At 69.6% G+C, this 112,131-nt stretch carries 113 protein-coding genes and 4 pseudogenes; 36 read left to right on the forward strand and 81 right to left on the reverse strand.

The features are described 5' to 3' along the window. Positions 1-105 precede the first annotated feature (105 nt). From ABZ452_RS21025 to ABZ452_RS21060, 8 genes are all read right to left on the reverse strand, one after another. Positions 106-795, reverse strand: a complete 690-nt coding sequence (locus ABZ452_RS21025; protein WP_357945381.1) for a DUF305 domain-containing protein — start codon at positions 793-795, stop codon at positions 106-108. A 73-nt stretch (positions 796-868) separates the two neighbouring features. Beyond that, the gene (locus ABZ452_RS21030) at positions 869-1,264 is read right to left on the reverse strand and encodes a DUF6153 family protein (RefSeq protein WP_357945385.1); all 396 of its coding nucleotides are present in this window, start codon (positions 1,262-1,264) and stop codon (positions 869-871) included. A gap of 74 nt (positions 1,265-1,338) precedes the next feature. Continuing rightward, positions 1,339-1,791: a DUF2752 domain-containing protein gene (locus tag ABZ452_RS21035; RefSeq protein ID WP_357945387.1), complete on the reverse strand. Its 453-nt coding sequence runs from the start codon at positions 1,789-1,791 to the stop codon at positions 1,339-1,341. A 282-nt stretch (positions 1,792-2,073) separates the two neighbouring features. Next, a complete protein-coding gene (locus ABZ452_RS21040) occupies positions 2,074-3,015 on the reverse strand; it encodes an NlpC/P60 family protein (protein ID WP_357945840.1) in 942 nt (313 codons plus the stop codon). Positions 3,016-3,383: 368 nt separating this feature from the next. Next, on the reverse strand, positions 3,384-4,115 hold the full coding sequence (locus ABZ452_RS21045) for a polysaccharide deacetylase family protein (RefSeq protein ID WP_357945390.1): 732 nt from the start codon (positions 4,113-4,115) through the stop codon (positions 3,384-3,386). Further along, positions 4,112-5,230 carry a glycosyltransferase gene (locus ABZ452_RS21050; protein ID WP_357945393.1) on the reverse strand — a complete coding sequence of 373 codons (1,119 nt, stop codon included), beginning with the start codon at positions 5,228-5,230 and terminating at the stop codon, positions 4,112-4,114. The genes ABZ452_RS21045 and ABZ452_RS21050 overlap by 4 nt, the downstream gene beginning before the upstream one ends. After that, complete coding sequence (locus tag ABZ452_RS21055) at positions 5,224-6,045, reverse strand: hypothetical protein (protein ID WP_357945395.1); 822 nt, start codon at positions 6,043-6,045, stop codon at positions 5,224-5,226. The genes ABZ452_RS21050 and ABZ452_RS21055 overlap by 7 nt, the downstream gene beginning before the upstream one ends. 242 nt (positions 6,046-6,287) lie before the next feature. Then, on the reverse strand, positions 6,288-6,977 hold the full coding sequence (locus ABZ452_RS21060) for a response regulator transcription factor (RefSeq protein ID WP_357945398.1): 690 nt from the start codon (positions 6,975-6,977) through the stop codon (positions 6,288-6,290). 106 nt (positions 6,978-7,083) lie between these two features. Between ABZ452_RS21060 and ABZ452_RS21065 the strand changes: the two genes are divergently transcribed. Continuing rightward, positions 7,084-8,499, forward strand: a complete 1,416-nt coding sequence (locus ABZ452_RS21065) for a HAMP domain-containing sensor histidine kinase (RefSeq protein ID WP_357945401.1) — start codon at positions 7,084-7,086, stop codon at positions 8,497-8,499. A gap of 36 nt (positions 8,500-8,535) precedes the next feature. Continuing rightward, positions 8,536-9,195 (forward strand): DedA family protein, encoded by a 660-nt coding sequence (locus ABZ452_RS21070; protein ID WP_357945403.1) that lies wholly within the window; start codon positions 8,536-8,538, stop codon positions 9,193-9,195. A 96-nt stretch (positions 9,196-9,291) separates the two neighbouring features. Here ABZ452_RS21070 and ABZ452_RS21075 read toward each other — a convergent pair whose 3' ends face one another. The 4 genes from ABZ452_RS21075 to efeU form a co-directional block, all read right to left on the reverse strand. After that, positions 9,292-10,182: a M56 family metallopeptidase gene (locus ABZ452_RS21075; RefSeq protein ID WP_357945406.1), complete on the reverse strand. Its 891-nt coding sequence runs from the start codon at positions 10,180-10,182 to the stop codon at positions 9,292-9,294. Next, positions 10,179-10,565 (reverse strand): BlaI/MecI/CopY family transcriptional regulator, encoded by a 387-nt coding sequence (locus tag ABZ452_RS21080; protein WP_357945408.1) that lies wholly within the window; start codon positions 10,563-10,565, stop codon positions 10,179-10,181. Before ABZ452_RS21080 ends, ABZ452_RS21075 begins: the two co-directional genes overlap by 4 nt. 747 nt (positions 10,566-11,312) lie before the next feature. Beyond that, a complete protein-coding gene (locus ABZ452_RS21085) occupies positions 11,313-11,483 on the reverse strand; it encodes a hypothetical protein (RefSeq protein ID WP_357945411.1) in 171 nt (56 codons plus the stop codon). A 26-nt stretch (positions 11,484-11,509) separates the two neighbouring features. After that, on the reverse strand, positions 11,510-12,394 hold the full coding sequence (gene efeU, locus ABZ452_RS21090) for an iron uptake transporter permease EfeU (RefSeq protein WP_357945414.1): 885 nt from the start codon (positions 12,392-12,394) through the stop codon (positions 11,510-11,512). Between the two features lie 203 nt (positions 12,395-12,597). Here efeU and ABZ452_RS21095 point away from each other — a divergent pair, with 203 nt between their 5' ends. Both ABZ452_RS21095 and ABZ452_RS21100 read left to right on the forward strand, forming a co-directional pair. Further along, complete coding sequence (locus ABZ452_RS21095) at positions 12,598-12,810, forward strand: hypothetical protein (RefSeq protein WP_357945417.1); 213 nt, start codon at positions 12,598-12,600, stop codon at positions 12,808-12,810. Between the two features lie 4 nt (positions 12,811-12,814). Continuing rightward, on the forward strand, positions 12,815-13,351 hold the full coding sequence (locus ABZ452_RS21100; RefSeq protein ID WP_357945419.1) for a phosphatase PAP2 family protein: 537 nt from the start codon (positions 12,815-12,817) through the stop codon (positions 13,349-13,351). A gap of 30 nt (positions 13,352-13,381) precedes the next feature. Here the strand turns inward: ABZ452_RS21100 and ABZ452_RS21105 are convergent, their stop codons facing one another. Both ABZ452_RS21105 and ABZ452_RS21110 read right to left on the reverse strand, forming a co-directional pair. Continuing rightward, positions 13,382-13,597, reverse strand: coding sequence for a hypothetical protein (locus ABZ452_RS21105; protein ID WP_357945421.1), 216 nt, complete (start codon positions 13,595-13,597; stop codon positions 13,382-13,384). Then, the gene (locus ABZ452_RS21110; RefSeq protein WP_357945423.1) at positions 13,585-13,731 is read right to left on the reverse strand and encodes a hypothetical protein; all 147 of its coding nucleotides are present in this window, start codon (positions 13,729-13,731) and stop codon (positions 13,585-13,587) included. The genes ABZ452_RS21105 and ABZ452_RS21110 overlap by 13 nt, the downstream gene beginning before the upstream one ends. 340 nt (positions 13,732-14,071) lie before the next feature. Here ABZ452_RS21110 and ABZ452_RS21115 point away from each other — a divergent pair, with 340 nt between their 5' ends. After that, complete coding sequence (locus tag ABZ452_RS21115; protein ID WP_357945426.1) at positions 14,072-15,532, forward strand: SDR family NAD(P)-dependent oxidoreductase; 1,461 nt, start codon at positions 14,072-14,074, stop codon at positions 15,530-15,532. A gap of 193 nt (positions 15,533-15,725) precedes the next feature. Here the strand turns inward: ABZ452_RS21115 and ABZ452_RS21120 are convergent, their stop codons facing one another. Both ABZ452_RS21120 and ABZ452_RS21125 read right to left on the reverse strand, forming a co-directional pair. Beyond that, positions 15,726-16,769, reverse strand: a complete 1,044-nt coding sequence (locus tag ABZ452_RS21120; RefSeq protein ID WP_357945429.1) for a hypothetical protein — start codon at positions 16,767-16,769, stop codon at positions 15,726-15,728. A gap of 40 nt (positions 16,770-16,809) precedes the next feature. Beyond that, entirely contained in the window at positions 16,810-17,532 is a 723-nt protein-coding gene (locus ABZ452_RS21125; RefSeq protein ID WP_357945432.1) for an ABC transporter ATP-binding protein, read from the reverse strand. Positions 17,533-17,618: 86 nt separating this feature from the next. Here ABZ452_RS21125 and ABZ452_RS21130 point away from each other — a divergent pair, with 86 nt between their 5' ends. After that, positions 17,619-18,278, forward strand: coding sequence for a response regulator transcription factor (locus ABZ452_RS21130; protein WP_357945436.1), 660 nt, complete (start codon positions 17,619-17,621; stop codon positions 18,276-18,278). After that, positions 18,265-19,332: a HAMP domain-containing sensor histidine kinase gene (locus ABZ452_RS21135; protein WP_357945438.1), complete on the forward strand. Its 1,068-nt coding sequence runs from the start codon at positions 18,265-18,267 to the stop codon at positions 19,330-19,332. Before ABZ452_RS21130 ends, ABZ452_RS21135 begins: the two co-directional genes overlap by 14 nt. Before the next feature lie 276 nt (positions 19,333-19,608). Here the strand turns inward: ABZ452_RS21135 and ABZ452_RS21140 are convergent, their stop codons facing one another. Further along, positions 19,609-20,280: an MmpS family transport accessory protein gene (locus tag ABZ452_RS21140; protein WP_357945440.1), complete on the reverse strand. Its 672-nt coding sequence runs from the start codon at positions 20,278-20,280 to the stop codon at positions 19,609-19,611. 763 nt (positions 20,281-21,043) lie between these two features. Beyond that, positions 21,044-21,760, reverse strand: a complete 717-nt coding sequence (locus ABZ452_RS21145; protein WP_357945443.1) for a YoaK family protein — start codon at positions 21,758-21,760, stop codon at positions 21,044-21,046. A 70-nt stretch (positions 21,761-21,830) separates the two neighbouring features. Between ABZ452_RS21145 and ABZ452_RS21150 the strand changes: the two genes are divergently transcribed. Further along, positions 21,831-22,511 (forward strand): GntR family transcriptional regulator, encoded by a 681-nt coding sequence (locus tag ABZ452_RS21150; RefSeq protein WP_357945445.1) that lies wholly within the window; start codon positions 21,831-21,833, stop codon positions 22,509-22,511. Positions 22,512-22,515: 4 nt separating this feature from the next. Here ABZ452_RS21150 and ABZ452_RS21155 read toward each other — a convergent pair whose 3' ends face one another. From ABZ452_RS21155 to ABZ452_RS21205, 11 genes are all read right to left on the reverse strand, one after another. Continuing rightward, complete coding sequence (locus tag ABZ452_RS21155; RefSeq protein ID WP_357945448.1) at positions 22,516-24,303, reverse strand: gamma-glutamyltransferase family protein; 1,788 nt, start codon at positions 24,301-24,303, stop codon at positions 22,516-22,518. Continuing rightward, on the reverse strand, positions 24,300-25,301 hold the full coding sequence (locus tag ABZ452_RS21160; protein WP_357945451.1) for an oligopeptide/dipeptide ABC transporter ATP-binding protein: 1,002 nt from the start codon (positions 25,299-25,301) through the stop codon (positions 24,300-24,302). Before ABZ452_RS21160 ends, ABZ452_RS21155 begins: the two co-directional genes overlap by 4 nt. Next, entirely contained in the window at positions 25,298-26,362 is a 1,065-nt protein-coding gene (locus ABZ452_RS21165; protein ID WP_357945455.1) for an ABC transporter ATP-binding protein, read from the reverse strand. Before ABZ452_RS21165 ends, ABZ452_RS21160 begins: the two co-directional genes overlap by 4 nt. After that, complete coding sequence (locus ABZ452_RS21170; RefSeq protein WP_357945458.1) at positions 26,359-27,246, reverse strand: ABC transporter permease; 888 nt, start codon at positions 27,244-27,246, stop codon at positions 26,359-26,361. Before ABZ452_RS21170 ends, ABZ452_RS21165 begins: the two co-directional genes overlap by 4 nt. After that, positions 27,243-28,199, reverse strand: a complete 957-nt coding sequence (locus ABZ452_RS21175) for an ABC transporter permease (protein ID WP_357945460.1) — start codon at positions 28,197-28,199, stop codon at positions 27,243-27,245. Before ABZ452_RS21175 ends, ABZ452_RS21170 begins: the two co-directional genes overlap by 4 nt. Before the next feature lie 8 nt (positions 28,200-28,207). After that, on the reverse strand, positions 28,208-29,779 hold the full coding sequence (locus ABZ452_RS21180; protein ID WP_357945462.1) for an ABC transporter substrate-binding protein: 1,572 nt from the start codon (positions 29,777-29,779) through the stop codon (positions 28,208-28,210). Positions 29,780-30,338: 559 nt separating this feature from the next. Further along, positions 30,339-30,782 (reverse strand): hypothetical protein, encoded by a 444-nt coding sequence (locus ABZ452_RS21185; RefSeq protein ID WP_357945464.1) that lies wholly within the window; start codon positions 30,780-30,782, stop codon positions 30,339-30,341. Between the two features lie 617 nt (positions 30,783-31,399). Beyond that, complete coding sequence (locus tag ABZ452_RS21190) at positions 31,400-31,816, reverse strand: YeeE/YedE thiosulfate transporter family protein (RefSeq protein WP_357945466.1); 417 nt, start codon at positions 31,814-31,816, stop codon at positions 31,400-31,402. After that, the gene (locus ABZ452_RS21195) at positions 31,816-32,472 is read right to left on the reverse strand and encodes a YeeE/YedE thiosulfate transporter family protein (RefSeq protein ID WP_357945468.1); all 657 of its coding nucleotides are present in this window, start codon (positions 32,470-32,472) and stop codon (positions 31,816-31,818) included. The genes ABZ452_RS21190 and ABZ452_RS21195 overlap by 1 nt, the downstream gene beginning before the upstream one ends. 846 nt (positions 32,473-33,318) lie before the next feature. Further along, positions 33,319-33,852 carry a hypothetical protein gene (locus tag ABZ452_RS21200; protein ID WP_357945471.1) on the reverse strand — a complete coding sequence of 178 codons (534 nt, stop codon included), beginning with the start codon at positions 33,850-33,852 and terminating at the stop codon, positions 33,319-33,321. 772 nt (positions 33,853-34,624) lie between these two features. Beyond that, positions 34,625-35,440 carry a mechanosensitive ion channel domain-containing protein gene (locus ABZ452_RS21205; protein WP_357945473.1) on the reverse strand — a complete coding sequence of 272 codons (816 nt, stop codon included), beginning with the start codon at positions 35,438-35,440 and terminating at the stop codon, positions 34,625-34,627. A 908-nt stretch (positions 35,441-36,348) separates the two neighbouring features. On the opposite strand from ABZ452_RS21205, the gene ABZ452_RS21210 reads away from it, so the two are divergent. Both ABZ452_RS21210 and ABZ452_RS21215 read left to right on the forward strand, forming a co-directional pair. Next, positions 36,349-37,551, forward strand: coding sequence for a low temperature requirement protein A (locus ABZ452_RS21210; protein WP_357945476.1), 1,203 nt, complete (start codon positions 36,349-36,351; stop codon positions 37,549-37,551). Between the two features lie 85 nt (positions 37,552-37,636). Further along, positions 37,637-38,173: a helix-turn-helix domain-containing protein gene (locus ABZ452_RS21215; protein WP_357945480.1), complete on the forward strand. Its 537-nt coding sequence runs from the start codon at positions 37,637-37,639 to the stop codon at positions 38,171-38,173. Here the strand turns inward: ABZ452_RS21215 and ABZ452_RS21220 are convergent. Beyond that, positions 38,063-38,494, reverse strand: a complete 432-nt coding sequence (locus ABZ452_RS21220) for a DUF2267 domain-containing protein (protein WP_357945843.1) — start codon at positions 38,492-38,494, stop codon at positions 38,063-38,065. The two genes, ABZ452_RS21215 and ABZ452_RS21220, sit on opposite strands and share 111 nt — an antisense overlap. Positions 38,495-39,211: 717 nt before the next feature. Here ABZ452_RS21220 and ABZ452_RS21225 point away from each other — a divergent pair. Further along, positions 39,212-40,270: a glycoside hydrolase family 18 protein gene (locus ABZ452_RS21225; protein WP_357945845.1), complete on the forward strand. Its 1,059-nt coding sequence runs from the start codon at positions 39,212-39,214 to the stop codon at positions 40,268-40,270. 83 nt (positions 40,271-40,353) lie between these two features. On the opposite strand, the pseudogene ABZ452_RS21230 reads toward ABZ452_RS21225, so the two are convergent. From ABZ452_RS21230 to ABZ452_RS21245, 4 genes and pseudogenes are all read right to left on the reverse strand, one after another. Further along, positions 40,354-40,580, reverse strand: a pseudogene (locus ABZ452_RS21230) (hypothetical protein); the annotation flags it as partial. Positions 40,581-40,706: 126 nt separating this feature from the next. Further along, entirely contained in the window at positions 40,707-42,137 is a 1,431-nt protein-coding gene (locus ABZ452_RS21235; RefSeq protein WP_357945482.1) for a sugar porter family MFS transporter, read from the reverse strand. A 295-nt stretch (positions 42,138-42,432) separates the two neighbouring features. Next, a complete protein-coding gene (locus ABZ452_RS21240; RefSeq protein WP_357945486.1) occupies positions 42,433-42,792 on the reverse strand; it encodes a mechanosensitive ion channel domain-containing protein in 360 nt (119 codons plus the stop codon). Further along, positions 42,729-42,998, reverse strand: a complete 270-nt coding sequence (locus ABZ452_RS21245; RefSeq protein WP_357945855.1) for a hypothetical protein — start codon at positions 42,996-42,998, stop codon at positions 42,729-42,731. Before ABZ452_RS21245 ends, ABZ452_RS21240 begins: the two co-directional genes overlap by 64 nt. Before the next feature lie 47 nt (positions 42,999-43,045). Between ABZ452_RS21245 and ABZ452_RS21250 the strand changes: the two genes are divergently transcribed. Then, entirely contained in the window at positions 43,046-43,906 is an 861-nt protein-coding gene (locus tag ABZ452_RS21250) for a class I SAM-dependent methyltransferase (protein WP_357945489.1), read from the forward strand. On the opposite strand, the gene ABZ452_RS21255 is transcribed toward ABZ452_RS21250, so the two are convergent. From ABZ452_RS21255 to ABZ452_RS21275, 5 genes are all read right to left on the reverse strand, one after another. After that, positions 43,825-44,412: an SDR family oxidoreductase gene (locus ABZ452_RS21255; RefSeq protein ID WP_357945492.1), complete on the reverse strand. Its 588-nt coding sequence runs from the start codon at positions 44,410-44,412 to the stop codon at positions 43,825-43,827. The two genes, ABZ452_RS21250 and ABZ452_RS21255, sit on opposite strands and share 82 nt — an antisense overlap. Before the next feature lie 113 nt (positions 44,413-44,525). Further along, entirely contained in the window at positions 44,526-45,230 is a 705-nt protein-coding gene (locus ABZ452_RS21260) for an aldehyde dehydrogenase family protein (protein ID WP_357945495.1), read from the reverse strand. Then, the gene (locus ABZ452_RS21265) at positions 45,227-45,628 is read right to left on the reverse strand and encodes an aldehyde dehydrogenase family protein (protein ID WP_357945499.1); all 402 of its coding nucleotides are present in this window, start codon (positions 45,626-45,628) and stop codon (positions 45,227-45,229) included. Before ABZ452_RS21265 ends, ABZ452_RS21260 begins: the two co-directional genes overlap by 4 nt. A 16-nt stretch (positions 45,629-45,644) precedes the next feature. Next, positions 45,645-45,899, reverse strand: a complete 255-nt coding sequence (locus ABZ452_RS21270; RefSeq protein ID WP_357945502.1) for a hypothetical protein — start codon at positions 45,897-45,899, stop codon at positions 45,645-45,647. Then, positions 45,899-46,102: a hypothetical protein gene (locus tag ABZ452_RS21275; RefSeq protein ID WP_357945505.1), complete on the reverse strand. Its 204-nt coding sequence runs from the start codon at positions 46,100-46,102 to the stop codon at positions 45,899-45,901. The genes ABZ452_RS21270 and ABZ452_RS21275 overlap by 1 nt, the downstream gene beginning before the upstream one ends. Positions 46,103-46,125: 23 nt before the next feature. Here ABZ452_RS21275 and ABZ452_RS21280 point away from each other — a divergent pair. From ABZ452_RS21280 to ABZ452_RS21300, 5 genes and pseudogenes are all read left to right on the forward strand, one after another. After that, positions 46,126-46,418 (forward strand): annotated as a pseudogene (locus ABZ452_RS21280) (redoxin); the annotation flags it as partial. Positions 46,419-47,146: 728 nt separating this feature from the next. Next, a complete protein-coding gene (locus tag ABZ452_RS21285; protein WP_357945848.1) occupies positions 47,147-47,743 on the forward strand; it encodes a sulfite oxidase-like oxidoreductase in 597 nt (198 codons plus the stop codon). Then, positions 47,713-48,453, forward strand: a complete 741-nt coding sequence (locus ABZ452_RS21290) for a ferredoxin reductase (protein ID WP_357945508.1) — start codon at positions 47,713-47,715, stop codon at positions 48,451-48,453. The genes ABZ452_RS21285 and ABZ452_RS21290 overlap by 31 nt, the downstream gene beginning before the upstream one ends. Before the next feature lie 2 nt (positions 48,454-48,455). After that, entirely contained in the window at positions 48,456-48,749 is a 294-nt protein-coding gene (locus ABZ452_RS21295; RefSeq protein WP_357945511.1) for a DUF6510 family protein, read from the forward strand. Between the two features lie 533 nt (positions 48,750-49,282). Further along, a complete protein-coding gene (locus tag ABZ452_RS21300; protein WP_357945514.1) occupies positions 49,283-50,296 on the forward strand; it encodes a hypothetical protein in 1,014 nt (337 codons plus the stop codon). Positions 50,297-50,356: 60 nt separating this feature from the next. Here ABZ452_RS21300 and ABZ452_RS21305 read toward each other — a convergent pair whose 3' ends face one another. The 7 genes from ABZ452_RS21305 to ABZ452_RS21335 all read right to left on the reverse strand — a co-directional run bounded on the left by ABZ452_RS21305 (position 50,357) and on the right by ABZ452_RS21335 (position 56,791). Further along, on the reverse strand, positions 50,357-51,076 hold the full coding sequence (locus ABZ452_RS21305; RefSeq protein ID WP_151460679.1) for a GntR family transcriptional regulator: 720 nt from the start codon (positions 51,074-51,076) through the stop codon (positions 50,357-50,359). Continuing rightward, on the reverse strand, positions 51,073-52,083 hold the full coding sequence (locus tag ABZ452_RS21310) for a proline racemase family protein (RefSeq protein ID WP_357945517.1): 1,011 nt from the start codon (positions 52,081-52,083) through the stop codon (positions 51,073-51,075). The genes ABZ452_RS21305 and ABZ452_RS21310 overlap by 4 nt, the downstream gene beginning before the upstream one ends. Before the next feature lie 4 nt (positions 52,084-52,087). Further along, on the reverse strand, positions 52,088-52,816 hold the full coding sequence (locus tag ABZ452_RS21315) for an ABC transporter ATP-binding protein (protein ID WP_357945519.1): 729 nt from the start codon (positions 52,814-52,816) through the stop codon (positions 52,088-52,090). Beyond that, the gene (locus ABZ452_RS21320; protein ID WP_357945521.1) at positions 52,809-53,627 is read right to left on the reverse strand and encodes an ABC transporter ATP-binding protein; all 819 of its coding nucleotides are present in this window, start codon (positions 53,625-53,627) and stop codon (positions 52,809-52,811) included. Before ABZ452_RS21320 ends, ABZ452_RS21315 begins: the two co-directional genes overlap by 8 nt. Further along, positions 53,624-54,658 carry a branched-chain amino acid ABC transporter permease gene (locus ABZ452_RS21325; RefSeq protein ID WP_357945524.1) on the reverse strand — a complete coding sequence of 345 codons (1,035 nt, stop codon included), beginning with the start codon at positions 54,656-54,658 and terminating at the stop codon, positions 53,624-53,626. Before ABZ452_RS21325 ends, ABZ452_RS21320 begins: the two co-directional genes overlap by 4 nt. After that, complete coding sequence (locus ABZ452_RS21330; protein WP_357945526.1) at positions 54,658-55,551, reverse strand: branched-chain amino acid ABC transporter permease; 894 nt, start codon at positions 55,549-55,551, stop codon at positions 54,658-54,660. The genes ABZ452_RS21325 and ABZ452_RS21330 overlap by 1 nt, the downstream gene beginning before the upstream one ends. A gap of 64 nt (positions 55,552-55,615) precedes the next feature. Further along, positions 55,616-56,791 (reverse strand): branched-chain amino acid ABC transporter substrate-binding protein, encoded by a 1,176-nt coding sequence (locus ABZ452_RS21335; RefSeq protein ID WP_151460673.1) that lies wholly within the window; start codon positions 56,789-56,791, stop codon positions 55,616-55,618. Between the two features lie 201 nt (positions 56,792-56,992). Here ABZ452_RS21335 and ABZ452_RS21340 point away from each other — a divergent pair, with 201 nt between their 5' ends. Both ABZ452_RS21340 and ABZ452_RS21345 read left to right on the forward strand, forming a co-directional pair. Beyond that, entirely contained in the window at positions 56,993-57,901 is a 909-nt protein-coding gene (locus ABZ452_RS21340; protein WP_357945530.1) for a dihydrodipicolinate synthase family protein, read from the forward strand. Between the two features lie 3 nt (positions 57,902-57,904). Further along, positions 57,905-58,909: a proline racemase family protein gene (locus tag ABZ452_RS21345; protein ID WP_357945532.1), complete on the forward strand. Its 1,005-nt coding sequence runs from the start codon at positions 57,905-57,907 to the stop codon at positions 58,907-58,909. 55 nt (positions 58,910-58,964) lie between these two features. Here the strand turns inward: ABZ452_RS21345 and ABZ452_RS21350 are convergent, their stop codons facing one another. Next, positions 58,965-60,173 (reverse strand): RNA-guided endonuclease TnpB family protein, encoded by a 1,209-nt coding sequence (locus ABZ452_RS21350; protein WP_357945535.1) that lies wholly within the window; start codon positions 60,171-60,173, stop codon positions 58,965-58,967. Between ABZ452_RS21350 and ABZ452_RS21355 the strand changes: the two genes are divergently transcribed. From ABZ452_RS21355 to ABZ452_RS21390, 8 genes and pseudogenes are all read left to right on the forward strand, one after another. Next, the gene (locus tag ABZ452_RS21355; protein ID WP_357945537.1) at positions 60,157-61,755 is read left to right on the forward strand and encodes an aldehyde dehydrogenase family protein; all 1,599 of its coding nucleotides are present in this window, start codon (positions 60,157-60,159) and stop codon (positions 61,753-61,755) included. The genes ABZ452_RS21350 and ABZ452_RS21355 overlap by 17 nt on opposite strands. Next, on the forward strand, positions 61,755-63,041 hold the full coding sequence (locus ABZ452_RS21360; protein ID WP_357945541.1) for an aconitase X catalytic domain-containing protein: 1,287 nt from the start codon (positions 61,755-61,757) through the stop codon (positions 63,039-63,041). Before ABZ452_RS21355 ends, ABZ452_RS21360 begins: the two co-directional genes overlap by 1 nt. Continuing rightward, positions 63,022-63,474, forward strand: coding sequence for a DUF126 domain-containing protein (locus tag ABZ452_RS21365; protein WP_357945544.1), 453 nt, complete (start codon positions 63,022-63,024; stop codon positions 63,472-63,474). Before ABZ452_RS21360 ends, ABZ452_RS21365 begins: the two co-directional genes overlap by 20 nt. Continuing rightward, positions 63,471-64,406: an ornithine cyclodeaminase family protein gene (locus ABZ452_RS21370; RefSeq protein WP_357945546.1), complete on the forward strand. Its 936-nt coding sequence runs from the start codon at positions 63,471-63,473 to the stop codon at positions 64,404-64,406. Before ABZ452_RS21365 ends, ABZ452_RS21370 begins: the two co-directional genes overlap by 4 nt. Further along, complete coding sequence (locus ABZ452_RS21375) at positions 64,399-65,550, forward strand: FAD-dependent oxidoreductase (protein ID WP_357945549.1); 1,152 nt, start codon at positions 64,399-64,401, stop codon at positions 65,548-65,550. Before ABZ452_RS21370 ends, ABZ452_RS21375 begins: the two co-directional genes overlap by 8 nt. After that, positions 65,547-65,822, forward strand: a complete 276-nt coding sequence (locus tag ABZ452_RS21380) for a (2Fe-2S)-binding protein (RefSeq protein WP_357945552.1) — start codon at positions 65,547-65,549, stop codon at positions 65,820-65,822. Before ABZ452_RS21375 ends, ABZ452_RS21380 begins: the two co-directional genes overlap by 4 nt. Positions 65,823-65,835: 13 nt before the next feature. Continuing rightward, positions 65,836-67,230, forward strand: a complete 1,395-nt coding sequence (locus ABZ452_RS21385; protein WP_357945555.1) for an FAD-dependent oxidoreductase — start codon at positions 65,836-65,838, stop codon at positions 67,228-67,230. 426 nt (positions 67,231-67,656) lie between these two features. Further along, positions 67,657-68,283 (forward strand): annotated as a pseudogene (locus tag ABZ452_RS21390) (NB-ARC domain-containing protein); the annotation flags it as partial. 510 nt (positions 68,284-68,793) lie between these two features. Here ABZ452_RS21390 and ABZ452_RS21395 read toward each other — a convergent pair. Next, positions 68,794-69,231 carry a helix-turn-helix domain-containing protein gene (locus ABZ452_RS21395; RefSeq protein WP_357945850.1) on the reverse strand — a complete coding sequence of 146 codons (438 nt, stop codon included), beginning with the start codon at positions 69,229-69,231 and terminating at the stop codon, positions 68,794-68,796. On the opposite strand from ABZ452_RS21395, the gene ABZ452_RS21400 reads away from it, so the two are divergent. Then, positions 69,230-69,841, forward strand: coding sequence for a hypothetical protein (locus ABZ452_RS21400; protein ID WP_357945557.1), 612 nt, complete (start codon positions 69,230-69,232; stop codon positions 69,839-69,841). The genes ABZ452_RS21395 and ABZ452_RS21400 overlap by 2 nt on opposite strands. Before the next feature lie 262 nt (positions 69,842-70,103). Next, positions 70,104-71,957, forward strand: coding sequence for a xylan 1,4-beta-xylosidase (locus tag ABZ452_RS21405; protein ID WP_357945559.1), 1,854 nt, complete (start codon positions 70,104-70,106; stop codon positions 71,955-71,957). A gap of 216 nt (positions 71,958-72,173) precedes the next feature. On the opposite strand, the gene ABZ452_RS21410 is transcribed toward ABZ452_RS21405, so the two are convergent. Genes ABZ452_RS21410 through ABZ452_RS21430 form a run of 5 tightly spaced genes read right to left on the reverse strand, consistent with a single transcriptional unit; the run spans position 72,174 to position 77,902 of the window. Beyond that, positions 72,174-73,715, reverse strand: a complete 1,542-nt coding sequence (locus tag ABZ452_RS21410) for a glucoamylase family protein (protein ID WP_357945562.1) — start codon at positions 73,713-73,715, stop codon at positions 72,174-72,176. A 28-nt stretch (positions 73,716-73,743) separates the two neighbouring features. Beyond that, positions 73,744-74,592, reverse strand: coding sequence for a carbohydrate ABC transporter permease (locus tag ABZ452_RS21415; RefSeq protein WP_357945565.1), 849 nt, complete (start codon positions 74,590-74,592; stop codon positions 73,744-73,746). A 2-nt stretch (positions 74,593-74,594) separates the two neighbouring features. After that, positions 74,595-75,557: a sugar ABC transporter permease gene (locus tag ABZ452_RS21420; RefSeq protein WP_357945568.1), complete on the reverse strand. Its 963-nt coding sequence runs from the start codon at positions 75,555-75,557 to the stop codon at positions 74,595-74,597. Position 75,558: 1 nt separating this feature from the next. Further along, positions 75,559-76,827 carry a sugar ABC transporter substrate-binding protein gene (locus tag ABZ452_RS21425; RefSeq protein WP_357945570.1) on the reverse strand — a complete coding sequence of 423 codons (1,269 nt, stop codon included), beginning with the start codon at positions 76,825-76,827 and terminating at the stop codon, positions 75,559-75,561. A gap of 43 nt (positions 76,828-76,870) precedes the next feature. Next, complete coding sequence (locus ABZ452_RS21430; protein WP_357945573.1) at positions 76,871-77,902, reverse strand: LacI family DNA-binding transcriptional regulator; 1,032 nt, start codon at positions 77,900-77,902, stop codon at positions 76,871-76,873. A gap of 117 nt (positions 77,903-78,019) precedes the next feature. On the opposite strand from ABZ452_RS21430, the gene ABZ452_RS21435 reads away from it, so the two are divergent. Further along, complete coding sequence (locus ABZ452_RS21435) at positions 78,020-80,437, forward strand: beta-galactosidase (RefSeq protein ID WP_357945576.1); 2,418 nt, start codon at positions 78,020-78,022, stop codon at positions 80,435-80,437. Between the two features lie 156 nt (positions 80,438-80,593). On the opposite strand, the gene ABZ452_RS21440 is transcribed toward ABZ452_RS21435, so the two are convergent. From ABZ452_RS21440 to ABZ452_RS21450, 3 genes are read right to left on the reverse strand one after another with little or no spacing between them, the layout of a single operon-like run. Next, the gene (locus tag ABZ452_RS21440) at positions 80,594-81,787 is read right to left on the reverse strand and encodes a DUF418 domain-containing protein (RefSeq protein WP_357945580.1); all 1,194 of its coding nucleotides are present in this window, start codon (positions 81,785-81,787) and stop codon (positions 80,594-80,596) included. Beyond that, positions 81,784-82,200 carry an ATP-binding cassette domain-containing protein gene (locus ABZ452_RS21445; protein ID WP_357945583.1) on the reverse strand — a complete coding sequence of 139 codons (417 nt, stop codon included), beginning with the start codon at positions 82,198-82,200 and terminating at the stop codon, positions 81,784-81,786. Before ABZ452_RS21445 ends, ABZ452_RS21440 begins: the two co-directional genes overlap by 4 nt. Continuing rightward, the gene (locus tag ABZ452_RS21450) at positions 82,197-82,427 is read right to left on the reverse strand and encodes a hypothetical protein (RefSeq protein ID WP_357945585.1); all 231 of its coding nucleotides are present in this window, start codon (positions 82,425-82,427) and stop codon (positions 82,197-82,199) included. Before ABZ452_RS21450 ends, ABZ452_RS21445 begins: the two co-directional genes overlap by 4 nt. Positions 82,428-82,527: 100 nt before the next feature. Between ABZ452_RS21450 and ABZ452_RS21455 the strand changes: the two genes are divergently transcribed. Continuing rightward, a complete protein-coding gene (locus ABZ452_RS21455) occupies positions 82,528-83,415 on the forward strand; it encodes a TetR/AcrR family transcriptional regulator C-terminal domain-containing protein (protein ID WP_357945588.1) in 888 nt (295 codons plus the stop codon). A gap of 288 nt (positions 83,416-83,703) precedes the next feature. Here ABZ452_RS21455 and ABZ452_RS21460 read toward each other — a convergent pair whose 3' ends face one another. The 12 genes and pseudogenes from ABZ452_RS21460 to ABZ452_RS21515 all read right to left on the reverse strand — a co-directional run bounded on the left by ABZ452_RS21460 (position 83,704) and on the right by ABZ452_RS21515 (position 91,098). Beyond that, positions 83,704-83,925: a hypothetical protein gene (locus ABZ452_RS21460; RefSeq protein WP_357945591.1), complete on the reverse strand. Its 222-nt coding sequence runs from the start codon at positions 83,923-83,925 to the stop codon at positions 83,704-83,706. A gap of 647 nt (positions 83,926-84,572) precedes the next feature. Next, on the reverse strand, positions 84,573-84,941 hold the full coding sequence (locus ABZ452_RS21465) for a hypothetical protein (protein WP_357945594.1): 369 nt from the start codon (positions 84,939-84,941) through the stop codon (positions 84,573-84,575). Continuing rightward, positions 84,938-85,204, reverse strand: coding sequence for a transposase (locus ABZ452_RS21470; RefSeq protein ID WP_357945597.1), 267 nt, complete (start codon positions 85,202-85,204; stop codon positions 84,938-84,940). Before ABZ452_RS21470 ends, ABZ452_RS21465 begins: the two co-directional genes overlap by 4 nt. After that, a pseudogene (locus ABZ452_RS21475) lies at positions 85,194-85,489 on the reverse strand (transposase); the annotation flags it as partial. The gene ABZ452_RS21470 and the pseudogene ABZ452_RS21475, both read right to left, overlap by 11 nt. Next, positions 85,486-85,839 (reverse strand): hypothetical protein, encoded by a 354-nt coding sequence (locus tag ABZ452_RS21480; RefSeq protein ID WP_357945600.1) that lies wholly within the window; start codon positions 85,837-85,839, stop codon positions 85,486-85,488. The pseudogene ABZ452_RS21475 and the gene ABZ452_RS21480, both read right to left, overlap by 4 nt. Before the next feature lie 129 nt (positions 85,840-85,968). Beyond that, positions 85,969-86,871, reverse strand: coding sequence for a hypothetical protein (locus tag ABZ452_RS21485; RefSeq protein WP_357945603.1), 903 nt, complete (start codon positions 86,869-86,871; stop codon positions 85,969-85,971). A gap of 158 nt (positions 86,872-87,029) precedes the next feature. Next, the gene (locus ABZ452_RS21490; protein WP_357945606.1) at positions 87,030-87,644 is read right to left on the reverse strand and encodes a hypothetical protein; all 615 of its coding nucleotides are present in this window, start codon (positions 87,642-87,644) and stop codon (positions 87,030-87,032) included. Then, entirely contained in the window at positions 87,641-88,297 is a 657-nt protein-coding gene (locus ABZ452_RS21495; protein ID WP_357945609.1) for a GNAT family N-acetyltransferase, read from the reverse strand. Before ABZ452_RS21495 ends, ABZ452_RS21490 begins: the two co-directional genes overlap by 4 nt. Positions 88,298-88,308: 11 nt before the next feature. Continuing rightward, positions 88,309-89,805 carry an APC family permease gene (locus tag ABZ452_RS21500; protein ID WP_357945612.1) on the reverse strand — a complete coding sequence of 499 codons (1,497 nt, stop codon included), beginning with the start codon at positions 89,803-89,805 and terminating at the stop codon, positions 88,309-88,311. Positions 89,806-89,867: 62 nt separating this feature from the next. Next, positions 89,868-90,494, reverse strand: a complete 627-nt coding sequence (locus ABZ452_RS21505) for a GPP34 family phosphoprotein (RefSeq protein WP_357945614.1) — start codon at positions 90,492-90,494, stop codon at positions 89,868-89,870. 107 nt (positions 90,495-90,601) lie between these two features. Continuing rightward, the gene (locus ABZ452_RS21510) at positions 90,602-90,829 is read right to left on the reverse strand and encodes a hypothetical protein (protein WP_357945616.1); all 228 of its coding nucleotides are present in this window, start codon (positions 90,827-90,829) and stop codon (positions 90,602-90,604) included. A 5-nt stretch (positions 90,830-90,834) separates the two neighbouring features. Beyond that, positions 90,835-91,098, reverse strand: a complete 264-nt coding sequence (locus ABZ452_RS21515) for a hypothetical protein (RefSeq protein WP_357945618.1) — start codon at positions 91,096-91,098, stop codon at positions 90,835-90,837. A gap of 748 nt (positions 91,099-91,846) precedes the next feature. On the opposite strand from ABZ452_RS21515, the gene ABZ452_RS21520 reads away from it, so the two are divergent. Further along, the gene (locus tag ABZ452_RS21520) at positions 91,847-93,691 is read left to right on the forward strand and encodes a prolyl oligopeptidase family serine peptidase (RefSeq protein WP_357945621.1); all 1,845 of its coding nucleotides are present in this window, start codon (positions 91,847-91,849) and stop codon (positions 93,689-93,691) included. Here the strand turns inward: ABZ452_RS21520 and ABZ452_RS21525 are convergent. Continuing rightward, the gene (locus ABZ452_RS21525; protein ID WP_357945623.1) at positions 93,655-95,040 is read right to left on the reverse strand and encodes a helix-turn-helix transcriptional regulator; all 1,386 of its coding nucleotides are present in this window, start codon (positions 95,038-95,040) and stop codon (positions 93,655-93,657) included. The two genes, ABZ452_RS21520 and ABZ452_RS21525, sit on opposite strands and share 37 nt — an antisense overlap. A 308-nt stretch (positions 95,041-95,348) precedes the next feature. Here ABZ452_RS21525 and ABZ452_RS21530 point away from each other — a divergent pair, with 308 nt between their 5' ends. After that, positions 95,349-95,837 (forward strand): hypothetical protein, encoded by a 489-nt coding sequence (locus ABZ452_RS21530; RefSeq protein ID WP_357945626.1) that lies wholly within the window; start codon positions 95,349-95,351, stop codon positions 95,835-95,837. Positions 95,838-95,851: 14 nt separating this feature from the next. Beyond that, positions 95,852-96,628, forward strand: a complete 777-nt coding sequence (locus tag ABZ452_RS21535; protein ID WP_357945628.1) for a phosphotransferase — start codon at positions 95,852-95,854, stop codon at positions 96,626-96,628. 174 nt (positions 96,629-96,802) lie between these two features. On the opposite strand, the gene ABZ452_RS21540 is transcribed toward ABZ452_RS21535, so the two are convergent. The 12 genes from ABZ452_RS21540 to ABZ452_RS21595 form a co-directional block, all read right to left on the reverse strand. Continuing rightward, complete coding sequence (locus ABZ452_RS21540) at positions 96,803-97,498, reverse strand: hypothetical protein (RefSeq protein ID WP_357945630.1); 696 nt, start codon at positions 97,496-97,498, stop codon at positions 96,803-96,805. 305 nt (positions 97,499-97,803) lie between these two features. Continuing rightward, positions 97,804-100,065 carry a tetratricopeptide repeat protein gene (locus ABZ452_RS21545; protein ID WP_357945633.1) on the reverse strand — a complete coding sequence of 754 codons (2,262 nt, stop codon included), beginning with the start codon at positions 100,063-100,065 and terminating at the stop codon, positions 97,804-97,806. Between the two features lie 136 nt (positions 100,066-100,201). After that, positions 100,202-100,609 (reverse strand): hypothetical protein, encoded by a 408-nt coding sequence (locus ABZ452_RS21550; RefSeq protein ID WP_357945635.1) that lies wholly within the window; start codon positions 100,607-100,609, stop codon positions 100,202-100,204. A 946-nt stretch (positions 100,610-101,555) separates the two neighbouring features. Further along, positions 101,556-102,026, reverse strand: a complete 471-nt coding sequence (locus ABZ452_RS21555; protein WP_357945638.1) for a hypothetical protein — start codon at positions 102,024-102,026, stop codon at positions 101,556-101,558. Between the two features lie 321 nt (positions 102,027-102,347). Continuing rightward, positions 102,348-103,637 carry a hypothetical protein gene (locus ABZ452_RS21560; RefSeq protein WP_357945641.1) on the reverse strand — a complete coding sequence of 430 codons (1,290 nt, stop codon included), beginning with the start codon at positions 103,635-103,637 and terminating at the stop codon, positions 102,348-102,350. After that, on the reverse strand, positions 103,634-104,326 hold the full coding sequence (locus tag ABZ452_RS21565; RefSeq protein ID WP_357945644.1) for a diguanylate cyclase: 693 nt from the start codon (positions 104,324-104,326) through the stop codon (positions 103,634-103,636). The genes ABZ452_RS21560 and ABZ452_RS21565 overlap by 4 nt, the downstream gene beginning before the upstream one ends. Before the next feature lie 304 nt (positions 104,327-104,630). After that, positions 104,631-104,909, reverse strand: coding sequence for a hypothetical protein (locus ABZ452_RS21570; protein ID WP_357945647.1), 279 nt, complete (start codon positions 104,907-104,909; stop codon positions 104,631-104,633). Between the two features lie 109 nt (positions 104,910-105,018). Beyond that, positions 105,019-105,471 (reverse strand): hypothetical protein, encoded by a 453-nt coding sequence (locus tag ABZ452_RS21575; protein WP_357945650.1) that lies wholly within the window; start codon positions 105,469-105,471, stop codon positions 105,019-105,021. A 31-nt stretch (positions 105,472-105,502) separates the two neighbouring features. After that, positions 105,503-106,690, reverse strand: a complete 1,188-nt coding sequence (locus ABZ452_RS21580; RefSeq protein ID WP_357945652.1) for a DUF4192 domain-containing protein — start codon at positions 106,688-106,690, stop codon at positions 105,503-105,505. Then, a complete protein-coding gene (locus tag ABZ452_RS21585) occupies positions 106,656-107,828 on the reverse strand; it encodes a hypothetical protein (protein ID WP_357945654.1) in 1,173 nt (390 codons plus the stop codon). Before ABZ452_RS21585 ends, ABZ452_RS21580 begins: the two co-directional genes overlap by 35 nt. Positions 107,829-108,351: 523 nt before the next feature. Then, positions 108,352-109,227, reverse strand: a complete 876-nt coding sequence (locus ABZ452_RS21590) for a DNA methyltransferase (RefSeq protein ID WP_357945656.1) — start codon at positions 109,225-109,227, stop codon at positions 108,352-108,354. Continuing rightward, a complete protein-coding gene (locus ABZ452_RS21595) occupies positions 109,220-109,801 on the reverse strand; it encodes a hypothetical protein (protein ID WP_357945658.1) in 582 nt (193 codons plus the stop codon). Before ABZ452_RS21595 ends, ABZ452_RS21590 begins: the two co-directional genes overlap by 8 nt. A 275-nt stretch (positions 109,802-110,076) precedes the next feature. Here ABZ452_RS21595 and ABZ452_RS21600 point away from each other — a divergent pair, with 275 nt between their 5' ends. After that, complete coding sequence (locus ABZ452_RS21600) at positions 110,077-110,853, forward strand: hypothetical protein (RefSeq protein WP_357945661.1); 777 nt, start codon at positions 110,077-110,079, stop codon at positions 110,851-110,853. A 205-nt stretch (positions 110,854-111,058) separates the two neighbouring features. Beyond that, a complete protein-coding gene (locus ABZ452_RS21605; RefSeq protein ID WP_357945665.1) occupies positions 111,059-111,853 on the forward strand; it encodes a helix-turn-helix domain-containing protein in 795 nt (264 codons plus the stop codon). The last annotated feature ends 278 nt before the right edge of the window (positions 111,854-112,131 follow it).

Consider the following 112,131-nt stretch of genomic DNA (forward strand, 5'->3'; position numbering starts at 1 on the left):
GGCGGGCCCAGCTTCACTGCCCCGGCCCCCCCCTTTGGGGGGGGGGACCGCTGCTTGGGGGGCGGGGGGGGGGCCCCCCAAAGGTCGCCCCCGGCCGCAGACGCGCTACAGGCGGTCGAGGATCTTCTGCAGGGTCTGTACCTCCGCGGCCTGATCCGCGGCGATCTTGGCAGCGAGCGCTTTGGCCTCGGGGTTGCTGCCGTCGGCCTGCTCGGTCTTGGCCATCTCGATGGCGCCGTTGTGGTGGGCGATCATCATCTCGGCGAACTTCTTGTCGAAGTCGGTGCCGTTGGCCGCGGTCAGGTCCGCCATCTCCTGCTCGGACATCATGCCGGGCATGTCTGAGTTCATGCCCGGCATGTCATGACCGGGTGAGGCCGACATCCCGGGCATGTTGTGCCCGGGGGTCGAGCTCGTGGCGGGCATGCGGTGGTTGCCGGGGAGCTCGGTGGGCTCTCCCCACGCCGCCAACCAGCCCTTCATGGTGGTGATCTCCGGGTCCTGGGCCGCCTTGATCTTGGCAGCCAGTTCCTTCAGTTCGGTGTCGCTCGCCCGGGTCGGGGCCAGGTCGGCCATCTCGACCGCCTGCTGGTGGTGCGGGATCATCATCTGGGCGAACATCACGTCCGCGTCGTTGAAGGTGGCGTTGGTCGACGACGAGGTGCTCGTCGACGGGTTGCTGTTGCCGTGCCGCATGCCGGCCGTGTCGTCACCGCCGCCGCAGGCTGCGGTGACGAGCAGAGCGGACAGGGCGGCGCCCGCGAGGGCGCTGCGGCGCAGGATGGTTCGCTTCATCGGGTACGTAGTCCTTGTCGCTGGATTTGCGGGAAAGGTCGTCGGATCCGGGCAGTCCGGAGTCGCGCGCTTCCTATGTCCGCATGACCGACACGGCGGTCAGATGTAGCCCGATGGGGCGGGGCGGGGCTCGACGCCTCCCTGCCGCCCATGATCGTGGGCGGGCCGGCACGCCGAGATCCCATCGGCGCTGCCGCAGCAGAGACAGGGAGCTGAGGACGAGCACGCCGCCCAGCACAGCCAGGCACACGGTGAATGCGTGAAGGCCGTCGCTGTGGCCGTGCGAGCCATGGTGGCCCTTTGCTGCAGCCGGCATATTTTCGATCTTGTCGGCGGCGGCAGTCATATGCCCGGCGCCGGGGGATGCGAGGTCGGATGGGTGGCCGAAGGTGTGCATGCCGAACACGCCGAACGTCAGGGCGACGAGCAGCACCAGCCGCAGAAGCGTCCGCCTCGGTTCTTTCAGCATCCGACCTTTCATCCCATACCTAGATTAGTTGGACGCAAATGCGGTCGAGGGGGGTCAGGTTCACCCGCGTCGGATCAGGGGGTCAGGTTCGGGATGCCGAACCATGTGAACGGCGGCAACGGCAGATTGCGAAGGACCGTGCTGTAGAGCAGGAAGGCGACGCCGTAGGCCCAGTAGACGCGTGGCGACAGCCGTAGGGCGGGGAGCTCCCGCCCGAGCCAGGCGATGCCGGCCCAGCGGACGCCCGCGTAGAGGAGGAAGGGAACGGCTACGAGGGCGGCCAGGTGGTGGCGCGCCGCGTCAACGAGGTCCCCGTGCAGCAGGTAGAAGAACATGCGCGTTCCGCCGCAGGTAGGGCCGTTGATTCCTGTGAGCACATGCCACGGGCATGGGCCAGTGGGATCAGCGACCCGGTCGGTCGGATTGAAGCGGAGAACGAAAGCCGCCGCCGCACCGATGGCGCCCGCCACCGCCAGGGTCGCCGCACGCTGCGCCGCGCAATGCGGGTCCGCTGCCACCTGTCGCATCCCACCCCCTCGTGGCCAATAGCACGCGTGCCGAGACCTGCAGGCGTCACCTATCCCGACATGCTTCTACTAGGCCCGCATAGTAGATGGCGTGCCATGGGCGCCTGCCGAGGGGACCACGCACAAGGAGATCAGGACGCCTGGCAGGTCTGCCAGCAGGAAGACCTGGGTGACCGGGCTGGTCGCCGGTGTTGTCATGACCGCGACCCTCCCTGGCGGGCAGGGCGACGGTGCGGAGGCTCCCGCACCTCGGTGGCGGGAGCCTCCGTAACACACCGGCCGTCAGGTGACCCGGCGAAAGCCGGCGACGGGCATGTAGTTGATGCGGAGAACGTTGACCGGCTTGCCGGCCCGCGGTGCGTGCACCATCAGGTCGTTACCGAGGTAGAGCCCCATATGGTGCAGGTCACTGTAGAAGAAGATCAGGTCGCCGGGGCGGGCATCGGCCCGCGAGACCGGCCGTCCCTCGTTCCACTGTGCTCCAGTGAAGTGGGTGAGCGAGATGCCCGCAGCCTTGTAGGCGTACTGGGTGAGACCCGAACAGTCGAAGGAGTCCGGTCCATTGGCGCCCCAGACATACGGGTCTCCGACCTGCTGGCAGGCCACTCTGATCGCCGTCTGCGCGGCACTGCTGAGCACGCCGGAGATGGTGGGACAACCCGTCACCTTCACCGTCGTCTTGGGCAGCGAGGCGGTCAGGCGTTTGATCTCGACGTCGATCTGCTTCTTTCTGGCCGCCAGCTCGTCCCGCTGCTTGATCTCCGCGGCGATGAGCTCGTCCAGTTTCCGCTTCTGCGCGTTGTACCGGTCGCGGACAGCCAGCACCCCGGCGATCTCCTGGCGTTGCTGGGCCGCGAGCCGGTCGAGGATCACCAGCTGCTCGGCGAGGGTCCCGGGCTTGGTGCTCACCAGCAGGGCGCCAATCTCCTGCGAGGGGCCCTGCATGTAGTGCCGCGCGGCGATAGCGCCCACCCGGTTCATCGCCAGCGCGGACTCCAGCTCCAGCGGCGCCATCTTCTTCTCAAGGTCCGCCGACTTCTTCTGGTTGGTCTTCAGCTGGGCCCGGACCTTGTTGTAGCCCTCGATAGTGGGCTCGAGCTGCTCCCACTTCTTGTCGATCTGCGCCTCGATCTCGTCCGCCGACGGCGCCGCGTGCGCGGGGGCCGCCAGCGATCCGACCCCGACCGCGACGGCCGCGACGACGCTGAGTAGACGATGTATCATCCGACGCCCACCGACCGACTGTGCGGGTGAGCGACACGGGACCTGATGGTGGAGGGGCATGGATGCCACCAGCGCGAACTCCTTCTACCGTGACGTGGAGCAGGGCGGACGTTGTGGCGTTCGCTGCGGCGAGCGCCTCCCGCATCCTTCCCTACTATCACTGGATAGTAGAAGAGGGCTGTCGTGGCAGATCAACCGACGCACCTTCAGACGTCGGAGAGGGAACCGCTGAGCTACGTAGCGTGACTGTTTCCACTACCGGCTGACCACGTGCCAGAACGGTGGCGGTGAGGACCCGGATGATCCACTGCCGGTGGCGGGGGTGCCGCTTGGTGTGATCGCGAAGACGCAAAGGGCAGCTGAGGCGCTCAGCGGACGATTCCATGCTCGCCGAGCGGGCCGACGTCGAGACCGCGCGCACGGCAGGTGGTCAGGATCGCGGGCAGCGCCCCGACGGTGGCCTGCCACGAGCGGGGGGCGGCACAGTGGTCGCTGTCATGCAGCAGGACTGTGGCGCCGCCTGTGAGTCCGCGCCGGACCGTCCGGACGACTGAGTCGGGGGTGGCCTGCGGTGTCCAGTCGCGGCCCCAGCAACTCCACAGCACAGGGGTGAGGCCCAGGCGTCGGGCGGCCCTGATCGCAGCGGTGCTGGCGAGTCCGTAGGGCGGCCGCCACCAACGCGGCGTCACCCCGGTCAGCTCCGTGAGGACGGCCGTGGCGCGGGTCAGGTCGGCGTGGGTTTCGGCGGGGCGGCGCGTGAGCAGGAGACGGTGCGCGTACCCGTGCACGGCGATCTCGTGTCCGGCGGCCGCGATGGCTTCGGTGATTGACGGATGCTGTTCGGCCATTTCACCGAGAAGGAAAAACGTCGCTCGTATCCCGGCCTTGTTGAGTAGCCGTAGCAGTTCGGGGGTTGCCTGCGGGTGCGGGCCGTCGTCGAAGGTGAGGGCTACGTGTGCAGGGTCGCCGATGCCCGCGGTGGCGGGCAGCAGGCGCCGGCGCAGCGGCCCGACGGCGCCCAGCGCCGGCCCGGCATGGGCAATTGCCAGTCCTGTGGCGGCCACCGCGAGCAACCGGGCCGCGGTACTGGCGACCCTCACGGCGCCATGCTCGGGGTGGCGGCCGGGGCGACGATCCCGGCGAGTCCGGCGATTACCTCGGCCGCATCGGCGCTCGCCGTGGCGGTGGCCAGCGCTGCCTGCTGCCGGAGGATGGCGCTGCCGTCCAGGGCCAGGCTCAGCTCCGCGGCGAGTTCGTGGGGTGTGTGCGGCCAGGGCGACAGGTTCGCCGTCGCGAGCACGGCAGCGTTGGCGGCGCCGTGCCCGGGAAGGCAGCGGTAGCTGATCAGTGGTACGCCGCTGGCCATCGCCTCCACGCTCGACAGCCCACCGGCGTTGTGCACGACCACATCGGCGGCGCGCAGCAGCTCCGGCATGGTGTCGATCCAGCCCAGCGCGATCGCGTCGCCCGATCGGCTGAGCCGACGACGCAGGAGGTCGTTGTGTCCGCACACCACGACCGGAACCGCATTGCGGCTGGCGAGGATGTCCCGCGCGGTCGGCTCGACATCGCCGACCCCCCAGGAACCGGCGACGACCGCCGCGAGTCGCTCGTCTGCCGGCAGCCCGAGCTGGCGGCGGGCTGCCGCTTTCTCGGCACGGCGGCGGATCGGCCGAAACGCCGGGTCGACGATCGGGGAGACCGCCACCGCCGCGAAGCCGAGCCGGCGTACCTGCGCGGCGATCGGGAGCCCCGGTGCCAGGTGCACGTCGATGCCCGGAGCTACGCACAGGGGGTGCACGGACGGGTCGGTCATTACCGCGGCCGTGGGTGCGGTGATCCGGCCGCAGCGGCGGAGTCGTCCGAGGACCTGAGTGGCCAGCGGGTAGGTGGAGACGACCGCAGCCGCGGCTGGGTCGATCGCAGCCAGCATCCGCGTTGCGGCGGCACCGGTCGCCAGCGCGGCGGCTTGCGCCGACATTCTGGGACCGGCCGTGGCACGCAACAGCCACCCCCAGGTCGCCGGTGCGGTGCGCAGCTGCCGGGCGTAGGTGCTGCGCAGCGCGCTGCCGAGGCCGGGCGGGAGCAGGTCGAGAAAGTCGTGCCGGAGCACCGGGAACCCCAGGCTGGTCAGCCGGCGGCAGATCTCTCTGGCTGAGCCGTCGTGCCCGGCGCCGATGCTGGCCGAGATGACCACGACCGGCCGGGTCACCACGACCGGGTCCGAACACGGATCGTCCGCGTGCCCAGTGCCGGCTGGTCGCGCTTGGAGACGCTGAGGTACACGACGACGGTGAGGATCGTGAGGAGGAAGACGAGGCTGGTCACGACGGTACCGAAGTTGAAGCCGCCCTCGTCGTGAGGTTGGGCGAGCAGGTCACCCAGCGAGGCGCCGAGCGGTCGGGTCAGGACGTAGGCGATCCAGAACGCGACGACGGCACCGAGCCCGATGAACCGGTGCGCGGTCCAGACGGCGGCGATCAGGGCGGCGAAGATGGCGGCGGCGACGGCGTATCCGAGCCCCAGCGCCTCGGCGGCGAGGTCTCCTGCGGCGGTGCCCAGGGCGAAGGTGAACAGAATGGCGAGCCAGTAGAACGCCTCTCGGCGTGGCGTGTCGATCGTGTGGATCGAGAGGGTCTTCTCGGCCGCGTACCAGACGGCGAAGGTGGCGCCCAGCAGCACGGCGAAGACGACGGTGGTGACCTCGAGCGGTACGCCGAGGTTGTCGACGAGGTTGTCGGTGATCAGGGTGCCCACGATGCTGATCAGCACCACGACGAGCCAGTACAACGCGGGAAGATAGCGGACGGCGCGGAATTGTAGGAGGAGGACGATCGTGAGCAGGACACTCATCACCGCGGTGGTCAGTGTCAGGCCGAGTCCGGCAGTGACGTTCAGGAAGTCGGCGAAGGTCTCGCCGACGGTGGTCGCCAGGATCTTGATGATCCAGAAGAAGACGGTGACTTCCGGGACCTTGCTCAGGAAGCGACGGGACGCCCGGTCGACATCAGGCTGCGCGATGTAGGTCATGGCGGCAGGCTGACAGCGGCGTGCTGAGAAAGCGCTGAACACCGTTCAGCAGGAAGTTCAGGAAAATCTCAGGCTCCGGCCGACTCCTCGCGCCATATTCGCCGCCTTCGCTCCACGTCGACGCCTGCTTGGACCGCGCACGACCGGCGGCCGCCGACGCGCCGCGGCCCTGACTGCCAGCTGCGACGGCCCCGCTGTCAGACCTGGCCGGTCACACGATGAGTGGACGGGGCAGGTGTCCTTCACGCCCCGCCCTCGGTGGCCAGGCGGTAACCCATCCCCCGGACGGTCTCGATCGCAACCCGGTCGAACGGATGGTCAATCTTCTTGCGCAGGTAGCCGATGTACACCTCGACGATGTTGGGGTCACCGTTGAAGTGGGCGTCCCAGACGTTCTCGATGATCTCGGTCTTGGTCACGACGTGGCCGCGGTGGCGCAGCAGGAACTCCAACAGCGCGAATTCGCGCGGGGTCAGCGCGATCGGGGTGTCCCCGCGGGCGACGCTGCGTTCGGCGGGGTCGAGGCTCAGGTCGCCCGCGGTCAGCACCGCGGGGCGTTCCGGAGCGCCGCGGCGGATCAGGGCGCGCAGGTGGGCGATCAGGACGACGAAGGAGAACGGCTTGGTCAGGTAGTCGTCCGCGCCGAGATCGAGGGCGTCAGCGTGGTCGTACTCGCCGTCCTTGGCGGTCAGCATCAGCACCGGGGTCCAGATGCCGCCTCCGCGCAATTGCCGGCACACCTCGTAGCCGCTGAGCCTGGGCAGCATGATGTCCATCACGATGGCGTCGTACGCGCCGTGTGGCGCCTCGGTGGCCGTCCACAGGCCCTCGACCCCGTCGTGGACGAGGTCGACGGTGAACCCCTCCGGGGCGAGCCCGTCACGAATCGTCTCTGCCAGCCTCACCTCGTCCTCGACGACGAGCACCCGCATTCGCAACCTCCCCGCTTGTTCGACCTAGATTGCCCTAGTCCGCTGAGAAAGCGCTGAACCGTAACCTTCAGCGTGTCCTCAGCGGGTCGCGGTTAGCGTGACGGCCATGCGAGCACTCCATCTCGTGCGGCGGCTGAGGCTGAGGTTGGCACGGCGCCTGGGTGTACGGCTGCGCTCCGCGCTCGCGGCGGGACTCGTCGTCGCCGCCGCGTCGGTGCTGGCAGGCGGCGTGCTGCTCGTCACCGCCCGCGGCATCCTGCTCGACAACCTGACCACATCTGCGAACGATCGGGTCACGCAGGTGACGGCAGCGCTGACCGGTGGCGACCCTGCCGCGCTCACCGCGGCGCTGCGGCCGTTGGCCCCGCAACGGTCCGTCGTCCAGGTGCTGGACCCGGCCGGTCGGGTCGTCGCGGCGTCGAACGCGGTCTCCACCGTGTCGCCGGTTTCCGCCCTGCGGCCGGCGGTCGGGCAGCGTGAGTGGGAGACCCGGCGGCTCGATGTTGAGCACGATGCGCCGTTTCGGATCGTGGCGACCGGGGTGAGCACCCCGGCGGGCCCCCGGACCGTGCTGGTGGCGGAGTCGATGGACACGGTCGACGACGGCACCGAGGCGATCATCGCGGCGCTGCTGGTCGGGCTGCCACTGCTCGCGGTCGTGGTGGGCGTCGCGACGTTCCTGTTCGTCGGCCGCACCCTGCACCCGGTCGAGGCGATGCGACTGCAGGCGGCCACGATCACCGCGCGTAACCTGCACACCCGGCTGCCCGTGCCGACGGCAGACGACGAGATCGCGGCGCTCGCGGCGACCATGAACACGATGCTCGACCGGATCGAGGCCGCCTCGGCGGCGCAGCGCCGGTTCGTCGCCGACGCCAGCCACGAGCTACGCAGCCCGCTGGCGACGATCCACGCCAACGCCGATCTGCTCGACGCGGCGGGGCTGGCCGAGATCCCAGCTCGCTCGGTGCGCCGCATCCACGCCGAGAGCGCTCGGATGGCGCGGCTCGTCGACGACCTGTTGCTGCTCGCCAGGGTCGGCGACCAGGCCGTGCGGCTGCGCCGCGACGAGGTCGACCTCGATGATCTGGTCTACGCCGAGCGGGAACGGGTCGTCACCGAGCATCCGAGTCTGCGCATCGAGGGCGGCGTCGAGCCGGTGCGGGTAATCGGGGATCCGGATCAGTTGCACCGGGCGCTACGCAACCTGGTCGACAACGCCGTGCGGCACGCCCGTCACGCCGTCGTCGTCAGCGTCACCGCCGTCGACACGCACGCCGAGGTGGTCGTCGGCAACGACGGGCCCGCCATCGCGGCCAGCGACCGGGAACGCGTCTTCGACCGTTTCGTGCGCCTCGACGACAGCCGGTCCCGGCAGGGCGGCGGAGCTGGGCTGGGGCTCCCGATCGCCCGCGACATCGTCGTCGCGCACGGCGGGACCGTGACCGTGGACACGCTGACCGACGGTGCTGCGCTGCGGGTCCGGCTGCCGATTCCCAACCCTGAAACCTACAGTGTGTAGGTTTAACGGCACGCCGTCGAGGAGAAGGTCGTGTAGATGCTGGCCGCACCGAACACCCTTGCGCTAGGCCCGTCGTTCCTGGACCCGGAGTGGCTCATCTCCACGTTCGGGCTGATCGGCATTCTGGCCATCGTCTTCGCCGAGTCCGGGTTGCTTATCGGCTTCTTCCTGCCCGGTGACTCGTTGCTGTTCACCGCCGGCCTGCTCGTGGCCGACGGCACCTACCTGCACCAGCCGCTGTGGCTGATGTGCCTGCTGGTGTCGATCGCGGCGGTCGCGGGTGATCAGTTCGGCTACCTCTTCGGCCGACGCCTCGGCCCCGCGCTGTTCCGGCGACCCGACTCTCGATTGTTCAAGCAGGAGAACCTGACCAAGGCCCAGGACTTCTTCGGCAAGTACGGCGCCCGCTCGATCGTGCTGGCCCGGTTCGTGCCGATCGTGCGGACGTTCACGCCGATCGTGGCCGGCGCTAGCCACATGCACTACCACACGTTCCTGATCTACAACGTTCTCGGCGGCACCCTGTGGGGATGCGGCGTCACCACTCTCGGTTATTTCCTGGGCCAGGTGACGTTCGTCAAGAACAACATCGAGTTCATCCTGATCGGCATCGTGGTTGTCTCGGTGGTTCCGATCGGCGTCGAGCTGCTGCGCGCACGCCTGCGTGGTCGTCGCTCCCAGGCAGGGTCGCGCTGACGCGCGATGGACGCGAGCCGTTCGGCGTGAGACTGAGATGTCCTGGCTCCCGACCGGTGCCGCCGACGTCTGACCGCAGTGCCCGCCGTACTCAGGTCAGAGCCAGGCGCGGGCCAGGGACACGAACTCGACGGTCGCCGCGGTGACTGTAGTCAGAAAGCCAGCGCCGAGCAGCGCCGGGCCGATCAGTCGCCGTCGCCGCGGTGTGGGAGCGGGCTCGGTGAGTGCCCGCACCCGGTGCAGCGCGGCGCCGCCGTTGATTGCGAGTGCGGCGGCCGGCCCAGACCCGACGGTGGCCAGGGAGGCACGGGCTACGGCTTGGGCTGTCAGGTCGCGGTCGTTGACGGCCGTGGCGGCGTCCTCGTCGGCCCACCGCTCGACCAGATACGCGACGGTGTCACGAACCGGCACGAGCAGCGGGTTCAGTGCGGCCGCGCCCGCGGTGACAGCCACGAGGCGGTGGTGACGGTGCACCAGGTGGGCCTGCTCGTGGGCGATGACCACCCGGCGTTCGTCGGCGTCGAGCAGCCGCAACATACCGGTGGTGACAAGCAGGTGACCGTCGCGACCGCGCCGGCCGGGGACGGCGACGGCCAGTGGCGCGGACCAGTCGGCGACGACCAAGCCGTGCTCGGTCGTGCCGGCCGCCCGCAACTGCCGGTGAGTGCCCAGTCGGCGGCGTAGATCGATCAGCAGTCGTACGCCGCCGAGGAGCAGGGCGAGTCCAGCGACGAGCGCGACCGGCCCCGGTACGGGCTCGGGCAGCTCCAGGGCCGGGTGCTCGTCCAGGGCGTCCAACGGCGGCAGGTCGTCCAACATGGTCAGCGCGAGCATCGTCAGCGACCAGGTGGACGAGGCGGCCGCAGCGGCCGCGATTGCGGTCAGCACGCGAGCGGCGGGACCGGGTCCACCGCGTTCGGCGATCCGGGGCGCCAGCCAGGCAAGCACCAGAGCCAGCAGGAGGGGCAGGTAGACCGTGACCGTCATGAACGTCGCCTGCGCCGGGCGGCGTCCAGGAGGTCTCGCAGGGCGACGGCGTCGGTCTCCTCGAGTGAGGCCGCGAACTGCTGGAGCACGGCCTGGCGGTCGGGGCGGCCGGCCAGCGCCGCGCGCATCTGCGAGGCGGCTGCTGTGGCGGCGTCCTCGACCGGCCAGTAGAGGTGCCCGCGGCCGGCTCGGCGTCGCGCGACGAGACCCTTGTCGCGCAGCCGAATCATGATCGTCTGAACGGTGTTGTACGCGAGGTCGCCACCGATCGCGGCCTGCACCTCGGTCGCCGTCATCGGCTCGGCGCGGGCCCACAACACACCCATGACCTCGGCTTCGAGGGTGCCCGGCGGCCGCCGCCCGCCCTTCATCGTCACAGTCACCGACCTCCGCCGCCAGGATAGCCCGACACCTCCTCAGCGACCGCCAGGGCGAGATCAGCGACCTACAGTTGTGAGAGCTAGTCTCGTCGTGACCCTGCCCCCGTGGCCTCGTCCTCCCGCCGGGAGCTGTGCCGCTGTTCTGCTCGTCCGTCCGTCCGACGGCGGCGTTCGTGCTGCTCCCTGTGCTGGTGGCCGGTCAGGCCGCACCGGTCTCGCGTCTCGACGCCTGGGTCAACAGGCAGCGTGTGCCGTGGCGGTGGCCCAGCCCTTTCTGGTGAGCCAGCATGGCTGCTGTCACGGTGACCGGCAGTACCGGGGTGCTGGGCCCCCTGACCGCCCTGGGCTGCGTGATCCTGCTGATGTTCGGCCGGTGGCGCCGGGCCGTCTTCGCCGCGGTCGCGATGACCGCCACGGTGTGCCTGGGGCTGGTCGTGCTCGCTGTCGTTGCCCGGGCCCGTCCCGTCGATCAACTCGCCTCGGCGTCGAAGTACTCGTTTCCGTCCGGGCACAGCACGGCCTGCGCGCTGCCGCGCTGGTCCTGGTCGTCGTGTGCTGGCCACTGCTGCGGCACCGGTGGGAGCCGGTTCCTACTGGCAGTCGCCGCTGACGGTGGGCGCTCAGCGGCGGGGTCAGCCGGGTCGCGCTCGTGGTGCACTGGCCCAGCGACATCATCGACGCCTGGTTGCTCTGCTCGTCACGGTCCCCGCCACGGCGGTGGTACTGCGGGCGGCGCTCGGTCGCAGCGAGCTAACGGTCACCGCTGGCTGACTGCGCGGCAAGCCGGCTGACCGGCTCGGCCAGACCGTTGATCGCGTCGGAGAGCTCATGCACCTGCGCCGGAGTCAATCGCTGGTGGTCCAGGTACCGGCCGGCGGGGCCACGATGATGCGCCACGGGGGCGTCGATGGCGGCGGCCATCAGCGCCGCGGCAGCCCGAGCGACCCTTACGCCCCCGCCTCGGCGCGCGCGGCTTGTTGCTCCTGCTCCGGCGGCGCTGCCGGGCGGGCCGGGCGGGCCGGGCGGGCCGGGCGGAAGAACGCCAGGAGGACGACGGCGGAGTACCCGATCCAGGTGAAAATCTCCAGTACGGTGGCGCTCGGCGTGAGGTTGACTGTGGCGGCGAGCAGAGTGGCGTACCAGGAAGCCGGTTCGACCGTGTGGGAGATGTCGTAGGCCAGGTTCCCGGCACCCGGCAGCGCGCCCGCAGCCTGGAATCCGTGCACCGCGTACTTGGCGATGCCTGCGGCGACCAGGATCAGCAGCACACCCGTCCAGGTGAACAGCCGACCGAGGTTGACCCGTGCGACGGCCCTGTTCATCAGCCAACCAAGCAGCACCGCGGACAGCACGCCGGCGATCATGCCGAGCAGAGGGGCGATGGTCTGCGCGGCGGCTTGGGCGGCGGAGAAGACCAGCAGCACCATCTCGACGCCCTCGCGGATGACCGCGACGAAGGCGAGCAGGGCTATCGCCGTCGGGCCCATGCCGAGCGCCGCGGTGAGCCTGCCGGTCAGCTCGGCCTTCAGGCTACGGGCGCTGCGCCGCATCCAGAAGATCATCCACGTGACCATCGCCACGGCGACCAGCGAGGTCACCGCCTCGAACAGCTCCAGCCGTACGCCGCCAAGCAGCGACGTGGCGACGTAGGTGAGCACCGCGCCGAGGATGCCGGCGACCAGCACGGCCAGCCCCACGCCCCACCACAGCGGCGTCCGGCCATCACGGCGTGAGGAGCGGGCCAGGACGGTGAGCAGGATCGCCACAACGAGCGCCGCTTCCAGGCCGTCGCGCAGCCCGATGAGATAGCTGGCGAAGAAGACCGTGGCCACTCGCACCCCTCAGATTGGTTAGCCTTACCTACCTGGGCCAACCTCCTACAGACTGTGGGAGTTGTCAAGTTGGCCTGCTTGAATGCTGAAGTGGATCAGGGTGCGGTGCTGGTCGGGCTGTTGTTCGCAGTCCTCGGACGCCGCCCTCGAGATCGGCCGGCCGGCGCGGGCAGACGCCGGCGCCCGCCGTGGATCAGACTCGCATGGTCGGCCTGGTCACGCTTCCCGGCGCCTTCGAGGGCATGCTGCGGGGCGGCTCACCCGTTCAAGCCGGAACTGGACGTGGTCCCGGTGGCGCTGCTGGCCGTCGAGGCGATCGCCGTCGCCGTGACCATTGTCTAACGGCTGCTACGCCACCGGACTCCGCAAGCACGACCCGTTTTCAGCGATTTCTTATCACCAGGTCGGCAGGATGAATGCGTGAACTATCGATTGTTTGAGCTGATCAACGGCCTGGCCGGACGGATCGACGGCGTCGATGACGTGATGGAGTTCGCCGCGACCTGGCTGGTGTACCTGCTATTCGCGGCCGCCGCTGTCCCGGTTGCGGTGGCGCTGCACCGCCGACGGATACGTCCGGTGCTCGAACTCGGTGTCGCCCTGGTCCTCGCGTTCGCTGCGGCTACCGTCCTGGCGCACCTGAACGGCCAGCTGCGCCCGTTCCAGAGCCATCAGGTCCACCAACTGATCCCCCACGAGCCGGGGGTGTCACTGCCCAGCGACCACGCCACCGCGGCGTTCACGTTGGCCTTCGGCGTCTACGCCTTCCTGAGCCACCGGTGGGGCGTCATCCTGGCCATCACAGCGCTGGCCGTCGGCATCGCACGGGTCTGGGTTGGCGTGCACTATCCAGGCGACATCCTTGCCGCGACAGCCATCGCCGGCCTCGCCGTCGCGGCAGTCGCAGTCGCACGCCACCAGCAACGCACCCGCACCCGCTCCGCTCGACCGCGCTGAGGCTCTGTGAATTGGGCGTCGGCGATGAGCTCACCGGGCTGGCCCGGCTGCTGAGCTGTTCCAACCGGCCGGTCCCGCGCGCCCGGCGGTCGCCGTAGGGTGACCGCCGGGTCGGCCCGTCCCGGGGAGGACCAGCCGAAGGGCGCGGGCACGCCGCTCAGCTCTTCTGCGTACCGTTCGCGCCAGGTGCACGTGTGCCCCGGCCCGGCTGCCGCCCGGCAAGATGAGACTGCTCAGCTCGGGCAACTCACGTCATGCTCGTCGATGCTCCGCTCGGCCCAATTGACAACCTCCCGCGACAGACGCGGAATGGCCGCCTCTGCCGCGCCGCGACAGGGCGCCATCAGATCAGGGCCCATGACGAACAGGTCGAACTGCACCTCGGCGATCGCGGCGGGTCGTCTGCGACGGGCTCAAGGGCCTCCCGAGCTAGCGGCGGACATGTGGCCGTAGACGATCATTCAGACCCGCATCATCGTTGGGCGGGGCGACACCGCCATCCGCCGGCAGACGTGACCGACCTTCCGCGCCGACGTCCGGACGATCGTGAGAACACTCGCTGGGAGCAGGCGCCTCAGCGCGGGTGTGACCTCGACGTCGGCGACGGCTCCGACCGCGACGCGGGGTGCATCGGAGGCCCTGCGGTGCGTACAGTTCCGGGTCGGACTTGGGGTGGGCCGGGCAGATCCGGCGCAGGAAACGGGATGAGACAGCGACGGCATGGCGGCGAACAATGTTACCGAAACCGGTCAATTCGGCATCGATCGGAGCCTGCTGGAGACCTGTCTCAGCGTCTTTGAGGCGTTGGAGGACCTGCCTCCCGATCACCCCGACGTGGTGCGGGTGCAGCGGGCCACCGCGAAGTTCTACAAGGTGATCAAGCAGCGGCGACGCGAGGAACGGCGGGACGCCATCGCGGCGGCGGACCGCGCGGTGACGGAGGCCACCGCCACCGGTGCCCCGGGCCGGATCGACGACGAGACCCAGGGCATCCCGCTCGCCTCCCCCACCGTCGGTGCCACGGCCGGCTTCCTGCACAACCCGCGCGGCTGCTACGTCTGCAAGCAGCGCTACCGCGAGGTGGACGCCTTCTACCATCAGCTCTGCCCGCCCTGCGCCGCGCTCAACCGGGAGCGCCGGAACGCCCGCACCGACCTGACCGGCCGGCGCGCGCTGCTCACCGGCGGCCGGGCGAAGATCGGCATGTACATCGCGCTGCGGCTGCTGCGCGACGGCGCGCACACCACGGTGACCACGCGGTTTCCCCACGACGCGGTCCGCCGATTCGCCGCGATGCCGGACAGCGGGGCCTGGCTGCACCGCCTGCGGATCGTCGGGATCGACCTACGCGACCCCGCCCAGGTGATCGCCCTCGCCGACTCGGTCAGCGCCCAGGGACCACTCGACATCCTGATCAACAACGCGGCGCAGACCGTCCGCCGCACGCCCGGGGCGTACGCGCAGCTCGTCGCCGCGGAGGCGGCGGCCCTGCCGGACGGCCCGCTGCCGGAGCTGATCACGTTCGCCAAGCCGGCCGGCCGGGGCGAGCCGACGGGCAGCCTGACTGCATCGCCGACGTCGGCCACGGTCACCCCGCAGGCGCTCACCGCGTTGGCGCTGACCAGCGGCTCCGCTTCGCCGGAACGGATCGCGGCAGCCACCGCCATCGACGCCGGCGGTCTGGTGCCAGACCTCGACCCGGTAAACAGCTGGGTGCAGCGGGTGCACGAGGTGGACCCGGTCGAGCTGCTCGAAGTGCAGCTGTGCAACGTGACCGCGCCGTTCGTGCTGGTCAGCCGGCTGCGACCGGCGATGGCCGCAGCGACCGCCCGCCGTAAGTACGTGGTGAACGTGTCGGCGATGGAGGGCCAGTTCGCCCGCGGCTACAAGGGGCCGGGGCACCCGCACACCAACATGGCCAAGGCCGCGCTGAACATGCTGACCCGGACCAGCGCCCAGGAGATGCTGGCCGACGGCATCCTCATGACCAGCGTCGACACCGGCTGGATCACCGACGAGCGGCCCCACCCGACGAAGATGCGGCTGGCGGACGAGGGCTTCCACGCCCCGCTGGACCTGGTCGACGGCGCGGCCCGGGTGTACGACCCGATCGTCCGCGGCGAACAGGGCGAAGACCTTCACGGCTGCTTCCTGAAGGACTACGCGCCCTGCGCTTGGTGATCAGCGCGCCCGCCACGCCGTCGGCCGCCCGGGCTCAGGCGGACACGGTCAGCACCGTCGCCCCGTCCACCGCAGGCCCAAGCTGCGGTGACTCGTACAGTTGGGCGTCCAACGCGTTCAACATCGGCGACGTGGCTCGGTGCGCCCCGCACCTCCAGTCGGGTATGGGCCCGGCCCGGCATCGGTCCGCCCGTCAGCCCTGGAAACGACGGAGGCGGTAGTACGTATAGCCGAAGAGGAGGGTCGCACCGAACCCGAACAGTGCCAATTCCCACCACTGGAGCGTCCAGTAGCGGTCGCCGGGTTGATAGGTGACGAACTCGTGGTAGTCCTGGCCGATCCGGACGATGCAGTCGTGCATCTGCTGCCGGGCGGCTTCCGGAGCTGGGCCGGCCGGACCACCGGGCCCTTGGCCGAGCGCCGGGCAGGTCGCTCGCAGCACCTGGTCGGTGAGCGGCTCTGCGGCGGCGTCAACGATGCGGACCGACTGGATCCAGGCGTTCGGGATGTCCGGCGTGGCCGGTTGCAGTGTGCTCGGTCCGATGCCAAGCAGGATGTTGCCGCCCGAGCCGTACCCGGTGGTGTCGGGGTCGAGCGGCATGGACACCACCCGCGGAGTGGCCGCGAGCGGCCGGATCCACTCGGTCACCAAAATCCGGACTGTCAGCAGGCCGGCCAGGGTCAGGGCCATGGCCGGCAGCGTCCGGCGAGTGAGCAGGCCCGTGGTCACGCCGAACGCCAAAGCGAACAGCGCGTACCCGATGGGCACGATGTCGCGCTGGTCGAAGGTGCCGTAGACGGCCGCCGCCGCGTGGTCCAGCGGTGCGGCCCACCACGTGATGAGTGCGCTGAGCAGCGCGGTCGTCACGACGGTCGCGGTGCCGGCGACCGTCAGCTTTACCGTCAGCCAGTGGCTGCGGCTGATGCTCTGCGCCCAGACCAGTCGATGGGTGCCGGCCTCGAGCTCCCGGGCGATCAGCGGTGCACCCCAGAACGCGCCGATCAGTCCGGGCGCCACGATCACGACGAGACCGAAGGCAGTTCGCGTGGCGGTGTTGTCGAGTGCGAACGTGGTGAGGGCGGGGCAGTGGGGGTCCGATCCGCAGGCGCGCTGCGCGGCTGCGGCGGCGTCGACCAGATGCGGCCGGGTCGCCAGCACCACCGCGGCGACCGCGACGAGGCCGACCGCGGCGGTCCAGGCCGAGGTCCGGAACTGACGGAGCGCGAGCCGGATCATGCGACCTCCCCGGTCGTCGTGGCGGTGGTGGTCGGCCGGCTCATCGGCCGTGCCTCTCGTCGGCGGCGCGGCCGAGTTCGTCCAGGACCGTGCGTTCCAGTTCGGCGGGGGTGCTGCCCAGGTCCGCGATCGGCGCGGCGAGCCGAATCCGGCCCCCGGCAACGAGCACCACGTGGGTACAGGTGTGGGCCAGATCGGCGACCAGGTGCGTGGAGAGCACCACTGCGGTGCCGGTGGCCGCCGCGGCCGTCACCGTCTCGTCCAGGAACGCGCGGCGCGCGAGCGGATCAAGGCTGGCCACCGGTTCATCGAGGACCAGCAGATCGGGGCGTTTCGAAAGGGCGAGCGTGAGCGCCAACTGGGCCCGCTGGCCGCCAGAGAGCCGGCCGGCCTTCTGCTGGGGCGACAGTGTCAGCCGTTCCATCCGCTCCTTCGCCGCGGCTGCGTCCCAGCGGTGCGGGTTGAGCCCCGCACCCAGGCTCAGGTGTTCTGCGACGGTCAGGCCGGCGTACGTCGGGGCGTCCTGCGCGACGAACCCGACCCGACCGGACCGCACCGCCGCGTCAGGGGTGCCGTCGAGCACCCGGACGGCACCCGCCGTCGGGGATAGCAGGCCCACGATCAGCTGCAGCAGGGTGGTTTTGCCGGCACCGTTCGGTCCGACCAAGCCGACGATCGCGCCCTCGGGCACGGTCAGTGTGCAGTCGCGTAGCGCCCACCGTCGCCGGTACCTCTTGGCGAGCGCCTCGGTCTCCAGGATCATGCGCCGATTTCACCCCGGCACCGGTGACAACCCAGTCACAAGCGGCCGTCACCGTACTGTCACCAGCGGGCTGGCATGCTGGGCCGATGCGGGTGCTAGTCGTCGAGGATCACGAGCTGCTCGCCCGGACGATCGGCGCCGGGCTGCGCCGCGAAGGAATGGCCGTGGACGTCGTCACCGACGGAGGCCAGGCACTGGAACGCATGGACCTCACGCCGTACGACGTGCTGGTGCTCGACCGCGACCTGCCGACCGTCTCCGGCGACGACGTGTGCCGGCGCGCCGGCGAGCTCGGCCTGCCCGCCAGAGTCCTCATGCTCACCGCCGCGGCCACGCTCGCCGAGCGGGTACACGGTCTCGATCTCGGTGCCGACGACTACCTGACCAAGCCGTTCGACTTCCCCGAACTGGTCGCCCGGGTCCGGGCGCTCGGCCGCCGATCCGGCCCGCCCGTGCCACCGGTGCTGCGCTCCGCCGACGTGGAACTGGACCCGGCCCGCCGGACCGTCACCCGCGCGGGGCGGCCGGTGGCCCTCAGCCCGAAGGAGTTCGCGGTGCTGGCGCACCTGCTGGCCCGCCCCGGCCAGGTGGTGTCCGCGGAGGATCTGCTCGACCACGTCTGGGACGAGGCCACCAACCCGTTCACCACCACGGTCAAGACCACGCTCGGCCGGCTCCGGGCCAAGCTCGGCGATCCGCCGATCATCGCGACGGTTCGCGAGGGCGGGTACCGTGCCGGCGGCTGAACGGCCGCGCCTGCGTACCCGGCTCGCGGTTCTGTACGCCGCGGCGGCGGTCGTGCTGGGCGCCGTACCGGTGGCTGCCGTCGGCCTCGGCGCGTGGACCGGTGGGTCCACCCAGACGGTCGGTGCCGTAGCCGGCGGAGGCACTGTGAGCAACACCGGGCCGGTGCTGGCGGCTGTCGTCGTGGGATTGATCGTGGTAGCGCTCGTGGCAGCTCCGATCGGGTGGGTGCTGGCCGGGCGGGCGGTGCGACCGCTGCGGGAGCTCAGGTCCGCAGCCGAGGGCGCCACCGCCGACCGGCTGCCCGAACACGGCGAACTTGGCCGGTACGAGGAGTTCGCCGACCTGTCAGCCACGCTGGCCGGGCTCTACACCCGGCTCGACGCCGCTTACGCCGCACAACGCCGCTTCATCGCCGACGCCTCGCACGAACTCCGGACCCCGCTGACCGTTCACCGGACGCTGATCCAGGTCGCACTCGCCGATCCGGACGCCGACACGACGTCGTTGCGCGTCTTGTGCGAGGAACTACTGCGCATCGGGGAGCAACAGGAACAGCTGGTCGCTGCCTTGCTGGCGCTTGCGCAGGGCCAGCAGGGACCCGAGGCCACCCAACCGGTCGACCTGGCCACACTCGCCGCCGAGGCGGTGACGGCACGCGGGTCCGCGGCCGCGAGCGTCACTATTCGCGCCGACATTCAGCCGGCCGTCGTGGCACGCTCCGATCCGACGCTACTCGCGAGCCTGGTCGGCAACCTGCTGGACAACGCGATCCACCACAACCTCGACGGCGGGCGGGTCGACATCGAGACGCACCGTCATGGGACGAGGGCGGTACTCGCCATCAGCAACACGGGTCCCATTGTGCCGGAGGACGCTGTCGACCGGATCATGCAGCCGTTCCAGCGCCTCACCGCGCCCCGTACGCACAGCGGGAGTAGCGGGCTGGGGTTGGCGATCGTGCATGCGATCGCCGACAGCCACGGGGCGGACCTGCGGGTGGTGTCGAACCCGGACGGCGGACTTACCGTCACGGTCGCCTTTGCCGCCCGATGACAGCGCTCTCGGAACCGGACCGCCAGGCCTGCACTCCCCGAGGACCATCCGGTTCGACCCCAAAGGAAAGTTGGACATATCGGTGGGCGGAGGTGCCACCAGGTGAACCAACCGGCGACCATCGCCGGTGACCCGTTGTCGCTGTGTTTGAGCAGGTCAGCCCAAGGACGCGGGACCGCAGCAGCCATTCCGGCGGCTGAGGCCGGGATGTAGACGACGCACAAGCAGGTCGTCCGACGAGTACCGGTATTCCGCAGGCGTCGGCGGTGGGCTCGCTTACTCCCCGGCAAGAGAGCCGACGCTGCACCGCCAGCCCCCGGGGCCGACCGTTTCGGTCACCCGCCGGCCGTCGACCACCACAGCGCAGGTAATCGTCCGTTCGCCCTCATCGAAGGCCTTGGCGGCCTGCATGTACATCAGACCAGGCTGGTCGGTGTGGATGGTACGGCGCCAGGGCAGAGGCACTGCCTCGAGCTGGATCAGGTAGCCGTCTGCGTCGCGGTACTGGATGTCGGCCGGCCCCTGCCCGGTCACGGCATAGGCGATGGCGAACCGGCCAGGCCCGTTGGAGGGAGTCGACGCAGGCTTCCGGGTCGGGCTGCGATCCGGTGTCGGTTCCGCCACCGGCGTCTCATCGGTGTGAGACTCGGCCGGCCCGTCCGGGGCCTGCGGCTGGCTCGCCGCGTCGTGGCGGTACGGCTGGTCGGGCAGGCTGAGCGTGAGGCTCGTGACGGCGAGTCCGCCGCAGACCAGCAGCACGACCGCCGCGAAGGCGGCGAGAAGCACGGTGGTGCGCCGGTCGTCGCCGAAGCGTGGCGGCCGGGTGGGCGCTTCGACCGGCAGCAGGGCCGGCAGGTCACCGGCCGGAGCGGGTGGCGTCGGCCCGTCCGCGGTGGCCTGGGGCGGGTCCGGGGGTACCCAGGGCGCGTCCGGGTCGATCTGGCTCATGCATGTCTCCTCGTTGAAGTGGCGCCAATGGGAGTTGCTCCCCAACACGTCTCGGGGCGCCGACATGCTCGCGACCCTGTCGGCAACATCGCCGAGTTCGGCCGCCAAGTCGCACTGACCCTCAAGCAGCCCCGTGTGACGAGCCGTGAGACTGAGGTGTGTACAGGCCTACGCCCCTCCATTCTTTGCCAGTCGGGCAGTCGAGCACTGAAACCCAACCACCGTCAGGCGGCGGTCGTCCAAGACCGAACCGACGCGTTGCCGATATGCGCTTGGATATCAGCCCTGCTTGGAGTGACTGGGCCGCTGCACAAGTAGCCTCCTTTTCCATGAAGCGGATCAGGTCTCGGCCTCCGAGCAACTCCCGGTCCTCGCTGAGCTGCCCTGGCTGATCGGCAGCGCGCTCGCCATCGTGGCCTCAGCTGTCGCGTTCACCTACCTCGGTGCCACACAGACCAACCGCCACAAGCCGTGGTGCTCTGCTGGTGCGCATGCTGTTCGCGCCCCGGAACTGACAGCATCGGCGACGCGCGTCCGCTGTCCGACAAGGACCGGGGCGAGATCGAGAACAATGGCCGGCGGACGCTGGACGTCGCTAGCCGCCCGACGGCCACGTTCGGGTCCACCCGCGTCGTCACGCGCGAGGACCATGCCACGATCAGCGGGATGCTCACTACGGCCAGGACGACGTGGAGGCTAGGAAATCGAGGTCGACCTTCAAGGTTGACCTCCACGCCAGCCGGTCCACGAGCCGCTGGCCACGCTATTCCGCGATGCGCGCCGACGCGACGATGACGAGCAGGAGAGGCGCGATCAACAGCACCGGCGACCAAGCGGGCAGGTGCCCGGCCATCAACGCACCGACAACGGCACCGGTGACCAGGGCCGACAGGACGTGGGCCTTGGGCCGCAGGCTGTGCCAGGGGCTTCGGGCAGCGACCCCCGCGATCAGACTCGTGAGCGTGCCGGTCAGGTACGTGGAGGAGAGACCCGGTACGCCGAACCGCTGAATGGCACTGCTCTGGACGCCCAGCGCCGCTGCCGACAGCATCAGGAGCCCGAGATCGACCTGCTCCGAACGACTGGGCAGGTTGACCACCCAGACGACGAGAAAGACGACGAACACCAGGAGTTCCAGGACGAGCGTGTGGGTGACCCGGCGTGGCCAGACAGGGTCGTCCGGCTGCGCCGAGCCGGCGAGGCGGGCGCCGGCGAGGACGCCAGTGATGAAACTGACGATGGCGCAGCCGGAGGTCAGGGCAAGGTCGGCGTCGCCGCTGCCCGCCGAGAGCCCGAGGAGGACCATGTTGCCCGTCATGACGCTCGAGAAGGCTCCGCCGAGGGCCAGGAAGCCGATGGCGTCGGCGCTACCGGTCAGGAAGGTGAGCACGACAACGAGGGCCTGCCGCCGCCGCGCGAGGTTCCGGTTGCCCTTCACTCCGGCGCGAAAGCGCATGACGGTTGGCACTGTTTTCAGCACAGTCGGCTATCCTCCCCAGATTGTTCTTCGTATACGCTTTGCCTGGACGATTCACGGAGAGGGGGTCAGGTTGGCTGATGACCTGCGAGGCAAGCTCGGCGCTCAACACCTGCCGCTACGCGACCAGGTCCTCGCCGCATTGCGGACCGCCATCATCAACGGCGACTACCTTCCCGGCGAGCGGCTGACCGAGGATCGGCTGGCCGAGGACTTCGCCGTCTCTCGCAACCCGGTCCGGGAGGCACTGCGTGTCGCGGAGGCGGAGGGTTTCGTCGTGATCCTGCCCCGCCGCGGGGCGGTGGTCGCCTCCCCGAGCAGTGCGACCATCGCGGACATGTTCGCCGTCCGCCAACGCCTGGAGTCGCTGGCCGCCCGGCTGGCGGCCGAGCGGGCGACAGCGGCGGACGTGGCCGCCCTGCGGAGCCTGCTGGAGCAGGGCCGCGAGGCGACGCAGCAGCAGGACCTCGGCCGGGTCGCCGAGCTGAACAGCGCCCTGCACCTGCGGATCCTCGAGATCAGCGGCAACCCGTGGCTGTTGTCGATCACCAAGGCGCTCTACCTCCATGTGCAGTGGGTCTTCCGGCTGGGCGCCGCGGAACGGGCACCACACTCGTGGGCCGAGCACATCCAACTGGTCGACGCCATCGAGTCGGGTGACGGTGACCGGGCCGAGCAGGCCGCACTGACCCATCTCGATGCCGCTTCCGCTGCCGCGTACGAGAACGCCGAGGCCGGATACGGAGCCCGCTGAGGCGTCACCGGCCGCAGGCGTAGCCCTGCATGCCACGCGGGTTCGCTCCGGCCGCCAGCACGCCGGTGTCCGGATCGCGGGTCACGGCGCAGAGGCGGCCCAGGCTCCACGCGCCGGACAGCCGCACCTCGTGCCCGTACGCGCGCAGTGCCGCCAAGACATCCTCGTCCAGCCGGTCCTCCACCACGAGAACGCCGGGCTCGATGTCGCGCGGGTAGAACGACGCCGGCAGGCTGATGGTGTGCCACATCGGCGCGTCGATGGCTTCCTGCAGGGACCGACCTCCGACGAGATGGCGCAACAGGAACAGCAGCTGCCACTGGTCCTGCTGGTCGCCACCGGGAGTGCCGAACGCCAGGACGGGTTTCCCGTCGCGGTGCACCATCGTCGGGCTCAGTGTCGTGCGCGGCCGGCGTCCCGGTGCCAGCGACGACGCGAGACCTTCCTCCAGCCAGAACATCTGAAGCCGGCTGCCGAGGGGGAAGCCGAGGTCCGGAATGGTGGGAGAGCTCTGCAGCCAGCCGCCGCTCGGCGTGGCGGAGATCATGTTGCCCCAGCGGTCAACCACGTCGACGTGACAGGTGTCGCCCCGGGTCACGCCGTCCGACTGCACCGTCGGCTCCCCCGTTGTGGGGTCCGCCAGGTCGACCCGGCGTCCGGCACTGCGTCGCACGTGAGCCGGGAGGCGTGGCTCGGCGCCTTCGGGGCGGCCCGGTCGCAGCTCCGCTGACGCGCGTTCCCAGATGAGGCCGGCCCTCTCCCGCGCGTACTCGCGGGACAGGAGCGCCTTTGCGGGCACGTGACCGTCGCCGTACCAGGCCTCACGGTCGGCGAAGGCGAGTTTGAGGGCTTCAGCCTGGGCGTGGATTCCGGCCGCGGTCGACGAGTCGTACACCTGAGGATCGTCGAGCGCGTCGAGGACCGCCAGGGTCTGCAACAGCACCGGGCCTTGGCCCCAGAAACCGGTCTTGGCCACGGAATAGCCGTGCCAGTCGAGGGTGACTGGTTCCTCCCAGGTGGCCGAGTAGGCGGCCACGTCTGCGCCGGTGACAAGGCCGGCGTGCGCGCTTCCGCTCGAGTCCTGGAAGGGTTCCCGGCTGAAGCGGTCGATCGCCTCGGCAACGAAACCTTCACCCCAGGCGCGACGTGCGGCCTCGATCTGCGCCTCCCGGTCCGAGCCCGCTGCCCGGCCGGCGTCGACCAGTCGTTGCAGGGTCTGCGCGTACGCCCGGTTGGTGAACAGCTCCCCCGCCGCCGGCGGTCTGCCGTCGCGCAGCCAGAGCTGGGCGGAGGTGGGCCAGTGTTCCTCGAACAGCGACTGCACGGCGGCCACAGTGTCGCCGACCCGACCGACCAGCGGGTGGCCCGCGCCGGCGTAGCCGATCGCCGGCTCCAGCACCTCCTCGAGGGAAAGCGTGCCGTGGTCGCGCAGCAGCAGGAGCCAGGCGTCCACGGCGCCGGGGACGGCCGCGGCGAGCGGGCCGGACCCGGGGATGAGGTCCATCCCGAGGGAGCGGAAGTGCGCGATGGTGGCGCCGGCCGGCGCCGGCCCCTGCCCGCAGAGCACCCTGGGGGTCGGGTCCTGCGCGGTGGCCACGATGGCGGGCACCTCACCGCCGGGCCCGTTCAGGTGTGGTTCGACGACGTGCAGGACGAACCCGGCGGTGACCGCGGCGTCGAAGGCGTTCCCACCGCGCTCGAGGATCCCCATGGCGGACTGGCTCGCGAGCCAGTGCGTCGAGGACACCATCCCGAAGGTTCCCTGCAGGGTCGGCCTGGTGGTAAAGGTCATGACAACACCTCACTCGGGTCGGCGGCCCGGACGTCGGGCCGGGTGCCGTCGGGCTGGACCAGGTGGCAGGCCGCCATGCCGCCGCCGAACTCCACCTGTGCGGGTACCTCCGTGGCGCACAGGTCGAACGCGAGCGGGCATCGGGTGCGGAAGCGGCAGCCGGACGGCGGGTCCAGCGCGGACGGCAGGTCGTCGCCGAGCAGCACCGGTTGACGCTGCCGTTGGCGGACCGGGTCGGCCACCGGCGCGGCCGCCAGCAGCGCCTGCGTGTAGGGGTGGGCCGGGCGCGTGAAGATCCGCTCGCGCGGGCCCTTCTCCACGAGTTGACCGAGGTACATGACGGCGATGTCGTCGGCCAGGTACTCGACCGCGGACAGGTCGTGGGTGATGAAGAGGCAGGCGAACCCGATGTCCCGTTGCAGGTCGGCGAGGAGGTTGAGCACCGATGCCTGCACCGACACGTCGAGTGCGCTCGTGGGCTCGTCGGCGATGAGCAGCTTGGGCTCGGAGATCAGAGCCCGGGCGATGCTGACCCGCTGACGTTGGCCTCCGGAGAGCTCGTGCGGATACCGGCGCGCGACTTCCGTCCGCAGGCCCACCCTGCCGAGCTCCTCGGCGACGCGGGCCTCCCGGTCGCGGCGGGTGATCCGCTCACCGGACAGCCGCAACGGCTCGGCCACGATCTCGCCGACCAGCATGCGCGGGTCCAGCGAGCCGGCGGGGTCCTGGAAGACGATCGACACGTCACTGCGGTGCCGGCGTAGCTGTCGCCGGGTCAGTTGGGTGACATCGGTCCCGGCGATTCGGACCACGCCCGCGGTGGGCTTCTCGAGCCGCACCACGCACCGGCCCACGGTCGATTTTCCCGAGCCGCTCTCCCCCACCAGCGCCGTGACCCGGCCCTTGGGAATCGTGAGGGACACCCCGTCCACGGCCCGTACCGGCCCGAAGTGCATCACCAGGTCCTCGAGTTCGAGGGCGTTTGGTTGCGGCGTCATGCGGTTGTCTCCTGAGGCTGCGTCCGCGGCGCCGGGCAGGGATGCCAACAGGCCGCGAGGTGGTCCGTCACCGGGACCGCGGACCCGGTCCTGACCACCTGCAGGGGCGGGGCGGAGTCGAGGCACTGTTCATCGGCGGCCGGGCAACGGTCGGCGAAGGTGCAGGCGTCGGGCTGGGCGGACAGGACCGGCACGAGACCGGGAATCTCCTGCAGCCGCTCGGTACCGGCATGCTTGCCCGGCGTCGGTGAAGCCGCCAGGAGCCCGGCCGTGTACCGGTGGTACGGATGCGCGAACAGGTCGGTGACCGGTGCCCGCTCCACCACCCGCCCGGCGTACATGACGACGACGCGGTCCGCGATGTCGGCGATCACGCCGAGATCGTGCGTAATGATGAGGATGGTCGTGCCGAGCCGGTCCCGCAGATCCCGGAGCACCTGCAGGATGCCGGCCTGCACCGTGACGTCCAGGGCGGTGGTGGGTTCGTCGGCCACCAGCACCTTCGGGCCGCAGGCCACCGCCATCGCGATCATCACGCGCTGGCGCATACCCCCGGAGAGCTGGTGCGGGTAGTTGTCGATGCGCTTCCCGGCGGACGGGATTCCGACGAGCGTGAGCAGCTCGACGGCGCGGGCCTGGGCGGCCCGCCGGGACATCCGCTCGTGTACCTGCAGGACCTCCCCGATCTGCCGCCCCACGGTGAGCACCGGGTTCAGCGAGGTCATCGGCTCCTGGAAGATGTAGGCGATCTCCTTGCCACGCACGCGGCGCAGCACCGACTCCCGGGCGCCGACCAGCTCGGCGCCCTCCAGCCGGACGGAGCCGGAGACCCGGGCGCTGTCGGGCAGCAGGCCGGCGATGCTCATCGCCGTGACACTCTTACCGCAGCCCGACTCGCCCACCATCCCGACGATCTCTCCGGACGCGAGATCCAGGTTCACCCGGTCCACCGCCGAGACGGTCCCGCCCTCCGTGGTGAACGAGACCGAGAGATCGCGTACTTCCAGGACGGGCGTCCCCACCGCGGCGGAGGATGCGGCCGCCCGTTCGACCGTGGTCATCGCCGGTCTCCCTTCGGGTCGAGGGCGTCCCGAAGGGCGTCGCCGAAGACGTTGAACGCGAGCGCCAGGCCCATGATCACAACACCGGGCAGGACGGCTGCCCAGGGGGCGCGGGCGGCGAACTGCTGGGCGGTGGCCAGCATGGTGCCCAGGCTGGGGGACGGGGGCTGGATGCCGAGGCCCAGGAACGAGAGCACCGCCTCGCCCAGGATCGCGGCCGGGATCGCGACAGTGGCCTGCACCAGGATCACCGACGTCGCGTTGGGCAGGATGTGCCGGGCCAGCACCCACAGGTCGCTCGCCCCGTCCACCACGGCCGCCGCGACGAAGTCCAGGGACTTGAGCCGCAGGGCGTCCGAGCGGACCACCCGGATGACGCCTGGGATCTGGGCGATTCCGATGGCCACGGCCGCGTTGGTGAGGCTCGCGCCCCGGATGGCCGCCAGCCCCACTGCCATGATCAGGAACGGGAACGCGAGCAGCAGGTCGGTGAAGCGCGAGATCACCGCGTCCCAGGACCGGAAGTAGCCCGCGGCCAGTCCGAGCGGCACCCCGATGATCAACGAGGTGGCCACCGCCAGGAGCGCCACCTGCAGGGAGGCCCGCGCCCCCAGCATGATGCGGGACAGGACGTCCCGGCCCAGGTCGTCGGTCCCCAAGAGGTGACCGGGGGTGCCTGGCGGCGAGAACGTGTGGGCGAAATCGGTCTGCTGGACCTCGTGCGGAGCGATCCAGGGCGAGAGCAGGGCGACGACGGCCGCGAGCGCGAGCACGACGAAGCTCACGATGGCGAGCGGGTTCCGGCGCAGTCGCCTGAGGACCCGGGTGCGCCGGCTGATGCCGGCGGGGCCGGCCTCCGCCATCGGTACGGTGAGGACGGTCATGCCGGCTCCCCCGTCACCCGGATACGTGGGTCGATGACCGAGTAGAGCAGGTCCACCAGGAAATTGATCACGATGTACGCCGTCGCGGTGAGCAGGACGACCGCCTGGATCACCGGATAGTCCCGCTGGAACACCGCGTCGATGGTCATCTTGCCGAAGCCCGGCAGCCCGAAGATCTGCTCGGTGACGACCGCTCCGGAGATCAGGCCGCCGAGCTGCAGGCCCACGATCGTCACCACCACGATGAGGCTGTTCCGGAGGGCATGCCGGGTGATCACGGCCCGGGGCCGGAGACCCTTCGCCTTCGCCGTACGGACGTGGTCCGAGGAGAGCGCCTCCAGCATCGCCGAACGCGTCTGCCGCATGATGATGGCGGCGAGGCCGGTGCCGAGAATGACGGCCGGCAGGATGATGTGGTGCAGGTTGCCCGCCGGGTCCTGCAGCAGTGGCACGAATCCGGAGGCCGGGAAGAGCCCCGCTGCCACGGAGAGGTAAAGGATCGCCAGCAGTCCGAGCCAGAAGTGCGGCACCGACAGTCCCACCAGGGCCAGTCCGTTGGCCAGCCACTCGGCGGGACGCCCGCGGCGGACAGCCGCGAGCACCCCGGCCCCGACACCCAGCGCGGTGGCGAGGAGGATCGCCAGGAGGGACAGCTCGACCGTGACGGGCAGCGCGGTCGTGAGCATCGACGAGACCGGTATCCCGGTTCGGATCGAGACCCCGAAGTCGCCCTGCACGACGCGCTCCACGTACTGCGCGAACTGGATGGGAAGCGGCTGGTCGAGCCCGTAGTGGTGCCGGATGGCCTCCAGTGCCTCCGGGGACCGGTCCTCGCCCGCGAGGGCGAGGGCCGGGTCCCCGGGCAGTGCCCGCACTCCGAGGAACACCACGACCGTCGACAACAGCAGCGTCAGCGCTGAGTGCCAGGCGCGTGTGAGTAGATACCGAGCCACGGGGCGACCTACTTGGTGAATCCGGCGAAGGCCGCGCGGATCACGCCGTCGGGGAAGACCTGCAGGCCCTGGATCTTCTTGGAGACGGCGGTCAGGTTGCGCTGCCGGTAGAGGTAGATGAGCGCGTCGTCCTGCTGGAGGATCGTCACCGCCTGCCCGTACAGCTTCTTGCGCTCGTCGAGGTCGTTGGACTGCCGAGCCTGGGTCAGCGCAGCGTCGAGCTGCGGGTTGCTGTAGCCGGAAACGTTCTGGCTGCCGCCGGTGCCGACGAAGTTGGTGATGTTGGCGTCCGGGTCGATCCGCCCGCTCCAGCCCAGCTGCAGCAGCTCGAAGTTGCCGCGGTCCTGCTCGTCGAGGAGAGAGGAGTACTCCACCGGGTTGATCTTGAGGTCGAATCCGCCGTCCTTGACCATGGCCTGCAGCGCCTGCGCGAGGCGCAGCGAGTCGGGCGTGTTCGAGATGAGCATCGCCACCGGGTAGGGCGTCTTAACGCCGGCTTCGGACAGCAACTGCTTGGCCTTGGCGGGATCGTGCTGGGGGCACGCCTGCGCTTCCTCGGACGAGAACGGGCTCGCGGGCGAGATCGGCGAGCAGGCGGGGGCGAAGAGTCCGTTGAAGACGGCCTGGACCAGTGCCTTCCGGTCGAGGGCGTACTCGAAGGCTTGCCGGACCTTGGCGTTCTGCGCGATCGGGCGGTTGATCGGCTTCGGTGTGGTGCCGACGCCGTCGACATTGCCGATGTTGAAGGTCAGACCCTGGTACCCGAGTGACTGGGACTGCAGGACGCTGAGCGAGGAGTCTCCGCGCAACGCGCCGTAGTCCTGCGTGGAGATGCTGTCGGCGACCTGAGCGTCGCCGGAACGCAGGTTGGCGGCCCGAATGCTCGCGTCGCTGAGGATGTGCCACGAGATGGCGTCGAGGTTGACCTTGGTGGCGTCGTAGAAGTTCGGGTCGCGCTCCACGTCGATGGAGTTCTGCGGCACCCGCTTGGCGAACTTGAAGGGCCCGACGCAGACGGGCGCGCTGGCGAAGTTGTCGCCCAGGCTCTGCAGCGCCTTCGGGCTCATGATCATGCCGGCCCGGTCCGCCAATGCCCCGACCAGGGGTGCGAACGGCTGCTTCAGATGGATCACGACCGTGTTGGCATCGGGCGTGTCGACGGTGTCGATCGGACCGAGCTCGCTCTTTCGCGCGGACCGGGCGTTGGTCAGGTGCCGTTGCAGGGTGGCCTTGACCGCTGCGGAGTCGAACTGCGTTCCGTCCGCGAAGCGCGCGCCCTGGCGCAGCGGAATGGTGACCGTCTTGCCGTCACTGCTGGTGGTGGGGAGTTCGGTGGCCAGCTGCGGCACGACCTGCGCCTGCTCGTTCACGTCGTAGAGCTTCTGGCAGATCGCCTGGAAGACGTAGCGCGAGTAGAGGCTGCGCGACAGCGTCGGGTCCAGCGCGTCGGGCTCCGCGGAGAGGGCGATGACGAGCTTGCCGCCCTTCTTCACCGCAGAAGGGTCTGCCGGCGTACCGAAGTTGTCCTGTCCTGCCGCCTGGTCCTCGCCGGACTTGGCGCCGCCCTCGTCGTTCGACACCGGCGAGCACGCTACGACGGTGCAGGCGACGGCGACCGCCGCCACAGCTGCCCGGAACGGACGGAGCCGTTGCCGGCTCGGTTCACTGAGGTTCGTCATTGGGGGCTCCTCGAGTGGGCGATTCGGGGAGCGTATGTTGTATACGAAGGGCTCCGCAAGACCTCAGTGAGCGGCCATCTCCGTCGCACGTTGCGAGCCGATTGGCCGGCCGATCAGGAGCGGAGCCGGCGGCCGGCGCACCGCGAGTGCAGGGCCCACAACTCGAGACGCGAGACGCGAGTCAGCGGCGCAGGGGGTCGTGGTCGGTGCCCAGCCGGTCGAGGGCTTGAAGCCGCCGCGGCAGCACAGCGACGCCGGCGGCTTCGCTGTGCAGTGGGGCGGAAGCGGAACTTAGAGCCGGTGTCCCGCGATCAGCGGGACCAGTGCCGGCACTTGCTGGCACGGCTTTTTAGGCCGCCATGGTGGATCGTTGCTTGACGGCGTTTGACGTGTCTTGTGCCCCTGTGTCCCACAAGACCCCGGCCCGCTCCGGCCACAGCCTGAGGCAGAGGCGGCCCGGCTACCGGCGCTCGCCGGCGTCCGTCTCCTTCCATAGCGCCTCAAGGTCAATCGGCTGGTCGCTGTCCTGCGCGGGTATTGGGGCGGACTCAACAGGAGGGCCAGCAAACCACCGCCGTGACGATCGTGGGACCAGCAGCAACGCGACGATGAGCAGGGCTGTCATCATGTTGGCTGTCCGCAACCACCCGATCTCCGAGTGGTGGACAAGGCCGAGTGCCAGGTTGCCAGCCATCGCCAGGGCGACGACGCCCTGTGCCAACGGGTTACCCCGCCACAGGCCATACAGTAGAGCGGCGGCAACGGCTGCGGCGATCAAGCTAGCCATGACACTGCCGGCGTTGGTCCAAGGACCATAAGCGATGACGGTGACGTAGCCCGCGATCATGAACGCCAGCACCGCCAACACCGGGCGCGGCGGGCGGCGCGTTGTCTGCGGGATCACCGGCGCATCGTACGGTCGCAACCTGACCTCCGCTGTACCCACCCGCAGCCCTGACGGCCATCGCAGCCGGCCGCCGACCAGCCCTCCCGGCCTGCGGATACGGGCTCGTGCCCGCGCTCGCCGGGCTGCTTGTGCTGGTTGCGGCCGCCGGGCTCGCGGGGTTCACAACTGCTATGAGCGTCGGCTCAGCGACACGGCGGTCGCGCGTCAGCCGGTGGAAATCCGGCTGCGGGTCAGTCGATTCTTCTACGACACCGCATGCTCTCCGGTTCGCACGTTCGCTGAGCAGGTCGCGGGGCTCTATGAGCCCGGGGCTTGGTTTCGTTGATCAGATTGCCGCGACCACCGGGTGAGCCTGGCGGATCTGCTCGTCGGGACGTCGTAGACCGGCCAGCCTCCCGGACGGGGACAAGGTGGAGCGCCCTACCGGACGAACGACCTGATCCCCGTCCGCGGAGGGTGGTAGCCCTCGTGGTGCTCGGCGAGGTAATCCGCGAAGTGTGGAAGGTCGAAGATCACGGCCGATAAGGAGCCTGGTGGGGCGGGTCAGCCGCAGGACGTGAGGACCGTTTGTGCCCGCCGGTGACCGCCCGAGGCACGGGCTACCGCCACTTCGGCTACCGCTCACAGGAACCGCTGTCGAGGTGGAAGTACCTCATGTTGGCCCAGCGGCAGAGCCGGATGCCGACGACTATGCCGGCGATCGTGACCAAGGCAGGCAGGTACCCGCTGGCGACTTGCACGATAGGGATCGCCGGGCAGCCACCCGAGATCGCCCAGCCCCCGCCGAACAAGATTGCGCCGGGGATTACGCCGGCGTGGATGCGACCCGGGGTGCGGCGGACGCGCAATACGGCGAATACCAGGACGATGATCGCTACGGCGCCGGCGAAGGCCAGGAACATGCGCAGATCCTGGAAGGTGAACATATGGTTCAGTTCGCCGTAGTCACCGAACCCGATGTTCGCGACGGTATAGCCGAGAGCCAGCCCAGCGATGATGTTGGCGACGACTATTCCGCCCCGGGTACGCATCAGATCACCTTCCACAGCAGGAACGACACCAGGACGCCGGTGGCGAAGAAGACGGCAGTCGCGACGATGCTGACGGGCTGTAGCCGGCCACAGCCATTGAGCCCGTGACCGCTGCTGCACCCTCCGGCGAGACGGGTACCGAAGCCGACGAGTACGCCGCCGACGAACAACGCGCCAATCATTTCGATCGGTTTGTCGGTCACGATCTGGCCGAAGGCGTCGCCCATGTCGAGCCGGAGTTGGAAGCGGCCGGCGGTAACCGCCGCTACCCACCCGCCGACGAAGATTGACAGGAGCAGGGCGACCTGGCTGACCAAGGGGGCCGGGAGCAGGCTCGCCAGTGAGGGGCTCGGCGACGCGGGTGGTCGCACGTCCTGTCGTGGTGCTCGCGCATCGCCGTGCGGGGCGGGATGCGCAGCAGGTGCCGCCGACCCGGCTCCGAACTGGTCGGCGGCGGCCACGGCGAGAGCCTCGGCGAGAACACGTTCGTCGGCGAACTGCTCGTTCACCCGTTCGACCCGGCGTTCGGCGCGCCAGTGCAGCACGCGGTCCCAGGCACCGGACACCCCGAAGGACCGATCGGTTGTGACGGCGTAGGTGATGGTGGTGAGGGCGAGCCCGGCAGCCCCCGCCCACCAGGGCCAGTATCCAGTCATGCGGGACCTGCAATCCAATCTACGACTCGGGTCCTCCACGGGACCTGCCGAGGCGCCGGTGGGGTTCTGGAGGGTGCGGACCCGGCGCGGACGAGCCTGGGTTGAACCCGTGCGCGGGTGCCGGTACCGGGTTGAGCGCCCTGGCCGGCACCGGCGTTCGGCAAGAGCCTGATCGGAACGAGCTGGCCTGTCCTGAACAGCTGGTACCGAGCGCACGCCCGCCCGCACTGGGCACTGTCGCAGTGGTGGTTACGCCAGGCGTTCAAGCTTGCGTTGAGCAGCGGGAAGTGGGGGCAGGCCTGAGCGGGTGAGCAGCCCATGTCACTCCGATCTGGCCAGCGTCACCCGGCGAACGGGTGAGATGGCATGAGTTGGAGGGCAGGTCTCGGTCAGGAAGCATACCTATCGCATGGACAACTGGCGATGAGGTAGCGATTATGTCGCGTTCCAGTTCCTGATCCGCGATCGGGGACATCGACGTTCCGGCGATGCTTCGACCGGGGGTTCGCCGGCGACGGCGTCGACTGGTGAAATCCCTCCCCGAGGCCTCGGGGAAACTGCAACACAGAAGGATCATCCGTGAGATTCAGCACGGGCGCACCCACAGACTCCTGATCGACAACGAGCGTCGCGCCCCGCGCAGTGCTCGACGGATACCCAACGGCGTCGTCAACGAGTACGAGCGGTCGGCATTGTCGGATCGCCGGAACCCGAGTTCACACACCCTGCACGGGGTTCGGCACCGTATGGCCTCACCACGTGAATAAGTCTTCAGCACCCGCATACCGCGGACGAGGACCGCGGGATCCGGCACGCTTACCGGGTAAAGGGTGAGGCCTCGGCCTGTCACTTGAGCAGTGGTACCCATGCGGCGGCGACGGTTCCGTCGCGTCGCGCCTCGGTGAGCCGTTGAGCCGGAAGCGGCTCGGGGTGCTCTGCCTGTTGCGGGGGACCAACTCCGTAGATGACGGCGACGGCACCGAGCGCCCGTGCGGCGGTCGTCCACCTGGACGGTATGTCGGCGATGCCGTAGGCGAATACATGGCCGGTCGGGTCATGCAACGCGAGACCTGTGGCCCCCAGAGCCACGCCCCAGGTGGTGACCCTCGCCGGATGTGTCGCCGAGGGCCAGCGCGGCAGGCCCAACAGGACCGCCGCCTCCACCTGCGCCTCGCACCGCGAGCCAGCGAGGGTTTCGGTCCACGCGGCGCTGGTTGGCTCGAACCAGGCGACGGCGACCACCACCGGTCCGTCGGCGTGAGAAGGTTCCCCTGGCTGCGACACGCGAGCAGGAGCAGACCACGGCTGTTCCTGGCTCGTCACCCAGACGTGCAGCCGTTCACCGCCGCGTCGTTTCGCATCATCGGCGACGGCAAGCACCCATGAATCGCTGACCTTGTCTCGCCCGCCTGAGTGATCCGGATGGTCTACCGGTGGAGTCGGCTCTGTAGCACCTGCGCTTTCCGCAGCCGGCAACCTGTCCGACACCTCTCGCGCTGTTGCTGACGTCCACGGGCGCCGTGCATTCACTGGTTGAGTGGACCTGGGTAATGCCGCAGGTACGGGCCTGAACGCGTCGACTCCATTCGGCAGGAGCGTGATCGGTACGAGCTGGCCCGTCCTGTACAGCTGGTACCGAGCACATGTCCCCCAGCCCTGGGCACTGTCGCAGTAGTGGTTACGCCAGGCGTTCAAGCTTGCGTTGAGCAGCGGGAAGAGGGGGCAGGTCTGAGCGTGTGAGCAGCCCAAGTCACTCCGATCTGGCCAGCGCCACCCGGCGGATGGGTGAGATGGCATGGGTTGGAGGCCAGGCCTGGAAGCATACCTATCGTATGGACGACCAGCGATGAGGAGGCGGTTATGTCGAAGGCCGCCTTCATCAACGGCCTGACCACGCCCTACGGCCTGGTCGCGGTCGGACGGCCGATACCGCGTCCGCGTCGGCCGTCTGGTTCGCCCGCCTGGCGCGGTGGCCGATCCCGCGCCCCGGTCGGCGGTACGCACGAGCGTTCGCGCCGCGCGGCAAGCCAACCCAACGCCGGCGTGCCCTATGCCCCCGGCCACCGGAAGTGATCTTCGGGTACATCAGCAACGCCCCGGCTGCTGTGAGCCCTACAGCCGAGGCGCGGAGGACCGCTGCGAGTAACCCTTGCTACAGGGGCGCGAAACCCCTCGCCATCCGAGGCGCCACCTTATCGAACGTATGCACGATCGCGAGATGCAGGACGTGGCACGGCGGTGTCTGGGGGCGGCGGGCCCGGCGCGACGTGCGGCTGGTTTGCCACCTAGCGGCACTCGAGGCCGGCGCCGACCCGGGACGCCTGTCAGGGCTGGTACTGGCTGCGAGTGCGCGGCAGCCATTGGGGTGCTGGTCGCGCAGGTAGCTGATCAGTCCCTCTCGCAGGTCGCACCGTAGGTCCCAGGCGCTGGCGCCGTCCGCGGCCGAGGCCTGCACCTGGATGACCACGGTCTGCGGGGTGGCGTCGACCATCTGGAGCACCCACCGGTCTCGATCCCACAGGGGTGAGGCCTCGATCAGTCGGCGTGCCTCCCGGCGCATCTCGTTCAGGTCGGCGGTGTGGTCGACATGGATCTGGATCTTGCCGATCACCCGAGACTGGTCCCGGGTCCAGTTCTGGAACGGCCGCTCGGTGAAGTACGTGGTCGGCAGGATGAGTATCCGCTCGTCCCAGAGCCGGATCACCACGTTGGTCAGCTTCACCTCCTCGACCCGGCCCCACTCGCCGTCCACCACCAGCACATCGCCGACGTGCAGCCCGTCGGCGAAGGCGACCTGGATGCCGGCGAACGCGTTGCCGAGCGCGGTGCGCGCGGACAGGCCGAGCACCGCGCCGATCACCCCGGCCGAGGTCAGAATGGTGACGCCGAAGAGGCATACCGGCCGGAAGGTGGTCAGGATCAGGCCTACTGCGAGGATCGTGACAACGGCCACCGTGAGCCGCCGCACCGGACGGGTCTGGGTCCGGGCCCGCCGGACCGACCCTCCGGCTCGTGACCATATCGCCCGGCAGCCGGCTGAACGCGACAGCTTCGGCGACGTGCAATGCCCTGACCACCAGCCACGCACCGACGGCGATCAGGAGCAGCAGGATGGCGTGCCGCAGATGATGCTCCCACCTGGCCGGTCCGGGCGGCAGCGCGTAGTACAGCGCCCCGACCAGCAGGACCGTGGCTGCCGGGCGGCGGCAGGCGTGTCGCAGAGGTTCCAACAACCACTTGTAGCGGCCACGGGCAACCCGGCGTACCAGCACGCCGGAGACCAGGTCCACGACTACGGCGGCCGCCAGCGCCGCCAGCACGATCAACGCGGTACGCATCAGAAGCCGTTCACCGTGATCCCGATGCCGCCTTCCCGGGCTCGCGACCGCGCACCCGCGTTCAGGGTGCCATCAGATCCGGTGGCAAGCGGCGGAATCGAAGATGCCAGACGAGACGGTTGCGGGCGGGTGCCGCCTCCCGAGGCTTCTCGGCCACCCAGCGCTGGCTGGCCGAGAATGCGACGCGGAGCTGGCGGCGTACTTCGCGGGCGAGCCCGCGCCCGCCCAGGCACCGCAGGACGAGCGTTGGCTATTCGCTGACTCGCACTACTGGGGCCGGGCGCTGTCCGGCCTGTGCAGGATGCGGGCAAGGTGAACGGGATCCAGACGCTCGATGGACATCGGCGGTTGGGTCCCGTCCGCCTCGGTAGCAGTCACCGTCGTCCCTTGGTTCGGTCTGGGGCGCCTCGCATGCGGCCGGTGGAGTCGACTTCCAGGCCCGTTCACGTGAACTTCGGTGAGCGTCCGGTACGGGACGGGCCGCGGTCGGAATGATCAGCGGCAGGAACCGTCTTCGCGAGCCGTCCGAGGTGCTGCCATGTCCGACACAGTGACTCCTCCACGGTCTCCCGTCCGGGCCTGGTACCGGCCCATGGTCGCCCGCCCCACCGACGAGCCGTACCGAACCGTGACTCCGCTGGAACTGCTCTTCGACCTGTGCTTCGTGGCCGCGGTGAGGCAGGCCGCCGACCGGCTGCACCACAACCTGGGCGAGGCTGACATCGGTCACGGCATCGGTCTCTACCCGGCGGTGTTCTTCGCGATCTGGTGGGCGTGGATGAACTTCACCACATTCGCCTCCGCGTACGACCCCGAGGACGACGTCTACCGCCTCACCACCCTGGTCCAGATCGCCGGAGCGCTGGTGATCGCCGGTGGCGTACCCCGTGCCTTCGATCACGGCGACTTCTCCGTCATCACATACGGGTACGTGATCATGCGGCTGGCGATGGTCGCGCAATGGTTGCGCGCCGCCCGCAGCGACCCGGAGCGGCGGGCCACCGCACTGCGCTACGCCGCGGGGATCGTGTTGCTGCAAGTGGCCTGGATCGCCCGGCTGGCACTGCCCGACCGGTGGCTCCTGCCCGGCTTCCTGGTAATCGTCCTCGCCGAACTGCTCCTGCCGTTCTGGGCCCGGCGCCCCGCTCCGATCATCTGGCACCCACGGCACATAACCGAGCGGTACGGGCTATTCACCATCATCGTGCTCGGCGAGTCGGTACTCGCGGCCAGCCTCGCCGTCCAAACCGCGTTCGACAGAGGGATCAAGACAAGCACTCTGCTGTCGATCGCCGGTGCCGGCGTCGTGATCGTCTTCGCGATGTGGTGGCTGTACTTCGACCGCCCAGTCCTCCACCTGGCGGCCTCGCCACAGGTCGCGCTGCTCTGGGGGTACGGCCAATACCTAATCTTCGCCTCCGCCGCCGCGCTCGGTGCGGGCATCGCCGTCGACGTGGACTACCAGACCGGCGCTGTGCACCTCGGGCGTGTCGCTGCCGGATACGCGGTGGCCGCGCCGGTCGCCGTCTACCTGCTCGCAGTCTGGACGCTGCACGTCCGCCCCTATCAACAGCTCAAGATGACCGTGCCGTACTTGGCCACGACGGCGCTCCTCCTGCTGACACCGTTCACGCCGGCGCCGTCCCGCCTGACCGCCCTGCTCCTCGCTATCCTCGTCGCCACCACCGTGATCGCGACCCGGCGCGGGCAGGGCACCGGCGGGACCGTGACGGATCACTAGTGTCCCCCGCCTCATTTCGTTTCCTAGATGTAGGCCGCGGTGATGGCGGGTCTTGGACGGCCGAGGGCCGAGTTGGTAATCAGTGATGCGGAGCGGGAGAGACGTTGCAGAGCTGGTCGCGCCGGGCGAAGTTGGCGCAGGCGTGGCCTTGCGGTGTCGGATCGTGAACGCATGCGCCGGCGGTCTGTCGAGTCAGGATGTCGCTGCTCGGTCGGGGGTCAGTCGGCCGACCGTGGGCAAGCGGCGTTCTCGGTTCGTGGCATGCCGCCTTCGCCGCGAACAACAGCCCGCCCAGGAGATCCGGCCCCGAGGAAACAGCGACGAGCACCCTGGACCGACGAACGTGCTTCCGCACAGCGTCGCAAAAGCCGAGATCCTCGACCATCGGGCCGAACCAGCACTCAACCTGGGCCGCCAGGCAAAGAAAGCCATGGAAGTCTTGCTCTCCCGCAAGTCTGACGATCACCCGAGCAGTCTCACGGAAACGGGGCAAACGTTGCCTGACGCGGCACTAGGTGCCGACCCGGCGAGGCTGGAGCCGTCCCGTCCCCGGCCCGGTCAGCTGCCAGAACTCCTGCGGCAACTGGTCGACAAGGTCTCCGTACTCCTTCGCGCTGGCTGACTCACGAAGCGTATCCAGCACAGCCCGCGCTCCGTCGGTGGCCGCCTGGTGATCCACCCTGGCCCGTGACTGCACCCGTTCGAAGAATTCGGCGAGCCCGAACCGTTCCAGATCTTCGGTGGGCCTACGCACCAGGCCTTGTAGCTCCTCAGGGAGCTGGGAGGCGAGGTCCCGCGCCTGACCGCCTGTGATTCGTTCTGCCAACGTCTCGAGCGTAGCGCGGGTGATAGGTTCCGCCTGCCCCGGCGGGACCTTCGGTTTCGCTGCCACGGACTGGATGAACTCGGTGTAGTTCGCCTCGGAACCCCTCTCGAACCGGATTGCGGCGGTACCCGCGCCCGCCGGGGTGAAACGGCGCTGTGCCCGCCCTCAGCCGGGTGGTAGCGGAGAGCGGTGGGTGATCCGGCGGGCCGCCCGCAACTGGTGCAGGCGGTCACCGGCGAGCAGACGTTCGCGCGGCCTCAGCGCGCGGTGCCCGGAGCCCTGGATGCATGAGGCTGCGCGCCGATCCGCCGCGCCGTGGCGCCTCGAAGACGCTCACACTGGGCGGTCCGGCCCGCCTCTCGCCCTTGCCCTCGTCCACACCGCGATCCTCCGCCGGTGATCGTTCCTCCGCCGCGACATCGGGCCTGGGACCGCGAGCGGACCTCACCGAGGCCGCCCGGCTGGTGCCGTTGATCGCGGATGCGTACGACTTGCCGGCTCGGCATGAATTGATCCGGACGATCCTGTGGTGGCAGGCAGATGTTGGGAGGGAATCGCGGCCGCTGCGGACGCCGGCCAGCCGGCAACGGTGCGGCTGAGTGCGCTCGGCGCGTGGACGATGTTCGGGCGGCCCATCGGTGGACAGCCGAGCATCGTCTCTTGCTGGGACAGGCGACGTTGTAGGTCTGGCGCTGACGAGCGGCACAGCAGCGATGCCACTCACCTAAGCGGATGAGGATGTCTCGCCAGCCTCTGACGGGCGAGTGGGTAGCCCGTCGCGCCGTTTTCACCCGAGTCGGCTGTGACGCCGGCTGCTAGCGTGTGCGGGTGATCATGGGGCAGACGGTTCTGGGTGCCTACTTCCCCGGAGTGGACGCACACGAGTACCCGATCGAGCATCTTCCCGCCGACCTGTTGACCCACCTGTTCTACGCATTTGCCACGATCGAGCACGGCCGCCTGACGCTTCCGTCCGCGGCGCCGGCGCAGCTCGCCGTGATCAAGCAGGCGTATCCGCACCTGCGCATTGTGATCTCGATCGGCGGCTGGGGTGCCGGTGGGTTCTCCGATGCCGCGCTGACCCCGCGTACACGCGCCGACCTGGTCGCCGAATGCGTGGAACTCGCCGCCGGCTTCGACGGCGTGGATCTGGATTGGGAGTTTCCCGTATCCGGCGGCCCTGCCGAGATCACCCGACGGCCCGAGGACCGGCGCAACTGCACGCTGCTCGCCCAGGAGCTGCGTGACCGTCTCGGCCCGGACCGCCTGCTGACCGCCGCCCTACCGGCCGGGCGGCTGCAGTCGGCCGGCCCGTACGACCCGGCGGACAGCTTCGAACTCGCGGAACTCGCCGAACTCCTCGACTTCGTCAACCTCATGACCTACGACTTCGGTACGGGCTTCTCCCCGATCGCTACGTTCAACGCGCCGCTGGCGCAAGTCGCCGACGACCCGCTCGAACCCGGCCTGCGGCAGTGGAACAACGTCACCGGCGCGGTCGACTACTACGAGCGCCACGGCGTACCACGCGACAAGCTCGTGCTCGGCGTGCCGTTCTACGGCCGCGGATTCCGTGTCACCTCACCCGGCGAGCAAGCCGGCCTGTTCCAGCCCCAGATCGGTACCGTCGATGTCGGCAACTGGCGCGACATCAGCCGGGACCTGCTGCCCGACCCGGCATGGCAGCGCCACCGCCATCCGGTCGCCCGCACACCCTGGCTCTACCACCCCGCTAGGCAGACGTTCGTGAGCTACGAGGACGCCGACTCCATCCAGGAGCGAGCAGCGTTCGCGGCGAGGCACGGGCTGCGGGGCGCGTTCACATGGCAGATCGCCGGTGACGACAGCGAGCATTCCCTCCTCGCGGCCATGACCCGCCCGTTCCGCCAGTAGCGCTCTGGCCGACATTGAGCAAGGACACCGCGGAGGCCGCAGCAGGCCCGGCATATCGGCGGAGCCAGGATGGCGCGGAACAGGCGGCGGTGGCGGGGTTCGCGGGAGATCAGCTCGATGGTGAGCAGCAGCGCCAAGGGCGGCCACGCGGCGATGATTTGGCTTATCGGGTTCGGCGGGCGTGCAGCACGTTCGCGGCCACTGACGCGACGACGCCGAGGGCGAGGCTGGCCCGTGCCACCCACCGCAGTCGCGGGCTGCGCGGCTGACCGGGACACCGTCGGCGATGGCGATGGCCACCCTTAGCCACAGCACGGGTCCCGACGACCTGTGGGTGGGGACCGAATTTCTCCGGGATCGAGGCGCTGCTCATGCGGGCCGAGCTGGCTCCCGGGCATGTAGTTCCTCTCTCCCCCGAAGAACGACCAGGGATGAACTACATCGTTTCCAGTTCTCGTCCCTTCGTTTCGGGGAGAAAGCGCTGGACGAAGACGAGGGCGAGGGCCGCGAATCCGGTGAATATGCCGTACGTGAGGGGGAGGCTGACGTCGGCGAGGCTCGGGAACGAGATAGTGACTAGCCAGTTGGCGATCCACTGTGTTGTTCCGGCGACCGCGACCGCGGTCACGCGGATCTGGTTGTTGAACATCTCGCCGAGCAGCACCCAGAGCGTCGGCCCCCAGCTTGCCGCGAAAGACAGGACGTAGAGGTTGGCCGCGAGGAGCGCGACGATATCCACGCCGGGCGCAAGTGTGACGTTTTCCCCCGTCCCGGTGGCGCGGCTGAAGCACCAGACGAGGGTAGCCAGAGTCAGCACCATGCCGGCAGAGCCGGCGATCAGCAACGGCTTGCGGCCGACCCGGTCGATGAGGGCGATCGCCACAAAGGTGCCGGTGAGGTTGACCAGGCTGGTGATGACGCTCGTCAGGAGGGCATCGTTCTCGGCGAAGCCGACGGCCCGCCAGAGTGTGGTGGAGTAGTAGAAGATTACATTGATGCCGACCAGTTGTTGCAGGGCTGCGAGAATGATGCCGATCCAGACGATCGGCAGCAGCCCGAAACGTCGGTCCCGAGGAGAGCGGCCACGGAGGTCAGCGAGATCAATGGTCTGCTTGGTGCCGGCGAGCGAACCTTTGATTTCCCCGAGGCGCTCGCCGTCGCCGACATACCGCTGCAGCACCTCACGTGCTTGCTCGTCGCGGTGGCGTCGGACCAGGTAGCGCGGGGACTCGGGGATCCGCAGCGCGAGTAGGCCGTAGAGCGCCGCGGGAAGCGCGGCCGAGGCCAACATCCACCGCCACGCCGTTCCGCCCCACGGCACGTCGTTGCCGGCACCGCCGGCCAAGGTGGCCAAGGCGTAGTCGATCAGCAGGGCGACACAGATCCCAATCACAATGGCCAGTTGTTGCAGGGAGCCCAATCGCCCTCTCTTGCCTGCGGGAGAGATCTCGGCAATGTAGGCGGGGACGACGACGCTGGCAGCGCCGACGGCCACTCCGGCGACGGCCCGCCAGGCGGTCAGGCTGATGGGACCTACGGCGAGTGCCGCGCCGACGGCGCTGACCGCGAACATGAGCGCCGTGATCAGCATGACCCGTACCCGGCCGATCCGATCAGCCAGCGGACCGGCGAACCACGCGCCGATCGCACCGCCGAGCAGCGCTGCAGATACCGCGGTGCCCAGGACCAACGCCGAGAGGTGAAACTCGGCCCGAATCGCATCAACGGCACCATTGATCACCGCGGTGTCGTAGCCGAAGAGGAAACCGCCGATGGCTGCGGCCGCAGCGATCAGAACAACGCCTCCTGGCCTTCTGGCTGGCGGCTGGGAGGCGTCCTTGTCGGGGGTGACACCCGGTGGATCCATGCTGTTCATCGTGCCGCAGCAGGCTGACGTTTGTCCTAATTTCCGGGGCTGTCCGAAAATACCGGCTGCCCCGCCGTCGGGTGCATCGGGACACCCCTCCCGCACCGCCGCCGGTCACCGCTGCCGGGCCCGGCCAGCCATCGCGCCTGGGCGTCGGGTGCTGTTCGCGGCCCATGACCGGCGAGGTCTGTCGTCTGTTCGAGCGATGGACCGGTGGAGTTTCGCGACGCCCCGGGGCGGGTGTCGTGGTCAGCTGGATCGATCTGCAGTCGAGGCTGGCAGCTTCCGACTCGTACTACGCCTTCCGACGACGGCCTGGGGCGTCGCGTCCACCATCTGGAGCACCCACTGGCGCCTGTCCCACAGCGGTGAGGATTCGACGAGCCGCCTCGTCTCGGCACGGAGGTCGTCCAGGTCGGCGGTGTGATCGACGTGGATCCGGATCTGGCCGATCACTCGCGTCTCGTGTCGGGTTTTGGAAGGGGTGTTCGGTGAACCAGGTGCTGGGCAGGATGAGTACCCGGTCGTCCCAGAGCCGGATGACCACGTTGGTCAGCTTCACCTCCTCGACGCGACCCCACTGCCCGTCAATCACGGTGAGGTCCCCACGTGGAGGCCATCGGCGAAGGCGACCTGGATGCCGGCGACCCGCCACGACCAGTCCATGTCCGACGGCTCCTCCCCCGACTGCTGAAGCAGTTGCTCGGGCAGACCTGGAATCGCATCGAGTGGAACGGCGAGGACGCCCTGTGCCCCGCACGGGTGGAGTTCTGCGAGCACTGCCGCGACGACCACGACATCGGCGAACACCTTCGTGCCGTTGCCATGAGGGCCAAGCCTGAGTGCTAGTGCTGTGGCCACGAACGTTCACGGTCTTGGGTGACACGCCGCCCAACTAGGCTGCACTCATGACTCATGCGGCGGAACCGATCGAGCCGTCCGGGGTGTGGGCCACAGCCGTGGGCGTGGCCCGGGTGAGGGCAATGGAGACGGCACGCGAGCAGCCGCTGTTCCGGGACCCGCTGGCGCTGGCCTTCGCCACGGCCGGCGGGAGAGGCCCCGGGACGCCGTCGCCCCCGCGCGCGGACGAGGCGGCGCGGCGCCGCTGGCTCGGTGTGGCCTTCTCGATCGTCATCCGGACGAAGTTTCTGGACGACCTGCTGGATCGGGCGGTCGCGTCCGGCGTCCGGCAGGTCGTGCTGCTCGGAGCCGGGATGGACAGCAGGGCCTTCCGGATGGACTGGCCTGCGGGTACCCGGTTGTTCGAAGTCGACACGGCCGAACCGCTTGGCTTCAAGGCCTCGGTGCTGCGTCAGGAGCGTGCCGTTCCGCGCTGCGAGCGGATCACCGTCCCGGTCGACCTACGCGAGGACTGGCCCGGCGCCCTGGCCGCGGCCGGGCACGATCCGGCTCAGCCGACGGTGTGGATCGCCGAGGGACTGCTGATCTATCTAACCGAGGACGCAGTGGAGTCGCTGCTCGAACGGGTCGGCGTGCTGTCCGCTGCAGGCAGCAGGATGGGCCTCACACTGGGCTCGCGGGGTGTGGTCGAACGCTTCCGTGGGGATGCCGCTTCGGGATCGGCGGCGTCGATGTGGGTCTGGGAGATGCCGGAGGACCCGGTCGGCTGGCTAGACGGCCTCGGCTGGGAGGCGGAGACCTTCACCCTGCGTGAGCGCGCCGAGGCCTACGGGCGTCCTGTGCTCACCCCGCCGCAGCAGGACGAGGGCGCGGGCGGGCTCGTCTCGGCGGTTCGCGCCACGCCCTGATCACTGAGCCGCCGTACCCCAACAAGATCTGCCACCGACACAGCCTGATCGCCACGACACCGTCCGACCAACGGGCCAGACGGCGATCCGCCTGATTCGCCATTCACCGAGGCCGGGTTCCCGGGTGGCGTCCGGCGGCGCGACGCTCGAACCAGCGCGAAGGAGGCGGCAAGGTTGAGCCCGACGACCCGGTCGAACTCCTCCTGCGTGTAGTCCAGCAGACGCTTACGGACGTTTGTGGCGGCGGTGAAGACCAAAACATCCACATCGCCCAGTTCAGCCGCGGCCAGGGACACCGCCGAAGGATCCAGAACATCCAGAACGTACGGGGAGCCGTCGGCCAACTGGGCGGTGAGTGCAGCGGATTCGGCGTCGCGGTCGGCGCAGATGACCTCGACGCCGTGCGCCGCCAGCGCCCGGGCGCACTCGCGGCCGATGCCGCTGCCGGCGCCAACCACCACAGCCCTTCGACCGTCGAGCCGAAACAGCTTTTCGTACGCGGGCATGGCTCAACCTCCTCATCCTCTGTAGCAGTTGCTCATGGATAGTCCTCGTGATGCGCGCCCATGGCGTCGACGGGCGCTTCACGCCGGCCGGATGATCGCCATCCGGGTCACGGTCAGTTCCTCCACCGCAAAGCGGGGTCCTTCCCGGCCGATGCCGGAGTCCTTACCCCGCCGTAGGGCATGTTGTCGGCGCGGAATCCCGGCACCTCGTTCACCACGACCCCGCCCACCTGCAGCCGCTCGACCGCGGCGAATGCGGTCGCCAGCGACCGGGTGTAGACGCTCGCTTGCAGGCCGTACCTCGATCGGTTGACCGCGTCGAAGGCGCTGTCGGTGTCGGGGACGGCGCGTACGGACACCACCGGGCCGAGGATCTCCTCGTCCCAGGCGGTAAGGCCGTCCGGCACGCCGTCCCCGCCCGCCACGACCTTCGCGCCCGCCGCGACGGCCTCGCCGATCCAGTCGCGGACCCGCCGGGTCGACCCTGCGTCGATCAGCGCCGCGACGCGGGTCGCCTCGTCACGGGGGTCGCCCACGGTCACGGCGGCGACCCGATTGGTCAGCAGTCCGAGGAACTCCTCGGCGACCGGCGCCTCCACCAGCACCCGCTGCACGTAGATGCACGCCTGACCGGAGGCGTAGTAGCCACCGCGTGCCACGGCGTCGGCGGCGGCCAGGTCCGCGTCGGCAGCCACCACCAGGGCGGCGTTGGACCCGAGTTCGAGCAGGACCTTGGTCGGTGCGGCCGCCCGGGCGATGGTGTGTCCCACGGCGGCCGACCCGGTGAACGACACCGCTCCCACCCGCCGATCCGTCACCAGCGTCTCCCCCATGTCCACGCCACCGGTGACGAGCTGCACCGCCTCCGGCGGCAGCCCCCCTGCCCGCCCGCCTCGCGCAGCAGGTGCATCAGCCACAGCGTGGCAAGCGGCGGCTGCGGCGCGGGCTTGCACACCACCGGGCAGCCGGCCGCGAGCGCCGGCGCGATCTTGTGGGCGGCAAGCAGCAGGGGATAGTTGAACCCGGCGATGCCGACCACCACGCCGATCGGCCGGCGCGTCCAAAACCCGATCAGTCCCTCGCCGGACGGCAGCAGGTCCAGCGGCACCGTCTCACCGTGCAGCCGGACCACCTCTTCGGCCGCGGTCTCCAGCGTCACGAGGGTACGGGCCACCTCCGTCCGGCAGTCGACCAGCGGCTTTCCGGTCTCCAGCACGAGCAGTCGCTGGAACTCATCGCGCCGGGGCGGCGAGCGCGTCGCGGGTGTGCAGCAGCGCCGCCCGACGGACGTGCGAGGGAAGTCGCGCCACCGTGTAAGCACTGGCCTCCGCGGCGTCCAGCGCGGTGCGCGCCAGCTCGGCGTCGCCGAGCGGTGCCTCGGCGACAGCCGAGCCGTCATACGGGAAGCGCACGGGCGCGGTCGGCGCCGGGACCCAACCACCGCCGACCGGCAGGCCGGCCGGGAACGGTGCCTCGAACAGGCTCATCATCGCCTCCATTCCTGAACGGCGCTGGGAAAGACGTCGGCGTACGTGCGGTATCCCCCGGCGCCGCCTGCCGCGAGGATGCCGTGGACCACCGCCCGGGCGAACGCGTCCGCGGCAGCGGCGAGCACCGCGTTGAACGCCACTGGATCAAGGCCCGGACCGGTGCAGGTCGCCAGGGCGAAGACGGTGCCGCCGTCGAACATCTGCCGTTCGGTGGCCGACGAGGGTGACCGCCGTGCGGCGGGACAACGCCGGGCGGATCAACCTGATCGGTGTCGCCGGACTCGGTAGCGGCAACGAGGCGATTCGGCGGCTCGCCCGGGAGACCGGCATCGATGGCTTCCCAGCCTGACCGACGACGGCCGGGTGTGGCGCCGGTTCAAGGTCACCAGTCAGGAGCACTACGTGCTGCTGGACTCCGCAGGGACGGTCGTCCACTCCGGGCCGCTATCCCAGGCAGAGCTGCGCAAGCGGGTCGCCGGGCTGAGTTCGTCCGGTCATCGGTACCGGCCGTCGTAGCGGACTCCGCTCCGGGTGTCCGTGAAGCTGACGCCCGCCCGCACTCCGTCCTCGACGATCCACCGAACCGTGTACGCCGCCCGGTACGTCGGCGGCCAGATTGAAGCGAAGGTCCCATCACCCGTGACAGACCACTCGCCAGCTGACGGTGTGCCCCTGTCGACGTAGGTCGTTCGACCGTCCGCCGTGAACGACTGAGTTGCGCCGTCCTGGAACACAAACTGTGCAGCGGTCAGGGCAGCGATCATGTCCACCGCATCGACCGGCTGGCCATCGACAACGTCGCCCCTGGAAGGAATAGGGCCCATGGCGCTCTCCTGACATCGGGCAAGACATTGGCCGCCGCCATCTCGCAGCGGCGACGACATGTCGAACGACTAACTCGTAACACTCTCTGGCGGAGCCGCATGGACGATGTGGTCCGTCATATGCTCGCTGCGGAGTCATTCGCCGATGGGGACGTGCCGCCATGACCGCCGGGGGCGCTGCTGCTGCCCGCTGTTGGTCAGCGGGGTTTGCAGGCCGATGTGACGCCAGCCTATGCTGGACTCGATGGTCCAGTTCAAATGCCGTGGATTGCGGGCGACCACGTCCCTACCGCGAAGAATTTCATCACCGGAGCACTGGCTGACGATGTCCTGGGCGGGTATCCCACCGGCATCCGCCGGCCGGGTGCGAGCGCGGGCGGCAGTGGGATCGTGGCCGCCCGGCCACGTGGGGAGAGGCACATGGCATTGATCACACGGGGCTTCGGCGGCCGCAGACGCGACGACACCGACCTGCCGCCCGGCCAGTACCGCACGGACGACTTCCCGGTGCTGTCGGCGGGACCGACACCGCGCATCGACCTCGACAGGTGGGAACTCGCCGTGATCACCGAGGCCGGCGAGCGGAGCACGTGGTCGTGGGCGGAGTTCACCGCCCTTCCTGCCGACGAGCCGACCGTGGACATCCATTGCGTCACGCACTGGTCGAAGTTCGGCACGAGCTGGCGAGGCGTCTCGGTAGACACGTTGCTGGCCGACGTCGAGACCGCGGCCGAGTATGTCATCGCCCACTCCTACGGCGGATACACCACGAACATCCCACTCGAGGACCTTCTCGACGGCCAGGCCTGGGTGGCGTACGAGTTCGACGGTGAGCCGCTGGTCCCGGTGCACGGCGGGCCAGCGCGTCTCCTCGTTCCTCACCTGTACTTCTGGAAGAGCGCGAAATGGCTGCGCGCTCTGGAACTGCGGCTCGACGACGAGCCCGGGTTCTGGGAGACGGCCGGCTACCACAACTACGGGGACCCATGGAACGAGCAGCGTTATCTCGGAGACTGACCTGGCAGCCGGCGACCATCGTCGCCACCCGCGCGGAGACTGCGACGGCGCGGACCCTGGTCCTCGACGTTGACGGCTGGGCAGGTCACATGCCGGGCCAGCACGTCGACCTCCGGTTGACGGCTCCCGGCGGTTACACGGCGTACCGCAGCTACTCGATCTCGTCCGCCCCGGGGCCCGGCCGGCTCGAGGTGACCGTCCAGGCGGTGACCGACGGTGAGGTCTCGCCGTACCTCGTCGACGTTGCCGAGCCGGGTGACCAGCTGGAGGTTCGCGGGCCGCTCGGCGGGTGGTTCGTACGCCGACCCGCGGATCCGCGCCCGGCGTTGCTGATCGGCGGCGGGTCCGGCGTGGCGCCGCTGATGTCGATGGTGCGTGCGGCGACGAATCCCACCAGGCTGCTCTACTCGACCCGGTCCCCGTCCGATGCCCTGTTCTCTGCGGATCTGGCAGCCGCGGAAGCCGCAGGCAATGGTCGCGTCGCCGTCACGCACGTCTATACCAGGGCCGTGCCCCCCGGCTGGCCGGCCCCACCCGGAAGACTGGACGCGGACGCCCTCGCCCGCGTCGCCTGGCCCCGCGTTACCGACGCTCTGACGTTCGTCTGCGGGCCCACCGGGTTCGTCGAGACCGTTGCCGACCTCCTCGTTGACATCGGACACGATCCCGCGAACATCCGCACTGAACGTTTCGGACCCACCGGAGGATGACCATGTCGACCACCAACGCCGGAACCGACGACGCATCCTGGGTGGACGGTAACGCGCTCGCCGGACCGCTCGGCGAGATCATGGGGACCGACCTCACCGTCGCCGAGCTCACCTGCGCCGGGTGCCGGACGCCCCGTCCGCTGGCCGCGATGCGGGTGTTCGACCGAGCGCCCGGCCTCGTCGCCCGATGTCCCGGCTGCGAGGACGTCGTTATGCGCGTGGTGCGCACGGCCGACCGGGTCCTGGTCGACCTGCGGGGGTCGCTCGTCCTCAGCCTCCCGGTGCCGACTGCCTGAGCGCAAGAATCCGGTCAATCGTGGCGCACGTGGACGACGCCAGCGTCTCCGACGTCGGTTACGCAATAGGGCGACCCGGCTGGACGTAGGCGTCGCGGCGTAGGTAGGTCTCAGCCAGCTGGACGTCACCGGCCACGTCGGCCCGCGCAGATCAGATGACCATGTCCACAGCGATCTGCTCGCTCGTACCGGACTGCACCTCCGAACGCAGGCAGGTGCGTCAGACATGGTGTGCGCTCCCCCTGTGGAGGGAGCGGGTCCCGCTACAGCGGGAGGACAGCCCCGCCGGTCGGCACGGAGCATGGCCTCATGACCAGCAAGCCTTGTCTTATCCATCCGGGGCCGCTGACCCCGGCCGTGGCCGAGGGCGTAACGCGATGACGGGGCGGCAACGGCCCGCGCGGGTGCGAGTCCCGGATGGCATGACAACCGGTCCGGCACGTCGTCGCGACGCTCCGCAGGGAGTCGGCATGCCCGGTCTTTCGACTCGTTCCCCCCGACCGGCTGCCGCTGTTCAGGTCCGGAGGTGGGCGGTGGCCTGCGCCGTGTTTGTCGTCGCCGAGGTGACCGTGCGGACGTACTGGATCTGGGGTGGCCGGTGGGGTTACACGGCTTGCGACCGCACCCATCTGGTCGACCCGACCGGCGGATGCGGCGCGGACCGGGTCGAGACAGTGCCGTTCTGGGCGGGGTGGGGAGCGGTCGGAGTCGGTGCCGCCCTCGCGGTGCTGGTCGTGTGCCTGCTCCGGTTCCCCGGCCGCTGCTCGGTCGCCGGCGGCGGGGCGGCGGCCGCGCTGCTCCTGGTCCTGTCCTTCCCACTGCATCTGCTCTTCGAGATCCCTGCAGCGTTGGTGGGACGCCCCTCGGACTGGCGCGATCTCGGCGCACGGCTCGTGCTGGCGACCGGCGGCCTGCTGTTCGCCGGGCTCACGAACGCCTGCGCTCCGCAGCGCGGCGCGCGGGCGGCCGGCTACCAGCCGGTGCCGCCGTGGACCCGTTGCTGGGCCTACGTGACGGCGGCCCTGCCGGTGGCCGGCTGGGCGGTGCCGCACGGGCTGTGGGTGCTCGGCGTCCCGTTCGGGATCCCGCAACGGGAACTCGACGACATCCACGGCAGCCTTTCGACGTGGACGGGCGTGGCGATCACCCTCGTCCCGCCGCTGGCCGGCCTGCTCGTACTCGGGTTGGTACAACGCTGGGGGCAGCGGTTCCCGCACTGGCTGCCAGGACTGCGCGATAGGCCGGTTCCCCCGCTCCTGGCGGTGGTCCCCGCCGGGGTGGTGGCACTCGCACTGGTCACCTACGGCATCCTGAGCGTCGCGGTGCTCGTGCGGCAGGTTCTCCGCGGCGAGACGCACTGGTCGGACGTGCGTGAGGGGTGGGTGGTGACCGGCACCCTGCTGGTGTTCCTCTGCTGGGGAGTGGCACTGGGCGTCACCACCACGGGCTACGCCATCGCCACCCGGCCCCGCCCGGAGCCGGCCCCCAAGTCAGGCATCGCGGGGCCGACCCAAGGAAACCGGCGGACCGACGAGGACGCCGTGTGAGGTCACGCCGGTCCCGCTCCGCCGCTCGCCTGGTAGACGGGCTTCGCGTGGTGCTGGCCGTCAGGGCTCGTGGTAGCCGGCCCAGGAGCCGCGGACGTGGCCGATGTGGCGTCGCATCAGCTCCGCCACCTTCGGCGCGTCGCCGGCCACGACCAGATCGACGATCTGCTCGTGCTCGGCGGCCGAACGCCCCAGCTCGCCGCGCTCGGCGAGCCCTTGCAGGCCGTACAGGCGGCTGCGGGCCCGTAGGTTCCCCACCACGTCGATGAGATGGCGGTTGCCGGCGAGAGCGAGCAACGAGAGATGGAAACGCCGGTCGACCTCGACATAGCCGATGAGGTCGCCGGTTTCGGCGAGCCGCTCCACCTCCCTCGCGAGCGGGCGCAGCTCCTCGACCGCCGCCCGGGTGGGCTCGTTGATGGCCCGGGCGATCTCGGCCACGGTGGGCACCTCGATCAGTGCGCGCAGCGAAGTGATCTCGTCCAGGTCCCGGTCACTGAGTTCCTTGACCCGGAAGCCCTTGTTTCGAACAATCGTGACCAGTTCCTCGTTGGCGAGGTCGAGCATCGCTTCGCGCACCGGCGTGGCGGAGACACCGAACTGCTCCGCGAGGGTCGGCGCGGAGTACAGCACGCCGGGTCGCATCTGTCCGGTGATGACCGCGCCCCGCAGGATGTGGGCGATCTCCTGCCGAAGGTTGGGCCGGCCGCCGAACTGCGGCAGAGAGAGGGCGTCCGGGGCCAGGCGCCCGGTCGCGGTGTCACCCCTTGTCTCCTTCATCGCAGCGCAAACCCCAGTCCGACGGGGTCGTTGGCCTCAAGAACAAAATGATGTTCACCAGTTCGGTAGGCCATGCCTCGAACCTCCGAAACGTAGGCCGGGCGGCCTTCTGCTTCCAACTCTTGCACGACGCGGCCCAGGAACCGTGTTCCGACCACCGAGTCGTGCGTTAGCACCTGGTCAGGGGCGAGTTGCCCCGATGATGCTAGCAGCGCGACCCGCGCGGAGGTGCCTGACCCGCACGGCGACCGGTCGACCTCACCGTCGGCGAAGACGGTGATGTTGCGCTGGTGTGGGCCGTCGGACCGCCAGCCGAGATCCTCGAACAGAATTGTGCCGTAGATACCGTCAAGCCGCGGTTCGCTCGGATGCCGGGCCCATTCGGTCCCGTTGAGTTTCCATTTGATTTCGCGGCCGAGCGCCAGCAGTTCACCGTAATGCGCGGGGTCGACCGGCAGCCCGAGGACCGAGGCATCGACGGAGGCGTAAATCGCTCCTCCGTAGCTGATGTCCGCGCGCACCGGGCCCCGGCTGGTGTTCACGCCGATGCCTTGACCCAGGACGTACGCGGGCACGTTGCGGAAGCTGACGCCGCGGACCTCGCCGGCCACGCATGAGACGGTGGCCGTGACGCGACCTGACGGTACGTCGATCACCACGTCGGTCTCCCCGTCCGGCGCGGCGTGCACGAGCCCGCTCCGGACTGCCCACGCACCCAGCGCGATGGTGCCGTGTCCGCACGCAGTCGAGTAAGCGTCCTTGTGCCAGAACAGCACCCCGAAGTGTGCGCCCTCGTCGTCAGGTGGCACGACGAAGCAGCCGTACATGTCGGCGTGGCCGCGAGGTTCGTTGACCAGGAGCCGGCGCACCGCGTCGACCTGTTCATCGCGCTGGGCGCGTTCGCGCCGTTCCAGCACCGTGGCGCCGGGGATTTCCGGGACGCCTTCGGTGACGATGCGGAACGGCTCTCCCGCCGTGTGGTAGTCGGTGGCACGAATGTCCTGCATCGCCTCAGGCCCCCAGGTACGCCTCGACCACGCGGGAGTCGCGCGCGAGCTCGCGGGCGGCTCCCTGCAGGGTGATCACACCGTTTTCCACCACGTACGCGCGGTGAGCGATCTTGAGTGCGGCCCGGGCGTTCTGCTCGACGAGCAGCACCGAGGTGCCGTCGGCGTTGATCCGGCGGATCAGGGCCATGATCTGGGCCACCACGAGTGGTGCGAGCCCCATCGAGGGCTCGTCCAGCATCAGCAGTTTGGGCCCGGCGACCAGCGCGCGACCGACGGCGAGCATCTGCTGCTCGCCGCCGGACAGGTTCCCGCCCTGCTGGCTGCGCCGCTCGGCGAGCCGGGGCAGCAGGGCGTAGACCTCGTCGATCCGGCGGCGGACCGCGGCCTTGTCGTTCACCAGGTAGCCGCCGAGTTGGAGGTTCTCGTGAACGGTCAGCCGGGAGAAGATGCGGCGCCCCTCCGGCACGTGCACCACCCCGGCGCCGACGATCTCCCAGGGCTTGGCCTTGGTGATGTCCGTGCCGAACGCGCGCACGGTGCCGCCGGTGGACCGCACCACGCCGGAAACCGTGGCGAGCGTGCTGGTCTTGCCCGCGCCGTTGTTGCCGAGCAGAGTGACGATCTCGCCCTCGCCGACGGTCAGGGTCAGGCCCCGGAGGGCGTGGACGCGGCCATAGTGGACGTCGAGAGCGTCGATGTCGAGTGCACAGCGGCCGGCGGCGTCACTCACGGTTCATCATCTCCTCGCTCGTGGCTTCCTCGTCGTCGTCCTTGCCGAGGTAGGCCTCGATCACGTCCGGGTTGCGGCGTACCTCCTCGGGAGTGCCGTCGGCGATCTCCCGGCCGAAGTTCAGCACGACGATTCGGCGCGACACCTGCATGACGAGATCCATGTCGTGCTCGATGAGGACGATGGCGGTGCCGAGCCCACTGATGCGGTGCAGCAGATCGAGCAGTTCGGTCTTCTCGCCGTAGTTGAGGCCCGCCGCGGGCTCGTCCAGTAGGAGCACCGTGGGCCGGCGGGCCAGGGCGCGGGCGATCTCGACGCGCCGCTGCTCGCCGTACGGGAGGTTGCGCGCCAGGCCACCGCGGTCACCGCGCAGGCCCACGAAGTCGAGCCAATGGTTCGCCTCGTCGGTCGCCTCCCGTTCCGAGCGCCGGAACCGCGGCGTGTGCAGGAGCGCGTCGAGGGCGTTCTGCCGCAGCCGCAGGTGCGTCCCGGCGCGGACGTTGTCGAGCACCGTCAGCTCACCGAACAGGCGCAGGTTCTGAAACGTGCGCGACGTCCCGCGGGCCGCGATCGCGGACGGACGCAGGCCGGTGATGTCCGCGCCGTGCAGTGTGATCGAGCCGCCGGTGGGCTTGTAGAAGCCCGTGATGCAGTTGAACGCGCTGGTCTTGCCGGCGCCGTTGGGTCCGACGAGCGACAGGAGGTCGCCTTCGTTGACCTCGAAGCTCAGCCCGTCAACGGCCTTCACGCCGCCGAAGTCCAGGTGCAGATCCTGTACCCGCAGGAGCGGTGCGGTTGCTGGCGTGCTCACGGCACTACCTCCTTCGCCTTGCCCGCGTCATGCTTCTCGGCCTTGCGCAGGTCACGGCGGGACTGCCGTTCCACGGCGCGTGCCGGCCACAGTCCCTGCCGGCGGAAGATCATCACTACGATGAGCAGGATCCCGAAGACGAAGTACCGGTAGTCCGCGGCCTCGCGGAGAAGCTCGGGCAGCACGCTGATGAAGATGGCGCCGAGCACGACGCCGGGCGTCGAGCCCATGCCACCGAGCACGACGGCCATCAGGATGAGGGCCGACCACAGGAAGGTGAAGCTCGGTGGGGAGATGGCGGACAACTGGGCGCCAAAGAGGATGCCGGCGAGGCCACCCCAGATGGCGCCGCCGATGTAGGCCGCGAGCTTCACCCGGTACGTGTTGATGCCCATCGCCTCGGCGGCGTCCTCGTCCTCGCGGATGAACCGCCAGGCGCGTCCGAGGCGGCTGCGTCCGAGCCGCGCCGCGCCGAGGACGGCCAGGGCGACGACGACCACACAGGTGTAGTAGAGGCCGACCGGTCCGCTCAGGTCGATCCCGAGCAGGGTGATCCCCGGGATCCCGTAGATGCCGGACGGCCCACCGGTGATGGTGAGGTTGTTGGCCGTGATCCGGATGATCTCCCCGAAGCCGAGGGTCACGATCGCCAGGTAGTCGCTGCGCAGCCGTAGGGTGGGCCCACCGATCACGATGCCGGCGACCACCGCCGCGACGATGACGACGGGCACCGTGGCCAGCAGCGGCCAGCCGTACCGGGTGGCGAGGACTCCGCTGACGTAGGCGCCGATGGCGAAGAACGCGGCGTACCCGAGGTCGAGCAGGCCGCAATAGCCGACGACGATGTTGAGTCCGACCGCGAGCATCACGAAGAGCAGCGCGGAGGTCATGACCGACAGGGCGTAGTTGGTCGCGGTGATGAACGGCGCCAACGCCGCGACGGCCAGTCCGATCAGGCCGAGGTAGCGGTTCTGCTGGATTCGGTCGAACAGGGCGCTGGCGGTGCGTGACGAGGCGAAGTTGGTGGTCATCAGACACGCTCCGTAACGCGCTCGCCGAGGATGCCGGTCGGGCGGAGCGTGAGGAAGATGATGAGGAAGCTGAAGGCGAAGACGTCGCGCCACTGGCCGCCGATCCAGGCGGTGCCGATCGACTCGAGCAGGCCGAGCGCGAGGCCGCCGAGCATCGCGCCCTTGATGTTGCCGATGCCGCCGATGACGGCCGCGGTGAACGCCTTGAGCCCGATGATGAACCCCATCAGGAAGTCGATCTTCCCGTAGTAGCCGCCGGCCATCACGCCGGCGGCGCCGGCGAGGGCGGAGCCGATGAAGAAGGTGCGCGCGATGACGGCGTCGACGTTGATGCCCATGTACAGGGCTGCCGTGGGGTCCTGGGAGATGGCGCGCATGGCCCGCCCGGTCCCGGTCCCCATGACGAGCCACTGGAGGCCGGCCATCAGCAGGATCGCGATCAGGATGAGGCTGGCCTGTTGGATGGTGATGCGGGCGCCGAGCAGGTTGATCGAGTCGCCCGCCAGCCGGACCGGGTAGACCTCCGGGTTGGGCCCGGCCGCCAGGCGCATCCCGTACTCGATCGCGAACGACGCGCCGACCGCGGTGATCAGTACGGAGAGCCGGGGCGCGCCGCGCAGGGGACGGTAGGCGATCCGCTCAAGCAGCAGGCCGGCCGTTCCGGTCACCAGCATCGCGATGATCAGGACGATGAGCAGCGCCACGAAGCCGAGGCCGGTCGCCAGTCCGCCGGCGACGCTCAGGACGCCGAAACCGACGAACGCACCGAGCATGTACAGGTCGCCGTGGGCGAAGTTGAGGAGCCTGATGATGCCGTACACCATGGTGTAGCCCAGGGCGACCAGGGCGTAGAACGATCCGACGAAGAGACCGTTCCAGAGGAGTTGGGTCATGGGAGCCCTCCGGGGGACGCCCCGGCGGCGCGCTCCTGGGAGGGCGCCGCCGGGAGCAGGTGGTCTACTGCAGGGTGTCCTTGAGGACGATCTTGCCCTTCTCCACCGTGAGGATCTGGAAGCCACCGCTGGACAGCGTGTGGTCGGGGGTGAACTTCAGCGGCCCGGAGAACAGCTGGAAACCGTCGATCCCCTCGAGTGCCTTGATGACGGCGCTGCCGTCGGTCGAGCCGGCCTGCTTGACCGCCTCGGCGGCCACCCGCACCGCGTCGTAGGCCTGGGTGGAGTACGGACCGGGGGCGGCGCCGAACTTGCTCTTGTAGTCCGCGATCCACTTGTCGGCGCCCTGGATCGTCTCCGGGGTCTGCGTCATGGTGGCGAAGACGCCTTCGGCGGCCTCGGAGCCGGCGATGTCCACCAGCTTCTGGTCGACCGACCCGTCGGCGACCATGACCTTGCCGGTGTAGCCGGCCTGCCGCAGCTGACGGATGATGAGGCCACCCTCCTGGTAGTAGCCGGTCCAGTAGATGAAGTCCGGCTGTCCCTTCAGGATGGCGGTGACGTTGGCGCTGTAGTCGCTCTCACCGGCGGTGACCGACTCGCGTCCGGCGAGCGCCGGCGAGCCGGTCAGCAGCTTGGCGGTGGTGTCGGCGATGTCCTTGGAGTAGCTGGTGTTGTCGTCCATGAGGGCGACCTTGGTGGCGCCCACCTTCTTCATGAACGTGAACGCCGCATCGGACTGCTGCGCGCCGGTGCCGTTGATCAGGAAGACGTTCTTCTTGTGCTGCTTGACCAGTTCGTTGGAGTTGGCGGCCGGGATGAGCATGGGCACGTCGGCCTTCTCGAAGATCGGCAACGTTGGCAGCGTCGCACCCGAGCAGTAGCCGCCGACCGAGATCTTCACGCCCGCGGTGACCAGCTTGTTGGCGCCCGCCGTGGCGCTCTTCGCGTCGCAGGCCTCGTCCTCGACCTTGAGTTCGAGCTTGCGCCCGTCGACGCCGCCCTTGCCGTTGATCTCGTCGACGGCGAGTTGCGCCCCGTTCTTCATGTACGGGCCGATGGCCGAGCTGCTGCCGGACAGCGGAGTCAGCATGCCGAGGACGATCGGCCCCTTGTCCGACGACTGCTCGCCCCCTCCTGAGGCGAGCCCGTTGCCGCAGGCGGAGAGCATCATGGCCGCAACCGCCGCGCCGCCCACGAGGGCGACTCGCGACAGCCGGCGGGTCAGGTATGCCGTCATTGCCAAACCCACTTCCCTCAAGGGCCGACACGTGGACGGCCCAGGTAGCTGGTAGCACTGCTGTGTGACGTAGCACTGCACTATGGCACAGGACACATCGCCGCTCTAGAGGTGCTCGTCGGGGTGTTATCGACGCGTGACTTGAGCCTGGCGGACTGCTGTGTAATATTTTACTGACCGTCACGAAAGGGGCTTTCCGAGATGACTGCTTCCCCCGCTGCCCGTACCCGCCCCTGGCGCGGCGTGCTCGTCGCGACCGCCCTGCCCTACCGCGACGACCTGTCCGTGGACTTCGACGCCTACGCCGAGCACGTGCGGTGGTTGGCCGAGAACGGCGCCCACGGCGTGACTCCGAACGGATCCCTGGGCGAGTACCAGGTGCTGACCAGTGAGGAGCGTGCGAAGGTCGTCGAGGTGGCGGTCCAGGCCGCACCCGAGGGCTTCGTCGTCATGCCGGGCGTGGGCGCCTACGGCGCGCTGGAGTCGCGGCGTTGGGCCGAGCAGGCCGCCGAGGCCGGCGCGCAGGCCGTCATGGCGCTCCCCCCGAACGCGTACCGCACGGACGAGCGGGCCGTCCTGGAGCACTACCGCGAGATCGCCAAGGCCGGGCTGCCGGTGACGGCGTACAACAACCCGATCGACACCAAGACGGACCTGACGCCGCGGATCCTCGCCACGCTCTACAACGAGGGCCTCATCGTGGGAGTCAAGGAGTTCAGCGGGGACGTGCGCCGGGCCTACGAGATCTCGGAGCTCGCGCCGGGGCTGGACCTGATGATCGGCACCGACGACGTCGTGCTCGAGGTCGGCATCGCGGGCGCCAAGGGGTGGGTCGCCGGATACACGAACGCCTTTCCCCGCTCGACCGTGGCGCTGTACGAGGCCTCGGTGGCAGGGGACCTGCAGACCGCGCTGCCGCTGTACCGGCTGCTGCACCCCCTGCTGCGCTGGGACTCCAAGACCGAGTTCGTACAGGCGATCAAGCTCTCCATGGAGATCGTCGGCCGTAAAGGCGGCATCTGCCGGCCGCCGCGGCAGCCGCTGACCGCCGAGCAGGAGCAGTCGGTGCGCGCCGCGACCGAGGCAGCCCTCGAAGCCGGACTGGCCTGAGGCATGCGGGCCCGCCGACTACTGCACGCCGTCGACTCGCACACCGAGGGCATGCCGACCAGGGTCATCACGGGCGGTGTGGCGCCACTGCCCGGCGCCACCATGATGGAGCGCCGGCGCTGGTTCCTCGACAACAGCGATGACCTGCGCACCTTGCTGATGTACGAGCCGCGCGGGCACTCCGCCATGTCCGGAGCGATCCTGCAGCCGCCGACGCGGCCCGACGCCGACTGGGGCGTGCTCTACATCGAGGTGTCCGGCTGCCTGCCGATGTGCGGACACGGCACCATCGGGGTCGCCACCGTGCTGGTGGAGACGGGCATGGTGGAGGTGACCGAGCCGGTCACGACGATCCGCCTGGACACGCCCGCCGGCCTCGTGATCGCGGAGGTCGCCGTCTCCGACGGCGCGGCAAAGGCGGTCACAATTCGCAACGTGCCGTCGTACTCTCAGCAGTTGGACGCGACGGCCGAGGTGCCCGGTTTCGGGCCGGTCCGCTACGACCTCGCCTACGGCGGCAACTTCTACGCCATGGTCCACCTCGATGACCTCGGCCTGCCGTTCGACCGGGGACACAAGCAGGCACTGCTGGACGCCGGGCTGGCGATCATGGAAGCGATCAACGAACAGGACCGTCCGGCCCACATCGACGACCCCGACATCAGCGGATGTCACCACGTACAGCTCATCGCTCCCGGCTCGGATGCCCGACATTCGCGCCACGCGATGGCCATCCATCCGGGTTGGTTCGACCGGAGCCCGTGCGGTACCGGCACGAGCGCCCGCATGGCGCAGCTGCACGCGCGTGGCGAGCTGGCTCTGGACGTCGACTTCGTCAACGAGTCCTTCATCGGGACGCGCTTCGTCGGCCGGCTCGTCGAGGAGACCCGGCTCGCCGGCGGTGTCACCGCAGTGGTGCCGACCATCACCGGGCGTGCCTGGCTGACCGGCACGGCACAGTACTTCCTCGATCCGGACGACCCGTTCCCGGCGGGTTTCCTGCTTTGACTTCCTCCCCCTCCTGAAGGAGGGGGATTCCCACCGGCCATACGGCCGATCCGGCTTACGCCGGGCGCCTCGCGGCGTGGGATTCCTGTTTCACGGCCAACTGCGGAAGGGAGGGCCCTTGCCGTCTCACGTCAGCTCCACAGGCATCACCGAGGTTGCCCTCGGCTACGGCTCGACCAGCCGCAAGGATGTTCTTCGCCGCGTTCACGTCCCGATCATGGCGGGTGCGGCAGGTGGGGCACGTCCAGTGCCGGGTGGAAAGACTCAGAACGGCGAGCAGATGCCCGCACGCCGAGCAGGTTTTGGAGCTGGGGTACCAGCGGCCGATCACCACGAGGGTGCGGCCAGCACGCTCGGCCTTGTACTCCAGCTGGCGGCGGAACTCGCCCCAACCGCAGTCGGAGATCGCTTTCGCGAGGCTGCGGTTGCGGAGCATGTTCTTGACCGCGAGGTCTTCGATCACGATCGTGTCGGCGGCCCGGACCAGGTTGGTGCTGGTGCGGTGCAGGAAGTCCACGCGAGCGTTACGGACCTTGCGGTGCGCACGGGCGACCTTCGCCTTGGCCTTGCGCCGGTTCGCGCTGCCGCGCTGACACCGGGCCATGCGCCGCTGGTAGCGAGCAAGGTTACGGGCCCGACGGTCCAGGTGCCGGGGGTTGGCGATGCGCTGCCCATCGCTGGTCACCGCGAAGTCCTTGACGCCAAGGTCGATGCCGATCTCGTGTCCGGTCACCTCAAGCGGCTCGGGCGTGTCGGTGTCAACCGCGAACGTCACGTACCAGCGGCCGTCCGGGTCGCGGGAGATCACGACCATGGTCGGGTTGAGGGTGGCGATGTCGACGCCGTCGAACGACCACGTGTACGGCAGCGCCCCATTCGTCTTCGCTACGTGCAGCGCGGCGTCCTTCATCCGGAACGCCGAGCGGGTGTAGTGCGCCGACTGGCGAGCGTTGCGGCTCTTGAAGCGCGGGTACCGGGCGCGATCGGCGAAGAAGCTCGCGAACGCGGTGTGTTGGTGCCGCAGGGTCTGTTGCAGCGGCACCGACGACACCTCGGAAAGGAACGCCAACTCCGCGGTCTTCTTCCATCCGGTGAGGGCGGCGTCGGTCTGCCTGTACGAGGTCCGCTCGCCCCGCTGGTGGTAGGCGGCGTGGCGTTCGGCGAGGGTCCGGTTCCAGACAAGGCGCACACACCCGAACGTACGGCTGAAAACGGCCGCCTGCTCGGGTGTCGGGTAGGCCCGACACTTGTACGCCGTCCTCATAGGACGGAAGTTACCCGATCTGCCCCACGGTGTAAGAAGGCGGGTTGCGCGTCAGAGGACATCGTTCTCGAACCGCCCCGGCTCCGCTGGGCCGCTCCTGACGGAGTCCGAATTCCTTCCCGGCCTGAAGGCCGGGGCATCCTTCGGAGGTACAGGTGACGTGACCTCGTCCCACCCGGCCCACGTACCGACACTGAGGGGAGCCTTCGTGATCAAGAGCTACTCACCGCACGCGCCCGAGGACCTCGTCGCCGAGGCGCCCGTGACCACTGCCGACGAGGTGGCGAAGGCGTTCGCCCGCGCTCGCGCGGCGCAGGCCCAGTGGGGGCGCGGCCCCGCGGCCGCCCGGGCGCAGGCACTGTCCGACGCCGCCGACGCGGTGGCGGCAGCATCCGACGAACTGACCCGACTGGCGGTTCGCGAGGTCGGCAAGCCCCTCGGCGAAGCGCGCGGTGAGGTGGCTCGGGCGGTGGCCATCCTTCGCTACTACGCCCAGCAGGTGTACGACCCGGTGGGCTCGATGCACGAGCCGTCGACCCTCGGTCTGCTCTTCACCCGGCGCCGACCGCTCGGCGTCGCCGGGCTCGTCACCCCGTGGAACTTCCCCATCGCCATCCCGCTGTGGAAGGCCGCACCGGCACTGGCGTTCGGCAACGCTGTGGCGCTGAAGCCGGCGCCGGACGCCACGGCGACAGCGCTGCGGCTGGCCGCACTGCTCGACGAGGTGCTGCCTGAGGGGCTGTTCACGGTTCTTCCCGGTGACGGCGACACTGGCCGGGCGATCGTGGCCGAGGCCGACGTGGTGTCGTTCACCGGATCCACGGCGGTCGGCGCTGACGTGGTGCGCTCGGCCGCGGCCCGCAGGGTGCGGGTGCAGGCGGAGATGGGCGGCCAGAACCCGGCGATCGTCCTGCCCGACGCCGACGTGGAGTCCACCGCCAGGCAGATCGCCGCGGCCGCGATGGGGTTCGCGGGCCAGAAGTGCACGGCGACAAAGCGGGTCATCGTCGTCGGGGACGTCGCGCCGATGCGTGACGCCCTCGTCGCGGCGATCGAGGCGCTGGGGTTCGGCGACCCGGCGCGGGCGACGACCGCGGTGGGGCCGGTCATCAGTGAAGCCGCCCGGGACCGGGTGCTGGCCGCCGCCGGCAGCGCGACCGCGGCCGGGGCCCGTCTCCTGACCGGCGGCGTGGCGACCGACGACCCCGGCTGGTTCGTGCGTCCGACCCTGCTCGAGGACGTCCCCGCCGACCACCCGCTCTCGTGCGACGAGGTGTTCGGGCCGATCGCCACGCTGCGCGCGGTGCCTACGCTCCAGGAAGCGGTGGCGGTGGCCAACAACGTTCCGCAGGGACTCGCCGCCGGCGTGTACACGCGCGATCTCACCGCCGCGCTCACGACGGCGGACGCGTTGGCGGCCGGTCTGGTGAAGGTCAACGCACCGACCACCGGGGTCGACTTCTACCTGCCGTTCGGCGGTGAGAAGGCATCCAGTGTCGGCGGCCGCGAGCAGGGAAAGGCCGCGCAGGACTTCTTCACCTCGCTGCACACCGTGACGCTGGCCCCCGGCGAAGGAGCCTGATGCCCGGCGACGACGGCCTGGCGCTCACGGCCGAGGAACAGTCGATGCTGGCCGGAGAGCAGGGCCCGGCCATCGCGATGTGCATGCGTCTGATCGTCGGGGTCGCGCGCGCGAACGGGGCCGAACGACTAGTGCCGATCGAGTCGGCGCACGCCGATGGCTGCCTGTACCACGGCGTGGCCGGGCTGGAGTTCACCGAGCGGCTGGTCTCCCTCGGCGCCCGAGTGCGGGTGCGCACGACGCTCAACGTCGGCTCGCTCGATCTGCTGCATCCCGGATTGGTACGCGCCGACCCCGAGGTGGCCGAGAACGCCCGGCGCCTCATGGATGCGCACGTGGCCCTCGGCTGCGAGCCGATCTGGTCGTGCGCGCCGTACCAGTCCGGCCACCGCCCGGCGGAAGGCAGCCACGTGGCGTGGGCGGAGTCGAACGCCATCGCCTTCGTCAACTCGGTACTCGGGGCGCGCACGGACCGGTACGGCGACTTCATCGACCTCGCCGCCGACGTTGCCGGCCGGGTCCCCTACTCGGGCCTGCACCTGACGCGAAACCGCGCGGCCGCGCTGGTGCTCGACTTCTCAGCGGTCCCCGCTGCGCTGCTCGACGACGACGTCGCCTGGCCCGCGATCGGGGCGCTGCTCGGCGAACTCGCCGGAACCCGGGTCGCGGCGCTCACCGGCCTGCCGGGCGACCTGAACGACGGCGGGGTCACCGAGGACCGGGTCAAGGCGCTCGGCGCGACCGCCGCGTCCGCCGGCGGCGTCGCACTGTTCCACATCGTGGGAGTGACCCCGGAGGCGCCGACGCTGGACGCGGTGCTCGGGCCTGAGGCCACCACCGTGCCGGTGACGGCACACGACCTCAGGCGAGCGCGCGAGCGGCTGAGCACCGCCGCTACGACATCACTCGACGCCGTCAGCCTCGGCACCCCGCACTTCTCGCTGCCCGAGTTCGCGGCCCTGGCACGCGAGTTGCGGGCCGGCCGGTCGTTCAGCTCATCGGTTGACGTGTTCGTCTCGACCAGCCGGGCTGTGCTGGCCGAGGCGGAGGCACGCGGGTACGCCGGCACCGTGCGCGACGCGGGCGGCCGCATCCTCACCGACACGTGCACGTACGTGACGCCCGTGCTGCGCGACGGGATCCGCACCGTGATGACGAACTCGGGAAAGTGGGCCTGGTACGCGCCGGCCAACCTCGGAATCGAGACTGTACTGGGAAGCCTGGCCGAGTGTGTGGCCTCGGCGCGAGCCGGGACGGTGGTACGCGATGAGCGGCTGTGGGGATGACCCGGGGACCCTGCCCGGCCGCTCCCTTCATCCGGGACAGGCGGACGGCGTCGTACTCGCGCTCGACGAACCGCTCTCGTTCTGGGGCGGGGTCGACCCTTGCGGAGTGATCGTCGACGCTCACCATCCGCAGCGCGGCTCCACGGTCGCCGGGCAGGTCCTCGCGATGCGGGCCGGGCGCGGCTCCAGCTCCTCGACGGCCGTGCTCGCGGAGCTGATCCGGTCGGGGCATGCGCCGGCGGCCCTTCTCCTGGCCGAGTGCGACGCGATCCTGGTGATCGGGGCCCTTGTCGCCGCCGAGATCTACGGCACCACGCTGCCGATCGTGCAGCTCGCCCACGACGATCTGGCACGACTGCACACCGGCACCCGAGCCGCCGTCCTCGCCCACACCGCACCCCTCGCGGCGACCGTGATTGCGAAAAGCCGATGACCGCGGCACTGCCCTACCTCGACGAGGCTGACATCTTCGGCCTGGTGCCGTTCGCCGATGCCGTCACCGCACTGGCGAAGGCCCTGTCCGGCGGACTCGATCCGCAGGCGTCCCTGCAGCGCACCATTCATGACGTGGAGCACGGACAGCTGCTACTGATGCCCGCCGAGACCGCGGCCGTCGTGGGAGTGAAGCTGAGCACGGTGGCTCCGGGCAACGTCGATCGTGGGCTCCCCCGCGTCCAGGCGCTGTACGTGCTCTACGACCGGGTCGCGCTGACGCCGGTGGCGCTGCTGGACGGCACGGCCCTGACGACGTTGCGAACCCCTGCTGTCTCCGCGGTCGCGATGGACCACCTCGCCGCGCGCGGGGCGCGCCACCTGGTCGTGTTCGGCTCCGGCCCACAAGCGTGGGGGCATGTGGAGGCGCTGCGAGCCATTCGCCCCCTCGACCGGGTCACCGTGGTCGGCCGGGACCCCGACCGCGCGGCGGACCTGGTGGCCAGGGTCCGGGACAGCGGTCTGGACGCACGCGTGGGCAGCCACGACGACGTCGCGGACACGGACGTGGTGGTATGCGCGACAACAGCCCGCCAGCCGCTCTTCGACGGCCGTCGGTTGCGTCCGGGGACCTGTGTCGTCGCGGTGGGCTCCCACGAGCCGGGCGCCCGTGAACTCGACGACGCGACGATCAGCTCTGCCGAACGGGTCGTCGTCGAGTCCCACGGCGTCGCCCTGCGCGAAGCTGGTGACATCATCCAGGCCGTACGCGCCGGCGTGGTCCGCGAGGACAGCCTCATCGAGCTTCGCGACGCGGTACACCTGACACCCACCACCGGTTCATCGGTCTTCAAGAGCGTCGGCATGGGCTGGCAGGACCTTGTGGTGGCCGATCTGGCCTACCAGCGCTGGACGGAGAGACGGCATGCCTGACGTGGTCATCGTCGGCGCGGGCATCGTGGGGGCCGCCTGCGCCTACTACGCCGCGCGCGAGGGGCTGTCGGTGACCGTCCTCGAACGAGGAAACCTGGCCGGCGGCACCACCAGCCGCGGTGAGGGCAACATCCTCGTCTCGGACAAGGAGCCCGGCCCCGAACTGAACCTGGCTCTCGCATCGCGTACGCGCTGGCTGGAACTGGCCGCCGAGTTCGGCGCCGACCCGTTCGAACTCGAAGAGAAGGGTGGCCTGGTCGTGGCCACCTCTGATCCGGGTGCCGCAGCGCTGACCCGGTTCGCCGAGGGGCAACGGGCCACCGGCGTGGAGGCGGTCCCGGTGAGCGCGCACCAGCTCCACGACCACGAGCCGAACCTCGCCCCGGGCCTGCCCGCAGGAGTCCTCTACCCCCAGGACATGCAGGTACAACCGGTACGTGCGGCGGTGTCACTCCTCGCGGCGGCCCGGTCCCTCGGCGCCACGGTGGCCTGCGGCGAGGAGGTCGTGGCGGCCGAACGGGGTCCGGACGGGCGTGTCACGGCGGTCCGGACGCGCACCGGCAGCTATCCCACCAACGCGGTCGTCAACGCCGCCGGAACCTGGGGTGGTCAGGTCGGCGAGCGGCTCGGCGCGCCGATTCCGATCCTCCCCCGCCGCGGGTTCATCCTGGTAACCGAGCCGCTGCCCCGGGTGGTCCGGCACAAGGTGTACTCCGCTGACTACGTCGAGAACGTCGCGTCCGACGTCGCCGGGCTGGAGACGTCCACCGTCGTGGAAGGCACCCAGGGCGGAACGGTCCTCATCGGCGCGAGCCGGGAGCGGGTGGGGTTCGACGACACCATGTCCGTGGAGGCGCTACGGCGGCTGGCCGCGCTGGCGGTACGCATCTTCCCCTTCCTCGCCGACGTGAGGCTGATGCGCACCTACCACGGGTTCCGCCCGTACTGCCCGGACCACCTGCCGGTCATCGGTGCGGACCCCCGGGTTCCCGGCGTGTTCCACGCCTGCGGGCACGAGGGCGCCGGCATCGGTCTCGCCCCGGCGACCGGCAAGCTGATCAGCCAGATGCTGACCAACGATCAGCCGGACATCGACCCCTCGGCGTTCGCGCCATCGAGGTTCGCGCAGGTGACGGCAGGATGAGCCAGCCACACTTCTCCTTCGACGGCCGCCAGATCCCCTTCCGGCCGGGGCAGAGCGTGGGCGCCGCGTTGACCGCGGTCGGGGTGCGGTCGTGGCGCAGCACCCGACGCGCCGGCCGGCCGCGGGGGTTGTTCTGCGGTATCGGCGTGTGCTTCGACTGTCTCATCGTCGTCGACGGGCGCCCGAACGAACGGGCCTGCCTCCGGCTCGCCGAGCCGGGCATGGAGGTCAGCACGCAGGAAGGAACCGGCCACGGTGACCTCGAAGTCTGAGCGGAGGTTCGACGTGCTCGTGGTCGGCGCCGGGCCGGGCGGGCTGGCCGCCGCGACCAGCGCCGCCCGCGCCGGCGCGCGTACGGCCATCGTTGACGGCGGTGTGGCGCCCGGTGGCCAGTACTGGCGCCACCCGGCACCCAGCGAGGATGGTGTGTCCGCCGCCGAGGTGGCCCACCTTCATCACGACCTGGCGACCTATCACCGTCTCGTGGCCGGACTCCCGGCCGTTGCCCGCTTCTCCCAGCACCACGTGTGGACCGTCACCCGCGACCGGGGCGGCTTCGTCGTGCACGCGGTCGACCGGACCGGTGGAGGCGAACAAGCCGTCGAGCTCCGCAGCCGTCGGCTCATCCTGGCACCGGGGGCGTACGACCGTCAGATCCCGTTCCCCGGATGGGATCTTCCGGGCGTGATGACGGCGGGGGGTGTGCAGGCTCTACTCAAGGGTCACGGCGTCGTTGCCGGACAGCAGGTGCTGGTGGCCGGAACCGGCCCCTTCCTGCTTCCGGTCGCGGCCGGCCTGGCCGAGTCGGGGGCGAGCGTCGTGGGCGTTCACGAGGCCGCCTCCCCGTTGGCGTGGCTGCGCGAGCTCGGCGCCGTGATCCGTAATGTCGGCAAGCTCGGTGAGGGCGCCGGCTACGCCCGGGTGCTGGCGCGGCACCGCATTCCGGTCCGCGCCCGGTCCGTCGTGGTCTCCGCCCACGGCACGGACGCCGTGGAACGGGTCACCACCATGCGGTTGGACCGCAAGGGCCGGGTGGTACCCGGAAGCGAGCGCACCATCGCAGTCGACGTGCTTGCCGTGGGGTGGGGTTTCACCCCACAACTGGAGCTGCCGCTGGCGCTCGGCTGCGCGACGCGCGTGGATGTCGACGGGTCGCTGGTGTGCGAGGTCGACGACGAGCAGCGCTCATCGGTCGAGGGCGTCTTCGTCGCCGGCGAAGCCTGCGGCGTGGGCGGCGCCGCGCTTGCGACGGTGGAAGGCGAGATCGCCGGTAGCGTCGCGGCGGGCACCTCGTCGGTCGCACCACGGCTGCGCCGCTCGCGGGCGGCGCTGCGCCGCTTCGCGCAGGCGATGCACCGGTCCCACCCGGTGCCCACTGGATGGGTGGATCGGTTGTCCGACGACACGACCGTCTGCCGCTGCGAGGAGGTTCCTTTCGGGGCACTGCGGTCGATGCGGCAGGACCTCGTCGGGCACGACGGCCGGTCGGCGAAGATGCTCACCCGAGTCGGCATGGGCTACTGCCAGGCACGCACCTGCGGCTACGCCGTCGGCTGCATCCTCGGTCAAGAGGCCTCCGGCACCTCCGGCTTCGCCGAACGCCCCGTCTCGTCTCCGCTCACCCTCGGCGCGTTGGCAACGTCTTCGCCGACGGAGAACGATCCCCCGCCAGCTGAGTGAGGAGGATGGGGGGCACCACACCGATGACCTGCGGAAAGTGAAGACAGCAGGTGTGGCCGCAGGGCCTGTTCATCGCCGTTTAGTGCTCGCGGCTGCTCCCAACGTGCGCGACCGCCGACGGCCTGGCCGCGGGGCGGCGGGCGTCGCCCGGCGCGCGCTGGGCGTAGGGTGGCGGGCTGCCAGGGTGCTTCACAGCGTGGCCGGAGATCGCTTATGAGTCGCGGTAAGGGTGGGTGGCCGCCGTCCGCCGTAACGGGTGTCCTTGTGGCGGCCGCCGTCGGCCTGGTCGGCAACCTTGCCACCAACACCGTGGAGCTGTCGTGGCGGTGGTGGCCGGCGGTGGCGTGGACGGCAACCGAGGTGCTTCTGGCGGTCTCGGCAATCGTTGAGTAGGTGCGCCACAGATCCGGCGCGGACCCGGTCAGGATGGGCGCCTCCGGGTCGGAGGTCCCGGTGTTCGGGGCGATCCCACAGCAGGCGTGGCAATGGCAGGAGCGGCCGGATGAGGCGACTGCGCTGCGTGAGGCGCTAGGAGGCACGGGCAGGACGACGTTGGTGGCGTTGCCTGGTGAGCGGGGCGCGGGCAAGTCGCAGTTGGCGGCGGCGTACGCCCGCCGGTGCGTGGCTGACGGCTATGACCTGGTGGCGTGGATCAACACCGAGTCGGGGCCGGTCACCGGACTGGCGCTGCTGGCCGATGAGCTGGGTCTCAGTAAGGCGGACCAGACCTCCGAGGCGGCGGCGACCGCAGTGCGACGATGGTTGGAACGCGACGACCGGGCCCGGCGGCTGGTGGTGTTCGACAACGTGGACGACCCGGACGTGCTTCGCGGGTTCCTGCCAGCCACAGGCACCTCGAAGGTGATCATCACCAGTAACCGCAGGGAGTTCACCAGCATGCCCGGTGTCACGGCGGTGCCGGTCGGCATGTTCACGCCAGCCCAGGGGCTGGCGTTCCTCGGTAAGGCGACCGGCCTGCCCACCACGGATGACGCTCGTGAGGTAGGTGAGCAGCTGGGATGGCTCCCACTGGGGCTGGCGCAGGCTGCCGCGTGCATGGTTCACGACAAGCTCTCGTACCGGCAGTACCTCGCCGCCTTGGAGGAACAGGACCTAGACGAAACGCTGCGCCGCCAGGCCGGCACAGACCACCCAGGGGTGCTCAAGGCCACGCAACTCAGCCTCGCCGGATTGCGCCGTACCGCCGTCAGCGGCGATGCGGCTCGGCTGGTGACGGTGTTGTCGGTGCTGTCTCCGAACGGGATCAGCCGCACCCTGCTGATTCAGGCGGAGCCGGCCTTGAGTCTGAAGGTCGGGCTGAGGCATGCGTTGCAGGTGCTCGCGGCCCGGTCCCTGATCACGCTCGGCGGTACCACGCAGGACCAGCACGGCGGCGACGGGGTCGTGGTGTCGATGCACCGTCTGACCGCTCGGGTGATTCGCCACCAGGTCGGTAAGCAGCGTGGCCAGCAGGTTCTCGGTCACACCGGCGTCTTCCCAGCGCACGAAGTACCAGTACACCGTAGCCTGCTGATCACGCTGGGCCGTTCCCGCGGAGCGTGCCTACGCGATCGCGTGCGTGCAGCGCATCGACTCGTCGGGTGTGGCCTGGCCGTGGGTGCGCTGAAGGTGCGCCTCGCCCCAGACCCGGACGCCTTCCACGACGGGCAGAACCGTGGTGCCGTAGGAGGTGAGCCGGTAGATGATCGGCGCCGGGACGGGTCCGGTCACGACGCGCTCGACGAGCCCGTCGGCCTCGAGTTCGCGCAGCTGCTCGGCCAGCACCTTGGGCGTGATCGGTGCGCCCAGACGGCGGAGGCCGGCGAAGTGGCACTCGCCATGGGCCAGCCAGTACAGAAGTGTCAGCTTCCACTTTCCACCGATCGCGGCGAACGCCGCGGCCATGGGGCAGCCGGGTAGCGGATTGGGGCGCGACGGTGAGGGGTTACCTGCAGGTGCCTTCTTGTTCATGGGCGTGGTCCGCTCAGATAGTCGGATCATGAACCTTCACACCAAGATCACAATGCCATACAAGCAGATCCTGGTCCCGTGCCTGTCGCTTCTCATGCTGACCGTGATGGCGGCGTCGGGCGACGCGGCGGCGGCTCCCCTCAGGGCTTCGGCGGCTGTCGAGGACGGCCAACGTGATTTCGACTGGGAGATCGGTGCCTGGCACACCAAGGTGCGGGTGCTCGCCGATCCGCTCTCGGGATCGGAGGATGAATGGCTCCACTTCGAGGGTACGAGCGTCGTGCGCCCGCTGCTGGACCGGCGTGCGAATGTCGTCGAACTCAAGGTCTCGGGGCCGAACGGACGGATCGAGGGCCTCAATCTGCGGCTCTATGAGCCCCAGGCGGGGCGGTGGAGCCTGACCTTCGTGAACCTCCGCGACGGACTGCTCACCCCGTCCGTGTACGGCGGGTTCCACGACGGTGTGGGCGAGTTCTACGGCGACGACCAGCTCGGGGGACGCCCGATCAAGGTGCGCTTTCTCATCTTTCGGCAGGGCCCGGACAGGGCGAGGTTCGAACAGGCCTTCTCAGACGACGGCGGGAAGACGTGGGAGACGAACTGGATCGCCGTGGACAATCGGCTTGCCAACGCCAGCTGAGGATTTTCTACGACCTCGACGCTGGTCCTCGCCGAAGTCCGCGACGACATGCGCGACTGAAAGCTCGGCGGGGTCTCCACCATGGCGTGCCCTTCTTCAGATCGCCGGTTTCATCGACCACCAGCACCGCGTTCGGGCCACCGAACGGGTCAGCGATCAGCTGCCGCAGGTCGTCGCGGACGCGGGTAGCAGGATCGCACGAGGGACGGTAACCGGTTACATTCGTCGAACCGGTTCAATCAAGACCGCCAGGAGGTACCCGGTGACGAACGCCAGCGGACCCCAGCCGTCCGACGTCCGGACCGATTGGGAAGCCCGCATCGCCCGCCGCAGCGACGAGGACGACAGGGCCGCGCTACCCGACCTACCGCCACCGGCCCGCCTCACCGCCACCCCCGGCCGCGGACACGTCCGCCTCTCCTGGCAGCCCGTCGACGGCGCGGTCGGCTACCTGGTGCATCGTGCGACGCTGGATGGCGATCGGGTGTCCGGCCCGTTCACCCCGCTGGACCACCTCGGCGGCGACGTGCTCTCCATTCCCGACACCTGGTACGTCGACACGACCGGCACGCCGGGCGAGCGGCATGCGTATGCGGTGGCTGCCGTCCCCGAGGTGACCGTGACCAGCGCGCTGAGCGACCCGGTGACGGCGGCCGCCCTGCCCGGCACCGGCGAACCGAGCACCGTCACCCTGCGCCTCGACGCCGACGCCCCGGGCACCACCCTGCATCGTCCCTGGCAGCCGATGATCGGCAGCGAGCGGCTGTCCCAACTGCTCTGCCGGGACCACTCAGGCGGCCGGGAGATCGGCATCGAACTACTGGCCGCGCTACGCAGGGTACGCGAGGAGATCGGTGTGACCGCCGTGCGGGCGCACGCGATCCTGCACGACGACCTCGGCGTCTACCGCGAGGTCGACGGCGAGCCGGTGTACGACTTCGGCCGCGTGGACCAGATCTACGACCTACTCCTGGGCGTCGGAATGACGCCGGTGGTGGAGATCGGGTTCATGCCCCGCGATCTGGCCAGCGACCCGGACCGCACCGTCTTCACCTATCGCGGCATCATTTCCCCGCCGCGCGACTGGGACCGGTGGTCCGGGCTCGTTCGGGCGCTGGTGACCCACCTGCTGGACCGGTACGGCGAGCAGGTGCTCGGTTGGGACTTCGAGGTGTGGAACGAGGCCAACCTAGAGGTCTTCTGGAGCGGCAGCCGCGAGGAATGGATGCGGCTGTACGACGTGACCGCCCGCGCGGTCAAGGACGTCGACCCGCGGATCCCGGTCGGTGGGCCCTCGTCGGCGGCCGCTGGCTGGGTGGACGCGCTGCTGGAGCATGCCGTCCGCTCCGGCGCACCGGTGGACTTCGTCTCCACCCACACGTACGGCAGCCCGCCGCTGGACCTGCGGCCCACTCTGGCCCGCCTCGGCTTCCCCGAGGCGCGGATCCTGTGGACCGAGTGGGGCGTCACCCCCACCCACTTCCACCCCGTCAACGACGGCACCTCGGCCGCCACGTTCTTGCTCACCGGCATGCGGTCGGCCGCCGGCAGGGTCGAGGCGCTGTCCTACTGGGTGGCCAGCGACCACTTCGAGGAACTCGGCCGGCCGCCGAGGCTGTTGCACGGCGGGTTCGGCCTGCTCACCGTCGGCGGCATCGCCAAGCCGCGCTACCACGCGCTGCGGATGCTCGCCCAGCTCGGCGAGACCGAACTGCCGGTGCGGGCCACCGGCGACGGCGCGGACGGCCTGGTGCAGACCTGGGCCAGCCGGCGCGGCGACGGCAGCCTGGCGATCCTGGTCTGGGTGTCCACCCTCGACCAGGGCAAGCGGGACGGAGACCCGGCGCTGGCCCGGCGGATCCGGTTGGTCATCGCCGGCGCGGCCGGCCGGCCCGCCCTGGTCTCCCGGCTCGACCGGGAGCACAGTGACATCACCACCCTCGCCGACCGGCTGGGCGTCGCCGAGTGGCCGACCGATGAGCAGTGGGCCGCCCTGCGCGCCGCCGACCAGGTCGCGGCGGAGAAGGTGCAGCCCTCCACCGACGCTGGAGCGGCGGTGATCGAGCTGGACCTGCCGCAGCCCGGCGCGGTGCTGGTGGAGGTCCCCGGGGCCTGATCCCTGCCCACTCCGGTGGCGTCGCCGGCCGGGGTGTCGGGCAGCCAGATCCGCGGACCGGCCGGCCTCGGCTCGGCTCCCGCGGCGCCGACCACTCAAAGGATCGTGCTCGATTGCGGAGGTAGGGCCCTACGGCGCGTGGCCGAGGGCCCTACCTCGCTGCACCGGCGCGACCGACGGGTCGGGCAGGTCGGCCGTCACCTTTTTCCAGCGCCGTCAGGCGGCCCCACGCAGCTGTGGAAGGCTCTGGTTGGCCGGCACGTTGAACGTCTCCTGTGCGATCAGTGGACGGATCCGGCGTTCGAACTGTGGCGAGACGAACGCGCGGCGCAGGAGGTCGTTGGCGAGCTCGTTGCCGAGCGCACCCATGATCATGGCTTGATCGAGCGAGAGGTAGCGCTTGGCCACGGTGCCGCTGCCGACCGCGATCGCGTCGTAGAAGCCGCCGGGGCCGTACGAGTCGAAGTTGGCCTTGAGGCGGGCGAGGTTGTCGACAACCGCCGCCTTGGCGTACGGCAGGGCGAGGAACGCCGCGTGCGGGGTCACCACGCCGTCGCCGTAGTCGGGGTCGGGGCCTGCTGGGCGGCAGTCGCCGAACCCGGCGTCGTACTTCGAGTGCTCCATGTCGGACGGGTAGCCGTCGGTGTCCATTCCCATCGCGTCGACGCCCCAGGCCAGATAGCCGCCGGCCGGGTCACTCGCCGGGGAGAAGCCCCAGTAGCCGTACCCGGCGTCGTTCATCCCGTGCTCGATCTGGCCGGCGACCGTCGCGGGATGGTTGCGGCCCCAGCTGTTGGGGGCCCACTGCGCTTCGGGCACGAACAGGTCGGGCATCAGAGCCTCGAACATGTCGCCGCCCCAGCTGGGTACGAACTGGATGCCGCGGTAACGGTAGGCGCCCTCGTACACCGGAACGCCCTCGTAGGTGGTGTCGAAACCGACCGGCTGCATCTCGTGCCAGCTCCAGTCGCAGGTGGCCGGCAGGGTGCGCATCGTGTTGTAGTAGGCCTTCGATGGGATCTGGCCCATCGCGATGCCGAGGTACGTCGCGATGCGCGGCTCGGTGACGGTGATGTCGTAGTGGTTGCAGGTGAACCAGACGCCGTCGCGCTGCTGCGAGCACCCCGGGGGTGGTGCGTCCCAGAAGCCGCCGGCGATCAGGCCGCTGGCCCCGAACGGGGTCGACGCCGCCGGGTTGTAGTAGAAGCCGAAGTTCATCTTTCGCAGGATCGCGTCGGCCTTGCCGCGCAGCTCCGGCACGGCGCCCTTGACCACGTTGAGCGCGGCCGCGAGCCAGCCGTTGTCCACGCTGGACATGAACGGGTAGACCGGGCTGCCGTTGTCGGGCCAGACCGTGACGACCGAGCCGTCTCGCGGGTCGTACCAGTTGTAGTACATGCCCGAGGCGGTGTGGTGCTTGAGCCGGGCGAGCGTGTCGAGGGTCCTGGCGATCCGTTGGCGGGCTTCGGCCCGCGAGATGATGCCGAGCTTGCTGGCGGCCACCGCGGACCACAGGTAGCCGCCGATGTTGGTGGGGGACGTGTAGGTGGCGCGGCCGCCGGCGGCGAGGTCGCCGGTGATGTTGTCGGCGACCAGGCCGGTGCCGGGGTCGGTCATGGCGGCCATCGACCGCCACGTGTCCGAGGCGTAGCGGAGCAGGGCCCGGTCGGGGCCGCGCTCGTCGGGTGCCGCTACGGCGGCCGGGCCGCCTGCCAGCACGAGTGCCAGCGCGAGGAGCGGTGCGAGAAGGCGTCGCATGGGTCTCCTTGTCTGGTGCGGGGATGGGTCACTTGATTCCGGTGGTCGCGATGCCGCGCAGGAAGTGCCGCTGGAGGAACAGGAACACGATGAGCACCGGGAGCACGACGACGACCGCGCCGGCGAGGAGCAGCCCGTAGTTGCGCTCGTTCTCGCCGACGCTGTAGAGCGCGAGGGCGACCGGCAACGTGTACTTGTCCTCCGTGGTGGCGACCACGAGGGGCCACAGGAAGTTGTTCCAGGACGCGAGGAACGTGAGGATCCCGAGGGTGGCCAGTGCCGGCCGGCACAGCGGAAGCACCACCCGCCAGAAGATCCGGAACTCGCCGGCGCCGTCGACCCGGGCGGCCTCGATGAGCTCGTCGGGGATCGACTGGAGGAACTGCCGCATGAGGAACACGCCGAACGGTCCGACGACGAACGGCAGGATCAGGCCGGCGTACGTGTTGGTCAGGCCCATGTTGCTGACCAGCACGAACTGCGGGACGAAGGTCACCATGCCGGGCACCATGAGCATGCCGAGCACGGCCAGGAAGAGCGCCCGCTTGCCGGGGTAGCGCAGCTTTGCCAACGCGTACCCGACGAGCGAGCAGAACAGCAGGTTGCCGACCATGACCAGCGTCGCGACCAGTGCGGAGTTGAAGAAGTAGAGCGGAAAGTCGAGCCGTGAGAACAGCCCACGGAAGTTGTCGAGCGTGACCGTCTCGGGCCACCAGGTCGGCGGCACGTCGCGGATCTCCCGCTCCGGCTTGAGCGATGACAATGCCATCCAGAGGAACGGCCCGGCCACGGCGAGTAGCCCGAGGAGCAGGACGGCGTAGAGGATGGCCTTCGCAACCCGATCGCGGGTACGCAGGGTGGTGTCCTTCGTGGCCATCGTCAGTTCCTCTCCCCCAGCAGGCGGAACTGCACGACCGACAGCGCCACGATCGCCAGGAAGAGCACGTAGCTGGCGGCGGCCGCGTAGCCGTAGTTGCCGAAGCCGAACTGGTTGTAGATGTGGAACGACACCGACAGCGTCGAAGAGAGCGGGCCGCCCTGCGTCATGACGAGCGGCTCCTCGAAGAACTGGAGATAGCCGATGCCGGTGATCACCCCGCCGAAGAGCAGCGTCGGCCGGAGCATCGGCACGGTGACGTTGCGGAACTGCTGCCACCGCGTCGCGCCGTCGAGCGTCGCCGCCTCGTAGAGGTCGGCCGGAACCGCCTGGAGTCCGGCCAGAAAGATCACCATCAGGAAGCCGAAGTTGCGCCACGCCGCCATGACGATCAGCGACGGCAGCGCGAGCCTGGTGTCGTACAGCCAGTTCGGCCCGTCGATCCCGACCAGGCGCAACAGGTTGTTGACCAGTCCGACCTCCGGGTCGAGCAGGAAACGCCAGACCACCGCGAGCGCCACGATGCTGGCCACGACCGGCAGGTAGAAACCGACCCGGAACAGCGCGCGGAAGCGTACGAGCCCGGAGTTGAGCGCGGTTGCGGCGGCCAGGGCCAGCACCATCGTCAGCGGCACGCCGATGACGACGAAGACCAGGGTGTTGACCGACGAGCGCAGGAACAGTTGATCGGAGAACAAGCGGGTGTAGTTGTCGATGCCGACGACGTTGACGGCCAACGGGTTGCGCAGGTCGGTGGAGCGCAGGTCGGTGAAGCTCATGAGCAGCGAGACCACCACCGGCAGCGCCATGAACACGAGGAACAACACGGTGAAGGGCGCGGAGAAGGCCCAGCCGGTCAGCGCCCGCCGCAGGCGCTGCCGCCGCCGGACCGACCCGGCGGGCCGGTCGGGGCTGGTCGCCCCGGCCGGTCGCGCCGGTGCCGTCGCCGCGGGGGCGCCGGCCATGTCAGCTCCCGGTCCCGATGGCGCTTGCCTTCTCCTGGATCGCCTTGGCGGTCGCGGCCGGGTCCGCGTTCTGCTTGCACAGCTTTTCGGCCTCGAGGTCGAAAGCGGCCGCGATCTGCTCCCAGGTCGTGATCGCCGGCGGCGCCTTCGCGCTCTTGAGCTGCTGACCGAACGTGGTCAGGAACGTGTCGCCGGACAGCGTCGGGTCGTTCCAGGCCGACTGCACCGCGGGCAGGTCCTTGACCGCCTGGTACCACTTGACCTGCACGTCGGGCCTGCTCAGCCACTGCACGAACTTCCAGCCACCGTCACGGTTCTTGGCGTCCTTGAAGACCGCGAGATTGCTGCCGCCGATGAACGAGGTCGACGACTTCTTCGTCGGCATCTGCGCGACCGCGTACTTGTCCTTGAAGCCGGCGCCACCCTGCTCCTCGACGATACCCATGTGCCATGGGCCGGAGATGAAGGCGCCGATCTCACCCTTGACGAAGCCGGGCTCGAGCGAGCCCTCCGGCAGCGCGGTCGGGGACAGGCCCTCCTTGAAGAAGGACTGGTAGTAGCCGAGCGCCTCGGTCATCTCCGGGGTGTCGAAGCTCAGTTTGTCGGCGCTGGCCACGTCCGCGCCGTTGGACCAGGCGAACGGCAGGACCGACTGCCAGCTGCCGGTCTTGCCGGGCTGGAGGTTGAGGCCCCACTTGGCGCCGGCCTTCTCCTTCATGCCCTTGGCCATGGCCTTGAGGTCGTCCCACGACTTCGGCCCGTCCGGGAATCCGGCCTTGGTGGCCAGGTCCTTGCGGTAGTAGATCAGCCGGGTCTCGACGTACCACGGGACGCCGTACGAGGTGTTGTCGACGATCGTGGTGTCCCAGGCGCCGGGGAAGAAGTCGTCTTTCTTGATGAGGTCCGGCGGGGTCGGGTCGAGCGCACCGGTCTTGGCGAACTCGCCCTGCCAGGTGGTACCGATCATCGACACGTCCGGCGTCTGCTTCGCGGCGATGGCGCTCGCGATCTTCTGGTGCGCCGCGTCCCAGGGCACCGCCGTCACGGAGACCTTGGCGTCGGGGTTCTCGGTGGAGAACTCCTTCGCGAACTCGGCGAGCTTCTCGCCTTCGGTGCCCATCGCCCAGACGGTGATGTCCCCGCTCGCCTTTCCCGCGCCGACGGACTTCGCCTCGTCCTGGCCGCCGCCCGAGTCACGGCCACAACCGGCCAGCGCGACCGACGCGGCCAGGACGACCGCGGCCGCGGCGGTTAACCGCCTACTTCTCATCTCGTACCTCCGGAGGTTGGTGGTTTCGATGGTTGTGAGCTACTTACCTGCCGGTACCTCCGGTCGGAGGCGCCGGGCAGCCGCAACTGCGCCGCAGGACGAGTTCGGTGGGCAGCACGAGACTGCCCGCGGGAGTGTCGCCGGGCTGGTCGGCGGCCCGCAGGATCAGCCGGGCTGCCTCGGCGGTGAGCTCGCGTACGGGTTGCCGGACGGTGGTCAGGGACGGGGTGACGAGGGCGGCGGCCGGCACGTCGTCGAAGCCGGTGATGACCAGGTCCTGCGGCACGCGCAGGCCCCGGCCGAGCGCGCCGACCAGCACGCCGAGGGCGATCTCGTCGTTGGCGCAGACCACCCCGGCGGGCCTGGGTGCGTCGCCGCCCAGCAACTGCTCGGCCGCGAGCAACCCGTCGGCCTGCTGCATGCTGACCGCGACCGGCTCGTTGGGCGGCTCGATGCCGAGGTCGTGGTGCGCCCCCCGGAAGGCGGCCCAGCGTTCGCTGACGTCGGGCGAGCCCGCGGGGTTGCCGACGAAGGCCAGATCGCGCAGGTCGTGGTCGGCGAGCAGGTGACGGGTGAGCGCCAGCATGCTGCCGGCATTGTCGGCGCGAACCGAGGGGATGTCGCCGGGCCCCTCGCCGGCGACCACCACCACGGGGACCATCCCGGCGAGACGGAGCAGCGCCTCGTCAGCGATGGTGCCGCCCATGACGGCGACGCCGTCCACCCGGCGGCCCATCTCCAGCACCTGGTCATCGGAGTCGGAGCGCAGGTGTGTGCAGAGGATGTGCACGCTGGCGCGGGACCCCACCGCCTCGGACTCGAAGCCCTGGATCAGCTCGGTGAAGTAGGGGCCGGACAGGCCGGGGAAGACCAGACCGAGGGCGCCGTGCCGGCCGGCGGCCAGGGCCCGGCCGAGGTGGTCGGGACGGTATCCGTGCTTCTCGATAGCCTCCAGCACCCGTCGCCGCATCTCCTCCGAGACCTGACCTGTGCCGTTGGAGACCCGCGAGACGGTGGCCACGGAGACGCCGGCGAGTCTGGCGATCTCCCGAACCGTCATACGGCTGTTGCCCATCGCTCCCTCGATCCGTAACGTGCCTCACAGAAACCGGTTTCAGGCGACCATAGGCAGCCGCGACGAAGTTCACAACCCTCGGGTCCACAATCTCCCGTGCGAGGAGGCCTGCCCCACATGCCAGAGGTACTGCTCCGGAATCGCCGGATCCTCGTTGACGGTCGGCCCGAGCTGCTGCTCGCCGGTGAGGTGCACTACTTCCGCCTCCCCCGGGCCGACTGGGCGGACCGACTCGACCAACTCCGCGACTGCGGCGGTGACACCGTCGCCACCTACGTGCCGTGGCTGTGGCACGAACTGCCGGACGGCTCGGTCGACCTGACCGGGCGTACCCACGAGCAGCGCGACCTGGCCGGCTTCCTCGACCTTGCACACCAGCGCGGACTGCGGGCCGTGGTCCGTCCCGGCCCGTTCGTGATGGCCGAACTGAAGAACGAGGGCATCCCCTACCGGGTGTACGACGAGCACCCGCACCTGCTCCCCACCACCTGGGACGGCGCGCCGATCAGCACCCGCACCATCGACTACCTGGCACCCGAGTTCCTCGCCGCGGCCGACGGCTGGTACGCCCAGGTGATGCCGCTGGTGGCGGCACGGCTCGCGCCGCGTGGCGGACCGGTGGTCGCGGTTCAACTCGACAACGAGATCGGGATGCTGTCCTGGGTGACCAACTCCCCCGACCTCACCGACGGCCTCTGCGCCGACCTGGCCCGCTGGGCCGTCGAGCGGTACGGCAAGGACACCGCCGCGGCACGGGTCGGCGCCGACCCGTCCGATCCGGTGGCGTGGTCCACCGCCCTGCGTACCCCGGCCGAGGACCGGTCGCTGGCGCTGCACGACGACCTGGGCCGCTACATGCGGGACCGCTACCGCCGGTACGTGACGGCGCTGCGGCAAAGCGCCGAGCGGCACGGGGTGACCGGGGTTCCGTTCCTGGTCAACGTGCACGGCACCGCCGACCGGCGGGGCCGCACCTTCCCGATCGGCATCAGCCAGCTGGCGGATACGTACCGGGGGCAGCCGCAGCTCACCTCCGGCTCGGACTACTACCTCGGCGACCTGACCGTCGGCAACGTCGCAGACCTCTACGTATCCAACGCCTTCCTGGCCGCCACGCACGACCGCGCCCAACCGCTGACCTGCCTGGAGTTCGAGGTCGGCAACGGCGACTACGGCGAGGACCTGTCCACGCTCTACCCGCCCGAGGCGATCGACCTGAAGACCCGGCTCTGCGTGGCGCAGGGCAACCGGCTGCTCAACCTCTACCTGTTCGCCGGCGGCCACAACCCGCCGCTGGCCGAGCCGATCGGTGACGGCAACGACCGGATCGCGTTCACCGGTGAGCGGCACGGCTTCGCCGCCCCGGTCGACCCGGAGGGGCGGCTCAACCCGACGTACGCCGCGGCGAGGCGGGCACTGCACGCCGTACGTGCGGTAGGCGACCTGCTCGCCGACGGCGACGAGGAACACGACGGGTTCGCCCTCGGATTCGTTCGCGACCACTACCTCACCGAGTACCGCCACCCGGCGTCCACGAAGAGGGCGGCGCAGGTCACCGAACTGGAACGGTTCCGCGGCATGGGCGCGCGGGACGTGCTGGCGCGGGCACTGCTGCTCGCCGGCTACTCGTTCCCGGCAGCGGACCTGCAGGCCCCGGGCGGCGCAGCACGCGTGCCGGATGGCACGCCGCCGGTGCTGGTGCTGGCCACCGCCCCCACCCTCGGCTCAGACGTCCAGCAGCGGCTGGTCGACCATCTGCGGGCCGGTGGCCGGTTGCTGCTGCACGGACCGCTGCCCACCCGCGACCACGACGGGACGCCGTGCACCCTGCTGGCCGACGCTCTCGGGCTGCGGCCGGACGGCTGGCTGGAGGCCGGGCCACACTACTTCCCGTCGGTGGTGGGTCACGACTGGGCGGCCGGCCCCGCCGAGGTCCGGGTCGGCTACGCCCAACTCCTCGCCGGGCCTGGAGAACGGCTGCTCACCGAGGTCGGCTCCGGCCGGCCCTGCGGAGCCGAGGTAACCGTGGGCGCGGGCCGGGCCGTCGTGATTGCCACCGACTACCCGTGTCACCTGGACTTCTGGCGAGCAGCGCTGGACCGGCTCGGGGTGCGGCCTCGGCTCCGGCACGACGCGGGCGACCCAGGGCTGCTGCTCACCTCGACCGTGGACCAGTCCGGCCAGCGGCTGCTTCACCTGGTCAACGTCGCGCCGTCGGGGATTGAGTTCGGCCTGTGGCACCGGGACGAGCCGGTATTGTCCGGCCGGCGGCTGCGCATCGGCGCCCGCGCTGGACTGATGCTGCCCGCCGGAATCCGCGTCGGACCGGCCACCCTGGTGGAGAGTAGTTGCGAACTGGTAGCCCGGAGGGGCTCGGAGGTGCTGCTCCGGCCGACCCAGACCGAGGATGTCGCGGTCTTCGCCACCGATCGGCCGCTACGCGCCGATCGGGGTGAGGTGACCGTGGCCGGCGGTCGGACCACGCTGACCGTCCGGGCCCCAGATGGCGAACCGGTCCGGGTCAGCGTCGACTGACCGCCGTACCGGATGACCGCCCATTCACAGACCGGGAGGCGACCGGCGCGCCGAGGCTCACGGCACCGGCATCGATCTCCCCCACCATGACCAACGACAACGCGACCGGCCACGCTGCGCGCGACCGGCCTCGTCGATCTTCTTCAGGTGAAATGGCTATCGCCGCATGGCGGGCCGCTTCCGATGGGTCCAGGCGCGCAACGCCCATTCGACGGGGCCGTATCGGAACTGCCGCATCCACCACGAGCTGGCCGCCACCTGCACCGCAAAGATCGTCAGTGCGATGAGCATTGTCTGCGCCGGCGAGGTGTGGCCGGCCAGGCCCAGCCCGACGCCGGTGAAGACGAGCACGCAGATGAGCGACTGGCCCAGATAGTTTGTCAGCGCCATGCGTCCCGCCGGCGCCAACGCGTCCGCCACGCGTGGTCGCCGTGTGAACAGACGCAGCAGGGTCGCGGCGTAGGCCGCCGCGAGGAACGGCGCGGTGACGATGCTGACCATCAGTCCGGTCATGTCCGCTGTGCCGCCGCCGATCGCGAACACGGCGGCGCCCGCCAGACCAACCGGATAGCCGACCCGTTCGCAGCGGCGCAGCAGGTTCTCGTGGGTGTGCACGTCGGCGAGCATCCGGTGCTTGCCGGCTGCGAGGCCGACGAGGAACGCGGCGAAGGCCAACGGCCCTTGCACGGCAAGTGCGCCGAGCATTGCCGGCAACGAGCGCAGGTGCTCCAGGACGACATCACCGAGCCCGCCGCGTAGGGCCTCCGTCGAACGGGCACCCGCGGTCAGTGCGGCGGCCTCGTCCGGGACCACCGCGGCACCAAGAACCGCGGCCAGACCGACCACGAACGCGATCACGCCCACGATGATCGCCGCGGTGAACAGGGCAGTGCGCGGCTCGATCCGCCGAACGGCGAGCAGTACGAGACCGAGCAACGCGTACGTGGTGAGGATGTCGCCGTGGAACAGCAGCACCGCGTGCAGCGCGCCGAGCACGAACAGGCCGGACAGCCGGCGCAGGAACGACCGGCCGAAGGGCGCCCCACGCCGGGCCGCCGAGTCGAGTTGCAGGGTGAAGCTGTAGCCGAACAGGAAGGAGAACAGCAGGTACGCCTTCATCGCGAACAGCAGTTCCACCGCGCCTGCGATCAGCCGGTCGAGCGCCCCGTACGCCGGATCGTCGACCAGGTGGAACTCGTATCCGGAGCTGAAGTACCACACGTTGACCAGCAGGATGAGCAGCAGCGCAGTCCCGCGCAGCGCGTCCACGAGGTTGATTCGGGCGTCGTCATTGTTCTCAGCGGAGACCTCCACGACACGGCCCTGCCGGTCAGGTCGGAGCACACTCATGGCAGCGACCCTCCCGAGACCACGGTGTCGGCGTACGGGGCAGCGAGCGAATCGTGGGTCACCATGACCACGGTGCGGCCGTACTGATCGACGACCGAGCGGAGGAGGGCGAGCGCGTCACGGGCGCTGCGCAGGTCGAGCGCGCCGGTCGGCTCGTCGCCGAAGATGACTGCCGGCTCGGTGACGAAGGTCCGGGCCATGGTGACGCGCTGGCGTTGGCCACCGGGGAGCGCCTCCGACCGGTCGTGTGAACGGTCGGCGAGGCCGAACTGGGCTGGTAGCACCGCCTGGGCCCGCTTGCCGTCGGCGTGGTGCCCGGCTAGCCGCGGTGGCAGCACGAGGTTCTGCTCCACGGTCAGCGCCGGGAGCATGTCCTGGAAGACGAAGCTGGCCCGCCGGCGGAACGTCGTCATCGCGGCTTCCCCGTGACGGTGAGCTCAGTGCCTCCGGTGAACACCAGCGCGGCGGTGGGCCGGTCCAGGCCGGCCGCGCACTGCAGCAGGGTGCTCGTGCCCGAGCCCGGGAGGCCCGTGAGCGCCGTGAAACTAGCCGCGGCGCAGCCGATGGCGACGCCGTCGAGCGCGGTCACCGGGCCGTCGTAGGTCTTGCGAAGCAACTCCAGACGAACGAAATCAGTCATGCCGTACAGCGTATTGGTGCACTAGTATCGGTGACAGTGGTGCTATCCCCCGTATTCATCCTCCGGGTACCGTGACTGCACTAGTGCACGGGAGGCCGCTGTGGAGGAACCGCCCTACCGCCGGATCGCCGCCGATCTCGCGGACCGGATCGCCTCTGGCGAGCTCGTGCCCGGGGCGAGGATCCCGTCGACCCGGCAGCTCATGGCCGAGCACGGGGTCGCGATGGCGACCGCGACGAAGGTCCTGGCAACCCTGCGCGAGCGGGGTCTCGTCGAGCCCGTGCGGGGCGTCGGCACCGTGGTCGCCGCCGCCGGTGCGGGTAGAGCACCCAACCCCGACCGCGAGCAGGTGGTCGCCACCGCCGTGGCCATCGCCGACGCCGAAGGGCTGCACGGCCTGTCGATGCGCCGGCTCGCCGGTCAGCTCGGCGTTCCGACGATGGCCATCTACCGGTACGTGGCCGACCGGGAAGAGCTGGTCCTGTTCATGATCGACAAGGTCATGGCCGACAACCCACCCCCGGCCCTCACCCCGGACGGCGACGGCTGGCGGGCCTGCCTCGAAGCCGTCGCCCAGCAACATTGGGCGATGTACCGTCGGCACACCTGGCTGGCCCAGGCGGTCTCCTTCACCCGGCCGCTGCCGGCCCCGCACGCCATGGCCCACACGGAGTGGATGATGCGGGCCCTGAACGGGCGCGGGCTCGACCTGAACGCACAGTTCACAGCGGCGGTGACGGTGGCCAACTACGTGCGCGGCACGGCGGTGAACCGGGTCGAGGAGGCACAGGCCGAGCAGGACAGCGGCCTGACCGACACGCAGTGGATGGACGCCCAGGAGGAACGGATCGGCACGGTCCTGGCCGACGGGCGGCTCCCGTTGATGGCTCGCTTCATCACCGCTGACGAAGGGGTCTGGAACCTGGACATGCTCTTCGAGTTCGGCCTCCAGCGCCTCCTCGACGGCCTTGCCCCGCTCCTGAGATGAACGGAAGACGGGGGCGCCGGCGGCGATGCAGGTGGCGGGGCGGACTCGTTTGAGCGGCCCCGCAAAGGCAGATCGTCAGTTTGGAAGAGCGTGATCCGCCGCCCGTGATGCCCAGAACACCTGCTTCACCGCGACCACGTGGCTCACCGCAGGTGCCCGCTCGTGACCACGTGCGCAGGGGCTGGCACTGCACGCTTGCTCGCTTCCGCGCCGTGTTAGCCGTCACCGAAGGTGACGGCTAACACGGCTGGTGCATTACCGGCGCTGGAGTGTCGACGAGCTGACGGGTCAGGTGACCCCGACGTTCAGGTAGAAGTGGCCGAGCTTGAGTGATAGCGAGGCACCTCCGAAGTGGTGAATGAGCAGGGCCAACAGGATGACGATCAAGATGCAGACGACGAGCCAGATCAGGAACCACACAAACCCTGGGATCCCGTAGCGACCGACGCGAGCCATTAGGCTCGACCCCTCGCGGTTGGCGCTGCAACACGCGCCGCCGCGCATGGACATGTCGGCTGTCGGCAACTGCGCCCGGCACTAGCGGACGTCTCCATACAGCCTCCTTCATTGAGGTGTCCGCGAAATTCCCTACCGAGGCGCGCGTCAAACCGGGCCGAGGAGCGCGCTCCAGGATCCCGCCGGCGCCGGGGCGCGTCTGTACTGTCGGGACATCCGGGGTCGGTCAACGGGATGGGTTTCTTGCCTGCACGAACTCCACATCTGCACTGGAGTTCACCCCTGCTCCGGCTTGCTCTCGGAGGCGATCGGGATCGGTCTACGACCAGGGAGCAGCGCCTCGGCGTTGCCGATCGCCTGCTCCTCAGGGACCGCCTGCAACGCACCACCCAGGTGCGAGCGGCGTAGCCCACTCAGTGTCAACTCTCGACAGACGACCCTCGCTTGTAAGGCGTTTCCGGCGAGAGCCGTGGCCTCCGCCGATGTCTACCGGGTCCACTCCGGAGGGCGTCATCCGTCCGCGCTGGTCCGACCTCGGCCGCCACCGATGATGTCAAGGGCTGATGTCAGGTCGCCACTGCTGCCGGCTCTCGACCCGATGAGGGTGACTCCCCTTGCGGAATGTGGTCTCACGCTTTCGGTCGCTGCCGACTGGGTCACGTCCCGTGGCGTGGTGTAGTGCGTGGGTCTCTGCTCGTTGTTCAGTGTTCGGGTCGGGCTGGCGTTTGGCTAGTCATGAGTTGGTGAGCGTGGGTTGCAGTGTGGATGACCTCGTGCCACCGAGGGTGGGTGAGGTACTCGTCGTCGGCTGCGGTTGGTCCGAGTTCGTCGAGGATGGCTGTCAGGGGGTGGAGGGTGGCGGTGATCGCGTCGGCCTCCTCGGCGCTGCCGAGGATGGTGCCGATGTCGCTGCCTGGTTGGCGCTGGTCCCAGAACGTGTCGTCGATGAGCCAGTGCACGGCGTCGGTCAGGCCGGGCCACGATGTCGGGGCGGGCGGTCGCAGGGTCGCGAGGACCGCCAGGGCGTCGATGATGTCGGCCCTGCGGCCGGGCCAGGCGATGGTGGTCATGCGGCTGCCAGTTCAGTTGTCGCAACGACGGGGGCGGGTGTGGTGATCAGTGCCATGGCGCCTTCGGCGAGGTAGCGGCTGTCGCCGGTCTGCCATTCGTCGTGGGCCTCGACCAGCACGGCGCCGGCGAGGCGGAGCAAAGCTTCGGGGTTGGGAAACCACCGACGACATCGGTGCGACGTTTGATCTCCTTGTTCGACACCGCTGCCAGGCTGCCCCGATGAGTACTGCGGCGGTGGCTTGCTTGAAGCCGATGTGGGCATCGGAGATGACCAGCTGCACTCCGCCGAGACCACGTGCCTTCAGTGAGCGGAGGAAGGCGGTCCAGAACGCGCCGTCCTCGCTGTCACCGACGGCGAAGCCGAGCACCTCCCGCCAGCCGTCGGCGCGGCACCGGTGGCGACCACGATCGCCTGGGACAACACTCGGCGATTGACCCTCGCCTTGCAGTAGGTGGCGTCGAGGAACACATACGGGAACGCCGCCGTCGCCAGGGACCAGTCACGGAAAGGGCCCACCTCTTCGTCGAGGTCAGCGCAAATCTTCATGCATCTCCGAGGGAGGACGGGATCTGGGGCGATGCCCCAGGGTCTGTGATCGGCGAACCGCCGTCAGTCGGGTCCTGGACTATGTCGCCGGATGACTCAACCAGGTCGATGAAGCGGCGCAGGATGGGCCAGGGGACATCACCGCTACCGGCGCTGAACATCACCCCGCTCGCCGGGCGCGGTGTGAACGGCCCATCGTCCGGCGTTGCGTCTGGAATCGTGACGCTGAGGTACGGCCCGGTTCCCGGTGCTCCGGTCAGTCCCACCAGCTCGTACTGCCACGCGTCGTCGGGCAGGCTGTAGTACGAGTTGACCTCGTAGAGCTTGCCTTCATGATCCCAGACTTCCACGGTGGCAGGATCACACACATGATCCGCTCGTCGCCGGCCTCGCGAGGTGCCGGACTGGCTGACGGCCGGACTTCCCGGTAAGCGGGTGTGACAAGTTTCGGGCTTCGGCACGGCATGTCCGGTGGCCGATCAGCGGCAAGCTTCAGGCCGTGCACGTAGGGGTGCTGCGAGCATGGCGAAGCGGCCTGCCGTGTCCCCTTCGTTCGGCAGATCGAGGATTGGGCCGAGTGCGGCGGCCCAACCGTGGCAGAACAGTTGCCAACCGTCGTGTACGACCACCCCGTCATGAGTGCGGGCTTGCCGCAGCATGGCCAGGTCACCCCGGTAGTTCAGGTCCCACACCAGGGCAGCGGGTGGGAACTCGGCGACTGGCGACAGGGGGTTACCAGGACGGTCCTTGCCGAGTCCGGTGGCGTTGACGACGAGCGTTCCGGGCGGACCGGACGCGACGAGGTGATCCCACGGAACTGCACCGAGATGTACCTCGAGGCGCACTCGCCGGGACTCAGCCCACGGACCGAGCACGGCCTGCAGATGGCGGCCGGCCGCACCGCTGCGGTCGCTGAACACCAAGCGGGCCGGCGGCACGGGACGGGCAAGCAGATGACGGCCGAGCGCGATCGCGCTACCGCCGGCTCCCATGCATACGACGTGTTCTCCGTCGGGCCAGATGTCATCGACGACTCGCCCGATCGAGATCGGGTCGCGGGCGAAGCCGGCCAGCCCGCCCGTCTCACGGCGTAACGCGTTGATCTCTCCGCACTCGGCCGCCAACGGGTCGAGCCAGTCGACCAGGTCGCCCGCCTCGCGCAGTACGGCCACCTTGTGCGTCGTGATGACGGCGCCGAGCACGTCATCGCTGCCGGCCAGCTCGGTCATCAAGGCGCGGTACGCCTCAGCAGGGGCGGCCAAGGGCACGTCGCGACCGACCAGACGTACATCAAGACCAAGGTCGCCCATCCAGATCGGGAACGCCTCATGGATCAACGACTTGCCTGTCGACACCCCAACGAACCAAACCGTGGCGGCCACCGGCCAAGGGTAATCGTCGACCCGCAGCTGAAGGGCCCGGAGGGTGGCCTCGGGTGGCTGGTCCGCACTCCCTGCGGACCTGCGCGGCCGCACCTTCCGGGCCCTCGTGGTGTCCCGGCCGCTGGAGGTAGGGCGGCCGGGCTTCACCGGAGGAACGTTCAGCTGGAGCCGCTGATCCGGGTCGGGCGGCCAGCGCGGGTCAGTGGCCAGAGCCTCGGCCCGTTGGGCAGGTGCAGCGGCAGATCCGCCCGGTAGCCGTGCTGGCAGAGCAGATCTCGGGCGCCCTCGGTGGTGACGACGGCGTACACCGGGTGGCCGGTCCGGTCGACCACCTGGTGGTGCTGGTGCAGCAGCTCGTCGGCGACCGGCCAGCCGTAGCCGGGCTGCACGGCCAGCCAGGACAGCCAGTGGTGCGGCGCGTCTGACCGGTAGGTGCGCAGCGCGGCGTTCAGCTCGCCGAAGCGGGGAGCCGCCCGGCCCGCGAACGTGGTCAGGTGGTAGTCGCCGAGCGCCCACCGTTGTGCGTTCAGGTCGTGGCGGCGCCACATCGCGACCGCCGACCAGTCCCCCGCCACGTCGACGTGGCCGGTCTCAATGGCGTGGTCGACGTCGACGGCGAGGAGTCGGTGCAGGACGTCCGGTCGGTTGTCGGCGTCCGGCACCAGCCATTCGGCGACTGGGTCCCGGGACAGGGCGTCGACCAGTAGTGCGGTGACGGCGGGAACGTCGGCCGGGCGCGCCCGGCGTACGCAGGTGGTCATGGCGGCGTTCACCGCGGCCGCCGGTAGTACGGGTTGGGCGGTGGGAACGACGAGCGGACACCGCCGTTGAGCTGGCCGCGCCACATCGGCCAGAAGGGTGGCCCGGCCGATGTCGGCTGCATCGGCGGCCCGGCTTCGTAGCCGTGATGGGCGTACAGGTCGCGGTTACGGGGGTCGCTGGCCTCCAGGTACGCCGGCAGGTTCTCGGCGTCCAGCGCCTCGTGGGCGTGGGCGAGCAGCGCCGACCCGACGCCCCGGCCCTGCACGGCCGGGTCGACGCCGATGTAGGCGAGGTAGGCATGCGGTAGACGGGGGTGGCGGGCTTCGAACATCGCGTCGAGCAGGAGGAACTTCGGCGCGTACTGGCCGGTGGCTTCCTCCAGCCCGTATAGGTGGTCGGGGTGAGGCGGGGGCGTCTCGTCGCGCCGGTACCAGATCGCCGCCCCGGACAGGTCGTGGGTGGTGTCGACCCTGCCGTGGCGCAGGCCGAGGGCGAGCATGAACTGGAAGTAGCCGGTGAAGACCTCGAACCGGTCGGCGGGTTCCGGGACCGCCCACTCGGCGACTGTTCCGGTCGAGAAGGCGTTCGCGAGCATGGGCAGCAGCGCCGGTACGTCGTCGGGGGTGGCTTGCCGCACGGTGAGGTCTGCGCGGGTTGTGAACATACTGTGGCTCCTCAGGCGGGCTGGCGGACGGGATCGGGTGTGCGAAGGGGCGCTGTCGCGCTGTCGGCGCCGAGGCCGATCGTCTGGTAGACGTCGGGTCGGGCGGCGCGCAGCGTGAACGCCCACGCCAGCCCGGTCGCCGCGGCGACCGCGTAGCTGGCGGGGAACATCCATCGCAGCGGGGAGGTCGGCTCGACCCCGAGGAGGGCGTCGAACTGGTCGACGGTGACGACGAGGATCGCGCCGAGGGCCAGGGCGGACAGGAACGGCGCGACGGTGGTGCGCCACCTGCCGTCGCGGTGGTCGGTCCGGGTGAAGTAGCTGAGCACGGCGATCGAGGTGGCCGTCATGAGGATCAGCACGCCGAGCGCGCCGAGGGAGGTGAGCCAGAAGAACAGGTGGACGATCGGGTCGGCGTCGGCCAGCACGTATCCGGTGAGCACGGCCACGGCGATGACGCTCTGGAGGATCGAGCCGGCTTTCGGCGCGCCGGTGCGCCGGCTAGTTCGGCCGAGGACGCTCGGGAGGACTCGTTCGCGGCCGAGCGCGAACGCGTATCGGGCGACGGTGTGGTGGAAGGACAGCAGGGCGGCGAACAGGGAGGTGATGAACAGCCACCGGCCGAGGGTCACCAGCGACGAGGTGAGGTGCGGGGACACGAGGTTGAAGATGAGGTCGGTGCCCTCGGTCTGGGCGGCTGCGACGATCTGGTCGGGTCCGGTGGCGACCGACATCGCCCACGCCGACACCCCGTACAGCAGGCCGGTGACCGCCACGGCGATGTAGGTGGCGCGGGGCACCGTCCGTTTGGGGTCCTTGGTCTCCTCGGCGAATACCGTGGTGCCTTCGAAGCCGACGAAACCGGCGATGCCCGTGACGAGGGCGGCGCCGATACCTGGCCCGATCAGGTTGCCCGGGGCGAGGGTGTCGAAGCTGACGCCGAGATCGTTGACGGGTCGGGCGACCATCACCGCGTCATAGACCAGCGCGATCGTGCACTCGGCGACCAGTAGGACGGCGAGGACTTTGCCGTTGAGGTCGATGCGTAGCAGGCCGAGCACGGCGATCACCGCGCAGGCGATGAACGCGCACAGCCACCAGGTGGTGGCCATCCTGAACCGGTCGTTGAGGAACCCGGACAGGACCGCGCCGAAGACGCCGTACAGGCCGATCTGCATGGTGTTGTAGGCGAGCAGGGCAACCATGGCGGCGGCGACGCCGGCGGGCCTGCCGAGGCCTCGGGTGACGTAGGTGTAGAACGCTCCGGCGTTGACGATTCGGCGGGACATGGCCACGTAGCCGACGGCGAACAGGGCGAGCACCGCGGCGACCACCAGATAGGCCAGGGGGATGCCGAGTACGCCGGTGACGGCGTAGCCGGTGGTCGCGCCGCCGGCGACGGCGGTCAGCGGCGCGGCGGCCGCCACGACGAAGAACACCACGGCGGGGATGCCGAGCCGGCCGCGTGCCAGCACAGCGGACACGGTGTCAGGGTGATTTCTGGGCATGGGGAAGCTGCCCCCTTTCAAGGGGTTGAAGGGTGAACGGGGGTGGTGTGGCGCAGCTGCGCTCAGGTGCGGTGGCTCAGAACGGTGTTACCGATCGCCGTGTCCAGGTCGGCGAGGAGTTCACGCATCGGCTGCGGGGCGGCTGCCAGCAGGCGCCGCAGGTGCGCGCCGGCCGCATAGGGGGCGCCGTCGAGGATGAACTCATCCAGGCGGCAGGACGCGGCGATGCCGGCCAAGGCGAGGTCGAATGCGTCCAGTTCCTCGTACTGGCGCAGCTTCGTTGACAGACGGGCCCACGACCAGGCGGCGACGTTCATGTCCGTCGGAACGTACACCGTGACCGTGCGGAGGAACTTGCGCTGCTGCTGCGGTTCGACCTTGCTGGCCTGCCACAACCGCCGGGCGACCCCCTCGTGGGCGGTCGCGGCGAGGTACGACAGCCACGTGCGGGTGGCGGTGTGCTGAGGTTCGCCGACGAGCCGGTCCAGGATGAGGTGCTGCAGCGCGTCGGCGGGCGGCCGGTGGTCCAGCACGTAGACGTGCCCCCGGTCGAACGAAATCCGACCAGCGGCAGCCAACTCGCCGAGCAGCGCAGCCGCCAACCCGTGAGTGACCGCGCTCTGATGCAGACGCGGCCGACCGGTCTGGTCGTCATGAGCGATCAGGAAGAACTCATCAGCCAGCAGCACCGGCCGATCCGGCCCACTCCCCCGCGCCTCCCGGTGTCTCGCGGGTGTGGGCTCCAGGTGCAGGTGCACTACCGGTCGGTGATCTTCTGCGCCAGGGGGTGTGGGGATCACCGCTGCTGGCCTTCCTCGCTCGAGGCTTCTACGGGGACGGGGATGTTGAGTTCCTTCAGGACGTCGCGCCCGCCGGGGTGCCGGGGCAGTTCGTCAAGGGCCCACGCGTATTGGATGCAGGTCCTGTTGTCGGTGCAGTTGAAGCAGGTGCGGCCGTTGGCGTGCTGTTGCGCTGTGCGGCGGGCCGAGTCGAAGCGGTCGACGGCGCGGTCGCTCTCTTCCATGACCGTCACGAGGTAGTGCGGGGACGACGTCGCCCTCGCAGGCGCCGGCGCAGCGACCGCCGGGTGGACTCGGGAGTTCGATCGAGGCCCGCCCAGAAGGCGCGGTTCGCCTCGGCCAACTCCTCGGCGGCCGACTCGCTCCGGCTGTTCGCGCCGACGAGGTGCGCGCCGCTCCGGTTGCCGTAGAGCGTGGCCGCGCCCCCGCAGTCGATGCCGAACGGCGCGAATTGCCCGTCGTCGGCCAGCGTGAACCACTTGATACGTCGCACTGCCACCACCTCCTATTGCGGGGAGTGCGCGGCCTGGTCCTCCCCGGCTCCGACCGCACACCCCGGTCCGGTGGGTGCAGGACCTCCCTCGGGGGACCGGGTCGGCCCTGCACCCGGCTCATGCGCGGGACTGCTCCCGCAGAAACTCATCCGGGCGGCCGAGGGCCCGGCCTGCTGGACGAGCATCAGCAGCGACGAGTTGATCTGGTTGGCGCGAAGCTCGCGTACGTAGGCAGCTTGGTCGAGAGCGGCGAGGTGGTCCCGGACCCGGCACACAAGCTGCCGGCGATTCCTCGGCGCGATGGGGACCATTTCGCCAAGCCGTCGGCCAGCAGCTCTCGGAACCGGAGCGGGCGCGCCAACTCCTGTCGGTCGCCGCAAGGCGCCAGGTAGCCTGCAAATGCATCTTGCCCATCCGAGGAGTTAGCAGTTCTCTTGCGGTAATGGCAGTTGTCGCTTCCTTACTGGTGAATTGCGCTCCGCATAAGCGTCGCGTGGATAGGCGACCTGGTCGACACCGGAAATGCGGACAAGATTGCTGTCCGCATAGGCATTCGCCGACAACATGACGCAGCGGGGCGCGGGTGGGGATGTCCAGCGGCCGGGGCGAGCTTCGGGCGTAGAGTCGGACGGTGCCTAAGGAGCGTGGATGCCTGCACGTGACACGCAACGTGCGCGGCTCGTATCGACGCCTCAGACCCATGGGCTGCCCCTTGTACCGCAGTCTGACGTTGATGGAGAGGAGCCCGTGAGCTTGGCCGAAGACTTCGCCGCCTTGTCGGTGGAAGACGCCGTCCGTGCCTCTACGAGCTTCGATCAGCTTCGTGCTGGCGACCGCGCTCTGTATTGGCTGGAGACTCGGCCCGAAGCTGGCGGGCGCGGAACCGTGACGAGGTGGCGGCCCGGCGAGGGCACCCGGAGCATCAGTCCTGAGGGTTTCGACGTCACCAGTAGCGTCCACGCGTACGGGGGCGGCACTTTTGCTGTCGTCGAAGACACTCTGTGGTGTATCGGCGAAGCGGGCCTGCACCGGAGCCGTCGCAGCAGCGATCAGCTCGAGCTGATTACCCAGGGGCGCTTCGGGGACCTTACCGTCGGTGATGGCGAGTTGTTGGCGGTGCGCGAATCAGAGCAGGGCGACGAGATCGTCGGGATCTTGCTGGCGGCCCGTGCAGAGGTTCGGGCGCTCGTCGCATCAACCAGCTTTCTTGGTGCACCTAGACAGGGCCCCGGGCTGTTGGCCTGGGTTGCATGGAGCGAGCGCGACATGCCCTGGGACGCCTGCGAGGTGTGGGTGGCTCCGTACTTGCCCGGCGGGGACATCGGAAGTCCGAGGAAGGTCGCCGGTGGCTCTAATGAGTCGGCGCTGGAGCCGCGTTGGGGGCCGGACAGGGCGCTGTACTTCATGTCTGACCGCAGCGGCTGGTGGAACCTGTATCGGTGGAACGGCGACGCGATCGAGGCGGTGGCGCCAATCGCGGGTGAGTGTGCCGCGGAGCCGTGGGAGTTGGGCTACGCCTCGTACGACTTCCTTGCCGATGGCCGGATCGCCATCGTGGTGCAGGAGGGGCCGCGGCACCGCCTCGTCGTCATCGAGCCTGACGGTGCCGTTCGCCCCGTCAACATTCCCTACACCTCGATCAAGCCCTACCTGGCGGCGCAGGGCATGACAGTGTCGCTGATCGGGTCGTCACCAACTGCGGCCCCGCAAGTTGCGGTGGTGCACCTTGCCGATGGCCATCCCCGGTTGGAGGTGGTCGCCAGGTCGGAGCATGCAGAGCTTTCTGAGGCGCAGGCGTCCACGCCGACGGAACTGCGGATCCGTGTACCCGGTGGCCGTGAGGTGGTTGCCCTGGTGTACCCCCCGACGGGTTCGGCGGCGGACTGGTGTGCCCCGCTAATCGTTCGGGCGCATCCTGGGCCCACCGCCTCCTGCCTGCTGCGTCTGGACTGGCAGGCGCAGTTCTTTACCAGCCGCGGCTTCGCCGTGGTCGACGTCGATTATCTGGGCAGCACGGGGTATGGCCGCAGCTTCCGGGAGTCGCTGTACGGCAGGTGGGGCTTGGATGACGTGGATGACTGTGCGGCTGTAGCAGACCACCTGGTGGAGACGGGGCGAGCGGTCCCGGGCCAGGTCTTTATCCGTGGTGCCAGTGCGGGGGGATACACGGCGCTGCATGCCGTGTCCAAGGATGGGCCGTTCGCTGCCGCCACCGCGGTGTCTGCGATCGTTGATCCGGGCCAGTGGGCGGAAACGGTGCCTCGGTTCCAGCGGGCACACGCTACGCGGCTGCGTGGTGGCGCGGGGCGGGTCCGTGCCGCCACTGTTCGGCGCCCTGTTCTATTCATTCACGGCACGGCGGACGAGGTGGCCGTGGTCGAGGATGTGCGGGAGCTTGCCGACGACTTGGCGGCTCTCGGTGTAAGGCACGAGTTGTTGCTACTTCCCGATGTTGGCCATTACGTGGCGACGTCCAGCCGGGCGGGTGCGGCGTTGGAGGCAGAGCTGGCTCACTACCGTTCGGTGACGGCGGCTGCCGTGGTCGGCAGCGGGGATCACAGGGCTGCCAGCGGTAGCTGCTCGCGGACGTAATCGCCGAATTCGCGAACCTCCGGCTCGCACCGGTAGGGCTCGAGGTCGGCTTGTACCTCAACGATGCGCTGCAAGCAGCGGTGCGAGGTGATCCGGGCGGCGTGGTCCACCGCCGCCCGGGCGGCGGCGCACGCTTCGTCGAGCTTGCCGTCGGCGGTTAGCGACGAGGCCAGGAGCGCGGTGTCGATGGAGAGCCGGCGGACGTGTGTGGGGCTCAGCTCGGTGAGGGCATCGACCAGGTGCCGTTGGGTTTGCTGCGGTTGGCCCAGGTCGTGGAAGCAGTGGGCGATTTCGTCCGCGAGGTACGCAGGGGTGAAGTACCGGATCCAGGCTGGCTCGTCCTCGGGCTTGCTGCGTGCCAGTTGCCTCTCCGCGATATCGACGTGGGCCAGGCAGTCGCCCTCGCGTCCAAGGCGAGCGTGTGTTCGCGCGACGACAGCGTGCAGGGCGGCTGTGACGGCTGGCGTCGCCTGGGCCTCACTTCCCCGGACCGCCGCGAGGGCCACCCGCAGCGCGGGCTCAGGGTGACCACAGTGCAACGCCAGGTCGCCAATGTTCACGGCAAGCAGATAGCCGCCGAAGAGGCGGTCACCGCCGGCCTGCGTCAGCCGTAACGCGCGTAGGTAGCGGCGCTGCGCGAGACCGTGAACGCCCGTGTCGACCGCCTGGTATCCGCACAGTTCGAAGAATCCCGCCGCCAGGGTGTAGAGGTGCCGACCGATCGCCGCCGAGGCGGGAGGGCTGACCAGTAGCCGATTCAGTTTGCGTTCGACGTACCGCTGCACCTGGGTATGGACTTGTCCGGCACCGTGGGTGTGATCCAACTCCCGGAACATCGCCAGAGCGGCCTCAGCGGAGTGAAGATCCTCTTCACAGACCTGATCAGCCGAACCAGCTCGTCCGGCCGCGGACGGACAGGGTCCCGCTGAGGCGTTCAGCCAATCCAGCGCTACGCGATCGAGAACGCCTGGCTGGAAGGGAACACGAGCCACCATGTCTGCTACCCCGGGCGTGTTCGCCAAATGGGCAGGCAGCGCTGCCACGGCGTTGGTAGGACCGCTCGTGGAAGACGTCCGCTTACCCTCGTCGGCGCGACTTGCCTCGAGAAGCGGCCACAGACGGGTCAAGGCCCCGCCGGCCGCCAAGGCGCTGTCGCAGGCTTCGACGAATTCCCGAGATGGAAAGCGATCCGCTGTCTCGACGCGACGCACCAGGTCGGCGCTGAACCGGATCGCCACGCCGAGTCGCGCCTGCGAGAGGTTGGCCCGCTCACGCAGCCGACGCAACTCGGCGCCGAAGAAGTGGCGCTCGGACAGGTACGGCTGAAGCGTCCGTGGGGCCTGACCCATAGCACCCGCCTTCTCGGCCTGTCGCGCCACTATGGCGATTAGCAGCATGGATATCGCCCACAAAGGGTCACTCAGTATTCAGTGCAACGCAAGCAAGAACACTGAGATCCGCAGCTATGGGAGAAGCTCATCGGCGGCGCATATGCGGACAACAACTTCGTCCGCATGCTCGGCATTCACTCCACGAGGTCGACGGGTCAGTGTGGGGACGGGGCGCTACGGCATGACATGCACGGACGCAACTCAGGCTGGAAGGTGCTCCGATGACCGGCCGGCCTCGCAGACCCGCACAGGATGAAGGAGGAGCATTGACTATCACCGCAGACAGACCACTCTCGGCGCTTGCCGCGGACCCCCGCGCCCTCGTCTCGGCTGAGGTGTTCGAGAAGATTGCCCGCTACTTCGCTGTCAGGCACGAGGTGACCCAGACCTACGCTGAGCGTGCGGTCGGGCAGTTCCTCGTCTTCTTGAGGGCGTACGCCGACCGCGTGGACAAGCGCGACTTCGGGATGCTCCTGCCGACCGGCGAGTCCTACCGGGTCGTGCCGACCCGGCCGGTCGACGCCGTATGGCACGCCGCCCTCCAGATCAGTGAGCCCTACACCGCCGCCTGCGACCAGATTGCGGGCGGTTACGTGCACCACCGGCCGATCCTGACCGAGGCCATGCAGGACGGCACCGCCATCGCCTACACGCTCGCGGCGCTGCACGACACCGGCTACCGGGTCGACATGGAATTCTGGGGCGGCGAGGCAGAATCCTGCTGCCCGCCGAACCCACCTCAGCCCGGCAGGTAGTAGAGAGGAGGACGATGCGTAGCGACTGGACCGCTCTGCCAGAGAGCGTCGCGGCCGGGATCGCCGAACGGGTCGGCGGAGCCTTCGACGTAACCCCGGCTTCCAGCGGCAACCACGCGGAGATCGCCTCCACGGTCACTGGGCCAGCCGGACAGGTCTTCGTCAAGGCCGCCCTTGGCGAGCTGAGCGTTCGGTCACTGCGCTACGAGCTGGCGGCAACCCAGGCCATCGACCGGCACCCGCCCGCAGTCCTGTGGCACTTCGAGTCCGATGGCTGGCTGGTGGTGGGGACCGAGCATCTTGCCGGTCCCCACCCCAACCTGTCACTCGACAGCGGGGACCTCGATCTACTCGCCGTCACACTGACGGAACTCCAGGGGACCCCCGCGCCAGGCGAGCCATGGTTCACGCCGGCAGCCCGGCTCGGATTCACCCACCCCGCGATGGACGGCGAGGCGCTCATCCACTCCGACCTCAATCCCGCCAACCTGATCGTGACCGCGCATGGCCTACGGATCGTCGACTGGGCGTGGGCGACCAAGGCCGCGCCGTGGGTAGAACTCGCGTTGCTCGCCCAGTGGCTGATCGGCAGCGGCCACAGCGCCGAACAGGCGGAAAACTGGCTGGCGCAGTTTCCCGCATGGACGGCGGCTGACCGCAAGGTCTTGGATGACTTCGCGTCAAGAAACGCGTCGAAGTGGTCTGCCAGGTCCCGGCAGAGCACCGAGAGCTGGGTACACGACCTCGCGATATGGACCGGCGAGTGGGGGGCCTTCCGGAGCCAACGGTAAGCCCGGTCAGGCCGGCGAGCCGTAACTACGAGCCAGACTGCCGCAGCGCGGGCACCGGTCGCGGTACAGACGGCTGTTACTCAACAACGTGCTGCTGCCCACGCTGCAGCAGCCGACGGGCCGGGATGCTTCGGACGGGAGTGCCTCCCGGTCCGGCGGCTGCTGCAGTGACCGTCACGGGCAGGATTGGCGGGGCGCGGTGCGATAGGCACCGCCGAGGAAGCCGATGAAGTTGGTCCGGCTCATGGCCTGTCCGGAGCCCCAACCGTTGTTGAAGCAGGAGTAGTTGGTCTCGTTGGTCATCTCGACGTGCAGATGGACGCCGGTCCAACAACTGTTCGGCGTGTAGGCCCCGACCGTGCCGATGCGTGTGCCCCATCGGTCGACCCACTGCCCAGCGCCGACGGCCGGGTTGACGTGGGTGTAGGTGACCCAGCCGATGCGGGTGCCGCCTTCGTAGAGGCCGACGACGACGGCGTTGCCGCCGCGGGCGCGAGTCTGCTCGTAGGTTTCGCCACTGCGGACGGCGCAGGCAAGCACGATCGTCTCGACCTTTGCGCTGATCGTCCGCCAGGTGTCGTTGGGCGCCGCGTACAGCAGCACGTCCTGGCCGGCGCCAACGCCGAGGTCGACACTCCAGTCGCCGACGTAGGGCATGCCGTTGCGGAAGGTGTGGTGCACAGTTGGCCAGCTGCAGGCACTGGAGGGGTACACCGCGCCCGGGCATGCCCCGTCCCACATCGCCCAACTGCCGTTGATCGGCGATCCGACCCAGACCGCACTGCGGGCGGCTGCCGCGGAAGCGGGCGTTGTGGCCGCCGACAGGGTCAGACCGATGGCGGTGAGGACGGCTGCGCTGGCGGCGAGCATTGTCCGCCATGCTCTTTTGCTCGACATCGTTGCTCCTTGGGATTCGGGCCCCGCACTGAGGGCCGGCCGGGCCCCGGGGCGTTCGCACCGGTGTGTCGCCGGGGCAGGCGTCGCCCGCGCCGTCGTGCTGCCGGGGCGAGAGGCACGGCCGGTAGCCGGTCTGCCCGGGAGACGCGGATCGAACGTCATGCCTTCGGTTCTACGGGCCTTCCTGGTTGTCCGCCCCTGGCAGCGGACAACCCGGCTGACCGAACGGGCGACGGACACCTCACCACCGTCGCGGTGAGCGTTACCGCGGCGGCGCCTCAGCCAGCGGGATCGGCTTCCTCCCTGGCCCGAAGGAGCGCCGTTTCGGTCTTGCGGGTGTCCGGATGATCCAGGCCCAGCAGCCGCCGTCGGCTGCGCAGCGTCGCCTCGTACAACGTGGCGGCGTCCGCGCTGCGCCCGACCTGCTGGTACGCAGCTGCCAGGAGATGCTGGGTGTGCAGCGTGTCGGGATGCTCGGGACCCAGGACAGCGCGCCGGCTGGCCAGCGTCACCTCGTAGCAGGCGATGGCCTCGTCGCTGCGATCGACGGCCAGATACCCGCCGGCGAGGTTGTGCCGGGACTGCAACGTATCCGGATGTGCGGCTCCCAGCACCCGGAGCCGGTCCGCCAACGTCGACTCGTACAGCGCAAGCGCCTCGTCGTGCTCGCCCAGCGCTCGGTGGCATCCCGCCAGGATGTTGCGGGACTGCAGCGTCTCGGGGTGGTCTGCGCCGAGGACCTTCTCGCGGGTGGCGAGCGTTGACGCGCTCAGCGTGAGCGCCTCCTCGTGACGGCCGAGTTCCCGGTACCCGAGTGCCACATGGCTGGCGTTGGCGAGGGTGTCGGGATGCTCCGGGCCGAGCAGCCGGCGACGGGCGTGCCAGGTCGATTCTCCTAGCCGCATCGCCTCGGCGAACCGCCCGGCTGACCAGAGCCCGCCGGCGAGCAGGTAGGTGGCGGTCACGGTGGCGGGTTCGGCCGGACCGAGGATCTCCAGCAGCAGGTCCCTGGACTGCTGCAACAGCGCGAGCGCCGAGAGGTACCGGCCCTGTCCCCGCTGATAGAGAGCGCAGGGACCGAACAAGCCAGTGGCACGCACGATCAGGTCATCATTCGGGTGGGGTGCCCGGCGCAGCAGACCGGCCAGCGCTTCGATGTGCGGCACCAGCCGGGCCCACCGTGGCCATGCCTGCACCGAAGCCTCCGGATCGCCCTCTGGCAGGGCGGTCAGCAGCAGGTCAACCGCTCGGGCGCAGTGTGCGCTGCTCTGGTGGTGCGCCCGGATCACTGTCTGCACGAGCCGGTGCACGCTGACCTCTGACTCGGACCGGGTGACGAGGCTATACGAGGCAGCCACAGCGAGGGCATCGTCGACCGCGACGGGGTCCCGCGCGATGCCGGCGATCAGCTCGACCGGCACGGCGACGGGAGCCAGATACGCCAGGACGTCCAGCAGGGTGACTGACAACGGGGCGTCGGCCCGCATTGCCTCGATCGTCACTTGCCAGGTGCGGGCGACCGGGTCGTCGGCCGGGTGGGCCAGGATGCGCGCGCCGAGCACTGCGGCGGGCTGCTGGGCCAGGCGCCGCCGGTACTCTGCCGCCGTGACGTGGCGGCGTTCCACCAGGTACGCCCCGGCGTGCGTCAACGCCAGCGGCAGATCGGCCAGGTCGCCAGCCAACTCTGCGACCTCGGCTCGTTCCGCGTGGCGCTTCGACCGCTGGAGCAGCATCTCGATGCTGGCCGGCCGGGAGAGCACGTCGAGCCGCAGCGGAGCCAGGCTCAGGGCTGCCCAGTCCAACTCGCGGCGGCTGGTGACGATCACCCGGCCGCGCACGGCAGCCGCGAGCGTACCGGCGATGGTGGACGGCTCGGTGACGTTGTCCAGTACCAGAAGCCAGTCGTCATGGGAGGTGAACCAGCGCAGCGCCCATGCCGCCGCGTCGGCGGCGCTGCCCCAGACTGGCCAGTCCGGCTGAACGGTACGGGCGAATTCCGCGAGTTCCTTGGTCAGGTTTTCCTCGGTGTCGGCGCTTACCCACCACACACAGCTGTACCGGGATCGTTGCCCTTCGACGTACTGCAGGGCGAGTTCGGTCTTGCCCACCCCGCCGAGTCCGAAGATCGCCACACCCACGCGCTGTGCGTCAGGTTCGAGATGACGGTGCAGCTCGTCGAGAACGTGGTGGCGGCCGAGGAAGAGTCCGGTCGGTCGTCGGGGCAGGTTCGACACCCGGGAAAGGTCTACCGGTTGCAGCAGGGGGCGCGCTGTCTCGCGGAGATCCCGAACCCGCTCCCATTCCACACGGTAGGCGTTGGGGTCCTGTCCGCAGTACGACAGGTAGGCGACCACCGTCTCCCAGGTGGGGAGGTGGTCGCCTCCAGCCGCCTCCGACAGTGCGGTGCTCGACCGGCGGGTCTGGCGGGCCATCGCCTCATACTTCGGGCTGCCGGCTGCCTGCCGCGCGTCTCGCAGCCGCTGCGCGAACGCGTGAAGCGGATCCAGTTCCGGGTGGAGGGGACGTTCCGGACGAGGCATCACCGGCTCCCTGCTGCGCGGGTGAGTGGGTAGGGCTGCTGACATCAGCCGCCCTACTACGTCACCACACAACCACTGTGCGTGATGCCACCGTACAGCGTGGAGTCCAGCGCTGGCTCCTGGCCGGCGCCGCGGTTCAGACTCGGATCGCGATGCAGGCGATCCGCCGGGGCCACCCGCCGAAGTCGTCGAACGCGCCGCAGACGTAGTTGCCGTTCTCCACCCAGCGATTGATCGTCCAGTACGCGGCCTCACAACGTTCGGCCTGCGCGTAGAACCCTTGGGTCCACGCCTCGAAAGTGCCGCACCCGTAGGAGTTGTCGGCGGCGGTGCCGGTCTGGATGTAGATGGAACTGACCCACTGGGTGTGGTTGCTGGTGTCCTTGGCGCCGGTCTGGACGTTGATGATGACGGACCCGCCCATGGCCCACACGCTGTCCGCATGCGCTGGCCGCTGTCCTGAAAGGATCCCGGCCGCCGCCACGACGAGGGTGATCAGGGCCGCCCCCGCGCGACGCGTGCGCTCCCGCGCGATCATGTTCATACTCGTCCTCCTGCTTCCGTCGCGGCCGGCGACTCGTACGACGCCGGCTCACGCGATTCGTTGTACCGACCCGGCGGGTTGTCCGGCCCTCGCGGCGGTTTACCGCCGCGCTCCGGGCGCGGCACGAGGTAGCTGGCGCTGCCGGGTGCGGCGGGTAGGGTGCGTCGATGGCATCGATGCACGAATGCCCGCTCGCGTGCCAGCCGTTGCCCGGCCGCACTGTCGACCGCTCGGCCGGGTACGAAGCGCTGCTGCGGCAACTTCTGCCCCTGATCGGCGCTGAGCCTCCGGTGTCGGAGCACCACGATCTCTGCAACAGCCGGGCTCGGCGTCAGCGCGCTCACCGTGCCGCCGGAGCGCCATCGCCGATCGCGGCGGGCGGGTCGGTGATGCCAGCCCCGTCCGGAGGAGTGGTTCGCACCGCTCATCCGTGCCGCTGTCCACGAACCTGACCCCAGCTTCGTGCGGGATCTTGTCGGCCCTGCGGTCACCACCTTCGGCCGTCGCCGCGTCCGACTCGCGCTGCTCGACCACCTCGAGACTGGTAGCGCCGCCGAGGCCGCGGGCGCCGCCGGCGCCTGGGCGCCGCTGTCTGCTTCCCGGCCTGCGGCTGTGTGGTCGCGCATACCCTCGGGCCTGCATACACTGGTCGGGTCAAGCGATCGCGATCGCCCGCTCGTCGCAGGACGAATACCTGCGACACCGGGTGGAGATCCAGCTCCGCTGCCGGCGAGGAGAGTCGCCGGAGCACGGCCGGTGTCGCTGAAGCCAGCACTGGTCCAGCGGTATCAGATCATTAGCCTCGACGGTGCCGGCCGGTTGACGCAGTACGACGGGGATGTCGGCGCGTCTGCTCTGTGGCTTGGCGACGTGCCGGTCCTGCCGCTATCGACCGGGACCGCCCCCTTTCGGGAGTGGTCCCATTCGCGATATCTGTCGTGATGGGCTATTGGGTCCAGCATCCAGCGAAGTACCACCCGATCCATGGACCGTTGCGGACGTAGACCTGCGCTCCGATGCAGGTCTCCTGCCCGCGCGACGTGCCGAGCATCCGGGTGTCGTACCAGACAGGGCTCAACTCGGTCCACTCTTCTTGCGATGGCTGGCCGGGATGCCAGACCGACGCGTTGATCGTCCACTTGTTCGTGTCGGCCGAGGCGAAGTGCCCCCAGGTCGTCTGACAGCCGCTCGAGTAGTGAATTTTGAGCCATCCGAGCGTCGGGCCAGTGCCAAAGTGGATGGCGTAGGTGGACGTAGGCGGGCCGACGTAGTACCCGCTGCAGTTGTACTGCCAGGGGTACGACCCGACCCCCGTGGACGCAACTGCCGGGGCGCCGCCGACGAACAGCAGTGCCGTCGCGGCCCAGACCGTCACGACGACGCGCGGCCAGAGCCAGCCTCTGCGAAGAGCCTTCATAGCAACCTCCCTGCGGGAAACGTTGCTTCGTTTCTACGGGCGGCGAGGGTTGTCCGGCGGGCGCGGCGGACAACGGGGCAACGATGGCCCGCTGGGGAGAGCGCCCTGCTGCGCCGGTCGCTGGGTCAGACGGCTTCGGCCGACTGCCTTGACCCTCCGTTCTGTGGCGATGACATCAAGCAGAGGAAAGGTCGTCATTCACGATTTACGGATCCTTCGACGCGGTCCTCGACGAGCCGCGGATCGAGGTGCTCCCGTAGCTCTCGACGTACGTGGGGCAGGGGTTTCCGCCCTGCCCCACGTGATCATCGGTGTCTACTCCTAGTCGTCCGGCTTGGTTCTATGGCTGCTGAGCATGCGTACGGTTGTACTGAGCTTGATCGGCGCATCGTCGGGGCCTCTGAGGAAGGGGTTGATGTAGACGGGGCGGCGTAGTGCTCTGCCTGGGCCGTATGGCTGGTTGCGCCAGTGGCCGGACACCCAGAAGCGCCTGGCTTGGGGACTTCCCAGGTCGCCCGGCGCCGATCGGATACCGGTCGGCGTGGTGCTGCGGTTGGCGCGGAGGCGGACGATCCGCACCTCGGGTGAAGGTCGTTTGGTGCGGGCGTAGGTCTTCCGAGTCGCCTTGTCGGCCTCGGCTGTCGTGACCTCTGCGGCCTGCTGCACGATCAGCAGCCATGTCGCGAGCAGGGCTGCCGCTGGCTGCGTGCCGGGCAGCACGTGTTGCTCGTGCACTTGAGCGGTGTTCATCGGGGCGAGCCAGCCTACGTGTTCGCGGAGTCGCTGTAGCGGTTTGCCGTCCAAGCCTCCGCCGATGGCTCGGTAGTTGATCAGGAGCCAGCCGTCGCTGGTGGTGGTCCAGGAGGCGGCGGTGATCTGCCGGGGCGTCACCGGGCGCGACCATACGAGCAGTCCGTCGGTGGAGGGCATGAGGTCGCGGTTGATGGTGACGTCAGGGAGTTTCTCTGCGGCGTACTCGGCGAGGTCGGTGAAGTCGTCGTCGATCCAGAACAGGCCTGCTCGGTCCAGGCCGGCGGCGATGTCGTGGCGCGTTTCGGCGATAGCGAGCGCGGTTGGGAGGCTGTCCTCGCTTCGGTAGAAGCGGGTGAGCCGGTCGCGTACCTTGGGCAGCTCGCGTGCGGTGATGACGGTGGCGGGCCAGGCGGTGGTCGTGATGAGCGTCCGTCCAGGTTGCCGGGCGTTCAGGAACGCCTGGTGCAGTTCCTCGATGCGCTCTCGTATCTGCGGGTGGTCGCCGAGGCCGAACGCTTGCATCGCCCGGTCGACGACCTTTTCGGTTCTGTCGTCGTCGATGTAGGTCTGGCACGTCGCGCAGGCCGCCCACGCGTGGCCGAGGTTCTGCACCAGTCCTGCAGCGGCGCCGATGGCTACGGCGGTGACTTCGCCGCCGACGAGCGTCCATGCGGGGTACGGGTCGCCGCAGAAGTCGCAGTGACGGTTGACGGTGTCGAGTTGGCTGACTGGGACGGGTACTGGTTGGTGGCCGTCGGTGGCGAGTTGGATTGGGTGTACGTAGGTGGGCGGTGTGCCGAGGGTGTTCAGTGGGAAGAGGCAGATGTGGCAGGCCATCTCCTCGCGCGCCGCGGTCATGCCGTCGCCTCGTTGCTCAGCCGGCGGTCGCGCAGGCGCGGTCCTCGGCGGCGCCCGACGTCGGGCATCGCCATCCCCGGCTCGTAGATGACGTGGCGGTTCCGGCCGTCGTGTTTGGCGTGGTACATGGCGATGTCGGCGCGGCGGAGGGCCACCTCTTCGAACGGGTCGGTGCTCTCGGCTAGGGCGATGCCGACGCTGGCGGTGACGGTGACCATGCCGGGTGCGCCGTGGGTAGTGAGGCCGACGGGCTGGGCGATGAGTGCGACGAAGGTGTCGGCGATGCGGGTCAGATCGGCGGTGCGGACGGGCAGCAGTGCGGCGAACTCGTCGCCGGAGAGCCGGGCGGCGGTGCCGCCGTGGAGTGCGGCGATGTCGGCGATGCGGCGACCGATGGCCGCCAGGATGTCGTCGCCTCGGTCGTGGCCGTGGGTGTCGTTGACTGGTTTGAAGTCGTCGAGGTCGATCAGGACGACGATGATCGGCTGAGAGGAGGCGGCCTCGGCGAGGGCGGCGTTTGCGGCGAGCAGGCCGGCGCGGTTGAGCATGCCGGTGACCGGGTCATGTTCGAGCTGCCAGGTGGCGTCGGTGAGCCGGTTGCGGAGTCGGCGGATGGATGGCCACATGGTGAGGCCGCCGAGGGTGAATGCCACCAACGCGGTGGCGATCATGATCAGTGGTAGGGACACTGGAGTCCTCCATCTCTATGGAGAACCCGGGACGCGTTCGTTTCCTAGGCGGTGCGTCCCGGGTCCTGATACGACGACGGCCCGCCTTGTGGCGGGCCGTTTTGCTTCTTGTGCCGATCGTTAGGGGCACGGCTGTGGGGACATCGGTGGAGTTGCGCCGGTGTGCCGGCTGGGGCGAGATGGCCGGCGGCACCGAGCCTTGACGAGACGACCTGGCCACGACCGGCGGATCAGAGGGTGCTGTGGCGAACGCGATGTTGGCCGGATGGTGTCGAGGTGCGCCGGCCGGCCGCGGGTGTTCGTGCTAGTGGCGCACGGGGTGCGCGGCCTGGTCGGCGCGTAGTGTGGCGGCCAGGTCTGCGGGGATGTCGGCGTAGGGTGCGACGGCCAGGAGCACTTCGGTCGGGTCGAGAATCGTCTCGAGCAGACCGAGCCGGACGGTGTCGGGTTCGTTTTCGGGATCGGTGACCGGGTCCCAGGCGAAGTCGACGACGGTTGCGAAGTAGGTGCGGTGTGGGTTCCAGCCGACCTGGATGGTGTAGCGGTCGAAGCCGGGTTTGGGTGCGAGGGTGTAGAGACTCATCGGTTCCTTCCACAGAGCTGCTCGGCCGAAAGGGGTCCGGCAGGAGTTGCGCGGGTGGTGCCGCGCAGAGCGGCAGATGGGGCCCGGTGGGGTCGCCGGACGCTCGGGCTCATGCCTCGGGCTGACGGGCGCGTTGCTCGGCGAGGTCGACGATCTTGTCGCGGCGGGCGGCGGGAAGGCCGGTGAGCAGGTCGATGTACTGCTGTTCCTGTGCGGTCACGGATTCGGCGAAGGCCGCCTTGTAGGCCAGCCGCGCCGGTTCGTGTGCGGCCTCGATCGGGCCGCTGTGGTCGTAGCCGTTGGCGACCTGACGCAGCTGCTCAGCCGCGGCAAGGGGGTCGCGGGACAGGGTGATGTCGTAGATGCGGAAGTTCTTCGGCAGGTCGGCGGCGCCGATGGCGGTGATCAGGCACAGGTTGGCTTGGACGTGGTAGGCGTGGGCCTCGCTGCGGGCCGGGGTTTCGCCGCGGGCTCGCACTGCGGCGCGTTCGGCGTGCCAGCGTAGTCGGGCTTCTTCGGCATGTCTGGCGAGGGCGAGCAGGATGCTGCGGGTGGGATCCATCGGAGTCCTCCTGTTGTTGGGGGGCGCCCGGCTACTGGGCCGAGGGGTTGGTTCGGGCGTTGGCGATGGCCTGCTCGAGCACCGTTGGTGGGAGTCCGGCGTGCAGGGTCTGCAGCAGCAGGTGGGCGAGCCGGTATTCGGGGTCGACCTGCAGGGCGCGGTCTGCTGCCATGCCAGCGAGGGCTCCGTCTCCGCAGCGCCATGCGGTGATGGCGAGGAGGGTGGCCGATGCTGGCACGAGCGTCTCCTCGGCGCGGCGGGTGATGTCGGCCCAGAACGTGACGTGCGGGTCGTGCGGCTGGGTGAGGTCTACGGCAAGGTCCCGCACCGATGGGCGTTTCAGGAGCAGGGTGAGCCAGGCGACTTCGTCGTCGGTGAGGCGCTTGCCGTCGTCGTGCTTGCGCAGCGCGTTGCGGACCGCACGGGCGCCGGCCTCGTCCGCGGCGGCCTCGCCGGCGGCGCTCAGCGTTGTCAGGCGGGTGACCGCCTCGGTGGTGGCGCGGCGCATGCTGTCGCGGGCGGCGCCGTCGACGGGTGCGAACCGGGCGGCTACGGCTGCCCGGTTTGGTAGTGCGACCTGCCCGGCGGCGGTTGCCTGCACGGCGATGAGCGAGGCGGTGGGGTCGAATGGGGTGCCCTGCGGTGGGCAGCAGTCGGGGTTGTCGCAGGTGAGGTTGAAGATCCGCGCACCGGTGACCCGCAGCAGTTCAAGTAGCGGCATGCCGCTGGCGGTGAGCGCCTCGCTGACCTTCAGGAGTGCCGGGTCGATGTGCTCGGCTCCGTATCCGACGATCATGAGGTCGGTGATCGGCTGCTGCCGCCGCAGGACCGGTATCAGGTTGGCGGCGACGTCGAGGATCTGGTTTGCGGGGGCGTCGGGGGCGGGCAGGTCACCGCGGGCGGCGAAGATGATCCGCCGGTCCCTGGTCGCGATGACGACGATGCTGCCGTCGCTGGGACGGAAGCCGAGGAGGTAGGGCACGGCGGCCACCAGGTCGGCCGGTGATCGCACGGTCAACTTGTTGTCGGGGAACGACATGATGATCTCCAGTACGGGTTTCGTGTCGGCGATATCCGGAAGTTCGGCAAGCCGGGACGAGCCGCTCATGCGCGTCGGCTGGGCTCGACGCACTGCTGGCTTTCCGAGGTAGGCGCACGAGCAGCCGCTCGGGGCGCTCGACGGTTCAGTCGCGGTCGGGGTCCAGGTACAGGTCGACACCGGCGCCCTCGACGTTGGCGGTCAGGGTGATCGGGGTGTGCTCGACGTCGGCCAGCGCGCGGGTCAGGTCGTTGCGGACGAGGACCTCGGCGGCTGCGGTCGCATCGGCGGAGGTGGCGTGGCCGCGGAGCCACATGTCGTACTCGTGCCGCCACGGCACACGCCATCCGTCCTGGTCGACCGTGGCGTGCTCCGGGACGGCCCAGCCGTACGCGGTCCACGGCCGTGCCTCGTCCGGACTGTCGGTCGTGATCGTCCGCATCACGTCCCGGGCCGCGTCGCAGGCCTCAGGGACGGTGCCGGCGGCGAGCCGCAGCGTCACATCGGCGACGACCGTGACGTGGTGTGCCCGAGGTAGGCCGGCGAGCCCGAGATCGACCAGGAACTCGCTGACCCGCTCAGCGGTCCGTTGATAGCAGCCACCGATTTCGTCGTCGACCAGTGCGCGGATGGCGCGGGCGCGGATGCTGCGCCGCAGCGCGCCGAGGTCTTGCATCGCCGCGTCCCGTGCCGCCGTCGCGGCGGGGAGGTCATCAACGCCGGTCAGCTGCACCGCGCCGGACACAGGCGGCGCCTCGGTGGCGATGTCGTCCACCGGGAGGTCGTCCGGGCCGTCGGTGCCCTGCCACCTGAGCCCGGTCAGGGAGATGCCGGCGTCAGCCAGCGCAGGCAGGTGGCTCTCCACGATCGTGGCAGCGGCGCCGAGCGCCTGCGCTTCGCGGGTTGTGGTGACCCATGTCTGGACGGTGACCTGCACGGTGATGCGGTACCGCCGCGGATCGGGCTGGCCATTCTCTGGCGGGGCGGGTGTCACGTCGATGACGTGTCTCGGGTAGACCGCCATCGCCGGCTCCAGGAGGCGCAGTTCGTCTGGCACGCCGAAGCGTGCCTGCTCGCGGGCCTCACCCAGGCCGGCGTGGGTTCGTGTGTGCGACAGCTGGGCGCCAGCGGAGACGGTCCATCGGTGCGGCAGTGGTGCCAAGCCCCAGGTGGCGAGGGCGTCCTCGCAGCCGGGCCGGCAGATCAGCCGGTTCCGCAGGGCGGCGATGATAGCGGAGCGGGCCTCGGCAGCGAGGGCCTGCCGCTGTTCGATGGCGGCGATCGTTTCGGTGTGCAGAGTGCGGATCTGCTCCGCCAAGTGGGCGTTGGTCATGGCTGCGCCGCCCGAGTGTCGGCGGCGGTCGAACGGATCCTGGTGATCCGCGCGGCGCAGGAGGCCAACCGGACGGTGGCCCTGTCGTTTGCTCGGCTGGATCCTTGGTCTACGCCGACGGGTGCGGTGACATCGGTAAGGAGATCGGGCAGGGCTGCGCTGTGCGGCTCAGCGCGGAGATGGCCGTCTGTTCGGTACTGGGTGGGACGAAGCATGTGCCCTCCTTGGATCACGAAGGAAGGCGGCCACCGGGTGGTGGCCGCCTTCAGGGACAGGGGTGCCAGGCCCGTTCGCAGCTGAGGCGAGGGGCGGGTCATGACTGCTGGGATCTGAGCCTGTGGACGGCGGCCGACCGGGAAGGGTGGGCGCGATGCCGTCGTGGAAAGCAGCAGATCAGCAGCAGGAATAAGGAGAAGAGGCTTCAAGCTAACCGCCGGCAATGCTGGTGTGGCTTGGGCTGTCAGGTGTTGCCGTCTGGCAGGACCTGACAGCCTCGGCTCACCTGATGTCAGGCTGTAGCGGGCGTGATGTGGGAACTTGGGTCGCCTCGCCGCAGGACGAGCACGTCCTCATGGGCGACAAGGTGCACCGGCACGCCCTCGGCCCTGGACTTGCGTACCGCCATCAGCCCGAACATCGAGGCGCGGTGCACGATCTGCCCGTCGCGGACGGCGGCGAGCATCGCCGCGCACCGCTGCACCGGAATCAGCCCCACCGACTGAGCCACGGCCAGGAACTCGCCAGGCAGGTCGATGAAGTCGTCCGGGCGGCGCCGTACCGGTCGGCAGGTGATGACCACCGTGCCGCCGGGGCGCAGCAGCTGATAGCTGGCGGCCAGGATCGCGGCGAACCCGTCGAGCAGGCCCGACCATCCGACGTAGGCAAGGTTGCCCCGCTGGCGGTCGCCGTACAGGTGCGCCCGCTTCCTGACCCCGGCGCCAGTAACTCGAACAAGCCCGTGGGTGGACCGCCCGTACGGCGGAGAGGTGAGCACCAGCCCGACCTCACCGACCGCCGACGCCGGAGCGAGCTCCAGCAGGCCGGTCGCATCCCCGGTGATCACCTTCGCCATGCCGCCAGCGCCCTGGGACGCAGCGAGGGCAACGTTGGCCGCCGCCAAGGCGGCGAATCGCGGTTCGATGTCCACACCGAGCGCGTACCGCCCGAGGTGCATGGCCTCCACGAGCGTGGTGCCCGACCCGCACATCGGGTCCAGCACCAGGTCCCCCGGGGCGGTGTAGGCGGCGATGGCGTGTGCGGCGAGGTGGGGCAGCATCTTCCCCGGGTGCGTAGACGACTCCGGCACGTACCGGCCCCGCCGCTGGTCGCGCGACGGCTGCTGGCAGGTCAGCCACACCGAGGTGATCGGCAGAGGCTCAGGCATCGCCGCCGCCTCCCGCCTGCGCGTGGTGTGAGCGGGTCAGGATCAGCACGTCGGTGTGGATGTCCAGCTGCGCGTGCGGGCCACGCCGGGGCGGCCGGTCGGCCGCCACGACGTGCTGCAGGTACGCCAGCCCGACCCGCTTGGCGGCGAGGACGACATCGACGGGCAGGACGACGTCGCCGTGCGGCAGCAGCACCGCCACGCAGCCGCCCGGCACGAGGCTGGCGTGGCAGCGGCCGAAGAACTCGACCGGTGACGCGGTGTTGTCGACTGGCCATCCGGTGACGATCAGCGTCGCCGCCTCGGGCCCCCATTCACCTTGGCGGGCTGCTTGCAGGTGGCTGCGGCGGTGTGCGGCGATGATGGCGCAGGCCAGCTGCGGCCCGTCGGCCAGGTCGATGATCAGGTCGGACGGGTGGGTGAGGTTGTGGACCAGCCGGACCCCCATCGCGTTGGACATGGTCTCGCCCGGCTGCGGGGCGGGAACCGGCCAGACGGTGATCGGCACGGGCGGGTCGCCGGGCACCACGTCCCCCACCGGGAGCGGCGCGCTGTAACGGTTGGTATCGGTCATCGGCACGGTGGCCCCCGGACCGGCGGGCGTACTGACGATCCCCAGTGCGCCGCTGACAGGCCGACCGAACCGCCCCCGACCTGACAGCACCAGTCACCGCGGCGCCTGACAGCTTGTGGCAGCGGACGTGCGGGCGGTCGGGTACACCGCGAACCTGACACCAGCGGACACAACCTGTCCCGGTCGGACAATCGCTCGTGCTGTCAGGTCAGGCTGTCCCAATCGACGCCTCGGCCTTCGCGCATGGCGAAGCGCTCCGTCGAGAGGACATCACCATGGCAACCACCACCCAAACGAGGACGGCCGACACGGCACTGACCATCGCCGAGAAGGCCTTCGAACTGCTGACCTGCGAACCCGCGCCGCTAGTGTTCGACGCCAGCCCGGTGCCAGGTCTGCCGGACAGGACGATGCCGCTGGACGAGCTACGCGAGCTGCTGGTGGACGAGCGCTACGACAGCGACACCACTGACGAGCTGTGGCGGCAGCTGGCCCACCACGCCCGCGAATGGGGACCAGCCTGGGTCGTCGGCGCGATCGGCGTGGCTCTACCCGGGTTGACGCACCTGGCCGCGAAGATTAGCCGCGGACACGCCGGACACGCCGACGACGTGGACTCCGAAGTCCTAGCCGCATTTCTGCAGGCACTGCGCACGGCGGACCTCGCTCCGCCCCGGCTATGGCTGCGACTGTGCTGGGCAGCATGGCGCGCCGGCGCCGCAGTCGTCAAACCCGACAACGGCGAGGAACTGCCGCTAGACCTGCCCAGTGGCTCACGGTCGCCGAGGATGCCCTACGGGCACCCGGACCTGCTGCTCGGCCGAGCAGCCGCCGCCGGTCTGATCTCGGCCGAAGCCGCCGAGCTGATCAGCGCAACCCGCTTCGGCGACGCGCTGATCGAGCAACTGGCCGCGGAGAGGGGCGTGACCGCACCGGTCCTGCGCATGCGCAGACGCCGCGCCGAACGCATCGTGGCCGCCGCCGTCACGCGCGGCGACCTCTCTGACCCGACCCGCTCCTCCGACTGCCGCGAACCCGCCAGAGCGGCCTGACAACACCCGCGCAGGTCGGCACACCGGCCGGAGCGCCCGGATCGCGGCATGAGAGTAATCCTGATCTTGGCTGGGTTGATGTCGACCGGAGTTGTCGTATCCAGGCCGCGTTGTTCGTAGCTACGGTAAGAGGCGGTCCACGAAGGCGCTGTCACGATCACAGGAGCTGCCACCGATGACGCACCCGCAGACCAAGGTCCACCGCATGTTCGAGCTCGTCGAGCCGATCGCCACCGTCACCTTCTCCGAGGTGCCGAACGAGGCGTTCCTGGCCATCGGCATGCGCAACTACTGGGACGGATACTTCGCGGGCCGGGCCGCGCCGCTGGGGCTCGCACCGGCCGCGGTGGTGCACGCGGTCTTTTACAACTTCGCCGACGGCGAGGTGGCGCGCCACATCCCGTGGGTCTGGGGGAAGACCACCCCGCAGGAGGCGATCGCGGTGCGCGAGCGGGGCAGCGCCGCCGCGCTGCGGCAGATGATCGGGCAGCTCGCCGACTCCCCCGATCTGGTGCGGGTCGCCGACCTCGCCACCCGAGCAGCGGTCAGCGCGCCGACCGAGGGCCGAGCGCTGTACGCAGGACTCCGCGCGCTCGACGTGCCCGCGGAGCCGGTGGCCAGGCTCTGGCACGCGGCGACCCTGCTGCGGGAGCACCGCGGGGACGGCCACAACGCCGCCCTCCTCGCCCACGGTATCAGCGGCACCGAGGCCCACATCCTCCTCGCTCTCTCCCTCGGCATGAGGGCCGAGGAGTTCGGCCGGACCCACCACCTGCCCAAGGCGCAGCTCGCCGCTGTCGTCGACAGGCTGCGCGGCCGCGGCCTCGTGAGCGCCGCCGGCGGGTTCACCGACGCCGGCCGGGAGACCATGGAGCGGATTGAGGCCCTCACCGACGAGCTGGCGGCGCCGGCGTACGACGTACTCACCGCCGACAAAATCGACGAGCTGGTCGCGGGGCTCGAGCCGATCGCCGCCGCGGTCCAGGCCGTCGACGATTGAGCGGGTGCATCAGGCGACGGACACGACCCCAGCTCACCCGGCACCTGCGGCAGCGCATGGACGGCGACGATCCCCTCCGGGGTCAGCATGCCCGTCGAGCTCATCATCCGTGGCTCCGCCTGATCGGAACCATACGAAGCAGCCAGCAGACGACACCGACAGGCAACGGCATACAGAAGGGCTCTCGACCTCGATGCCAGCGCCCTCGGCGCGGCATGACAGTGCATTCAATCTCGGGTGACGGCTGAGGTTGGCGAGCAATGAGGTGAGCCGAGGTC

Source organism: Micromonospora sp. NPDC005707 (genome assembly GCF_040631005.1).
Lineage (GTDB): Bacteria > Actinomycetota > Actinomycetes > Mycobacteriales > Micromonosporaceae > Micromonospora.

Bases quoted from the DNA above. Each gene is read 5' to 3' on its own strand.
- ABZ452_RS21025 (WP_357945381.1), bottom strand. From the start codon at position 795: ATGAAGCGAACCATCCTGCGCCGCAGCGCCCTCGCGGGCGCCGCCCTG.
- ABZ452_RS21030 (WP_357945385.1), bottom strand. From the start codon at position 1,264: ATGCTGAAAGAACCGAGGCGGACGCTTCTGCGGCTGGTGCTGCTCGTC.
- ABZ452_RS21035 (WP_357945387.1), bottom strand. From the start codon at position 1,791: ATGCGACAGGTGGCAGCGGACCCGCATTGCGCGGCGCAGCGTGCGGCG.
- ABZ452_RS21040 (WP_357945840.1), bottom strand. From the start codon at position 3,015: ATGATACATCGTCTACTCAGCGTCGTCGCGGCCGTCGCGGTCGGGGTC.
- ABZ452_RS21055 (WP_357945395.1), bottom strand. From the start codon at position 6,045: ATGACCTACATCGCGCAGCCTGATGTCGACCGGGCGTCCCGTCGCTTC.
- ABZ452_RS21060 (WP_357945398.1), bottom strand. From the start codon at position 6,977: ATGCGGGTGCTCGTCGTCGAGGACGAGGTGAGGCTGGCAGAGACGATT.
- ABZ452_RS21065 (WP_357945401.1), top strand. From the start codon at position 7,084: ATGCGAGCACTCCATCTCGTGCGGCGGCTGAGGCTGAGGTTGGCACGG.
- ABZ452_RS21070 (WP_357945403.1), top strand. From the start codon at position 8,536: ATGCTGGCCGCACCGAACACCCTTGCGCTAGGCCCGTCGTTCCTGGAC.
- ABZ452_RS21075 (WP_357945406.1), bottom strand. From the start codon at position 10,182: ATGACGGTCACGGTCTACCTGCCCCTCCTGCTGGCTCTGGTGCTTGCC.
- ABZ452_RS21085 (WP_357945411.1), bottom strand. From the start codon at position 11,483: ATGGCCGCCGCCATCGACGCCCCCGTGGCGCATCATCGTGGCCCCGCC.
- ABZ452_RS21095 (WP_357945417.1), top strand. From the start codon at position 12,598: ATGGTCGGCCTGGTCACGCTTCCCGGCGCCTTCGAGGGCATGCTGCGG.
- ABZ452_RS21115 (WP_357945426.1), top strand. From the start codon at position 14,072: ATGGCGGCGAACAATGTTACCGAAACCGGTCAATTCGGCATCGATCGG.
- ABZ452_RS21120 (WP_357945429.1), bottom strand. From the start codon at position 16,769: ATGATCCGGCTCGCGCTCCGTCAGTTCCGGACCTCGGCCTGGACCGCC.
- ABZ452_RS21125 (WP_357945432.1), bottom strand. From the start codon at position 17,532: ATGATCCTGGAGACCGAGGCGCTCGCCAAGAGGTACCGGCGACGGTGG.
- ABZ452_RS21130 (WP_357945436.1), top strand. From the start codon at position 17,619: ATGCGGGTGCTAGTCGTCGAGGATCACGAGCTGCTCGCCCGGACGATC.
- ABZ452_RS21140 (WP_357945440.1), bottom strand. From the start codon at position 20,280: ATGAGCCAGATCGACCCGGACGCGCCCTGGGTACCCCCGGACCCGCCC.
- ABZ452_RS21155 (WP_357945448.1), bottom strand. From the start codon at position 24,303: ATGACCTTTACCACCAGGCCGACCCTGCAGGGAACCTTCGGGATGGTG.
- ABZ452_RS21160 (WP_357945451.1), bottom strand. From the start codon at position 25,301: ATGACGCCGCAACCAAACGCCCTCGAACTCGAGGACCTGGTGATGCAC.
- ABZ452_RS21165 (WP_357945455.1), bottom strand. From the start codon at position 26,362: ATGACCACGGTCGAACGGGCGGCCGCATCCTCCGCCGCGGTGGGGACG.
- ABZ452_RS21170 (WP_357945458.1), bottom strand. From the start codon at position 27,246: ATGACCGTCCTCACCGTACCGATGGCGGAGGCCGGCCCCGCCGGCATC.
- ABZ452_RS21190 (WP_357945466.1), bottom strand. From the start codon at position 31,816: ATGCGTACCCGGGGCGGAATAGTCGTCGCCAACATCATCGCTGGGCTG.
- ABZ452_RS21195 (WP_357945468.1), bottom strand. From the start codon at position 32,472: ATGACTGGATACTGGCCCTGGTGGGCGGGGGCTGCCGGGCTCGCCCTC.
- ABZ452_RS21210 (WP_357945476.1), top strand. From the start codon at position 36,349: ATGTCCGACACAGTGACTCCTCCACGGTCTCCCGTCCGGGCCTGGTAC.
- ABZ452_RS21215 (WP_357945480.1), top strand. From the start codon at position 37,637: ATGCGGAGCGGGAGAGACGTTGCAGAGCTGGTCGCGCCGGGCGAAGTT.
- ABZ452_RS21225 (WP_357945845.1), top strand. From the start codon at position 39,212: ATGGGGCAGACGGTTCTGGGTGCCTACTTCCCCGGAGTGGACGCACAC.
- ABZ452_RS21235 (WP_357945482.1), bottom strand. From the start codon at position 42,137: ATGGATCCACCGGGTGTCACCCCCGACAAGGACGCCTCCCAGCCGCCA.
- ABZ452_RS21250 (WP_357945489.1), top strand. From the start codon at position 43,046: ATGACTCATGCGGCGGAACCGATCGAGCCGTCCGGGGTGTGGGCCACA.
- ABZ452_RS21255 (WP_357945492.1), bottom strand. From the start codon at position 44,412: ATGCCCGCGTACGAAAAGCTGTTTCGGCTCGACGGTCGAAGGGCTGTG.
- ABZ452_RS21270 (WP_357945502.1), bottom strand. From the start codon at position 45,899: ATGAGCCTGTTCGAGGCACCGTTCCCGGCCGGCCTGCCGGTCGGCGGT.
- ABZ452_RS21275 (WP_357945505.1), bottom strand. From the start codon at position 46,102: ATGTTCGACGGCGGCACCGTCTTCGCCCTGGCGACCTGCACCGGTCCG.
- ABZ452_RS21285 (WP_357945848.1), top strand. From the start codon at position 47,147: ATGGCATTGATCACACGGGGCTTCGGCGGCCGCAGACGCGACGACACC.
- ABZ452_RS21290 (WP_357945508.1), top strand. From the start codon at position 47,713: ATGGAACGAGCAGCGTTATCTCGGAGACTGACCTGGCAGCCGGCGACC.
- ABZ452_RS21295 (WP_357945511.1), top strand. From the start codon at position 48,456: ATGTCGACCACCAACGCCGGAACCGACGACGCATCCTGGGTGGACGGT.
- ABZ452_RS21305 (WP_151460679.1), bottom strand. From the start codon at position 51,076: ATGAAGGAGACAAGGGGTGACACCGCGACCGGGCGCCTGGCCCCGGAC.
- ABZ452_RS21310 (WP_357945517.1), bottom strand. From the start codon at position 52,083: ATGCAGGACATTCGTGCCACCGACTACCACACGGCGGGAGAGCCGTTC.
- ABZ452_RS21325 (WP_357945524.1), bottom strand. From the start codon at position 54,658: ATGACCACCAACTTCGCCTCGTCACGCACCGCCAGCGCCCTGTTCGAC.
- ABZ452_RS21330 (WP_357945526.1), bottom strand. From the start codon at position 55,551: ATGACCCAACTCCTCTGGAACGGTCTCTTCGTCGGATCGTTCTACGCC.
- ABZ452_RS21335 (WP_151460673.1), bottom strand. From the start codon at position 56,791: ATGACGGCATACCTGACCCGCCGGCTGTCGCGAGTCGCCCTCGTGGGC.
- ABZ452_RS21340 (WP_357945530.1), top strand. From the start codon at position 56,993: ATGACTGCTTCCCCCGCTGCCCGTACCCGCCCCTGGCGCGGCGTGCTC.
- ABZ452_RS21345 (WP_357945532.1), top strand. From the start codon at position 57,905: ATGCGGGCCCGCCGACTACTGCACGCCGTCGACTCGCACACCGAGGGC.
- ABZ452_RS21350 (WP_357945535.1), bottom strand. From the start codon at position 60,173: ATGAGGACGGCGTACAAGTGTCGGGCCTACCCGACACCCGAGCAGGCG.
- ABZ452_RS21360 (WP_357945541.1), top strand. From the start codon at position 61,755: ATGCCCGGCGACGACGGCCTGGCGCTCACGGCCGAGGAACAGTCGATG.
- ABZ452_RS21365 (WP_357945544.1), top strand. From the start codon at position 63,022: ATGAGCGGCTGTGGGGATGACCCGGGGACCCTGCCCGGCCGCTCCCTT.
- ABZ452_RS21370 (WP_357945546.1), top strand. From the start codon at position 63,471: ATGACCGCGGCACTGCCCTACCTCGACGAGGCTGACATCTTCGGCCTG.
- ABZ452_RS21375 (WP_357945549.1), top strand. From the start codon at position 64,399: ATGCCTGACGTGGTCATCGTCGGCGCGGGCATCGTGGGGGCCGCCTGC.
- ABZ452_RS21380 (WP_357945552.1), top strand. From the start codon at position 65,547: ATGAGCCAGCCACACTTCTCCTTCGACGGCCGCCAGATCCCCTTCCGG.
- ABZ452_RS21400 (WP_357945557.1), top strand. From the start codon at position 69,230: ATGAACCTTCACACCAAGATCACAATGCCATACAAGCAGATCCTGGTC.
- ABZ452_RS21395 (WP_357945850.1), bottom strand. From the start codon at position 69,231: ATGATCCGACTATCTGAGCGGACCACGCCCATGAACAAGAAGGCACCT.
- ABZ452_RS21410 (WP_357945562.1), bottom strand. From the start codon at position 73,715: ATGCGACGCCTTCTCGCACCGCTCCTCGCGCTGGCACTCGTGCTGGCA.
- ABZ452_RS21415 (WP_357945565.1), bottom strand. From the start codon at position 74,592: ATGGCCACGAAGGACACCACCCTGCGTACCCGCGATCGGGTTGCGAAG.
- ABZ452_RS21420 (WP_357945568.1), bottom strand. From the start codon at position 75,557: ATGGCCGGCGCCCCCGCGGCGACGGCACCGGCGCGACCGGCCGGGGCG.
- ABZ452_RS21425 (WP_357945570.1), bottom strand. From the start codon at position 76,827: ATGAGAAGTAGGCGGTTAACCGCCGCGGCCGCGGTCGTCCTGGCCGCG.
- ABZ452_RS21430 (WP_357945573.1), bottom strand. From the start codon at position 77,902: ATGGGCAACAGCCGTATGACGGTTCGGGAGATCGCCAGACTCGCCGGC.
- ABZ452_RS21435 (WP_357945576.1), top strand. From the start codon at position 78,020: ATGCCAGAGGTACTGCTCCGGAATCGCCGGATCCTCGTTGACGGTCGG.
- ABZ452_RS21440 (WP_357945580.1), bottom strand. From the start codon at position 81,787: ATGAGTGTGCTCCGACCTGACCGGCAGGGCCGTGTCGTGGAGGTCTCC.
- ABZ452_RS21445 (WP_357945583.1), bottom strand. From the start codon at position 82,200: ATGACGACGTTCCGCCGGCGGGCCAGCTTCGTCTTCCAGGACATGCTC.
- ABZ452_RS21450 (WP_357945585.1), bottom strand. From the start codon at position 82,427: ATGACTGATTTCGTTCGTCTGGAGTTGCTTCGCAAGACCTACGACGGC.
- ABZ452_RS21460 (WP_357945591.1), bottom strand. From the start codon at position 83,925: ATGTCCATGCGCGGCGGCGCGTGTTGCAGCGCCAACCGCGAGGGGTCG.
- ABZ452_RS21465 (WP_357945594.1), bottom strand. From the start codon at position 84,941: ATGACCACCATCGCCTGGCCCGGCCGCAGGGCCGACATCATCGACGCC.
- ABZ452_RS21470 (WP_357945597.1), bottom strand. From the start codon at position 85,204: ATGCCCACATCGGCTTCAAGCAAGCCACCGCCGCAGTACTCATCGGGG.
- ABZ452_RS21495 (WP_357945609.1), bottom strand. From the start codon at position 88,297: ATGTTCACAACCCGCGCAGACCTCACCGTGCGGCAAGCCACCCCCGAC.
- ABZ452_RS21500 (WP_357945612.1), bottom strand. From the start codon at position 89,805: ATGCCCAGAAATCACCCTGACACCGTGTCCGCTGTGCTGGCACGCGGC.
- ABZ452_RS21510 (WP_357945616.1), bottom strand. From the start codon at position 90,829: ATGGAAGAGAGCGACCGCGCCGTCGACCGCTTCGACTCGGCCCGCCGC.
- ABZ452_RS21525 (WP_357945623.1), bottom strand. From the start codon at position 95,040: ATGGGTCAGGCCCCACGGACGCTTCAGCCGTACCTGTCCGAGCGCCAC.
- ABZ452_RS21535 (WP_357945628.1), top strand. From the start codon at position 95,852: ATGCGTAGCGACTGGACCGCTCTGCCAGAGAGCGTCGCGGCCGGGATC.
- ABZ452_RS21540 (WP_357945630.1), bottom strand. From the start codon at position 97,498: ATGCTCGCCGCCAGCGCAGCCGTCCTCACCGCCATCGGTCTGACCCTG.
- ABZ452_RS21545 (WP_357945633.1), bottom strand. From the start codon at position 100,065: ATGCCTCGTCCGGAACGTCCCCTCCACCCGGAACTGGATCCGCTTCAC.
- ABZ452_RS21550 (WP_357945635.1), bottom strand. From the start codon at position 100,609: ATGAACATGATCGCGCGGGAGCGCACGCGTCGCGCGGGGGCGGCCCTG.
- ABZ452_RS21555 (WP_357945638.1), bottom strand. From the start codon at position 102,026: ATGAAGGCTCTTCGCAGAGGCTGGCTCTGGCCGCGCGTCGTCGTGACG.
- ABZ452_RS21560 (WP_357945641.1), bottom strand. From the start codon at position 103,637: ATGACCGCGGCGCGCGAGGAGATGGCCTGCCACATCTGCCTCTTCCCA.
- ABZ452_RS21570 (WP_357945647.1), bottom strand. From the start codon at position 104,909: ATGAGTCTCTACACCCTCGCACCCAAACCCGGCTTCGACCGCTACACC.
- ABZ452_RS21575 (WP_357945650.1), bottom strand. From the start codon at position 105,471: ATGGATCCCACCCGCAGCATCCTGCTCGCCCTCGCCAGACATGCCGAA.
- ABZ452_RS21590 (WP_357945656.1), bottom strand. From the start codon at position 109,227: ATGCCTGAGCCTCTGCCGATCACCTCGGTGTGGCTGACCTGCCAGCAG.
- ABZ452_RS21595 (WP_357945658.1), bottom strand. From the start codon at position 109,801: ATGACCGATACCAACCGTTACAGCGCGCCGCTCCCGGTGGGGGACGTG.
- ABZ452_RS21600 (WP_357945661.1), top strand. From the start codon at position 110,077: ATGGCAACCACCACCCAAACGAGGACGGCCGACACGGCACTGACCATC.
- ABZ452_RS21605 (WP_357945665.1), top strand. From the start codon at position 111,059: ATGTTCGAGCTCGTCGAGCCGATCGCCACCGTCACCTTCTCCGAGGTG.